The organism is Pseudomonas sp. BJa3, from assembly GCF_026343815.1.
Classification (GTDB): domain Bacteria; phylum Pseudomonadota; class Gammaproteobacteria; order Pseudomonadales; family Pseudomonadaceae; genus Aquipseudomonas; species Aquipseudomonas soli.
The window spans coordinates 56,704-168,000 of the sequence record NZ_JAOXMC010000001.1 but is presented as its reverse complement, the minus strand read 5'-3'; the positions used below and the strand labels follow the sequence as shown (position 1 = coordinate 168,000).

General features: G+C 64.3%; 107 protein-coding genes, 1 tRNA gene and 1 pseudogene (2 of these 109 cut by a window edge). 54 read left to right on the top strand and 55 right to left on the bottom strand.

Annotated elements, in window-relative coordinates; all coding sequences use genetic code 11:
* Window positions 1-57, bottom strand: the 5' portion of a protein-coding gene (locus OH705_RS00790; RefSeq protein ID WP_003253317.1) for an acyl-CoA thioesterase. It extends 342 nt beyond the left edge of the window; 57 of the gene's 399 nt are visible here — the first part of the coding sequence; it begins with the start codon at window positions 55-57; its stop codon lies beyond the left edge, outside the window.
* Window positions 58-419: 362 nt separating this feature from the next.
* Between OH705_RS00790 and OH705_RS00785 the strand changes: the two genes are divergently transcribed.
* From OH705_RS00785 to OH705_RS00750, 8 genes are all read left to right on the top strand, one after another.
* On the top strand, window positions 420-1,709 hold the full coding sequence (locus OH705_RS00785; RefSeq protein WP_267300589.1) for an MFS transporter: 1,290 nt from the start codon (window positions 420-422) through the stop codon (window positions 1,707-1,709).
* A 166-nt stretch (window positions 1,710-1,875) separates the two neighbouring features.
* Complete coding sequence (locus OH705_RS00780; RefSeq protein WP_023629870.1) at window positions 1,876-2,874, top strand: phosphate ABC transporter substrate-binding protein PstS; 999 nt, start codon at window positions 1,876-1,878, stop codon at window positions 2,872-2,874.
* 143 nt (window positions 2,875-3,017) lie between these two features.
* Complete coding sequence (locus OH705_RS00775; RefSeq protein ID WP_267300586.1) at window positions 3,018-5,306, top strand: ABC transporter permease subunit; 2,289 nt, start codon at window positions 3,018-3,020, stop codon at window positions 5,304-5,306.
* 17 nt (window positions 5,307-5,323) lie between these two features.
* The gene (gene pstA / locus OH705_RS00770) at window positions 5,324-6,994 is read left to right on the top strand and encodes a phosphate ABC transporter permease PstA (protein WP_038707069.1); all 1,671 of its coding nucleotides are present in this window, start codon (window positions 5,324-5,326) and stop codon (window positions 6,992-6,994) included.
* 72 nt (window positions 6,995-7,066) lie between these two features.
* Window positions 7,067-7,900 carry a phosphate ABC transporter ATP-binding protein PstB gene (gene pstB, locus OH705_RS00765; protein WP_031315066.1) on the top strand — a complete coding sequence of 278 codons (834 nt, stop codon included), beginning with the start codon at window positions 7,067-7,069 and terminating at the stop codon, window positions 7,898-7,900.
* A gap of 73 nt (window positions 7,901-7,973) precedes the next feature.
* Entirely contained in the window at window positions 7,974-8,744 is a 771-nt protein-coding gene (gene phoU / locus OH705_RS00760) for a phosphate signaling complex protein PhoU (protein WP_023630537.1), read from the top strand.
* A gap of 162 nt (window positions 8,745-8,906) precedes the next feature.
* On the top strand, window positions 8,907-9,818 hold the full coding sequence (locus tag OH705_RS00755) for a response regulator (protein ID WP_038707068.1): 912 nt from the start codon (window positions 8,907-8,909) through the stop codon (window positions 9,816-9,818).
* A 151-nt stretch (window positions 9,819-9,969) separates the two neighbouring features.
* Window positions 9,970-10,869: a peptidoglycan DD-metalloendopeptidase family protein gene (locus tag OH705_RS00750; RefSeq protein WP_267300582.1), complete on the top strand. Its 900-nt coding sequence runs from the start codon at window positions 9,970-9,972 to the stop codon at window positions 10,867-10,869.
* A gap of 50 nt (window positions 10,870-10,919) precedes the next feature.
* On the opposite strand, the gene OH705_RS00745 is transcribed toward OH705_RS00750, so the two are convergent.
* The 3 genes from OH705_RS00745 to phoB all read right to left on the bottom strand — a co-directional run bounded on the left by OH705_RS00745 (window position 10,920) and on the right by phoB (window position 14,476).
* Entirely contained in the window at window positions 10,920-12,260 is a 1,341-nt protein-coding gene (locus tag OH705_RS00745) for a hemolysin family protein (RefSeq protein WP_023630539.1), read from the bottom strand.
* 182 nt (window positions 12,261-12,442) lie between these two features.
* A complete protein-coding gene (phoR, locus tag OH705_RS00740; protein ID WP_267300732.1) occupies window positions 12,443-13,714 on the bottom strand; it encodes a phosphate regulon sensor histidine kinase PhoR in 1,272 nt (423 codons plus the stop codon).
* A 72-nt stretch (window positions 13,715-13,786) separates the two neighbouring features.
* Window positions 13,787-14,476 (bottom strand): phosphate regulon transcriptional regulator PhoB, encoded by a 690-nt coding sequence (gene phoB, locus OH705_RS00735; protein ID WP_003253341.1) that lies wholly within the window; start codon window positions 14,474-14,476, stop codon window positions 13,787-13,789.
* A gap of 162 nt (window positions 14,477-14,638) precedes the next feature.
* Here phoB and OH705_RS00730 point away from each other — a divergent pair, with 162 nt between their 5' ends.
* Window positions 14,639-15,010, top strand: coding sequence for a hypothetical protein (locus OH705_RS00730; protein ID WP_023631403.1), 372 nt, complete (start codon window positions 14,639-14,641; stop codon window positions 15,008-15,010).
* Between the two features lie 54 nt (window positions 15,011-15,064).
* Here OH705_RS00730 and ubiA read toward each other — a convergent pair whose 3' ends face one another.
* Together ubiA and OH705_RS00720 are read right to left on the bottom strand one after the other, a co-directional pair.
* The gene (ubiA, locus tag OH705_RS00725; RefSeq protein ID WP_038707067.1) at window positions 15,065-15,955 is read right to left on the bottom strand and encodes a 4-hydroxybenzoate octaprenyltransferase; all 891 of its coding nucleotides are present in this window, start codon (window positions 15,953-15,955) and stop codon (window positions 15,065-15,067) included.
* Entirely contained in the window at window positions 15,955-16,512 is a 558-nt protein-coding gene (locus tag OH705_RS00720; RefSeq protein ID WP_031315457.1) for a chorismate--pyruvate lyase family protein, read from the bottom strand. The genes ubiA and OH705_RS00720 overlap by 1 nt, the downstream gene beginning before the upstream one ends.
* Before the next feature lie 193 nt (window positions 16,513-16,705).
* On the opposite strand from OH705_RS00720, the gene OH705_RS00715 reads away from it, so the two are divergent.
* From OH705_RS00715 to OH705_RS00700, 4 genes are all read left to right on the top strand, one after another.
* Window positions 16,706-16,873 carry a rubredoxin gene (locus OH705_RS00715; protein WP_023532601.1) on the top strand — a complete coding sequence of 56 codons (168 nt, stop codon included), beginning with the start codon at window positions 16,706-16,708 and terminating at the stop codon, window positions 16,871-16,873.
* Between the two features lie 33 nt (window positions 16,874-16,906).
* Window positions 16,907-18,055 carry an NAD(P)/FAD-dependent oxidoreductase gene (locus OH705_RS00710; protein WP_038707066.1) on the top strand — a complete coding sequence of 383 codons (1,149 nt, stop codon included), beginning with the start codon at window positions 16,907-16,909 and terminating at the stop codon, window positions 18,053-18,055.
* Window positions 18,056-18,243: 188 nt separating this feature from the next.
* Window positions 18,244-18,540 carry an HU family DNA-binding protein gene (locus OH705_RS00705; protein ID WP_023631266.1) on the top strand — a complete coding sequence of 99 codons (297 nt, stop codon included), beginning with the start codon at window positions 18,244-18,246 and terminating at the stop codon, window positions 18,538-18,540.
* Between the two features lie 133 nt (window positions 18,541-18,673).
* On the top strand, window positions 18,674-19,048 hold the full coding sequence (locus OH705_RS00700; protein ID WP_023631265.1) for a hypothetical protein: 375 nt from the start codon (window positions 18,674-18,676) through the stop codon (window positions 19,046-19,048).
* A gap of 88 nt (window positions 19,049-19,136) precedes the next feature.
* Here the strand turns inward: OH705_RS00700 and OH705_RS00695 are convergent, their stop codons facing one another.
* From OH705_RS00695 to exbB, 6 genes are all read right to left on the bottom strand, one after another.
* Window positions 19,137-20,546 (bottom strand): aminoacyl-tRNA deacylase and HDOD domain-containing protein, encoded by a 1,410-nt coding sequence (locus tag OH705_RS00695; RefSeq protein ID WP_094010896.1) that lies wholly within the window; start codon window positions 20,544-20,546, stop codon window positions 19,137-19,139.
* Window positions 20,547-20,624: 78 nt separating this feature from the next.
* A complete protein-coding gene (gene recG / locus OH705_RS00690) occupies window positions 20,625-22,703 on the bottom strand; it encodes an ATP-dependent DNA helicase RecG (RefSeq protein ID WP_267300579.1) in 2,079 nt (692 codons plus the stop codon).
* Window positions 22,704-22,707: 4 nt separating this feature from the next.
* Window positions 22,708-23,634 (bottom strand): hydrogen peroxide-inducible genes activator, encoded by a 927-nt coding sequence (locus OH705_RS00685; RefSeq protein ID WP_038707064.1) that lies wholly within the window; start codon window positions 23,632-23,634, stop codon window positions 22,708-22,710.
* Window positions 23,635-23,728: 94 nt separating this feature from the next.
* Window positions 23,729-24,463, bottom strand: a complete 735-nt coding sequence (locus OH705_RS00680; protein WP_023632734.1) for an energy transducer TonB — start codon at window positions 24,461-24,463, stop codon at window positions 23,729-23,731.
* Entirely contained in the window at window positions 24,460-24,888 is a 429-nt protein-coding gene (exbD, locus tag OH705_RS00675) for a TonB system transport protein ExbD (RefSeq protein ID WP_023632733.1), read from the bottom strand. Before exbD ends, OH705_RS00680 begins: the two co-directional genes overlap by 4 nt.
* A gap of 3 nt (window positions 24,889-24,891) precedes the next feature.
* On the bottom strand, window positions 24,892-25,878 hold the full coding sequence (exbB, locus tag OH705_RS00670; protein ID WP_023632732.1) for a tonB-system energizer ExbB: 987 nt from the start codon (window positions 25,876-25,878) through the stop codon (window positions 24,892-24,894).
* Between the two features lie 191 nt (window positions 25,879-26,069).
* Here exbB and OH705_RS00665 point away from each other — a divergent pair, with 191 nt between their 5' ends.
* Window positions 26,070-26,927, top strand: a complete 858-nt coding sequence (locus OH705_RS00665) for an SDR family oxidoreductase (RefSeq protein WP_038707063.1) — start codon at window positions 26,070-26,072, stop codon at window positions 26,925-26,927.
* Window positions 26,928-26,973: 46 nt separating this feature from the next.
* Here the strand turns inward: OH705_RS00665 and OH705_RS00660 are convergent, their stop codons facing one another.
* The 5 genes from OH705_RS00660 to OH705_RS00640 all read right to left on the bottom strand — a co-directional run bounded on the left by OH705_RS00660 (window position 26,974) and on the right by OH705_RS00640 (window position 31,746).
* Window positions 26,974-27,699 carry a hypothetical protein gene (locus OH705_RS00660; RefSeq protein WP_104444692.1) on the bottom strand — a complete coding sequence of 242 codons (726 nt, stop codon included), beginning with the start codon at window positions 27,697-27,699 and terminating at the stop codon, window positions 26,974-26,976.
* A 55-nt stretch (window positions 27,700-27,754) separates the two neighbouring features.
* The gene (locus OH705_RS00655) at window positions 27,755-28,135 is read right to left on the bottom strand and encodes a RidA family protein (RefSeq protein ID WP_028689951.1); all 381 of its coding nucleotides are present in this window, start codon (window positions 28,133-28,135) and stop codon (window positions 27,755-27,757) included.
* 23 nt (window positions 28,136-28,158) lie between these two features.
* Complete coding sequence (spoT, locus tag OH705_RS00650) at window positions 28,159-30,267, bottom strand: bifunctional GTP diphosphokinase/guanosine-3',5'-bis pyrophosphate 3'-pyrophosphohydrolase (RefSeq protein WP_038707062.1); 2,109 nt, start codon at window positions 30,265-30,267, stop codon at window positions 28,159-28,161.
* 59 nt (window positions 30,268-30,326) lie between these two features.
* Window positions 30,327-30,590, bottom strand: a complete 264-nt coding sequence (gene rpoZ, locus OH705_RS00645; RefSeq protein WP_008091595.1) for a DNA-directed RNA polymerase subunit omega — start codon at window positions 30,588-30,590, stop codon at window positions 30,327-30,329.
* A gap of 280 nt (window positions 30,591-30,870) precedes the next feature.
* On the bottom strand, window positions 30,871-31,746 hold the full coding sequence (locus tag OH705_RS00640) for a LysR family transcriptional regulator (RefSeq protein ID WP_038707061.1): 876 nt from the start codon (window positions 31,744-31,746) through the stop codon (window positions 30,871-30,873).
* A 207-nt stretch (window positions 31,747-31,953) separates the two neighbouring features.
* On the opposite strand from OH705_RS00640, the gene OH705_RS00635 reads away from it, so the two are divergent.
* The 3 genes from OH705_RS00635 (at window position 31,954) to OH705_RS00625 (ending at window position 35,767) form a co-directional block, all read left to right on the top strand.
* Window positions 31,954-33,336, top strand: a complete 1,383-nt coding sequence (locus OH705_RS00635; protein ID WP_038707060.1) for a glutamine synthetase family protein — start codon at window positions 31,954-31,956, stop codon at window positions 33,334-33,336.
* Window positions 33,337-33,340: 4 nt separating this feature from the next.
* On the top strand, window positions 33,341-34,114 hold the full coding sequence (locus OH705_RS00630; protein WP_023631274.1) for a gamma-glutamyl-gamma-aminobutyrate hydrolase family protein: 774 nt from the start codon (window positions 33,341-33,343) through the stop codon (window positions 34,112-34,114).
* 111 nt (window positions 34,115-34,225) lie between these two features.
* On the top strand, window positions 34,226-35,767 hold the full coding sequence (locus OH705_RS00625) for an APC family permease (RefSeq protein WP_023631275.1): 1,542 nt from the start codon (window positions 34,226-34,228) through the stop codon (window positions 35,765-35,767).
* A 76-nt stretch (window positions 35,768-35,843) separates the two neighbouring features.
* Here OH705_RS00625 and gmk read toward each other — a convergent pair whose 3' ends face one another.
* Together gmk and OH705_RS00615 are read right to left on the bottom strand one after the other, a co-directional pair.
* Window positions 35,844-36,464: a guanylate kinase gene (gene gmk / locus OH705_RS00620; RefSeq protein WP_023631276.1), complete on the bottom strand. Its 621-nt coding sequence runs from the start codon at window positions 36,462-36,464 to the stop codon at window positions 35,844-35,846.
* Window positions 36,465-36,477: 13 nt separating this feature from the next.
* Entirely contained in the window at window positions 36,478-37,341 is an 864-nt protein-coding gene (locus tag OH705_RS00615) for a YicC/YloC family endoribonuclease (RefSeq protein ID WP_038707059.1), read from the bottom strand.
* A 224-nt stretch (window positions 37,342-37,565) separates the two neighbouring features.
* Here OH705_RS00615 and rph point away from each other — a divergent pair, with 224 nt between their 5' ends.
* Both rph and OH705_RS00605 read left to right on the top strand, forming a co-directional pair.
* Window positions 37,566-38,288, top strand: a complete 723-nt coding sequence (gene rph, locus OH705_RS00610; RefSeq protein ID WP_038707058.1) for a ribonuclease PH — start codon at window positions 37,566-37,568, stop codon at window positions 38,286-38,288.
* Between the two features lie 24 nt (window positions 38,289-38,312).
* On the top strand, window positions 38,313-38,681 hold the full coding sequence (locus OH705_RS00605) for a DUF4870 domain-containing protein (protein ID WP_023629897.1): 369 nt from the start codon (window positions 38,313-38,315) through the stop codon (window positions 38,679-38,681).
* Window positions 38,682-38,728: 47 nt separating this feature from the next.
* Here OH705_RS00605 and OH705_RS00600 read toward each other — a convergent pair whose 3' ends face one another.
* A complete protein-coding gene (locus tag OH705_RS00600; protein WP_023629898.1) occupies window positions 38,729-39,508 on the bottom strand; it encodes an exodeoxyribonuclease III in 780 nt (259 codons plus the stop codon).
* A gap of 80 nt (window positions 39,509-39,588) precedes the next feature.
* Between OH705_RS00600 and pyrE the strand changes: the two genes are divergently transcribed.
* Window positions 39,589-40,230, top strand: coding sequence for an orotate phosphoribosyltransferase (pyrE, locus tag OH705_RS00595; protein ID WP_023629899.1), 642 nt, complete (start codon window positions 39,589-39,591; stop codon window positions 40,228-40,230).
* Window positions 40,231-40,286: 56 nt separating this feature from the next.
* Here the strand turns inward: pyrE and OH705_RS00590 are convergent, their stop codons facing one another.
* The 5 genes and pseudogenes from OH705_RS00590 to coaBC form a co-directional block, all read right to left on the bottom strand.
* Window positions 40,287-40,493 (bottom strand): hypothetical protein, encoded by a 207-nt coding sequence (locus OH705_RS00590; protein WP_023629900.1) that lies wholly within the window; start codon window positions 40,491-40,493, stop codon window positions 40,287-40,289.
* A 178-nt stretch (window positions 40,494-40,671) separates the two neighbouring features.
* Window positions 40,672-41,577, bottom strand: a complete 906-nt coding sequence (gene argB, locus OH705_RS00585) for an acetylglutamate kinase (protein WP_023629901.1) — start codon at window positions 41,575-41,577, stop codon at window positions 40,672-40,674.
* Between the two features lie 30 nt (window positions 41,578-41,607).
* Window positions 41,608-42,981 (bottom strand): annotated as a pseudogene (locus OH705_RS00580) (phosphomannomutase/phosphoglucomutase); the annotation flags it as partial.
* A gap of 134 nt (window positions 42,982-43,115) precedes the next feature.
* Entirely contained in the window at window positions 43,116-43,571 is a 456-nt protein-coding gene (gene dut / locus OH705_RS00575) for a dUTP diphosphatase (protein ID WP_050707525.1), read from the bottom strand.
* Window positions 43,572-43,576: 5 nt separating this feature from the next.
* Window positions 43,577-44,788, bottom strand: coding sequence for a bifunctional phosphopantothenoylcysteine decarboxylase/phosphopantothenate--cysteine ligase CoaBC (gene coaBC / locus OH705_RS00570; protein WP_094010904.1), 1,212 nt, complete (start codon window positions 44,786-44,788; stop codon window positions 43,577-43,579).
* Between the two features lie 127 nt (window positions 44,789-44,915).
* Between coaBC and radC the strand changes: the two genes are divergently transcribed.
* Complete coding sequence (radC, locus tag OH705_RS00565; protein WP_023629973.1) at window positions 44,916-45,596, top strand: RadC family protein; 681 nt, start codon at window positions 44,916-44,918, stop codon at window positions 45,594-45,596.
* Between the two features lie 57 nt (window positions 45,597-45,653).
* Here the strand turns inward: radC and OH705_RS00560 are convergent, their stop codons facing one another.
* Window positions 45,654-47,243, bottom strand: a complete 1,590-nt coding sequence (locus OH705_RS00560) for an ABC transporter substrate-binding protein (RefSeq protein WP_267300564.1) — start codon at window positions 47,241-47,243, stop codon at window positions 45,654-45,656.
* Between the two features lie 371 nt (window positions 47,244-47,614).
* On the opposite strand from OH705_RS00560, the gene rpmB reads away from it, so the two are divergent.
* Window positions 47,615-47,851: a 50S ribosomal protein L28 gene (gene rpmB, locus OH705_RS00555; protein WP_023629974.1), complete on the top strand. Its 237-nt coding sequence runs from the start codon at window positions 47,615-47,617 to the stop codon at window positions 47,849-47,851.
* A gap of 11 nt (window positions 47,852-47,862) precedes the next feature.
* Entirely contained in the window at window positions 47,863-48,018 is a 156-nt protein-coding gene (gene rpmG / locus OH705_RS00550; protein ID WP_003253507.1) for a 50S ribosomal protein L33, read from the top strand.
* Window positions 48,019-48,123: 105 nt separating this feature from the next.
* Here rpmG and OH705_RS00545 read toward each other — a convergent pair whose 3' ends face one another.
* Complete coding sequence (locus OH705_RS00545; RefSeq protein WP_094010905.1) at window positions 48,124-48,483, bottom strand: cupin domain-containing protein; 360 nt, start codon at window positions 48,481-48,483, stop codon at window positions 48,124-48,126.
* A 195-nt stretch (window positions 48,484-48,678) separates the two neighbouring features.
* On the opposite strand from OH705_RS00545, the gene OH705_RS00540 reads away from it, so the two are divergent.
* Together OH705_RS00540 and OH705_RS00535 are read left to right on the top strand one after the other, a co-directional pair.
* On the top strand, window positions 48,679-50,172 hold the full coding sequence (locus OH705_RS00540) for an aldehyde dehydrogenase (protein ID WP_023629975.1): 1,494 nt from the start codon (window positions 48,679-48,681) through the stop codon (window positions 50,170-50,172).
* A gap of 104 nt (window positions 50,173-50,276) precedes the next feature.
* On the top strand, window positions 50,277-51,416 hold the full coding sequence (locus OH705_RS00535; RefSeq protein WP_023629976.1) for an MFS transporter: 1,140 nt from the start codon (window positions 50,277-50,279) through the stop codon (window positions 51,414-51,416).
* Between the two features lie 109 nt (window positions 51,417-51,525).
* On the opposite strand, the gene OH705_RS00530 is transcribed toward OH705_RS00535, so the two are convergent.
* The 8 genes from OH705_RS00530 to OH705_RS00495 form a co-directional block, all read right to left on the bottom strand.
* Window positions 51,526-53,313 (bottom strand): monovalent cation:proton antiporter-2 (CPA2) family protein, encoded by a 1,788-nt coding sequence (locus tag OH705_RS00530; RefSeq protein ID WP_094010906.1) that lies wholly within the window; start codon window positions 53,311-53,313, stop codon window positions 51,526-51,528.
* A gap of 226 nt (window positions 53,314-53,539) precedes the next feature.
* Complete coding sequence (locus tag OH705_RS00525; RefSeq protein WP_094010907.1) at window positions 53,540-54,556, bottom strand: alpha/beta hydrolase; 1,017 nt, start codon at window positions 54,554-54,556, stop codon at window positions 53,540-53,542.
* A 31-nt stretch (window positions 54,557-54,587) separates the two neighbouring features.
* Window positions 54,588-54,839, bottom strand: a complete 252-nt coding sequence (locus OH705_RS00520) for a DUF2790 domain-containing protein (RefSeq protein ID WP_023632855.1) — start codon at window positions 54,837-54,839, stop codon at window positions 54,588-54,590.
* A gap of 176 nt (window positions 54,840-55,015) precedes the next feature.
* Window positions 55,016-56,503 carry a YifB family Mg chelatase-like AAA ATPase gene (locus tag OH705_RS00515; protein ID WP_267300553.1) on the bottom strand — a complete coding sequence of 496 codons (1,488 nt, stop codon included), beginning with the start codon at window positions 56,501-56,503 and terminating at the stop codon, window positions 55,016-55,018.
* Window positions 56,504-56,553: 50 nt separating this feature from the next.
* Entirely contained in the window at window positions 56,554-56,988 is a 435-nt protein-coding gene (locus OH705_RS00510) for a DUF2493 domain-containing protein (protein WP_267300552.1), read from the bottom strand.
* A gap of 10 nt (window positions 56,989-56,998) precedes the next feature.
* Window positions 56,999-59,710: a magnesium-translocating P-type ATPase gene (gene mgtA, locus OH705_RS00505; protein ID WP_267300550.1), complete on the bottom strand. Its 2,712-nt coding sequence runs from the start codon at window positions 59,708-59,710 to the stop codon at window positions 56,999-57,001.
* 801 nt (window positions 59,711-60,511) lie between these two features.
* Window positions 60,512-60,940: a TOBE domain-containing protein gene (locus tag OH705_RS00500; RefSeq protein ID WP_031316465.1), complete on the bottom strand. Its 429-nt coding sequence runs from the start codon at window positions 60,938-60,940 to the stop codon at window positions 60,512-60,514.
* 24 nt (window positions 60,941-60,964) lie between these two features.
* On the bottom strand, window positions 60,965-61,228 hold the full coding sequence (locus tag OH705_RS00495) for an accessory factor UbiK family protein (RefSeq protein ID WP_102683536.1): 264 nt from the start codon (window positions 61,226-61,228) through the stop codon (window positions 60,965-60,967).
* Window positions 61,229-61,634: 406 nt separating this feature from the next.
* Between OH705_RS00495 and glnK the strand changes: the two genes are divergently transcribed.
* The 3 genes from glnK to sutA all read left to right on the top strand — a co-directional run bounded on the left by glnK (window position 61,635) and on the right by sutA (window position 64,115).
* On the top strand, window positions 61,635-61,973 hold the full coding sequence (glnK, locus tag OH705_RS00490) for a P-II family nitrogen regulator (protein ID WP_002555808.1): 339 nt from the start codon (window positions 61,635-61,637) through the stop codon (window positions 61,971-61,973).
* A gap of 47 nt (window positions 61,974-62,020) precedes the next feature.
* Window positions 62,021-63,355 (top strand): ammonium transporter, encoded by a 1,335-nt coding sequence (locus tag OH705_RS00485; protein ID WP_038707050.1) that lies wholly within the window; start codon window positions 62,021-62,023, stop codon window positions 63,353-63,355.
* Between the two features lie 430 nt (window positions 63,356-63,785).
* Window positions 63,786-64,115 (top strand): transcriptional regulator SutA, encoded by a 330-nt coding sequence (gene sutA, locus OH705_RS00480; RefSeq protein ID WP_023632536.1) that lies wholly within the window; start codon window positions 63,786-63,788, stop codon window positions 64,113-64,115.
* A gap of 61 nt (window positions 64,116-64,176) precedes the next feature.
* On the opposite strand, the gene OH705_RS00475 is transcribed toward sutA, so the two are convergent.
* The 6 genes from OH705_RS00475 to lptM are packed head-to-tail and all read right to left on the bottom strand — an operon-like array spanning window position 64,177 to window position 68,790.
* A complete protein-coding gene (locus OH705_RS00475) occupies window positions 64,177-64,872 on the bottom strand; it encodes an HAD family hydrolase (RefSeq protein WP_267300542.1) in 696 nt (231 codons plus the stop codon).
* Window positions 64,869-65,768: a tyrosine recombinase XerC gene (xerC, locus tag OH705_RS00470; protein WP_094010912.1), complete on the bottom strand. Its 900-nt coding sequence runs from the start codon at window positions 65,766-65,768 to the stop codon at window positions 64,869-64,871. The genes OH705_RS00475 and xerC overlap by 4 nt, the downstream gene beginning before the upstream one ends.
* Window positions 65,768-66,478: a DUF484 family protein gene (locus OH705_RS00465; protein ID WP_023632259.1), complete on the bottom strand. Its 711-nt coding sequence runs from the start codon at window positions 66,476-66,478 to the stop codon at window positions 65,768-65,770. The genes xerC and OH705_RS00465 overlap by 1 nt, the downstream gene beginning before the upstream one ends.
* A gap of 13 nt (window positions 66,479-66,491) precedes the next feature.
* Window positions 66,492-67,322 carry a diaminopimelate epimerase gene (gene dapF, locus OH705_RS00460; protein WP_094010913.1) on the bottom strand — a complete coding sequence of 277 codons (831 nt, stop codon included), beginning with the start codon at window positions 67,320-67,322 and terminating at the stop codon, window positions 66,492-66,494.
* A gap of 4 nt (window positions 67,323-67,326) precedes the next feature.
* Complete coding sequence (gene lysA, locus OH705_RS00455; RefSeq protein WP_094010914.1) at window positions 67,327-68,574, bottom strand: diaminopimelate decarboxylase; 1,248 nt, start codon at window positions 68,572-68,574, stop codon at window positions 67,327-67,329.
* Between the two features lie 9 nt (window positions 68,575-68,583).
* Window positions 68,584-68,790, bottom strand: coding sequence for an LPS translocon maturation chaperone LptM (gene lptM, locus OH705_RS00450; protein ID WP_052752569.1), 207 nt, complete (start codon window positions 68,788-68,790; stop codon window positions 68,584-68,586).
* Between the two features lie 207 nt (window positions 68,791-68,997).
* Here lptM and cyaY point away from each other — a divergent pair, with 207 nt between their 5' ends.
* The 3 genes from cyaY (at window position 68,998) to rnk (ending at window position 70,116) form a co-directional block, all read left to right on the top strand.
* A complete protein-coding gene (gene cyaY / locus OH705_RS00445) occupies window positions 68,998-69,330 on the top strand; it encodes an iron donor protein CyaY (protein ID WP_023630903.1) in 333 nt (110 codons plus the stop codon).
* A 1-nt stretch (window position 69,331) separates the two neighbouring features.
* Complete coding sequence (locus tag OH705_RS00440; protein ID WP_081941300.1) at window positions 69,332-69,550, top strand: DUF1289 domain-containing protein; 219 nt, start codon at window positions 69,332-69,334, stop codon at window positions 69,548-69,550.
* Window positions 69,551-69,705: 155 nt separating this feature from the next.
* The gene (gene rnk / locus OH705_RS00435) at window positions 69,706-70,116 is read left to right on the top strand and encodes a nucleoside diphosphate kinase regulator (protein WP_023630905.1); all 411 of its coding nucleotides are present in this window, start codon (window positions 69,706-69,708) and stop codon (window positions 70,114-70,116) included.
* A gap of 5 nt (window positions 70,117-70,121) precedes the next feature.
* On the opposite strand, the gene OH705_RS00430 is transcribed toward rnk, so the two are convergent.
* The 3 genes from OH705_RS00430 to OH705_RS00420 all read right to left on the bottom strand — a co-directional run bounded on the left by OH705_RS00430 (window position 70,122) and on the right by OH705_RS00420 (window position 73,760).
* Window positions 70,122-72,986, bottom strand: a complete 2,865-nt coding sequence (locus tag OH705_RS00430) for a class I adenylate cyclase (protein ID WP_267300533.1) — start codon at window positions 72,984-72,986, stop codon at window positions 70,122-70,124.
* A gap of 168 nt (window positions 72,987-73,154) precedes the next feature.
* Window positions 73,155-73,406 (bottom strand): TIGR02647 family protein, encoded by a 252-nt coding sequence (locus OH705_RS00425; protein WP_267300531.1) that lies wholly within the window; start codon window positions 73,404-73,406, stop codon window positions 73,155-73,157.
* 51 nt (window positions 73,407-73,457) lie between these two features.
* Window positions 73,458-73,760 carry a hypothetical protein gene (locus tag OH705_RS00420; protein ID WP_023630907.1) on the bottom strand — a complete coding sequence of 101 codons (303 nt, stop codon included), beginning with the start codon at window positions 73,758-73,760 and terminating at the stop codon, window positions 73,458-73,460.
* 146 nt (window positions 73,761-73,906) lie between these two features.
* Between OH705_RS00420 and OH705_RS00415 the strand changes: the two genes are divergently transcribed.
* On the top strand, window positions 73,907-74,569 hold the full coding sequence (locus tag OH705_RS00415) for a glutathione S-transferase (protein ID WP_267300530.1): 663 nt from the start codon (window positions 73,907-73,909) through the stop codon (window positions 74,567-74,569).
* A 95-nt stretch (window positions 74,570-74,664) separates the two neighbouring features.
* Here OH705_RS00415 and argH read toward each other — a convergent pair whose 3' ends face one another.
* Complete coding sequence (gene argH / locus OH705_RS00410; protein ID WP_267300529.1) at window positions 74,665-76,059, bottom strand: argininosuccinate lyase; 1,395 nt, start codon at window positions 76,057-76,059, stop codon at window positions 74,665-74,667.
* A 296-nt stretch (window positions 76,060-76,355) separates the two neighbouring features.
* Here argH and OH705_RS00405 point away from each other — a divergent pair, with 296 nt between their 5' ends.
* From OH705_RS00405 to rsd, 7 genes are all read left to right on the top strand, one after another.
* On the top strand, window positions 76,356-77,105 hold the full coding sequence (locus tag OH705_RS00405; RefSeq protein WP_023630910.1) for a LytR/AlgR family response regulator transcription factor: 750 nt from the start codon (window positions 76,356-76,358) through the stop codon (window positions 77,103-77,105).
* A gap of 183 nt (window positions 77,106-77,288) precedes the next feature.
* The gene (gene hemC, locus OH705_RS00400; protein WP_104444698.1) at window positions 77,289-78,230 is read left to right on the top strand and encodes a hydroxymethylbilane synthase; all 942 of its coding nucleotides are present in this window, start codon (window positions 77,289-77,291) and stop codon (window positions 78,228-78,230) included.
* Complete coding sequence (locus tag OH705_RS00395) at window positions 78,227-78,997, top strand: uroporphyrinogen-III synthase (protein ID WP_267300527.1); 771 nt, start codon at window positions 78,227-78,229, stop codon at window positions 78,995-78,997. Before hemC ends, OH705_RS00395 begins: the two co-directional genes overlap by 4 nt.
* A gap of 46 nt (window positions 78,998-79,043) precedes the next feature.
* Window positions 79,044-80,141 (top strand): uroporphyrinogen-III C-methyltransferase, encoded by a 1,098-nt coding sequence (locus tag OH705_RS00390; protein ID WP_038707044.1) that lies wholly within the window; start codon window positions 79,044-79,046, stop codon window positions 80,139-80,141.
* The gene (locus tag OH705_RS00385) at window positions 80,138-81,376 is read left to right on the top strand and encodes a heme biosynthesis protein HemY (protein ID WP_023629194.1); all 1,239 of its coding nucleotides are present in this window, start codon (window positions 80,138-80,140) and stop codon (window positions 81,374-81,376) included. The genes OH705_RS00390 and OH705_RS00385 overlap by 4 nt, the downstream gene beginning before the upstream one ends.
* Window positions 81,377-81,645: 269 nt before the next feature.
* Complete coding sequence (locus OH705_RS00380; protein WP_023629193.1) at window positions 81,646-82,143, top strand: disulfide bond formation protein B; 498 nt, start codon at window positions 81,646-81,648, stop codon at window positions 82,141-82,143.
* 230 nt (window positions 82,144-82,373) lie between these two features.
* A complete protein-coding gene (gene rsd / locus OH705_RS00375; protein WP_094010920.1) occupies window positions 82,374-82,844 on the top strand; it encodes a sigma D regulator in 471 nt (156 codons plus the stop codon).
* Between the two features lies 1 nt (window position 82,845).
* Here the strand turns inward: rsd and OH705_RS00370 are convergent, their stop codons facing one another.
* On the bottom strand, window positions 82,846-83,511 hold the full coding sequence (locus OH705_RS00370) for an FKBP-type peptidyl-prolyl cis-trans isomerase (protein ID WP_267300522.1): 666 nt from the start codon (window positions 83,509-83,511) through the stop codon (window positions 82,846-82,848).
* Window positions 83,512-83,735: 224 nt separating this feature from the next.
* On the opposite strand from OH705_RS00370, the gene OH705_RS00365 reads away from it, so the two are divergent.
* Complete coding sequence (locus OH705_RS00365) at window positions 83,736-84,818, top strand: AlgP family protein (protein ID WP_267300520.1); 1,083 nt, start codon at window positions 83,736-83,738, stop codon at window positions 84,816-84,818.
* On the opposite strand, the gene OH705_RS00360 is transcribed toward OH705_RS00365, so the two are convergent.
* Window positions 84,794-85,273: a TIGR02444 family protein gene (locus tag OH705_RS00360; RefSeq protein WP_263159775.1), complete on the bottom strand. Its 480-nt coding sequence runs from the start codon at window positions 85,271-85,273 to the stop codon at window positions 84,794-84,796. The two genes, OH705_RS00365 and OH705_RS00360, sit on opposite strands and share 25 nt — an antisense overlap.
* Window positions 85,274-85,323: 50 nt before the next feature.
* Here OH705_RS00360 and OH705_RS00355 point away from each other — a divergent pair, with 50 nt between their 5' ends.
* From OH705_RS00355 to OH705_RS00345, 3 genes are all read left to right on the top strand, one after another.
* Window positions 85,324-87,234, top strand: a complete 1,911-nt coding sequence (locus tag OH705_RS00355) for an ATP-binding cassette domain-containing protein (RefSeq protein WP_267300519.1) — start codon at window positions 85,324-85,326, stop codon at window positions 87,232-87,234.
* Window positions 87,234-87,821: a mechanosensitive ion channel family protein gene (locus OH705_RS00350; protein WP_023630588.1), complete on the top strand. Its 588-nt coding sequence runs from the start codon at window positions 87,234-87,236 to the stop codon at window positions 87,819-87,821. Before OH705_RS00355 ends, OH705_RS00350 begins: the two co-directional genes overlap by 1 nt.
* A gap of 79 nt (window positions 87,822-87,900) precedes the next feature.
* Window positions 87,901-88,533, top strand: a complete 633-nt coding sequence (locus tag OH705_RS00345) for a LysE family transporter (RefSeq protein ID WP_267300516.1) — start codon at window positions 87,901-87,903, stop codon at window positions 88,531-88,533.
* 66 nt (window positions 88,534-88,599) lie between these two features.
* Here the strand turns inward: OH705_RS00345 and OH705_RS00340 are convergent, their stop codons facing one another.
* Window positions 88,600-89,352 carry a slipin family protein gene (locus OH705_RS00340; RefSeq protein ID WP_110604125.1) on the bottom strand — a complete coding sequence of 251 codons (753 nt, stop codon included), beginning with the start codon at window positions 89,350-89,352 and terminating at the stop codon, window positions 88,600-88,602.
* Between the two features lie 3 nt (window positions 89,353-89,355).
* Entirely contained in the window at window positions 89,356-90,699 is a 1,344-nt protein-coding gene (locus tag OH705_RS00335) for an NfeD family protein (protein ID WP_094010926.1), read from the bottom strand.
* Window positions 90,700-90,795: 96 nt separating this feature from the next.
* Here OH705_RS00335 and OH705_RS00330 point away from each other — a divergent pair, with 96 nt between their 5' ends.
* From OH705_RS00330 to OH705_RS00320, 3 genes are all read left to right on the top strand, one after another.
* Window positions 90,796-91,254, top strand: a complete 459-nt coding sequence (locus OH705_RS00330; protein ID WP_023629227.1) for an aminoacyl-tRNA deacylase — start codon at window positions 90,796-90,798, stop codon at window positions 91,252-91,254.
* Between the two features lie 59 nt (window positions 91,255-91,313).
* Window positions 91,314-91,556, top strand: a complete 243-nt coding sequence (locus OH705_RS00325) for a DUF2789 domain-containing protein (RefSeq protein ID WP_023629226.1) — start codon at window positions 91,314-91,316, stop codon at window positions 91,554-91,556.
* 70 nt (window positions 91,557-91,626) lie between these two features.
* Window positions 91,627-92,265: a hypothetical protein gene (locus OH705_RS00320; protein WP_023629225.1), complete on the top strand. Its 639-nt coding sequence runs from the start codon at window positions 91,627-91,629 to the stop codon at window positions 92,263-92,265.
* A gap of 6 nt (window positions 92,266-92,271) precedes the next feature.
* Here the strand turns inward: OH705_RS00320 and OH705_RS00315 are convergent, their stop codons facing one another.
* A complete protein-coding gene (locus OH705_RS00315) occupies window positions 92,272-92,709 on the bottom strand; it encodes a CBS domain-containing protein (RefSeq protein ID WP_023629224.1) in 438 nt (145 codons plus the stop codon).
* A 146-nt stretch (window positions 92,710-92,855) separates the two neighbouring features.
* Window positions 92,856-94,586 (bottom strand): dipeptidase, encoded by a 1,731-nt coding sequence (locus tag OH705_RS00310; RefSeq protein WP_104444702.1) that lies wholly within the window; start codon window positions 94,584-94,586, stop codon window positions 92,856-92,858.
* 218 nt (window positions 94,587-94,804) lie between these two features.
* Here OH705_RS00310 and OH705_RS00305 point away from each other — a divergent pair, with 218 nt between their 5' ends.
* Window positions 94,805-96,655, top strand: coding sequence for a DUF3857 domain-containing transglutaminase family protein (locus OH705_RS00305; protein WP_267300507.1), 1,851 nt, complete (start codon window positions 94,805-94,807; stop codon window positions 96,653-96,655).
* Window positions 96,656-96,747: 92 nt separating this feature from the next.
* On the opposite strand, the gene OH705_RS00300 is transcribed toward OH705_RS00305, so the two are convergent.
* The 3 genes from OH705_RS00300 to OH705_RS00290 all read right to left on the bottom strand — a co-directional run bounded on the left by OH705_RS00300 (window position 96,748) and on the right by OH705_RS00290 (window position 99,353).
* Window positions 96,748-96,824: transfer RNA gene (locus tag OH705_RS00300), tRNA-Arg, on the bottom strand.
* An 85-nt stretch (window positions 96,825-96,909) separates the two neighbouring features.
* Complete coding sequence (locus OH705_RS00295; protein ID WP_267300506.1) at window positions 96,910-97,773, bottom strand: ABC transporter ATP-binding protein; 864 nt, start codon at window positions 97,771-97,773, stop codon at window positions 96,910-96,912.
* Entirely contained in the window at window positions 97,770-99,353 is a 1,584-nt protein-coding gene (locus OH705_RS00290; protein WP_267300505.1) for an ABC transporter permease, read from the bottom strand. Before OH705_RS00290 ends, OH705_RS00295 begins: the two co-directional genes overlap by 4 nt.
* 299 nt (window positions 99,354-99,652) lie before the next feature.
* On the opposite strand from OH705_RS00290, the gene OH705_RS00285 reads away from it, so the two are divergent.
* The gene (locus tag OH705_RS00285; RefSeq protein WP_267300504.1) at window positions 99,653-100,693 is read left to right on the top strand and encodes an ABC transporter substrate-binding protein; all 1,041 of its coding nucleotides are present in this window, start codon (window positions 99,653-99,655) and stop codon (window positions 100,691-100,693) included.
* Window positions 100,694-100,721: 28 nt separating this feature from the next.
* Entirely contained in the window at window positions 100,722-101,627 is a 906-nt protein-coding gene (locus tag OH705_RS00280) for a TauD/TfdA dioxygenase family protein (RefSeq protein ID WP_267300503.1), read from the top strand.
* A gap of 32 nt (window positions 101,628-101,659) precedes the next feature.
* On the opposite strand, the gene OH705_RS00275 is transcribed toward OH705_RS00280, so the two are convergent.
* The gene (locus OH705_RS00275) at window positions 101,660-102,565 is read right to left on the bottom strand and encodes a LysR family transcriptional regulator (RefSeq protein WP_046853704.1); all 906 of its coding nucleotides are present in this window, start codon (window positions 102,563-102,565) and stop codon (window positions 101,660-101,662) included.
* Between the two features lie 192 nt (window positions 102,566-102,757).
* On the opposite strand from OH705_RS00275, the gene OH705_RS00270 reads away from it, so the two are divergent.
* The 5 genes from OH705_RS00270 to OH705_RS00250 all read left to right on the top strand — a co-directional run.
* On the top strand, window positions 102,758-105,091 hold the full coding sequence (locus OH705_RS00270) for a TonB-dependent receptor (protein WP_267300502.1): 2,334 nt from the start codon (window positions 102,758-102,760) through the stop codon (window positions 105,089-105,091).
* A 17-nt stretch (window positions 105,092-105,108) separates the two neighbouring features.
* The gene (locus OH705_RS00265; RefSeq protein ID WP_267300501.1) at window positions 105,109-106,782 is read left to right on the top strand and encodes an aryl-sulfate sulfotransferase; all 1,674 of its coding nucleotides are present in this window, start codon (window positions 105,109-105,111) and stop codon (window positions 106,780-106,782) included.
* A gap of 279 nt (window positions 106,783-107,061) precedes the next feature.
* A complete protein-coding gene (gene gabD / locus OH705_RS00260) occupies window positions 107,062-108,504 on the top strand; it encodes an NADP-dependent succinate-semialdehyde dehydrogenase (RefSeq protein ID WP_267300500.1) in 1,443 nt (480 codons plus the stop codon).
* A 183-nt stretch (window positions 108,505-108,687) separates the two neighbouring features.
* On the top strand, window positions 108,688-109,965 hold the full coding sequence (gene gabT / locus OH705_RS00255) for a 4-aminobutyrate--2-oxoglutarate transaminase (protein ID WP_094010935.1): 1,278 nt from the start codon (window positions 108,688-108,690) through the stop codon (window positions 109,963-109,965).
* 137 nt (window positions 109,966-110,102) lie between these two features.
* Window positions 110,103-111,297, top strand: partial view of a response regulator gene (locus OH705_RS00250; protein ID WP_023632115.1) — the 5' portion only. It continues 131 nt past the right edge of the window; only the first 1,195 of its 1,326 coding nucleotides appear in the window; the start codon lies at window positions 110,103-110,105; the stop codon falls past the right edge of the window.

Genomic DNA, 111,297 nt, shown 5'->3' with positions numbered 1-111,297 from the left:
GATCTGCAAGGCCAGGTCGCCTTGCGGGATAGGATCTTCTTGTTCGAGCTCAATCATGCCGTGGGGCCTCTGACCCGTGACGCTTCGTTGGTGGCGCAATAACGGACGCCGTAAAAACGATTCAGCAACACGCATACTACGCTGATTTCGCTTCAGGGGGCGGCCTCAGGGAAACTCTGCGAAACAGTCTGACAACGATGACCGACGTTTTCGCACAACATCCCTCAGGATAAGCAACCTTTTCCTACGAGCGGGCAGTATATATACCTGCACAGCCAGCGACGACCGTGCATTCATGAATATCTGTATGGATTTTGTACCGCTATGAGCGCGGCTCGGCAATTTGCTATCTTCGCCGACTATTCAATCCAGAAGCCGCATGCCAAGCGGTCCGCAGACCTACAAGAGAAAGAACAGCGATGACCTCCGTGCAGAGCAGTATCGAGCAGCCGTCCCGGCCGTTGTCCCGCAGTGACTACAAGACCCTCTCGCTGTCCGCCCTGGGCGGTGCCCTGGAGTTCTACGACTTCATCATCTTCGTGTTCTTCGCCACTGTGGTGGGCAAGCTGTTCTTCCCGGCCGACATGCCCGAATGGCTGCGTCTGATGCAGACCTTCGGCATCTTCGCCGCCGGCTACCTCGCCCGGCCATTGGGCGGCATCGTCATGGCCCACTTCGGCGACCTGCTCGGACGCAAGAAGATGTTCACCCTGAGCATTTTCATGATGGCCGTGCCGACCCTGGTGATGGGGCTGCTGCCCACCTATGCGCAGATTGGCCTGTGGGCGCCGATCCTGCTGCTGTTGATGCGGGTTATCCAGGGCGCGGCCATCGGTGGCGAGGTGCCGGGGGCCTGGGTGTTCGTCTCCGAGCACGTGCCGGCGCGCAACACCGGCTATGCCTGCGGCACCCTGACCGCCGGCCTGACCTCGGGCATTCTGCTTGGCTCGCTGGTGGCGACGCTGATCAACACGATCTACAGCCCCGAGGAAGTGGCGGACTACGCCTGGCGTATTCCATTCCTGCTCGGTGGGGTGTTCGGCTTCTTCGCGGTCTACCTGCGCCGCTGGCTGCATGAGACCCCTGTGTTCGCCGAAATGCAGGCACGCAAGGCCCTGGCCGAGGAGCTGCCACTGCGCGCGGTGCTGCGTGATCATCGCGGCGCGATCATCCTCTCGATGCTGCTCACCTGGCTGCTGTCGGCCGGCATCGTGGTGATCATCCTCATGACCCCGGCATTGCTGCAGAGCCTCTACCACGTCAGCCCCACCGACTCGCTCAAGGCCAATAGCCTGGCCATCGTGCTGCTCAGCCTGGGCTGCGTCGGCGCTGGCAGCCTGGCCGACCGTTTCGGTGCCGGGCGGGTGTTCATCGTCGGCAGCCTGGCGCTGCTGGCGTCGTCCTGGGCCTTCTACCACAGCCTGCCGACACGCCCGGACCTGCTGTTCCCGCTCTATGCGCTGACTGGCTTGTGCGTGGGTATCGTCGGCGCCGTGCCTTACGTGATGGTCAAGGCGTTCCCGCCTGTCGTGCGCTTCAGCGGCCTGTCGTTCTCCTACAACCTCGCCTACGCGATCTTCGGTGGCCTGACGCCGATGGTGGTGACCGCGCTGCTCAAGTTCAGTCCGATGGCACCCGCCTATTACGTGGCGTGCCTGTGCGCCGTTGGTCTGCTGGTGGGCATCTATCTGCTCGCGCGCAAACGCTGAAACCCGCTCTAAGTCCCCTCCGCAACATCCTGTAAAGGCCATCCCGGTTACCGGTGATGGCCTTTCATCCAATTGTCACATTCGAGTCATAGAGTGTTCATGCGGCCTGCAGATACTTGGGCCCGTTCCATCTCACAACCCACGATATTCCTGCTAGGAGCAAGGCATGAAACTGAAGCGTTTGATGGCGGCCCTGACCTTTGCCGCCGCTGGCGTCGCTGCCGCCAATGCGGTCGCCGCTGTCGATCCTGCAATCCCGACCTACACCAAGACCACCGGTGTTTCGGGCAACCTCTCCAGCGTCGGTTCCGACACCCTCGCGAACCTGATGACCCTGTGGGCCGAGGCCTACAAGAAGGAATATCCGAACGTAAACATTCAGATCCAGGCCGCCGGTTCCTCGACCGCGCCACCCGCCCTGACCGAAGGCACCGCCAACCTGGGCCCGATGAGCCGCAAGATGAAGGACGTCGAGCTGCAGGCGTTCGAGCAGAAGTATGGCTACAAGCCGACTGCCATTCCGGTTGCCGTTGACGCCCTGGCCGTGTTCGTTCACAAGGACAACCCGATCAAAGGCCTGACCATGGCCCAGGTCGACGCCATCTTCTCCTCCACCCGTCTGTGCGGTGGCAAAGCCGACGTCAAGACCTGGGGTGACCTGGGCGTGACCGGCGACCTGGCCAACAAGCCAGTTCAGCTGTTCGGCCGTAACTCGGTATCCGGCACCTACGGCTACTTCAAGGAAGAAGCCCTGTGCAAAGGCGACTTCAAGCCTAACGTCAACGAACAACCTGGCTCGGCTTCGGTCGTGCAGTCGATCAGCTCGTCGCTGAACGGCATCGGCTACTCGGGCATCGGCTACAAGACCGCCAGCGTCAAGACCGTGGCCCTGGCCAAGAAAGAAGGCGGCGCGTTCGTCGAAGACAACGAAGCCAACGCCCTGAACGGTACCTACCCGCTGTCGCGCTTCCTCTACGTCTACGTCAACAAGGCCCCGAACAAGCCTCTGGCCCCGCTGGAAGCCGAGTTCGTCAAGCTGGTGCTGTCGCAGGCCGGCCAACAAGTTGTCGTGAAGGACGGCTACATCCCGCTGCCAGCCAAGGTGGTCGACAAGACCCTGGCCGACCTGGGCCTGTCCCACGCGGGTAACGTTGCAAAGAAGTAAATAACTGAGGATGAGGCCGGTGCCAAAGAATGCCGGCCTCCTCCACGAATTCCTTAGTCCGAAGCCAGGGCTCCTGAGCGGCGGGCTTTTTTGCGTCACTGCACTGTCATGTTTTTGTCATACGGGACCGCTAGGGTGTGCGCATGAATGATCTGGCCAACTCCACAATGACCCAAAATTCTCCTCCCGTGCGCATTGACTTCAATACGCCCGAGTTGCAACGCAAGCGCCGCCTGCGCGCCCTCAAGGATCGCCTGACCCGCTGGTACGTCCTGGTGGGCGGGCTCGCCGTGCTGGCGGCGATCACGCTGATCTTCTTCTACCTGGCCTATGTGGTGCTGCCGTTGTTCCAAGGCGCCACGCTTACCAGCAAGAAGGCGCTGGAGCCGACCTGGCTGCAGCAGGACGCCGGTAAACCGCTGCTGATCGCCCTCGAGGAACAGAACCTCGTGGGCATGCGTGTATCCGACAAGGGCCAGGCCCTGTTCTTCGACACCAAGACCGGCAACGAACTGAAGCGCGTCGACCTGCCGCTGCCGGCCGGCGCCCAGGTCAGCTCGATCAGCACCGACCAGCCGGGCAGCCCGCTGGTGGTGGTGGGCCTGTCCAACGGCCAGGCACTGGTGTTCCACCACACCTACAAGATCACCTATCCGGACAACAAGAAGACCATCGAGGCGGGCATCGACTTCCCCTATGGTCAGGACCTGTTCACCCTGGATGACCAAGGCCGCGCGCTGGAGCATGTGAGCGTCAACGTCAACGGCGACACCTTGTTGCTGGCCGGTTCCACCGGTGCGCACCTGCAGGTGATCGAACTGTCGCGCACCGAGAACATGATGACCGACGAGGTCACTGTCGAGCAGAACCGTATCGAACTGCCGCAGATGACCGAGGTGGTGAAGAACATCTTCATCGATCCGCGCCAGCAGTGGCTGTACGTGGTCAACGGTCGCGCCACCGCCGACGTGTTCAGCCTGCGCGACAAGAGCCTCAACGGCCGCTACAAGCTGCTCGAGGACGGCAACGCCGAGATCACCGCGACCGCCCAGCTGGTCGGTGGCATCTCGCTGATCTTCGGTGATTCCAAGGGTGGCCTGAGCCAGTGGTTCATGGCCCGCGACCCCGATGGCGAGTCGCGCTTCAAGTTGATCCGCAGCTTCCAGCTGGGCAAGGCCCCGGTGGTGCAGATCGACGCCGAGGAGCGCCGCAAGGGCTTCATCGCCCTGGACAGCGAAGGCAAGCTCGGCGTGTTCCACAGCACCGCGCACCGCACCCTGCTGGTCGAGCCGGTCGCCGAAGGCGCGGGCATCCTCGCCCTGTCGCCGCGCGCCAACCGCATCATCATCGAGCAAGGCAACACGCTGCTGCCGCTGAGCCTGAAGAACCCGCACCCGGAAGTCTCGTTCAGCGCGCTGTGGGGCAAGGTCTGGTACGAGAACTATGACGAGCCCAAGTACGTCTGGCAGTCGACCGCCTCGAACACCGACTTCGAACCCAAGCTGAGCCTGTCGCCGCTGACCTTCGGTACGCTCAAGGCCGCGTTCTACGCGATGATCCTGGCTGCCCCGCTGGCCATCGCCGCCGCCATCTACACCGCCTACTTCATGGCTCCGGGCATGCGCCGCAAGGTCAAGCCGGTGATCGAGTTGATGGAAGCGATGCCGACGGTGATCCTCGGCTTCTTCGCCGGCCTGTTCCTCGCGCCGTACCTCGAAGGCCACCTGCCGGGCGTGTTCAGCCTGTTCCTGATCATGCCGATCGGTATCCTGCTTGCCGGCTACAGCTGGAGCCGCCTGCCGGAGTCGATCCGCCTGCGCATCCCCGATGGCTGGGAAGCGGCGATCCTGATCCCGGTGATCCTGGTCATTGGCTGGTTTGCCCTGTACATGAGTCCGTTCCTCGAGAGCTGGTTCTTCGCGGGCGACATGCGCCTGTGGATCACCAATGATCTGGGGATCACCTATGACCAGCGCAACGCCCTGGTAGTGGGTATCGCCATGGGCTTCGCGGTCATCCCGAACATCTACTCCATCGCCGAGGACGCCGTGTTCAGCGTGCCGCGCAGCCTGACCCTGGGCTCGCTGGCGCTGGGCGCGACGCCATGGCAGACCCTGACCCGCGTGGTCATCCTCACCGCCAGCCCGGGCATCTTCTCGGCGCTGATGATCGGCATGGGCCGTGCGGTGGGTGAGACCATGATCGTGCTGATGGCCACCGGCAACACCCCGGTGATGGAGCTGAACCTGTTCGAGGGCATGCGCACCCTGGCCGCCAACGTGGCCGTGGAAATGCCCGAATCGGAAGTCGGCGGCAGCCACTATCGTGTGCTGTTCCTCGCCGCCCTCGTGCTGCTGTTGTTCACCTTCGTGATGAACACCCTGGCCGAGCTGATTCGCCAGCGCCTGCGCAAGAAATACTCGTCGCTTTGATAGAAAGGTAGAGATCCGTGAAAAAGGATTCCCTCAAAGGCTGGTTCAAGAGCGGCGCCCCCGGCGTCTGGATCAGTGGCGGCGCGGTGGCCATGGCGGTCATCATGACCGTCGGCCTGCTGGCCGTGATCGCCGTGCGCGGCCTGGGCCACTTCTGGCCGGCCGACCTGGTCCAGGCCACCTACAAGGTGCCCGGCCAGGCTGACCACATCGTCATCGGTGAAGTGGTGCAGAAGGAAGAAGTGCCCCGCGAACGCCTCAAGGGTGCCGGCCTGCCGGTGCCCGACCAGGGCCCGGAGTTCATGACCCGCGAGCTGATCAAGGTGGGTAACCGCGACCTCAACGGCAGCGACTTCACCTGGGTGGTCGGCGAGTGGCTGGTCGACCAGCAGAAACCTGCCGACCTGATTGCCCTGGAGCGCCGCGAATGGGGCAACTTCTACGGCTATCTGGTCAGCGTCAAGGAAGAAGGCCGCGTGGTCGCTCAGGGGCCGGAAGCCTGGAACGAGCTGCAGGCCCGCCTCAAGCGCGCCAGCCAACTCAACGACCAGCTTGTGAAGCTCGAGAAGAAGGACATCGGTGCCATCAACCATGGCCTGGAGCGCCTGCGCCTGCACAGCCGCAAGCTGGAACTGGACGGCAAGCTCGACGCCGCCGCCCAGGCCGACATGGACGCCGAGCGCGCCGAGCTGAACAACCGCTACAAGGCCATCGAAGAGCGCCTCAACGGCCTGCATCAGGAGTTCGCCCGCGACAGCCTGGTAGCACGCGACGGCAACGGCCGCGAAGTGGAGATCAACCTGAGCAAGGTGGTCCACGCCATTCAGCCGAACGCCATGTCGGGCTTTACCAAGATGGGCGCCTACTTCGCCAAGGTGTGGGAGTTCCTCAGCGACGACCCGCGTGAGGCCAACACCGAAGGCGGTATCTTCCCGGCCATCTTCGGCACCGTGATGATGACCCTGATCATGGCGGTGATCGTCACCCCGTTCGGCGTACTGGCTGCCGTCTACTTGCGTGAATACGCCAGGCAGGGCCCGGTGACCCGGCTGATCCGCATCGCCGTGAACAACCTCGCCGGCGTCCCGGCGATCGTCTACGGCGTGTTTGGCCTGGGCTTCTTCGTCTACGTGCTGGGCGGCTCGATCGACCGGCTGTTCTTCCCCGAGTCGCTGCCGGCACCTACGCTGGGTACGCCGGGCCTGTTGTGGGCTTCGCTGACCCTGGCGCTGCTGGCCGTGCCGGTGGTGATCGTGGCCACCGAGGAAGGTCTGGCGCGTATTCCGCGCACTGTACGCGAAGGCTCGCTGGCGCTGGGCGCGACCAAGGCCGAGACGCTGTGGAAGATCGTCCTGCCGATGGCCAGCCCGGCCATGATGACCGGCATGATCCTCGCCGTGGCCCGCGCCGCCGGCGAAGTGGCCCCGCTGATGCTGGTGGGTGTGGTGAAGCTGGCGCCATCGCTGCCGGTTGACGGCAACTACCCGTACCTGCACCTGGACCAGAAGATCATGCACCTGGGCTTCCACATCTACGACGTCGGCTTCCAGAGCCCCAACGTCGAGGCCGCGCGGCCGCTGGTGTACGCCACCGCGCTGCTGCTGGTGCTGGTGATCGCCACCCTCAACCTCTCGGCGGTGTGGATCCGTAACCACCTGCGCGAGAAGTACAAGGCCCTGGACCACTGATCCCGATTGCAAGCGTGCCGCCCGGATGCCGGGCGGCCCTTTGAAACGAATTGATAGCGTATGGAGTTGACCATGCAGCATGAGTCCCACGCCCACGGCATCGACATGTCGGCCCTGGGCCGCGACAAGCAGAGCCTGCGCCTGGCTGAAGAGACCGTGGCCATCGAAGTACCCGGCCTGTCCCTGTTCTACGGCGACAAGCAAGCACTGTTCGACGTCAGCATGAACATCCCCAAGCAGCGCGTGACCGCCTTCATCGGCCCGTCCGGCTGCGGCAAGTCCACGCTGCTGCGCACCTTCAACCGCATGAACGACCTGGTCGACGGCTGCCGTGTCGAAGGCGCCATCAACCTGTACGGCAACAACATCTACCGCAAGGGCGAGGACGTGGCCGAGCTGCGTCGCCGCGTGGGCATGGTGTTCCAGAAGCCCAACCCGTTCCCCAAGACCATCTACGAGAACGTGGTCTACGGCCTGCGTATCCAGGGCATCAACAAGAAGCGCGTGCTCGACGAGGCCGTCGAGTGGGCGCTGAAGGGCGCGGCCCTGTGGGATGAGGTCAAGGACCGCCTGCACGAGTCGGCGCTGGGCCTGTCCGGTGGCCAGCAGCAGCGTCTGGTGATCGCCCGTACCATTGCCGTTGAGCCGGAAGTGCTGTTGCTCGACGAGCCGTGCTCGGCACTGGACCCGATCTCGACGCTGAAGGTCGAAGAGCTGATCTACGAACTGAAATCCAAGTACACCATCGTCATCGTGACCCACAACATGCAGCAGGCGGCCCGTGTTTCGGACTACACCGCCTTCATGTACATGGGCAAACTGGTCGAATTCGGTGATACCGACACCCTGTTCACCAACCCGGCGAAGAAGCAGACCGAAGACTACATCACCGGTCGCTACGGCTAAGACCGGCAAGGTAGGAACGCCAGGGAACGACACGAACGACTTGAAGCCTGCAGCTGCTTCGCGGAGCCAAACGATGATCAACAAAGAAAGCCTTACCCACCACATCTCCCAGCAGTTCAACGCCGAGCTCGAGGAGGTGCGCAGCCACCTGCTGGCCATGGGCGGGCTGGTGGAGAAACAGGTGAACGACGCCGTCACCGCGCTGATCGAGGCCGACTCGGGCCTTGCCCAGCAAGTGCGCGAGGTCGACGAACAGATCAACCAGATGGAGCGCAACATCGACGAGGAGTGCGTGCGCATCCTCGCCCGTCGCCAACCGGCGGCCTCCGACCTGCGCCTGATCATCAGCATCTCCAAGTCGGTGATCGACCTGGAGCGCATCGGTGACGAATCGACCAAGATCGCCCGCCGTGCCATCCAGCTGTGCGAGGAAGGCGAGTCGCCGCGTGGTTATGTCGAGGTGCGCCATATCGGCGACCAGGTGCGCAACATGGTCCGCGACGCGCTGGACGCCTTCGCCCGCTTCGACGCCGACCTGGCGCTGTCGGTGGCCCAGTACGACAAGACCATCGACCGCGAGTACAAGACGGCGCTGCGCGAGCTGGTCACCTACATGATGGAAGATCCGCGCTCGATCTCCCGCGTGTTGAGCGTGATCTGGGCCCTGCGTTCGCTGGAGCGCATCGGCGATCACGCACGCAACATCTCCGAGCTGGTGATCTACCTGGTGCGTGGTACCGACGTGCGCCACATGGGCCTCAAGCGCATGAAGGCCGAGGTGCAGGGCGAAGCGTTCGATGAGGGCGAAATCGCTAATGTTCCGGCTGAACCGGACGATAAATAAGATTGCTCCCGAGCATGAACGCCCGGCAACCGCCGGGCGTTTTCGTTTGCGGTCGAGCACCAGCAGGCACCCGCGAACCGTGTGAGAAGTCCCGGCGTGACCAGTGGTTTGGCAAATGGCCATCAGTCGGCGGTATGCTAGCCGGGATCAAGAGGAGTATCGATGAGTAAAGTGAATGTGCTGGTCGTGGATGATGCCCCGTTCATCCGCGATCTGGTAAGGAAGTGCCTGCGCAATGCCTTCCCTGGCATGGTGATCGAGGACGCGGTCAACGGTCGCAAGGCCATGGCCATGCTGAGCAAGGAACGTTTCGACCTGGTCCTGTGCGACTGGGAAATGCCGGAGATGTCCGGCCTCGAACTGCTGACCTGGTGCCGTCAGCAGGAAGAGATGAAGACCATGCAGTTCATCATGGTGACCAGCCGTGGCGACAAGGAGAACGTGATCCAGGCCATCCAGGCCGGCGTTTCCGACTTCGTCGGCAAGCCGTTCACCAACGAGCAGCTGCTGACCAAGGTGAAGAAGTCGCTGACCAAGATCGGCAAGCTCGACAGCCTGATGTCCAGCGCGCCGGCGCGGGTCAACTCGGCGTTTGCCAACGATTCGCTCAGTGCCCTGACCGGTGGTCGTCCGGACGCGGCCAAGGTAACCGCGCCCGCCGCTGCGCCAGTGGCAGCGGCGGCCAAGCCTCTGATCAACGCCCCCACGCCGAAGACTGCCGCTGCGGCGGCCCAGACTGGTCGTGGCCAAGGCCAACTGCGCCTGTCCAGTGGCACCCAGCCGTGCATGATCAAGGCCTTGAGCCTTAAGGAAGCCCTGCTGGTGGTGCGCCGCGGCACTAATCTGCCACAGGTGCTCGAAGGCGCGGTGCTGGACCTGGAGCAAGGTGAGAACGCCGAAACGGCGCGTCTGAACGGCTACCTGCACGCCATTGCGGCGCTGGAGCCCAAGCCTGAGAGCGACTGGCTGCAGCTGACCTTCAAGTTCGTCGACCAGGATGCGCAGAAACTCGACTACCTGTCGCGACTGATCGCCCGCGGCACGGCGCAGAAGCACTTCACGCCTGGCGCCTGATGGCCACTTGAGCACCGCGTCGCAGCGGATGTAGTGGGAGCGGGCTTGCCCCCTCCCACGTTACACCTCCAGCATCCCGACCAACTGTCATATCCCTCTCAAATCCGGCTGCTAGGCTTCGACAGAACACCACTGTCAAAAAGCCACCATCATGCCGCCCTCCCGACTGCTGCTGTTCTGTGCCTTGCTCACGGCCTCGGCGTCGAGCCTGGGCATGACCATCTACAAGACCACTGATACCTATGGCGTGGTTTCCTATTCCGACCGACCCAGCGTTGGCGCCAAGGTTTTCGTGTTCCGCGAACCCATGGTCGAGCGCCTGGACGGCCAGGTGCGGCTGAAGACCGAGGATTTCGCCGGTGGCGTGCGTTTTGTCGCGCGCAACGAGCTGTTCGTGCCGATGGAAGTTGAACTGCGTGTGGAGCGCCTGGCCAATGCCCAGGGCGGTAACGCCCCGCGCATCGTCCGGCGCCTGGTGCCGCCACGCTCGAACCTGATCCTCAGCGTGGTACAGGCTCGCCAAGGGGCTCGCCTCAAGTACGACACCAAGTTCCGCTACGCCATGGGCGACCCGGGCCAGCGCCCGCAGGGCTACCGTTATCCGTTCCCCTGGAAGGGCGGGCCGTTCCGCCTGAGCCAGGGCCCCAACGGCCGTTTCAGCCACTTCGGGCCCAAGGGCCGCTACGCCATGGATATCGCCATGCCCGAAGGCACGCCGATCATCGCGGCACGCGGTGGGGTGGTGGTGAAGATCGAGAACAACCAGAGCGGGCGGGGCAACAATCCGGCGGGCAATTTCGTCAGGATCCTGCACCCGGACGGCACCATGGGCGTTTACCTGCACCTGATGCGCGGTTCGGTGGTGGTGGGCGAGGGGCAGCGGGTTGCACAGGGGCACCCATTGGCCAAATCGGGCAACACCGGCAACAGCAGCGGGCCGCACCTGCATTTCGTGGTGCAGCGCAATGTGGGGCTGGCGCTTGAGTCGATCCCGTATCAGTTCGACCGGCCAATCGGTGGTTTGCCGGACTTTACCGCAGGGAATCCATGACGCATTGCGGAGCAAGCCCGCACCCACGGATGTAGGCGCGGGCTCTCGGGTCAATCGAGCTTGAGCACCTTGGCCAGCACGATCTTCGGGCCTTTCATCTTCTTGATGATGATGCGCAGGCCTTCGACCTCCAGCACTTCCTCTTCCTCAGGGACGCGCTTGAGGGTCTCGTAGATCAGCCCGGCGAGGGTTTCAGCCTCGATGTGGTCCAGGTCGATACCCAGCAAACGCTCGACCTTGAACAGCGGCGTATCGCCGCGCACCAGCAGTTTGCCCGGCTGGTAGGCGAGGATGCCGCGCTCGGTCTTGCGGTGCTCGTCCTGGATATCGCCCACCAGCACTTCCAGCACGTCTTCCATGGTCAGGTAGCCGATCACCTTGCCGTCGGCTTCCTCGACCAGCACGAAGTGCGCGCCGCCCTTGCGGAACTGCTCCAGCAACTGGGCCAGTGGCATGTGCCGGGACACCCGCTCCAGCGGGCGGGCGAGGTCTGCAAGGTCGATGGTTTGCGGCAAGTGGTCGAGCTCTGCGAGCTCCAGCAGCAGGTCCTTGATGTGCAGCAGGCCGGTGAATTCCTCGCGCTCGGCGTCATACACCGGGTAGCGGCTGAACTTGTGACGGCGCAGCAGGGCGAGGATTTCCTTCAGCGGCGCATGGGCATCGATGCTGACCATGTCCTCGCGGGAGTTGGCCCAGTCGACCACCTCGAGCTCGCCCATCTCCACGGCCGAGGCCAGCACGCGCATACCTTGGTCGCTTGGGTCCTGGCCACGGCTGGAGTGCAGGATCAGCTTGAGCTCCTCGCGGCTGTAGTGATGTTCGTGGTGCGGCCCGGGCTCGCCTTGACCGGCGATGCGCAGGATGGTGTTGGCGCTGGCGTTGAGCAGGTAGATCGCCGGATACATCGCCCAGTAGAACAGGTACAGCGGCACGGCGGTCCACAGCGACAGCAGCTCTGGCTTACGGATCGCCCAGGACTTGGGTGCCAGCTCGCCGACAACGATGTGCAGGTAGGAGATCACGAAGAAGGCGACGAAGAACGAGATCGCCTTGACCAGCTCCGGGCTGTCCACGCCGACATAGGCCAGCAGCGGCTCGAGCAGGTGGGCGAACGCTGGCTCGCCGACCCAGCCCAGGCCCAGGGAGGCGAGGGTGATGCCCAGTTGGCACGCCGAGAGATAGGCGTCGAGCTGGTTGTGCACCTTGCGCAGGATGCTGCCACGCCAGCCATGCAGCTCGGCGATGGACTCGACGCGGGTGGAGCGCAGCTTGACCATGGCGAACTCGGCGGCCACGAAGAAGCCGTTGAGCAGCACCAGGAACAAGGCGAAAAGGATCATGCCGAAATCGGCGAACAGCGAGGTGAGGCTGATACCAGGGGAAGGGTCCATGATGGGGTTTTACGGGGTCCGTCTTTGAAAGGGAGAAAAAAAGTGCCAGCGATGGCTGGCACGGGGGATCCAATGTAGCGGCTGGCGCCGCAAAAGCAAAGGGGACGCTGACCGCATCGCGGGGCAAGCCCGCTCCCATGCCAGCAGAGGCAAGCGTGGGAGCGGGCTTGCCCCGCGCGGGGTCATCCTTGATTCGTGACCAACTGCGCCGGCGCAAAGTGGCAGGTAAAGGTACTGCCATGCCCCGGCACGCTGCTGATTTCCAGGCGTGCGCGATGGCGCATCAGCACGTGCTTGACGATCGCCAGGCCCAGCCCGGTGCCGCCGGTGTTGGAGGCGCGGCTGGAGTCGACGCGGTAGAAGCGTTCGGTCAGGCGTGGCAGGTGCTTGGCCTCGATACCGACCCCCGAGTCCTGCACGCTGAGGTGCGCGCCCTGGTCGTCGGCCCACCAGCGAATGCGGATATTGCCCTCATCCTGGGTGTACTTGACCGCGTTGAACACCAGGTTGGAGAACGCGCTGCGCAGCTCCGACTCGCTGCCCTTGAGGCGTATGCCAGGCATTGCCTCCAGGCTGATCCGCTGGTTGCGCGGGCCGGACAGGGCCTTGGCGTCGTTCTTGATGGCGGTGAGCAGGGTGTCAACCAGCACCGGCTGGTTGTCCGAGGGATAGTCGGTGGCTTCGAGCTTGGCCAACAGCAGCAGGTCGTTGAGCAGGGTCTGCATGCGTGAGCCTTGCGCGCTCATCTGCTGCAAGGCACGGCTCCAGCGCGGGTTCACGTCCTCGACGTTGTCCAGCAGCGTCTCCAGGTAGCCGGTGATCACCGTCAGCGGCGTGCGCAGCTCGTGGGAGACGTTGGCGACGAAGTCCTTGCGCATCTGTTCCAGCTGGTGGATGCGGGTCACGTCGCGCACCAGCATCAGATGTTCGTTGTTGCCGTAGCGGGTAAGGTGCAGTTGCACACGCAGGCGGTCGTTGATCGGCGACGGGATCTCCAGCGGTTCGGCGTAGTTCTCCGACTCGAAGTACTCCTTGAAGCGCGGGTGGCGCACCAGGTTGGTCACCGGCTGGCCGCCGTCCTGCGGGGTCTTGAAGCCCAGCAGGGTCTCGGCGGCGCGGTTCCACCACTCCAGGTTGCCGTCGCTATCGAGCATGATCACCGCATCGCGCAGCGCGGCGGTGGACTCCTGGACCCGGTCGATCACTGCCTGCAGGCGGCCCCGCACGCGCTGGTCGCGGCGCTGCAGGTGATAGATGCTGTCGAACACTTCGCCCCACAGGCCGTAGCCATCGGGTGGCGCCTCATCGGGTTGATGATTGCGCAGCCAGTCGTGCAGGCGCAGCAACTGCTTCAGTGTCCAGCCCAGGTAGAAGGCCAGGCCGATGGCCAGGCTCCAGCCATAGTACCCGCTGACCAGCCCGCCGATCAGGCAGACGGTGATCAGCAGGAGCATGTGGCGAATCAGGGTCGCGTGCCAGTTCTGGTTCAATTGACAGTCCTTGTACAGCGGGCGCTTGGGCTTCGATCAGCTTTTGGTCGAGAAGCGATAGCCAGTGCCGCGGACGGTTTGTACCAGATTTTCGTAGGCTTCACCCAGTGCCTTGCGCAGGCGGCGGATGTGCACGTCGACGGTGCGCTCCTCGACATAGACGTTGCCGCCCCAGACCTGGTCGAGCAACTGGCCGCGGGTGTAGGCGCGCTCCTGGTGAGTCATGAAGAACTGCAGCAGGCGGTACTCGGTGGGGCCCATCTCGGCCGGCTTGCCGTCGATGGTCACGCGGTGGCTGATCGGGTCTAGCAGCAGGCCGCCGACTTCGATCGGCGCTTCGCTGTCGCTTGGGCCGGTGCGGCGCAGCACGGCCTTGAGGCGCGCCACCAGTTCACGGGGCGAGAACGGCTTGGTGATGTAGTCGTCGGCGCCGACTTCCAGGCCCTGGATCTTGTTGTCCTCTTCACCCTTGGCGGTGAGCATGATGATCGGGATGTCGCCGGTCAGCTCGTCGCGCTTGAGGCGGCGGGCCAGTTCGATGCCGGAGGTGCCCGGCAGCATCCAGTCGAGCAGGATCAGGTCCGGCTTGCGGTCGACGATGATGGCGTGGGCCTGTTGCGAGTTCTCGGCCTCGAGGCAGTCATAGCCGGCCATTTCCAATGCAACGGCGATCATCTCGCGGATAGGCGCTTCGTCGTCGACGATCAGAATGTTTCTGCCAACCATGCTCAATTACCTCTCCCAGGAACGATGTCTTGGCCCGCATTAGATAACGGAATTATTGCAGCTGTGTGACAGGGCGTGGGCGGTTCTGGCGACATTGCGTGACTGGACTAGGCTAAAAGTGGCCGCGAACATTCAATCCACCCCTGAACAATGGTGATTCCAATGACACGACATACGCTGAGCTGGATGGCCCTTTGCGCTGCGCTGGCAGTGCCGGGGGTGGCGTCGGCTCATCACGCCATGGAGAAGGATGGCATGTGGGTCGACCACGATGGCATGACGCTGTACACCTTTGACAAGGACGCTGGTGGCAAGTCCATGTGCAATGGCGAGTGCGCCAAGAACTGGCCGCCGTTGATGGTGAAGAAGGACGACGAGGCGCCGAAGGACAAGTGGACTCACGTCACCCGCGACGATGGCTCGATGCAGTGGGCCTATGACGGCAAGCCGCTGTACACCTTCGTCAAGGACAAGAAGGCCGGGGATACCACCGGTGATGGCATGAAGGATGTCTGGCACGTCGCCAAGCCTTGATGCACCTGGCGTGGGAGCGCCGCACCGCCGCTCCCACCATTGGCCTGCGCAATGTCAGCGCAGCGCGTAGTCCAGCACCACACCAATGAAGATCAACAACCCCGCCCAGTGGTTGTGCAGGAACGCCTTGAAGCACGACTCGCGGTCCAGCTTGCGCGTCGACCAGAACTCCCAGGCGAAGCATATCGCCGCCGCCAGCAGCCCCAGGTGGAACCAGCCGCCCAGCTCGAAGCGGTTGCCCGCCAGGAGCAGGCAGCCCAGCGACAGCAGCTGCAGGCTCAGGATGATCACCCGGTCGGCCTCGCCGAAGAGGATGGCGGTGGATTTCACGCCGATCTTCAGGTCGTCGTCACGGTCGACCATGGCGTAGTAGGTGTCATACCCCACCGTCCACAGCAGGTTGGCGATGTACAGCAGCCAGGCGCTGGCCGGCAGCTCGCCACCCGCGGCGGTGAAAGCCATCGGGATACCCCAGGAATACGCCGCGCCCAGCACCACCTGCGGGTAGTAGGTGTAGCGCTTCATGAACGGGTAGCAGAAGGCCAGGGCGACCGCGCCGAACGACAGCCAAACCGTGGTGGCGTTGGTGCACAGCACCAGCAGGAAGCTCACTCCCACCAGCAGGGCGAACAGCACCAGCGCTTCGCGGGGCTTCACCCGGCCGCTGGCCAGTGGCCGGTCGGCGGTGCGCTTGACGTGGCCGTCCACCTTGCGGTCGGCGAAATCGTTGATGCAGCAGCCGGCGGCACGCATCAGCACCACGCCGAGGCCGAAGATCAGAACGTTGGCCAGGGTCGGCGAGCCGTTGCCGGCAATCCACACCGCCGACAGCGTCGGCCACAGCAGCAGGTAGATGCCGATGGGGCGGTCCATGCGGCTCAGCTGGACAAAGTCCCAGGCGCGCGGGTGCAGGCGGTTGAGAGACTTGAGCAGTTGCATGTACATCAGCGGTTTTCCTCCGTGGCCGCGTGCCACAGGGCGGGCAGGAACACCTCGGCCACCAGCAGGTCGAGGCCGGCGCGTTCGAAGCGCGAGCGCCTTCCCCACAGCCCGGAGCTGGTGACCTCTACGGGCAGCCAGTCCTGTGGATAACTGCACACTTCGATAGGGTGGCGGACGAACGCCTGGTCGCAGAACAGTAGCTCGCCCAGCGAGCGGCTGCCCAGGGTCTCCAGGTCGAGCCCCCCGCGCTCCAGCGCTGTGCGGCTGGCGACGCTGCGGGCGAATACCCACGGCTGGCCATGGCCGCGCAGGTAGACCTCGCGCACCCAGCCCTGCGCGCCAGGCCGCAGGCCCAACGCGGCGCATTCATCGTCACGTAGTGGCTGCCAGCCCTCGAACAAAGGGGTGACGCTGAAGTGGTCATGGGAAAGACCGGTCAGGCGACGGGTCAGGGAGCCTTCGTCGAACAACCAGTCCAGGGTCGGCTGGTCGGGCAGGGGCGCCAGTTGCGGATACGCCAGCCACGCGACAGCGGCTGCTTGCGGGGTTTCGTACGGCACGTCGGTATGCTTGATACAGGCCAGAGAGGCGGCGAGCTTAGCATGATTGCCGTCCTGGCTTGCATACTGCCAGCAGGCCCAGTACAAAAGCCGACCAGAGATTGCACGGTGGTCACTTGCAGGCGCGGGCGTGCCCCACGACCCGGCCACCAGTTGCAACGCACCAATGAGCCTGACCGAGGAACAGCATCCGATGAAGAAGTGGCAATGTATTGTCTGTGGCTTGATCTACGACGAAGCCGATGGTTGGCCGGACGACGGCATCGCCCCCGGCACCCGCTGGGAAGACGTGCCGGAAGACTGGCTGTGCCCTGATTGTGGCGTAGGCAAGAGTGACTTCGAAATGATCGCCATTGGCTGATCGCAACCCTGGCTTGAACAAGGAACGCACGACATGACGTCCCCCGTGGTGATCATTGGTACCGGCCTTGCCGGTTACAACCTGGCGCGAGAGTTTCGCAAGCTGGACGGCGACACGCCGCTGCTGCTGATCACCGCCGACGACGGTCGCTCCTATTCCAAGCCGATGCTGTCCACCGGCTTTGCCAAGCAGAAGGACGCCGACGGCCTGTGCATGGCCGAACCGGGCGCCATGGCCGAGCAGCTCAAGGCCGAGATCCGCACCCATACCCGCATCAGCGGTATCGACCCCGGCCACAAGCGCCTGTGGATCGGCGAGGAAGCGGTGGAATACCGCGACCTGGTACTGGCCTGGGGTGCGCAGACTGTGCAGGTGCCCGTGGAAGGCGATGCGGGCGAGCTGGTCTTCCCGATCAACGACCTTGAGGACTACGCACGATTTCGTGTCGCCGCCGCAGGCAAGCAACGGGTGCTGATCCTCGGCGCCGGCCTGATCGGCTGCGAATTCGCCAACGACCTCACCTTGGGCGGCCTGCAGTGCGAGGTCGTGGCGCCGTGCGAACAGGTCATGCCGACCTTGCTGCACCCGGCGGCGGCCGCTGCCGTGCAGGCAGGCCTTGAAGGGTTGGGCGTGCGTTTCCATCTCGGCCCGGTGCTGACCCGCCTGCAACGTTTTGGGGAGGCTGTGGAGGCGCACTTGTCCGACGGCAGCGTCATCCCTTGCGACCTGGTGGTGTCTGCGATCGGCCTGCGGCCGCGCACCGACCTGGCGGCGGCAGCGGGCCTGCAGGTCAACCGCGGGGTGGTGGTGGATCGCCAGCTGCGCACCTCTCACGCCAACATCTTCGCCCTGGGCGACTGCGCCGAGGTCGATGGTATCAACCTGCTTTACGTCATGCCCTTGATGACCTGCGCCCGCGCCCTGGCCCAGACCTTGGCCGGCAACCCGACCGCAGTGGCCTATGGCCCGATGCCGGTCACCGTGAAGACGCCGGCCTGCCCGCTGGTGGTGTCCCCGGTGCCGGCAGGCTACGAGGGCACTTGGGTGGTGGAAGGCAGCGGTGGCGACCTGAAAGTGCTCTGCCATGGCTCCGATGGCCAACTGCTGGGCTACGCCCTGACCGGCGGCGCGGTCATGGAGAAACTGGCGTTGAATCGCCAGTTGCCACCCTTGATGGCGTAAATGGCGGGCGTTCTGTCGTAATTATCCTGTTCTTGCCACGACAATGGCCGCCCAGATACTGGCGCGGCCCCGGTCGGCGTGCCATCCTCACTGGCGTCTACCGCAGCCTAGAGCCTGCGGTGCCTTGAACGCTGCTTCCTTCGGCAGCACGGCATAACAACAAGAAATCCCGTCAAAGAGGCTTCACTATGCGTAAACCAGAACTCGCCGCCGTCATCGCCGAAAAGGCCGACCTGACCAAGGAAAAGGCCAATATTGTCCTGAACGCGATTCTCGACAGCATCACCGGCGCACTCGACAAGGACACCGTCACCCTGGTCGGCTTCGGCACCTTCGAAAAACGCCACCGCGGCGCTCGCACCGGCAAGAACCCGCAGACCGGCGAGCCGGTTAAGATCAAGGCCAGCAACACTGTCGCCTTCAAACCGGGCAAGGGCCTGCGTGACAGCGTCAACGCACCGGCCAAGCCTGCCAAGAAAAAGTGATCGACAAGCCATCGAGACGGGCGCCTTAAGGCGCCCGTTGTGTTTCTGGTAAGCAAATGCGGCGAACTTGCATAAACAGGGCGATAAACGGATAAACTGCGCGACTCAGTCATTTTTCACTCGAGGCGCGTTGATGAAGTTTCGTTTTCTTCTCTGGGCCATGGGCTTGCTGATGGCCAAGGCCAGCCGCAACAACCCGGCGTTCCAGCAGCAGCTGCAGGACAAGGACCTGGTCTTCCAGATGCAGACGCTCGACGGCAAGGTTGCCCGGCACTTCATCGTCAAGGACCTGCGCATCAGCAGCAAGGGCGGCCTGCACCCGCAGCCGGCGTTCGCCATTGCCTTCAAGGATGCCGCGTACGGCTTTGCCACGCTGCAGGCCGGTAACAAGCAGTTGGCGTTCATGCAGGGGATTCAGGAGAAGAACATCCAGATCAAGGGCAATCCGGCGCTGGTGATCTGGTTCCAGGGCTTGATGAAGTACCTGAAACCGAAGAAGAAAGTGTAGGAACGGCTTTAGCCGCGATGCAAGCACCGCGGTTTCTGGCACCCGCTTCGCGGGTGATCGCGGCTGAAGCCGCTCCTACGGGGCGGCCTTAATGCGAATGCGGCGGGTGGAACTGCGACGCCAGCTCGCGTAGCAATGCCTCGGCCTCCAGCACCTTGTTCACCACCTCTTCCGCCTTGTCCCGGGTCAGCCCCAGGCGCTCGAGCAGGGCATCCGGGATCTCGTCCTTCGGCCCCGAGCCAATCCCCCGGGCGCGCAGCAGGCGCGTCGCCAGGCACACCAGGTTGGGGAACGCCGCATAATCGCCGTCGTACGCCGGATCGTGCTGGAAGCGCAGGGCTGTGGACAGTTCATCGGGCATGTCCCATAGCTTCATCAGCCAGGCACCGATCTGTTCACGGCTGATCCCCAGCAAGTGCTGCTCCACATAGCTGTGGCACAGGTGTGGGTTGACCTCCAGATGACGGCAGATCAGCGAGAAATGCGGGGGGAAGACGTGGGCCAGCAGCAGGTAGCCGAAGTTGTGCAGCAGCCCGGCCAGGTAGGTCAGGCCTGCTTCCGGGCGTTCGGCGCGCGGCATGGCACGGGTCAGGCCCTCGATCACGGCAGCGGTATAGATCGACTGCTGCCAGTACGGCGTGGCCTGTTGCGGGTGGTCCTTGGGCAGGCTCAGGGTCTTGCCCAGGGCCAGGCCCAAGGCCAGGTTGATCACCAGGTCGAAGCCCAGTACCCGCACGATGGCGTCTTCCACCGAGCGGATCTTGCCGGGTGACGCGTAGTAGGGCGATGCCGCCCAGCTGACGACTTGCGCAGCCAAGGCCGGGTCGGTTTCGACCACGCCGGTGATGTCATCGATGCTGGCATTGGGGTCGACACGCAGCTTGATGATCTTCTGCGCGGTGTCGGCCAGCGGCGGAATCTCGATGGTCTGCTCCAGGCGCTGCTGGATGCGCCGGGCGGTGAAGGCCTGGACTGCGCGAATGACTTCCTTGGGAGGACCGTCCAACTGATCGAAACTGAGGCGAATATCGCTGATCGGCTGGCCGAAGGTGCTGGCACTGGCCTTGACCAGCATCTTCTTGAAAGCCGTCCGGCCGATTTCCAGGAGCAGCCCGGCTTCACCGGACTGGATCAGCAGGGTTTCGTTGTCGAGCAGGCTCTTTTCGTACTGGCACGGCGAGCTGGTCAGCGCGGGAATGGCGGGCAGGGTCTTGAGGTGATGCTTGTCGAGCATCTGCTTCAAGCGCTCCAGCGGCACGGCCTTGAGCTTGCGTCCGGTCAGTTCCTCGAGGCGCTTGAGGTCCAGCAACTGGCTTTGCGGGAACAGCACCATCAAGGCACCGATCTCGTCATCGAGCAGCACGGCCTGTACGCGCGAGTTGGCCGGCAGCCCCGGGTGCTCGGGCACCTCGCGGAAGCTGACGCCGAGCTTGTCGAGCAACAGCCGGATGACAGACGGTGCGTGTAGGGTTGCGGTATCCAGGGCAACTTCAGTCATGGCCTGTATCCAATCATTTCTGTAAACGCGAAGTATAACCAGCCTGGCCGCCAAGCTGGATCCATAATGGGACGGGCGTCACACCTGGCCATATTGTTGGCCGTGGCGCAACCAGCGGTCGAGTAGCGGGCTGACGTGGCCCGGCCAGTGCGCCAACAGGGCCTGGGCAGCGTCACGTACGGCCGGCAACAAGTCGGCGTCGCGCATCAGGTCGGCGACCTTGAACTGTAGGAGGCCGGTCTGGCGAGTCCCGAGCATCTCGCCGGGGCCGCGCAACTCCAGGTCCTTCTCAGCGATGACGAATCCGTCGTTGGTTTCCCGCATGATGCCCAGCCGCTCTCGACCGATCTGCGACAGCGGTGGATGATAGAGCAGCACGCAGTGGCTCACCGCGCTGCCCCTACCGACTCGGCCGCGCAACTGGTGCAGTTGGGCCAGGCCCAGGCGCTCGGGGTTCTCGATGATCATCAGGCTGGCATTGGGCACGTCGACGCCGACCTCGATCACTGTGGTAGCGACCAGCAGTTGCAGCTCGCCGGCCTTGAACTCAGCCATCACCGCCGCTTTTTCCGCAGGCTTCATGCGTCCGTGGATCAGCCCAACGCGCAGCTCGCCCAGGGCGCTGCCCAGCTCTTCGAAGGTGCTTTCGGCGGCCTGGCAGGTCAGCTCCTCGGATTCTTCGATCAGGGTGCACACCCAGTAGGCCTGGCGGCCTTCGGCACAGGCGGCGCGAACCCGCTCGACCACCTCGAAACGACGGCTGTCGGCGACCAGCACGGTATTCACCGGTGTACGACCGGGCGGCAATTCGTCGAGGACCGAGGTGTCCAGGTCGGCGTAGGCGCTCATGGCCAGGGTGCGTGGGATCGGGGTGGCGGTCATGATCAACTGGTGCGGGCATAGCTGGCCCATGACGCCTTTCTTGCGCAGGGCCAGGCGCTGCTGCACGCCGAAGCGGTGTTGTTCGTCGATGATCGCCAGGGCCAGGTGCTTGAATTGCACCTCGTCCTGGAACAGCGCATGGGTACCGACCACCATCGGCGCGCCATTGGCGATCTGTTCCAAGGCGCTGGCGCGGGCCTTGCCCTTCAGCTTGCCGGCCAGCCAGGCGACTTCGATACCCAACGGCTCCAGCCAGCGTTTGAAGGTGATGAAATGCTGCTCGGCGAGAATCTCGGTGGGGGCCATCAGCGCCACCTGGTATCCGGCCTCCAGGGCCTGCAGCGCCGCTAGCGCGGCGACCACGGTCTTGCCGGCCCCCACGTCACCCTGTACCAGGCGCATCATTGGTTCGGGTTGGCTGAGGTCGTAGGCGATTTCGTTGCCGACGCGCTGCTGGGCACCGGTCGGGTTGAAGCCGAGGTTGGCCAGGTACTGGGCCGGCAGGCGGGAGGCCTTGGGCAGCACCGGCGCACGCAGGCTGCGCTGGCTTTCCCGCAGGCGCTGCTGGGAGAGCTGATGGGTCAGCAGTTCCTCGAAGGCCAGGCGGTGCTGCGCCCAGTGATGGCCCTCGGCAAGCTCGTCCAGATCGGCATCGGCCGGCGGGTTGTGCAGGTAGCGAATGGCATCGCTCAATGGCGCCAGCTTGTAGTCGCGGGCCAGTTGCTCAGGCAGCCAGTCGGGCAGGCTGCGCGGGCCGAGCATGCCAAGGCTCTGCTGGCACAACAGGCGCAGGCGTTGCTGGGTGAGGCCTTCGGTGGTCGGGTAAATCGGCGTCAGCGTCTGTTCGACCGGCGGTGGTGCCTCATCACCGTTCAGCGCCCGGTATTCCGGGTGGTAGATTTCCAGCCCCGAGGCGCCGGGACGCGCTTCACCATAGCAACGCAGATGTGTGCCACGCTTGAGGCCCTCCTTTTGCGCATTGCTGAAATGGTAGAAGCGCAGGCTCAGCGTGCCGCTGCCGTCACCTAGGCGCACCACCAGGCTGCGGCGCTTGCCCATGGTCACGTCAGCTCCGCTGACCACGCCTTCGATCACCGCGTCCTGGCCCGGCCGCAGTTGGCCGATAGGTACCACGCGGGTGCGGTCCTGGTAGCGCAACGGCAGGTGGAACAGCAGATCCTGCAGGTTCTCCAGACCGACCTTGGCGAGTTTCTCTGCCATGGCTTCACCAACACCCTTGAGCGTGGTGACCGGGACGTTCGACAGCTCGGTCATGGGCTCAGGCCGGTTGGTCCACGGTTGGCTTGGCCACCGAGCAGAGGCGGATCGAGTCGGCGAGGATCTCGATGGCCTTCGGCCGCGGGAAGCTGGCGCGCCAGGCGATGGCCACGGTGCGGAACGGCGCGGGCGCGGTCAGCGGGCGAACTTCGATGACGCCCGGCGCGTAATGATGGCTGTGCACTGCCGATAGCGGCAGGATCGACACGCCCAGGCCAGAAGCGACCATGTGGCGGATGGTTTCCAGCGAGCTGGATTCGACCGTGGTGTGCTTGGAGGCTTCGCTGCCCTTGTTCAGGGTCGGGCAGGCTTCAAGCACCTGATCGCGGAAACAGTGACCCTCGCCCAACAGCAGCAGGCTCTTGTCGTTGAGCATGGCGGTGTCGATGGTGTCCTTGGCGGTCCAGGGGTGGTCGGCCGGCATCAGCGCGCAGAACGGTTCGTCGTACAGCGGCAGGGTCAGCACGTCGGCCTCGTTGAACGGCAGGGCGATGATCACCGCGTCCAGTTCGCCATTGCGCAGCTTCTCGCGCAGTACATGGGTGAAGTTCTCTTCGATGTACAGCGGCATCTGCGGCGCCACGCGGTGCAGTTGCGGGATCAGATGCGGGAAGAGATAGGGGCCGACGGTATAGATGGCCCCGACCTTGAGCGGTGCTGTCAGCTGGTTCTTGCCGGCTTGGGCCAGTTCGCGGATGCCCTGGGCCTGTTCCAGCACCTTCTGCGCCTGGGCGACGATGCTCTCCCCGACCGGCGTGAGGCGCACCGCGCTCTTGCTGCGCTCGAAGATCAGCACGCCGAGTTCGTCCTCGAGCTTCTTCACGCCCACCGAAAGGGTCGGTTGGCTGACGTGGCAACGCTCGGCCGCGTGGCCAAAGTGCTGCTCTTGCGCGAGGGTGACGATGTAGCGAAGTTCGGTGAGGGTCATAACGTGCGTCCATGAAGTTGCGGCCCCAGCATAGCGGCTGCAATCGATAGACGCACGTTATCAGACTTGCCGTTTTGTGACAGAAACAAAAACGTCAGCGTCGGTCCAGCGAGTAGACGAACGGCGCAACCACTTCGATCGTGCCATTGTTCAGCAGCTCCGCCGGAGGCTTGGGTACCGTGCCGGCACGGCGGATCATCTCCAGCGTGGCCCGGTCCAGCGCCGCGCTACCCGAACCACCGGCCAGCGTGTACGACACTACCTTGCCTTCGGCGTCGACCACGAAGCGCAGGCGGTTGATGCCCTGCAACCCACGGCGGCGAGCGTCCTCGGGGTACTTCTTGTACTTGGCCAGGTGGCGCAACAGATCACTCTGCCAGCTCGGCAGGGCATTGCTGTTGGACGCGATGCTTGGCTGCGGCGCCGCCGACTTCTGCGGTGGCGTGTTGCTGGGCGGTGTATCCGCCACATCGTCCTTGGCCGGCGGTTCGTCCTTTGGCGGCTCCAGTTTTTTCTCAGGCTTGGGCGGCTGTGGCTTGGCCTTGGGCTTGGGCGGCTTGGGGATGGCGATCTTCGGCTTCGGCGCCTCTGCCAGCTTGGGCAGCGGTGGTTCCTCGATCGGCGTCGGCGGTTTCGGGGCGGCCTTGGGCGGAGGCGGTGGCGCGGGCTCTGGCAGTGGGGCCAGCTCGACCATCATCGCTGCCGGCGGCAACTCGAGGGCCTGGGGCACCGACCAGTTGAGCGTCAGCAGCACGGCGACCGCGTGCACACCCAGCACGATCGCCAGGCTGCCACCGTAGCGCGCCAGGTTTGAGCGCGTTTTCGTCATTTCTTGGCTGCCGTCTCGAGTCCGACCAGGCCGACCTTGAGGTAACCGGCGGCACGCATGGTGTTCATCACTTCCATCAGGTCGCCGTAGTCGACGCCCTTGTCAGCCTGGAAGAAGATGGTGGTTTCCTTGTCGCCCTTGGTCTTGGCGTCGAGCATGGCGCCAAGCTGGTCGCGCTGGGCCACCTCGTCGTCGCCGAGGTAGAGCTTCTTGTCGGCCTTGACGCTGACGAACACCGGCTTCTCGGGCCTCGGCGCCGGCTTGGCGGTCGAGGCGGGCAGGTCGACCTTGATGTCGACCGTGGCCAAGGGCGCCGCGACCATGAAGATGATCAGCAGCACCAGCATCACGTCGATGAACGGCGTGACGTTGATTTCGTGGTTCTCGGCGAGGTCGTCGCCACCTTCGTTGAGATGCAGGCCCATGGTTTACCCCACTTTCACCATGTGCGGGGCGACGCGTTCGCCACCCTGGTGGTCCAGATCACGGCTGACCAGCAGCAGTACCTGGGCGGAGGCATCGGACACCTGTGCCTTGTAGCCGGCGATAGAGCGGGCGAAGACGTTGTAGATGACCACGGCCGGAATTGCGGCAACCAGGCCCAGGGCGGTGGCCAGCAAGGCCTCGGCGATGCCAGGGGCGACCACGGCGAGGTTGGTGGTCTGGGTCTTGGCGATGCCGATGAAGCTGTTCATGATGCCCCACACGGTACCGAACAGACCGACGAACGGGGCGGTGGAGCCGATGGTGGCCAGCACGCCGGTGCCGCTGCTCATGGTGCGACCGCTGGCGGCCACCAGGCGCTCCAGGCGGAAGCTGACGCGTTCCTTGATGCCTTCCTTCTCGCGAGCGTTGGCCGACAGGCGCATCTCTTCGAGGGCGTCATGCACCAGGGTGTGGGCCAGGGTGCCTTCCTTGTTAGACACCTCGCTGGCCTCTTTCAGGCTCACCGAGCGTTTCAGGGCAGCGATCTCGCCACGCAGGCGGCGCTTGGCGCCCATCAGCTCGAAGCCTTTGGCGATCCAGATGGTCCAGGTGATGATCGAGGCGATGGCCAGGCCGATCATCACGGCCTTCACCACCACGTCGGCGTTCTTGTACATGCCCCATGGGGACAGGTCGTGGGCCATGCCCAGCGAGGTGTCTTCGACCATCGCCTGCACGTTCTCGTCTGCCGGTGCCTGGCCATCCACTGGGGCGTTGGTGTCGGCAGGCGCGTCGGTTGGCGCAGCTACCGGTGCCTGGCCTTCGGCGGCAGGCGCGGCCGTGGCGCTGGCGGCTGCCGGTGCGGCGGCAGTGGCGGCGGGCTCATCGGCCATGGCCACGGGGGCCAGTACCAGGCTGAACATCAGCGCGGCAATGGCGCGCCAGGCGCGCGACGGGGTTGGCGAAGCGGAAGATTGAGTACGTGTCATGCTGGCCGGACCTGATGAAGAGAAATGGGTTGAGTTCTTCAAGGCCTCGAAGCAGGCCGAGAACAGACAGGGCCGCCATTATTGCAAGTAATTCTTGTTAACAAAAGAATGGAGAGCGCTTTTTTTAACCTTTGTCTAGCCGCCGATCGCTAAATCCGGTTAGCGTGAACCTTTGGATTTGGAGTTTCATGATGTCGGACCTGAGAGCGTTGATCGTCGGCTGCGGCGATGTGGGAGGCCGTCTGGCCCGACAGTTGCTCGCCCATGGGTGGCAGGTCGATGGCCTGCGCCGGTCGGTGCGGGACCTGCCCGAAGGGGTGCGGCCCGTTGCCGCTGACCTGTCGAACCCGCGCCTGCCGGAAGCGTGGCCTGCACGCGCGCCGGACTACCTGGTGTACTGCGTGGCGGCCAGCCAGCATGACGAAGCGGGCTACCAGGCCGCCTATGTCGATGGTTTGCGCCATGTGCTCGATTGGTTGAAAACCAAGGGTCAGCGGCCGCGTCGCCTGCTGTTCGTCTCCAGCAGCAGTGTCTATGCACAACAGGATGGTGAGTGGATCGACGAGAGCGCAGCCACCGCACCCGAGGGGTATTCGGGCAAGGTGATGCTCGAAGCGGAGCGCCTGGCGTTGGGCAGTGGCATTCCCGCGAGCATCGTGCGCCTGACCGGGATCTATGGGCCTGGACGTGAGTGGCTGCTGAGCCAGGTACGTCGAGGCTACCGAGTGGCCGAGGAGCCGCCGTTGTACGGCAACCGCATTCACGCCGAGGATGCCGCTGGTTTGCTGGCGCACCTGCTGCAGGCCGATGCCCGGGGTGTGGCGTTGGACGATTGCTACATCGGTGTCGATGACGATCCGGCGCCGCTGGCCGAGGTGGTGGGCTGGCTGCGCGAGTACCTGGGGGTCACCGAGTGGTCGGACGAGCAGCGGGTGCGGCGTACCGGCAGCAAGCGCTGCAGCAATGCGCGGGCTCGGGCACTGGGCTGGGCGCCGCAGTATCCGAGCTATAAAGAAGGCTATGCGGCCATTCTGCAAGGGCGTGGTTGAGAGATCTGGCTCTATCGCGGGGCCAGTCGGGCCGCCGCGATGATGGCTAATCCTTTTCCAGCACCCACTGCCGGGCGCCGGCAGTCAGTTGCGGCATTTCGTCCGGCTGGGCGCGGTTCACCGCCTGGAAGATCTCCAGGGTGTCGCCGTCGCGCTTGAAGATCCACGGCGCGCCACGCTGGTTGCGCTCCAGCCACAGGCTGTCGTTGCCATCGCCCATGGTCGCGCAGTCACCCGCCAGGCACAGGGCAAAGCGGTCCGGGCCGGGCAGGCCGGTGACATTGCCGGTATCGCTGAAGCGTACTAACCCGCCCTTGCCCTGGCCCTCGACGATCTTCCAGTCACCGCCCAGGTATTGCTGGTACAGCGCCTTCTCGAAACTGCCGCCCAGCGCAGCGCCTTCTGGCGCCTTGCTGCGCACGAACGTCTGCTGATGGCCGGAGGGGTCGATAGTCACCAGTTCGTCGCCATTGAGCTTGAGTTGTTCGGTCAGGTCGCCTTCGAAGTTGACCTGCCAGTCCTTCTCGTTGGCGCTCAGGCGCCCGTCGGCGGCCTCGAAGCCATTGCTGAAGCTGGCCTGCTGGTTCTTGACGTCGATCTTCCACTCGAACACCGGACCCTTCGCGTCCAGGGCCTGGCGCAGGCTGGTGCCTTTGCTGGCGGCGTCGATGGCGGCCTGGTTGATCCAGGTGCCGTTGAAATCTTCAGGCTTGTGGCTGGCGCAGCCGCCCAGGAGCAGGGCTGCCAGCGTGAGAGGCAATGCGTGGCGCATGGTGAAAACCTTGAGGCAGGAGGGGGGTGACGGGCCTTGACCCGTCACCGGGGTATTACTCGAGAACCAGGATGGCGTCCATCTCGACCTGGGCGCCCTTGGGCAGGGCAGCCACGCCGATGGCGGCGCGGGCCGGGTAGGGCTGCTCGAAGTAGCGGCCCATGATCTCGTTGACCTTGGCGAAGTGGCTCAGGTCGGTGAGGAAGATGTTCAGCTTGACGATGTCCTTGAACGAACCGCCAGCGGCTTCGGCCACCGACTTCAGGTTCTCGAACACCTGGACGGTCTGGGCTTCGAAGCCCTCGACCAGTTCCATGGTTTTCGGGTCGAGCGGGATCTGCCCCGACATGTACACGGTGTTGCCGGCCTTGATCGCTTGCGAGTAAGTGCCGATGGCGGCTGGTGCCTTGTCGCTGGTGATGACGGTCTTGCTCATGATGACTCCTTGCGGTTGGCGGACTACGCACGCATCCGGGTGATGCGGACCACGCCGGTCAAGGTGCGCAGCTTCTTGATCACACGGGCCAGGTGCACGCGGTCGTGCACGCTGACCACCAGTTGGACCACGCTGATACGGCCGTCGCGTTCGTCCATGCTGATCTTCTCGATGTTGCCGTCGGCGGCGTTGACGCTGCTGGCCAGCAGGGCGATCAGGCCGCGCTGGTGCTCCAGCTCGACGCGCAGCTCGACGTTGAACTCGCCGGTGATGTCCTTGGCCCAGGAGAGCTGCAGGCACTTCTCCGGGTTATGTCGGACTTCACTGATGTTGCGGCAGTCTTCCAGGTGCACGACCATGCCCTTGCCGGCCGACAGGTGGCCGACGATCGGGTCGCCCGGGATCGGCGTGCAGCACTTGGCGTAGCTGAGCACCAGGCCCTCGGTGCCGCGGATCGCCAGCGGGCCTTCCGGGGCCGGCAGCTGTTCGCCTTCGGCGGACAGCAGGCGGCGGGCGACCACGTAGGCCATGCGGTTGCCCAGGCCGATGTCTTCGAGCAGGTCTTCGACCAGCTCCAGGCGGTACTCGGTGAGGATCGCCTGGACGCGCTCCTGCGGGATCTTCTCAAGGCTGCTGTCGAAGCCGGTCAGCACTTTGTTCAGCAAGCGCTCGCCAAGGCTGATGGACTCGGAGCGGCGCTGCTGCTTGAGGGCGTGGCGGATATGCGTGCGCGCCTTGCCGGTGACCACGAAGTTGAGCCAAGCCGGGTTCGGCCGGGCCCCCGGTGCGCTGACGATCTCGACGGTGGAGCCGCTCTGCAGTGGCTCGGACAGCGGTGCCAGGCGGCGGTTGATGCGGCAGGCGATGCAGCTGTTGCCGACGTCGGTGTGTACCGCGTAGGCGAAGTCGACGGCGGTGGAGCCCTTGGGCAGCTCCATGATCCGGCCTTTCGGGGTGAAGACGTAGACCTCGTCCGGGAACAGGTCGATCTTCACGCTCTCGATGAATTCCAGCGAGTTGCCGGCGCGCTGCTGCAGCTCGAGGATGCCCTTGACCCATTGGCGGGCGCGGGCATGACTGCCTTTTGGCTGCTCTTCCTCGTTGGACTTGTACAGCCAGTGCGCGGCGATGCCGTTGTTGGCCATCTCTTCCATTTCGCGGGTGCGGATCTGGATTTCGATGGGCACGCCGTGCATGCCGAACAGCGTGGTGTGCAACGACTGGTAGCCGTTGGCCTTGGGGATCGCGATGTAATCCTTGAAGCGGCCCGGCAGAGGCTTGTACAGGTTGTGCACGGCACCGAGCACGCGGTAGCAGGTGTCGACCTTGTCGACGATGATGCGGAAGGCGTACACGTCCATGATCTCGGTGAAGGCGCGGCGCTTGCCGCGCATCTTCTTGTAGATGCCATAGAGGTGTTTCTGTCGGCCACTGACCTCGCCTTCGATGCCGTCGGCGGCCAGGCAGTTGGCCAGCGAGGTCTCGATCTTGGCGACGATCTCCTTGCGGTTGCCGCGCGCGGCCTTCACTGCCCGGTGGATCAGCGACGAACGCATCGGGTGCATGGCCTTGAAGCCGAGGTCCTCGAACTCCACGCGCACGGTGTGCATGCCCAGACGATTGGCGATGGGGGCGTAGATCTCGAGGGTTTCCTTGGCGATGCGCCGGCGTTTTTCGCCGGAGAGCACTTCCAGGGTGCGCATGTTGTGCAGGCGGTCGGCCAGCTTGACCAGGATCACGCGGATATCGCGGGCCATGGCCATGGCCATCTTCTGGAAGTTCTCGGCCTGCGCCTCGGCCTTGGTCTCGAAGTTCATCTGGGTCAGCTTGCTGACCCCGTCGACCAGCTCGGCGACGGTCTCGCCGAATTGCTGGCTCAAGGCTTCCTTGGCGATGCCGGTGTCTTCGATCACATCGTGCAGCATGGCCGCCATCAGGCTCTGATGGTCCATGTGCATGTCGGCAAGGATGCTGGCCACTGCCAGCGGATGGGTCACGTAGGGCTCGCCGCTGCGGCGGCGCTGGCCATCGTGGGCCTGCTCGGCGTAGAAGTAGGCCCGGCGAACCAGATTGACCTGTTCGGGGCCCAGATAGGTCGACAGCCGTTCGGCGAGGGCTTCTATACCCGGCATGGTTTCACCTCTTGCAGTAGAAGAGGGCCTTGCGCCGCACGGTGTCGACTGGGCATCAATTAGACGGCCTCGTTGTTCTCGTCCTCGAACGCGGCGAATACCGGATCCTCGGTGACGATCTCTTCGGCGGCGATGAACTCTGGCGTGACGATGCCTTCGGCGATTTCACGCAGGGCGACGACGGTCGGCTTGTCGTTTTCCCACGCAACGCGGGGCTCTTTGCCGCCGGTAGCCAGCTGGCGGGCGCGCTTGGTCGAGAGCATGACCAGCTCAAAGCGGTTATCCACGTGTTCCAGGCAGTCTTCAACAGTTACGCGGGCCATGGTCTTCCTCAGTAGCAAATGCGGTTAGGCGTGCAGCCCAGAATGGGCAGGCGGACTAGATAGTTTAAAAAATCACCAGCCAATAGGGAAGGGCTGTTTTGTCGGGTGTACCTGTGTCGCCTGTATCGCGGGGCAAGCCCGCTCCCATGCATGTGTTCCCGAGTCGGGCAACGTGGGAGCGGGCTTGCCCAGCGATAGGGCCGATCCAGACAACTGGAGCCAACCGCCGATGCCCGACAATAGCGTGCTGTCCCTTGCCGGCACAACCGCCCTTGACGCGTTAACGCAACATCGCGTCGCGCAGGCGCGGGGTCAGCTCCTCGAACAGCGTCTGCACCGAGCGCAGGGCACGGCAATCGGGCCGCGTCAGCAGCCATAACTGGGTGTCGCAGCCGGGCAGCGGGCCGCTCAGTGCCTCGACGCCGGGCAGGTCGTGGACCATGTAGTCGGGCAGTGCCGCCACGCCCAGGCCGGTGGTCACCAGTTGGGCTATGGTCGACATGCCGCTGCACTGGTAGCGCGGGATCAGGCCGGGATGATGCTGGTTGCGCCAGACCACGGTGGCGTGATCCTGCATGGAATCGTCGGGGGCGATCCACGGCACGCTCAGGGGCGCCTCCTGCAGCCGCTCGCGCAGCGCCGGCTGGCCGCAGACCACATAGGAGGTCGAGCCCAGGCAGCGCCCGACAAGGTGCTCCGGCGGCGTGTTGGTGAGGCGCAGGGCGATGTCGGCATCGCGGCGGCTGAGGTTGGCGAAAGTGTTGGAGGTGCCCATCTCCAGCGACAACGCCGGATAGTTGGGCATGAACTCGGCCAGCGCCGGCAGCAGCAGGCTGTGCAGCACGGCCTCGGTGCAGGTCAGGCGCACGGTGCCGCTGACCACCTGTTCACCGCTGGTCAGGGCGATGCGCGCCGCGTCCAGCGCCTGCTCGGCGCGCTCGGCCTGCTCGGCCAGGGCCTGGGCGGTGTCGGTAGGCAGGTAGCCTTTACGGCTCTTGACGAACAAGGCGGTGCCCAGCGCCGACTCCAGCCGGCGGATCGAGCGGAACACCGTCGAAACGTCGACCTTGAGCAGTTCGGCTGCCTTGGCCAGCGAGCGGCCGCGCTCCAGTGCCAGGACCAGGGAAAGGTCCGCATGATTGATCTGATATTGCATCGGTGCACGCTCTGCTTGCCAAAATGCCAATGTCTGTTGCGTTTTGGCCATTTTATAGTGGAACGGCCCCCGGGAATCAATGCAGCCGGTCGGCAACCAGCCCCCAACGATGGGCCAGTGAAAAGAACAACAGCAGCACCATCGTCGCCCTCCAAGGCGTCATCCGCAGTTCCCACATCGCCGCTCCGAATCAAAGGATGTACAGCCATGACGTCGGTCTCCCCGTGCGCCAGTTCTTCCCGCGAGATGAATGAATTCCTGGATGCCCATCCGGATACCCAGTACGTCGACCTGCTGATCTCCGACATGAACGGCGTGGTGCGCGGCAAGCGCATCGAGCGCGCCAGCCTGCACAAGGTGTACGAGAAGGGCATCAACCTGCCGGCATCGCTATTTGCCCTGGATATCAACGGCTCGACCGTCGAAAGCACCGGGCTGGGCCTGGATATCGGTGACGCCGACCGCATCTGTCTGCCGATTCCTGGCACGCTGTGCGACGAACCCTGGCAGAAACGCCCCACCGCCCAGCTGCTGATGACCATGCATGAGCTGGACGGCGCGCCGTTCTTTGCCGACCCGCGGGAAGTGCTGCGCCAGGTGGTGAGCAAGTTCGACGACTTGGGCCTGGATATCTGCGCCGCGTTCGAGCTGGAGTTCTACCTGATCGACCAGGACAACCTCAACGGTCGCCCGCAGCCGCCGCGCTCGCCGATTTCGGGCAAGCGCCCGCAGTCGACCCAGGTGTACCTGATCGACGATCTCGATGAGTACGCCGACTGCCTTCAGGACATGCTCGAAGCCGCCAAGGAGCAGGGCCTTCCGGCTGATGCCATCGTCAAGGAAAGCGCCCCGGCGCAATTCGAGGTGAACCTGCACCACGTCGCCGACCCGCTGAAGGCCTGTGACTACGCGATCCTGCTCAAGCGCCTGATCAAGAACGTCGCCTACGACCATGAGATGGATTCCACCTTCATGGCCAAGCCCTATCCGGGCCAGGCCGGCAACGGCCTGCACGTGCACATTTCGTTGCTGGACAAGAAAACCGGCAAGAACATCTTCGCCAATGAGGATCCGCTGCAAAGCGACACCCTGCGCCATGCCGTCGGCGGTGTGCTGGAAACCATGCCGGCATCGATGGCGTTCCTCTGCCCGAACATCAACTCGTACCGTCGCTTCGGTGCCCAGTTCTACGTGCCCAACGCGCCGAGCTGGGGCCTGGACAACCGCACCGTGGCCGTCCGCGTGCCGACCGACAGCAGCGAGAACGTGCGCATCGAACACCGCGTGGCTGGCGCCGACGCCAACCCGTATCTGATGCTTGCGGCGATCCTCGCCGGCATTCACCACGGCCTGACCAACAAGGTCGAGCCGGACGCGCCGATCGAAGGCAACTCGTACGAGCAGTTGGAGCAGAGCCTGCCGAACAACCTGCGCGATGCCCTGCGCGCGCTGGATGACAGTGAAGTCCTCAACCAATACATCAGCCCGGACTACATCGACATTTTCGTGGCCTGCAAGGAGAGCGAGCTGGCCGAGTTCGAAGTGTCGATCTCCGACCTCGAGTACAACTGGTACCTGCACACGGTGTAAGCCCATGAGCGCAATTGCGGTCCCCTTGATCGGTGTCAGCGCCTGCCGCCAGCAGGTGGGGAAGAACTCGTCGCACACGGTGGGCGACAAGTATGTCGAGGCCGCGGGCTTTGCCGGGCTGCCGCTGATCCTGCCGGCCCGTGACGGCGGCAGCGACACGCAGGCGCTGCTGGCCAGGCTCGATGGCATTCTTTTTACCGGTTCGCCTTCAAATGTCGAGCCGCATCATTACAATGGCGCGCCCAGCGCGGAAGGCACCCGGCACGATCTTGCACGTGACCGCCTGACCTTGCCGCTGCTGCAGGCGGCCATTGCCGCGGGTGTGCCGGTGCTCTGCATCTGCCGTGGATTCCAGGAACTGAACGTGGCCCTCGGTGGCAGCCTGCACCAACGGGTGCAGGAATTGCCCGGCTACCTGGACCACCGCGAACCTGAGGACGCACCCCTGGAGGTGCAATACGGCCCTCGTCACCCCGTCGGCATACAGCCGGGTGGGATGTTCGAGCGCCTGGGCCTGGCTGCGCGGTTCGAGGTCAACTCGCTGCACAGCCAGGGTATCGACCGCCTGGCCCCGGGCCTGCGCGTCGAGGCACGGGCCCCGGATGGCCTTATTGAAGCGGTGTCGATGCCTGATGCGCCGGGCTTTGTACTCGGCGTGCAGTGGCACCCTGAATGGCGTTTCGCCGAAAACCCGGTTTCGCTGCGCCTGTTCGAGGCGTTCCGCGAGGCCTGCATTGCCCATGCTGCACGGGAGGGTGTGCGCCAGAAGACCCTCTGACGTCACCCGGTAGTCTCGGATGACCCACCCCGGCAGTGAGCTTTCAATGAGTGGAAGCGGGCCCTCTACGGGGGCCTGTGAAAACAATTCCAATAGTTACGGCAAATACTCATGAGCGATTACACAGAAGCCGGCCGCCCACCCGACGTGGCGGCCGACTCGGGCAACACCCAGCGCAGCAAGGGCCTGGCCAAGGGCCGCCTCGGCCTGCTGGCCAGCGTCGTGCTGGGCATTTCCACCATTGCACCGGTCTATACTCTGACTGGCGCGCTCGGCCCGACCGTGCGTGAAGTCGGCGCCCACTTGCCGGCGGTGTTCATCGTCGGCTTCCTGCCGATGCTGCTGGTCGCCCTGGGCTACCGCGAGCTGAACTCGGCGGAGCCCGACAGCGGCACGTCCTTCACTTGGTCGGCCCGGGCCTTCGGCCCGATGATCGGCTGGATTGGCGGCTGGGGGCTGGTGGTGGCCACCACCATCGTGCTGTCCAACCTGGCAGGCGTGGCGGTGGACTTCTTCTACTTGTTCCTGGCGCAGATCACCGGCAACCAGGAGCTGGCCGCGCTGGCGGACAACCTGTTGATCAACGTCACCACCTGTTGCGTGTTCATCGCCCTGGCAGTGTGGATCTGCTGTCGCGGCATGGCCACCACCATGACGGTGCAGTACGGCCTGGTGGCCTTGCAGTTGCTGGTCCTGATCGGCTTCGCCTTTGCCGCGTTCGGCGAGACCACCGCGCCGCCGCCGCTGGCGTTCGACCTGGCCTGGTTCAACCCGTTCGGTGTCGAGTCGTTCTCGGCCTTTGCCGCCGGTCTGTCGCTGTCGATCTTCATTTTCTGGGGCTGGGACGTGTGCCTGACCGTCAGCGAAGAGTCGATCGGCAGCGACGAAGTGCCGGGCAAGGCGGCGACCTGGACCGTGCTGCTGATCCTCGGCCTGTACCTGCTCACCGCCATCGCCACCCTCCAGTTTGCCGGGATCAGCGAGCATGGCTTGGGCCTGAACAATCCGCGCATCCAGGAGAACGTGTTCGCCCACCTGGCCGGGCCGGTCATGGGCCCGCTGGCGATTCTGATGTCCATCGCGGTGCTGGCCAGCACCGCCGCCTCGCTGCAATCGACCTTCGTCTCGCCAGCGCGCACCCTGCTCGCCATGGGTTACTACGGCGCTGTGCCGCAACGCTTCGCCACGGTGTGCCCGCGTTCGCAGACGCCGCGCTACGCGACGATCTGTGCCGGTATTGCCGCGGGCCTGTTCTACGTGACCATGCGTACCCTCAGCGAGAACGTGCTGGCCGATACCATCACCGCCCTGGGCATGATGATCTGCTTCTACTACTCGCTGACGGCCTTCGCCTGCGTGTGGTACTTCCGCCGCAGCCTGTTCGACAGCGTGCGCCACTTCTTCATGCGCGGCGTGTGCCCGCTGGTGGGTGGCCTGATCCTGTCGGTGATCTTCCTGCGCACGGCGATCGACAGCGCCTCGCCAGACTTCGGCAGCGGCTCGCATGTGGGTGGGCTGGGGCTGGTATTCGTGATCGCGGCGATCATCTCGGCGCTGGGTATCGTGCTGATGCTGCTGTCGCGGCTGCGTGCGCCAGCGTACTTCCTGGGGGCTACCCTGCGTCAGCAGGCGACGTTGCAGTTGCAGGAATAAACCAGTCGGAATCCTCGCGGGGCAATCCCGCCGCCACGCCAAACGCGTGGCGGCGGGATTGCCCCGCGATGCTTTTTCAGCCGACCAGTTGTTTCAGCAGTGCTCCATGGCGCTGTTGCTGTTTTTTCAGCAGCAGACGGTTCGATGCGAACACTGCCTTCATTTCTTCCAGTGCCACTGCGAAGTCATCGTTGATGATGACGTACTCATATTCGTCGTAGTGCACCATCTCGCTGACCGCTTCCTTCATGCGTCCGGCGATGATTTCCTCGCTGTCCTGGCCACGGCCGTCCAGGCGTTGGCGCAGGGCCTCCTGGCTTGGCGGCAGGATGAAGATCGAACGCGCCTCGGGCATCAGCTTGCGCACCTGCTGGGCACCTTGCCAGTCGATCTCCAGGATCAGGTCGTAGCCCTGGTCGAGGGTTTCCTGCAGGGCGCTGCGCGAAGTGCCGTAGAAGTTGCCGAACACTTCGGCGTGCTCGAGGAAATCGCCCTGGGCGATCAGTGCCTTGAACTCTTCGTGAACCACGAAGTGATAGTTGACCCCGTGTTCCTCGCCCGGGCGCATGGCACGGGTTGTGTGGGAGACCGAGACGCGGACGCGCTCGTCGTCCTTGATCAGGGCAGTGACCAGGCTGGTCTTGCCGGCGCCGGACGGGGCCGAGACGATGTAGAGGGTGCCGCTGCTGTGGTTCATGGTAGGGGTGGCCTTACTCGATGTTCTGTACTTGTTCACGCATCTGTTCGATCAGCACCTTCAGGTTGACTGCCGCCTGCGTGCTGCGTGGGTCGAATGCCTTGGAGCCAAGGGTGTTGGCTTCGCGGTTGAGCTCCTGCATCAGGAAGTCCAGGCGCCGGCCAGCGGCGCCGCCCGACTTGAGCACACGGCGCACTTCGGTGACGTGGGTGCTGAGGCGGTCCAGCTCTTCGGCGACGTCGCTCTTCTGCGCCAGCAGGACCATTTCCTGCTCCAGGCGCTGCGGGTCGAGCTCGGCCTTCATATCGCCGAAGCGATCGAGGACCTTCTGCCGTTGCGCGGCCAGCATCTGCGGCACCAGGGTGCGCAGGGTGGCGACTTCGCCGGCCATGCTGTCCAGGCGCTCGTTGATCAGCCGGGCCAGTTCGGCGCCTTCGCGTTGGCGGCCGGCCTTGAGTTCGGTCAGGGCTTCGTCGAACAGTGCGATGGCTTCGGCATTGAGCGCTTGCGGATCGGTGGCGTCGGCCACCAGCACGCCCGGCCAGGCCAGTACTTCCAGCGGGTTGAGCGGTGCCGGTTGCTTGATCAGGCTGGCGACGGTTTCGGCGGCGGCCACCAGTTGCGCGGCACGTTCGCGATCGACCTGCAGTGGCTTGCCGGTGCTGTCCTCGCTAAGGCGCAGGGTGCACTCGACCTTGCCGCGCGAGAGGCCTTGGCGCAGGCCTTCGCGTACGGCGCCCTCGAGGTCGCGCAGGGCCTCGGGCAGGCGCAGGTGGGGTTCGAGATAGCGGTGGTTGACCGAGCGCAGCTCCCAGACCAGGGTGCCTTGGCTGCCAGCGCGCTCGACACGAGCAAAAGCGGTCATGCTATGCACCATGGGGAGTACCTCGCGTATTCAGGTGGACGGGGAGCCTGTCGGCTGCAAGGCGCAGGATTGTAGCGCAGTGCGGCGCGGGCGCCCAATCCAGCCATGCTAACGGTCGCCCCTAAACCTGTCGGAAAACACGACAGGCTGCGCGAGCGCGACGACAGGCGTGCCTTCGTCGGGTGTCGGGCTCTATAATGCTCGGCAGATTCAAAGTCCCCGTACAGGTATTCCAGATGAAACGTCCAAGTGGTCGCGCCGCCGATCAGCTCCGCTCGATCCGCATTACTCGCAACTACACCAAGCACGCCGAAGGATCGGTTCTGGTCGAGTTCGGTGACACCAAGGTCATCTGCACGGTCAGCGTCGAGAACGGTGTTCCCCGCTTCCTCAAAGGCCAGGGCCAAGGTTGGCTGACCGCCGAGTACGGCATGCTGCCGCGCTCCACCGGCGAGCGTAACCAACGCGAGGCCAGCCGTGGCAAGCAAGGCGGCCGCACCCTCGAGATCCAGCGCCTGATTGGCCGCTCCCTGCGCGCCGCGCTGGACATGAGCAAGCTCGGCGACATCACCCTGTACGTCGACTGCGACGTGATCCAGGCCGACGGCGGCACCCGCACTGCCTCGATCACCGGCGCCATGGTCGCTCTGTGCGACGCCCTGGCGGTGATCAAGAAACGTGGCGGTCTCAAGGGTGGCAACCCGCTCAAGCACATGATCGCTGCGGTATCGGTGGGCATGTACCAGGGCGAGGCCGTGCTCGACCTCGACTACCTCGAGGACTCCGCCGCCGAGACCGACCTGAACGTGGTCATGACCAGCGCCGGTGGTTTCATCGAGGTGCAGGGCACCGCCGAGGGCGCGCCGTTCCAGCCTGACGACTTCAACGCCATGCTGGCGCTGGCGCAGAAAGGCATGGACGAAATCTTCGAACTGCAGAAGGCGGCGCTGGCCGACTGAGCAGACACCAGGGAGGTGCGGGATATGAACGACTCGGATCTGCCGATCACCCCGCCCAGCGCCGATGTCCGGCAATGGGCGATGTTCTGCCACCTCTCGGCATTATTGGGGCTGGTGCTGCCCCTTGGGCATTTGCTGGGCCCGTTGGTGCTGTGGCACCTCAAGCGCGAGCAGGACCCGTTCATCGATGCCCAGGGCAAGGAGGCGCTGAACTTCCAGATCAGCGTGACCATCGCCGGTTTCGTCTGCTTCCTGCTGATGTTCGTGTTCATCGGCATCCTGCTGTTCGCCGTGCTGATGGTGGCGGTGCTGATCCTGATCATCCTGGCAGCGGTCAAGACCAATGAAGGGCAGCCATATCGCTATCCCTTCATCTGGCGGCCGATCAGATAGACACAAAAAAGCCGACCTGATGGTCGGCTTTTTTGTGCGTGCCATCCTCAGATGGTCAGCGTCCAGTCATAGTCCACGATCAGCGGCGCGTGCTGGGAGAAGCGCGGCTGGCGCGGCAGGCGAGCGTTGCGCACGAAGCGGCGCAGGCCTGGGGTAAGGATCTGGTAGTCGAACCGGTAACCCAGGTTGAGCATCTCGGCCTGCTCGTTGTCCGGCCACCAGCTGTACTGGTCGCCTTCACGGCTGACTTCGCGCAGGGCATCGACATAGCCCATGTCGCCGACGATGGCGTCCATCCAGGCGCGCTCGGGCGGCAGGAAGCCCGGCGACTGCTGGCTGTCACGCCAGTTCTTGATGTCTAGCTTCTGCTGCGCCACGTAGAACGAACCGCAGTAAATGTACTCGCGACGCTTGCGGCGCTGCTTGTCCAGGTACTTGGCGAAGTCGTCCATCAACTTGAATTTCTGGTTCAAGTCCTCGTCGCCGTTCATGCCCGAAGGCAGCAACAGGCTGGCAATACTGACTTTGTCGAAATCTGCTTGCAGATAACGCCCGTAGCGGTCGGCTGTCTCGAAGCCCAGGCCGGTGATGACTGCCTTGGGCTGCATGCGCGAGTAAAGTGCCACGCCACCTTGGGTGGGCACCTCCGCGTCGCAGGCGTAAAGGAAATAGCCATCGAGCTGGAAAGCTGGGTCGTCGAGTTCAAAGGCCGAGGCGCGGGTATCCTGAAGGCAGATGACGTCGGCATTCTGGGCTTGCAACCAGCTGAGCAATCCTCGCTCGGCCGCAGCCTGAATGCCATTTACGTTCACACTGATGATCCGCATAAATGGCCCCAAAAATCTCGTGCGTGTATGATACCCGAGCTCAACACATTTAGCTAAATCCGTGGTGTCCGGGACCTTTCATGCAGCCGTATCAGCGCGACTTCATCCGTTTTGCCATCGATCGCGGCGTTCTGCGCTTCGGTGAGTTCACCCTGAAATCGGGGCGTACCAGCCCGTACTTCTTCAATGCCGGTCTGTTCAACACCGGGTCCGCCCTGGCGCAGCTGGGGCGTTGCTACGCGGCGGCCATCGTCGACAGCAAGATCTCCTTCGACGTGCTGTTCGGCCCGGCGTACAAGGGCATTCCGCTGGCAGCCACCACGGCGGTGGCGTTGGCTGACCAGCACCAGCTCGACGTGCCATGGTGCTTCAACCGCAAGGAAGCCAAGGACCACGGCGAGGGCGGCAACCTGGTCGGCGCCCCGCTGGCCGGCGACGTGCTGATCATCGACGACGTGATCACCGCCGGTACTGCCATCCGCGAAGTGATGCAGATCATCAACGCCCAGCAGGCCAAGGCTGCTGGCGTGCTGATCGCGCTGAACCGCGAAGAGCGCGGCAATGGCGAGCTGTCGGCGATCCAGGAGGTCGAGCGCGACTTCGGTATCCCGGTCGTGAGCATCGTCTCGCTGACCCAGGTACTGGAATTCCTGGCTGACGACCCGCAGCTCAAGCAACACCTGCCGGCGGTCGAAGCCTACCGCGCCCAGTACGGTATCTGACGCGCACACGGCAACGGAAAAGGCGACCCTGAGGTCGCCTTTTTCATGCCGGTGTTTCAACGGCCGTTGGGGTAGGGGTCCTGCACGGCGTCGCCGACACCAGTCAGGATCTTCCAGGCCCGCTTCGGGTGGGAGATGGTGTCGAAATCGGGGCAAGGCGGGAGTGACTTCTTACCCTGATTGGAGTACTCGTAGCCGCAGTCGGCACACTCGTAGCTACCTGCGGAAACATCGCTGCCGTAGGGAACCTCGTCTTTTTTCATCGCTGGATCTCCTGTGTGTGGGAAGTCTCCATGCTAATCAGCCGATGAAAGCAGATGTTGTAGTACCCGTCCGACACTGCTGTGGGGCTGTTCTGGGCAGTGCTCGTCTTATCGCGCTACAAGCCCGTACCCTCCATCTGCGTGGGGGGCGGGCTTGCATAGCAGTGGGCTGGTTGAATCAGCGTGGCTTGCGGTTGCTGATCAGCGTGCCCACGCCGCTGTCGGTGAAAATCTCCAGCAGCACGGCATTCGGCACGCGGCCGTCGATGATGTGCGAGCTGTTCACGCCGCCCTGGACTGCATCCAGCGCGCACTTGATCTTCGGCAGCATGCCACCGTAGATGGTGCCGTCGGCGATCAACTCGTTGACCTGCTCGGTGCTCAGCCCGGTGAGGACCTCGCCCTGCTTGTCCATCAGGCCGGCGATGTTGGTCAGCAGCATCAGCTTCTCGGCCTTCAGCGCCTCGGCCACCTTGCCGGCTACCAGGTCGGCGTTGATGTTGTACGACTCGCCGTTGGCACCCACGCCGATCGGCGCGATCACCGGAATGAAGTCACCCTTGACCAGCATGTTCAGCAGGTCGGTGTTGACGCTGACGACCTCGCCGACATGGCCGATGTCGATGATTTCCGGGGTGGTCATTTCCGGGGTCTGGCGGGTGACGGTGAGCTTCTTGGCGCGGATCAGCTCAGCATCCTTGCCGGTCAGGCCGATGGCGCTGCCGCCGTGGCGGTTGATCAGGTTGACGATGTCCTTGTTCACCTGGCCGCCCAGGACCATCTCCACCACGTCCATGGTCGCCGCGTCGGTGACGCGCATGCCATCGATGAAGTGGCTGTCGATCGACAGGCGCTTGAGCAGGTCGCCGATCTGCGGGCCGCCACCGTGAACCACCACCGGGTTGATGCCTACAGCCTTCATCAGCACGATGTCACGGGCGAAGCCGGTCTTGAGCTCCTCACTCTCCATCGCGTTGCCGCCGTACTTGATCACCAGGGTCTTGCCGACGAAGCGGCGGATGTAAGGCAGTGCTTCGGACAAAACCTCGGCTACATGGGAAGCGGCATCGCGATCGAGGGTCATGCAGGGCTCCAGGTAAGGAACGGATAGTCGTCAGAACGGCAGTTGCAGGCCTGGTTGGACCCGCAGCAACTGCGTGCGGAATACAGCCTTGATTCGGTCGAGTTCTGCGGCGCTGTCGGCCTCGAAGCGCAGCACCAGCACCGGTGTGGTGTTGGAGGCGCGAACCAGGCCCCAGCCGTGGGGATAGTCGACCCGCACACCGTCGATGGTGGTCAGGCTGGCTTCGCCCCAGTCGGCGTCGCGTTGCAGTGCATCAATGATGCTGAATTTACCCTCGTCGGTCACATCAATGTTGATTTCCGGCGTGGAAATATCATTTGGGAACGCGGCGAACAGGCGTTCGGCGTTCTGTCCGGCCTTGCTGAGGATCTCCAGCAGGCGCGCGGCGCTGTAGATGCCGTCGTCAAAACCGTACCAGCGTTCCTTGATGAAGATGTGCCCGCTCATCTCGCCAGCCAGCAGCGAGCCGGTCTGTTTCATCTTCTTCTTGATCAGCGAGTGGCCGGTCTTCCACATCAAGGCACGGCCACCGTGCTGTTCGATCAGCGGTGTCAGGCGGCGCGTGCATTTGACGTCGAAGATGATCTCGGCGCCCGGGTTACGCGATAGAACGTCCTGGGCGAACAGCATCAGCAGGCGGTCGGGGTAGACGATGCTGCCAGTGTTGGTCACCACACCCACGCGGTCACCGTCGCCGTCGAAGGCCAGGCCGATATCGGCGCCGGTCTCTTTCACCTTGGCGATCAGGTCTTCCAGGTTCTCGGGCTTGCCCGGATCCGGGTGGTGGTTGGGGAAGTTGCCGTCGACTTCGCAGAACAGCGGGATGACGTCGCAGCCCAGCGCTTCGATCAGTTGCGGAGCGACCACGCCGGCGGCGCCGTTGCCGCAGTCGACCACCACCTTCAGGCGCTTGGCCAGTTTCACGTCGGCGACGATCTGCTGGAAGTAGCGATCAAGGATCTCGACCTTTTCCACGCGGCCTTCGCCGCGGGACAGGTCGTTGCTCTTCAAACGCGTCAGCAAGGCCTGGATTTGCTCGTTGGCGAGAGTGTCGCCGGCGATGACGATCTTGAAACCGTTGTAGTCCGACGGGTTGTGGCTGCCGGTGAGCATCACCCCCGACTTGCCAGCCAGCACGTTGGCGGCGTAGTACAGCGCTGGGGTCGGCACCAGGCCGACATCGCTGACCTGGCAACCGGCGTCGGCCAGGCCTTTGATCAGTTGCTCGACCAGCATCGGGCCGGACAGGCGGCCGTCACGGCCGACCGAGATCTGTGGCTCGCCCTGGGCGAGGGTCTGGGCGCCGATGGCGCGACCGATCCAGTAGGCGGTCTCGGCATGCAGGGTCTTGCCGACCACGCCGCGGATGTCATAGGCGCGGAAGATGCTGTCGGGCAGTGCGGGGACCAGCTGGGCCATGTCGTTCATCTCTGGGGACTCCAAGTATTCAAAGGCTTCTGGGCAGGCACAAACTGAACGCTTGGACGGTGGTTTCGCCGCAGAGTTCGCCATCCATGGCCCAACGGTCTGTCGTTGGCTCAGCGGGTGCCCGAATGGCCGAAGCCGCCGGCGCCACGCTGGGTTTCGTCGAACTGCTCGACGATATCGAAGTGCGCCTGCACCACCGGCACCAGGATCAGTTGCGCAATGCGCTCGCCGACGGTGATGGTGAACGGCGTGTTACCACGGTTCCAGCAGGACACCATCAGCTCGCCCTGGTAGTCGGAGTCGATCAGGCCAACCAGGTTGCCCAGCACGATGCCGTGCTTATGGCCCAGGCCCGAGCGCGGCAGGATCATGGCCGCCAGGCCCGGGTCGCCGATGTACACCGACAGGCCGGTGGGGATCAGCAGGGTCTGGCCCGGTTCGAGGACGGTGTCCTCCTTGAGCAGGGCACGCAGGTCCAGCCCGGCGGAACCGGGGGTGGCGTACTGCGGCAGGGGGAATTCGGTGCCTAGGCGTGGGTCGAGGATCTTGGCTTGAAGAGCGTGCATGTAACTTATTGAACCTGGTTGAGCCGTTCGGCGATGAAGGCGACCAACTGGCGGGCAATCTTGCCTTTGCTGGTCTGCGCGAAAAGGGTTTGATGCTGCTGCCGGTCTATCACGGTCAGGGCATTTTCCTCGCTGTTGAAGCCGATGCTGGGGTTGGCCACATCATTGGCGACGATCAGGTCGAGGTTCTTGTCCTTGAGCTTGCGCGTGGCGTAGTCGAGCAGGTGCTCGGTCTCGGCGGCGAAGCCGACGCTGAACGGGCGGTCGGCGCGACCGGCAATGGTCGCAAGGATATCGGGATTGCGCACCATCTGCAGCAGCATGCCGTCGCCGGTGGTGGGATCTTTCTTAAGCTTCTGAGGGGCGACGACCTCCGGGCGGTAGTCCGCGACCGCAGCCGAGGCGATAAACAGGTCGCACGGCATGGCTGCTTCGCAGGCCGCGAGCATGTCCCGCGCGCTGACCACGTCGATGCGACTGACCCGGTCGGGGGTCTGCAGGTGCACAGGACCGGTGACGAGGGTAACCCGAGCTCCGGCTTCGGCGGCGGCCTCGGCCAGGGCGAAGCCCATCTTCCCTGAACTATGGTTGGTGATGTAGCGCACCGGGTCGATGTTCTCTTGGGTGGGGCCGGCGGTGATCAGCACGTGCTTGCCGGTCAGGGCCTGGCGCTTGAAGCTTTCGGCGGCGCACCACGCCAGGTCGGTGGCTTCGAGCATGCGACCCAGGCCCACGTCGCCACAGGCCTGGCTGCCGGAAGCCGGGCCGAATACCTGGATGCCGCGGCTCTTGAGCAGCTCGAGGTTGGCCTGGGTCGCCGGGTCGCGCCACATGGCCTGGTTCATCGCCGGGGCGACGGCAACGGTGGCGTCGGTGGCCAGCACCAGGGTGGTCAGCAGGTCGTCGGCCATGCCCTGGGCCATGCGCGCCATCAGGTCGGCGGTGGCCGGGGCGATCAGCACCAGGTCGGCCCATTTGGCCAGCTCGATATGGCCCATGGCCGCTTCGGCCGCGGGGTCGAGCAGGTCCATGTGCACCGGGTGGCCGGACAGCGCCTGCAGCGTGAGCGGGGTGATGAACTCGGCGCCACCACGGGTCATGACCACGCGCACCTGCGCGCCGTGTTCCAGGAGTCGGCGAATCAGCTCGGCGCTCTTGTAGGCGGCGATGCCGCCACCCACGCCGAGAACGATGCGCTTGCGATACAACCGCTGCATAGGCCTTGCCTTATTCCAGTGAAAGCGGGTGGCGACGACAGCTGCCTGCGGCAGATCGTCGCATTTTCGAAGCGAACTAGATTAACACAGCGCCCAAAGGGGCCGTAGTGGCAGGCGAGGAGGGGAAATGAACATCAGGGAGTGGCCGGCTGAAGAACGGCCGAGGGAGAAGTTGTTGCAGCGTGGCGCGGGGATCCTGTCGGATGCGGAATTGCTGGCGGTTCTGCTGGGGTCTGGGGTTGCCGGGCGCAATGTGCTCGACCTGGCGCGTGGGTTGCTGGCAAAGTTCGGCGGGCTGCGCCAGTTCCTCGAGGCGGATCGGGCCATGGTGCTGCGCGAGCCTGGCCTGGGGCCGGTGCGGTATGCGCAGTTGCAGGCATTGCTGGAAATAGGCAGGCGCTACCTGGACGAGCACATCGAGCGTGCGTCGGTTCTGGAGAGCCCGGCCTCGGTGAGGCGCTATCTCAAGTCCATGCTGCGGCACGAGTCCAGCGAGGTGTTCGGCTGCCTGTTCCTGGACACCAAACATCGGCCGCTGGCGTTCGAGATACTGTTCCGTGGCACCATAGACCGCGCGAGTATCTACCCCCGCGAGGTCGTTCGGCGCTCATTGCTGCACAACGCGGCGGCCCTGATCCTTTGCCATAACCATCCGTCGGGCATATGCGAGCCGAGTCAGGATGACGTGCACTTGACGCTGATGCTCAAGCGCTCGCTGGCGCTGATCGATGTGCGGGTGATGGACCATGTCATCGTGGGTGATGGCGAGCCTTTGTCGATGGTCGAGCATGGATGGCTGGCCGGTTAGGCAGCGCGGGGCAAGCCCGCTGTCACAATGACTGTGGGCTTGCCTCGTGATTGGGCGTCAGCGGTTGACTGAGACCTTGCTGAAATCCTGCCGCCCGAACGGGCTCACCTGGTAACCCTGTACGTCCTGGCGCAGCAACGCTGCCGCAGTCGGATGCGCCAGCGGCAGCCACAGCGCCTGCTGCTGGATCAGCGTCTGAGCCTGCTGGTACAGGCGGCTGCGCACGCTCTGGTCGTTGGTGGTGCGGCCGGCGTTGATCAGCTGGTCCAGGCGGTTGTCGCAGAAGCGCGCGAAGTTGGTCCCGGACTTGACCGCGGCGCAGGCAAACTGCGGGCTGAGGAAGTTGTCCGGGTCGCCGTTGTCTCCGGCCCAGCCCATGAACAGCAGGTCGTGCTCGCCGGCCTTGGCGCGGCGGATCAGCTCGCCCCACTCGATGGTGCGGATCTCGGCCTTGATGCCGATTTTCGCAAGGTCGGCCTGCAGCATCTGTGCGCCCAGGCTGGGGTTGGGGTTGAGCAGGCTGCCCGACGGGCGGGTCCAGATGGTGGTCTCGAAACCCTTGCCCAGGCCGGCCTTGGCCAGCAATGCCTTGGCTTTCTTGTGATCGAGTGTGTAGCCGGGCAGGTCCTTGGCATAGCTCCAGGTATTCGGCGGATAAGGACCGTTGGCGGCAGTGGCGGTATCTTCGAACACGGCCTTGAGGTAGGCCGGCTTGTCGAAGGCCAGGTTGATGGCCTGGCGCACTTCAGGCTTGTCCAGTGGCGGGTGCTGGCTGTTGATGGCGACGAAGGCGGTCATGAATGCCGGGGTGGTGGCGACCTTGAGGTTGCCGTCCTTGTCGGCCTCGGCGATGTCCAGCGGCTTGGGCGACAGGGCCACCTGGCATTCGCCGCGCCTGATCTTTTGCAGGCGGACGTTGGCGTCCGGGGTGATGGCGTAGATCAGCGGGTCGACCGACGGCTTGCCGGCGAAATAGTCAGGGTTGGCGCGGTAGCGCACCACGGCGTCTTTCTGGAAACGCTGGAAGACGAACGGGCCGGTGCCCACTGGCTGGTTGTTGAGTTTCTCGGGGGTGCCGGCCTTGAGCAGCTTGTCGGCATATTCGGCGGAGTAGATCGAGGCAAAACCCATGCTCAGGGTGGCCAGGAAAGTGGCGTCGGCGTGGGTCAGGGTGAAGCGCACGGTGTGCGGCTCGGGTGCGTCGATGGCCTTGATCAAGCTGCCCAGTTGCAGAGATTGGGCATGCGGGTAGCCGCCCGGGGCGGTCTTGTGCCAGGGGTGGGCCGGATAAAGCATGCGTTGGAAGCTGAACAGGACGTCGTCGGCGTTCAGTTCGCGGGTCGGCTTGAAGTAAGCGGTGGTGTGAAACTTCACGTCCGGGCGCAGCTTGAAGTCGTAGACCAGGCCGTCAGGCGACACCGTCCAGCTTTGCGCCAGGCTTGGCACCACCTTGCCCTCGGCGGCATCGAACTCGACCAGGCGGTTCATCAGCACGTCGGCCGAGGCGTTGGTAGTGGTCAGCGAGTTGTACTGCACCACGTCGAAGCCTTCGGGGCTGGCTTCGGTGCACACCGACAGCGCTGCGGCCTGGGCAAGGCCCGTGGCGCACAGGGTGGTGAACAGGAGGGAAAGGGCGGCGGCACGCATGGTGACTCCTTGGCTGGTCGGTGGCCCATCTGCCGGTGCAGTCTGGAAATTGAGGAAATGTCCTACCCTAGTGCGGGCATGGGCAAATGACCACACCCTTTCGCATTAATTCGGCGACGGGCGGTCGACAGCTTGCCGCCCCAGTCGTTATGCTGCCCAGGCGCGCTCGGCCCGACCGGAACTCTCATATTCTGTTGTTGTGGCGGAGTCTTTCTGGTATAAAGCAGCGCTCTTTTCTAGGGGCTCGGTCTGTCGCGTAAGCGCACCCGGCCGATAAGACCCCCGGGAACACGGCGCCTTGGCGCCATTGACTGAGAGATTAAGCGGCCAACCCATGCCGGGTTGGGCATGTGGTTTTAGAGGGCTGAGGCATGTCGAGAGTCTGTCAAGTTACCGGTAAGGGTCCGGTAACTGGGAACAATATTTCCCACGCAAACAACAAAACCCGTCGTCGTTTCCTGCCGAACCTGCAGCACCACCGTTTCTGGGTTGAGTCCGAGAAGCGCTTCGTGCGTCTGCGCGTTTCCGCCAAAGGCATGCGTATCATCGACAAGCGCGGCATCGATGCCGTTCTGGTCGACATCCGTCGCGCTGGCGCCAAGGTTTAAAGGAGAACATCATGCGTGAATTGATCCGTCTGGTTTCGAGTGCCGGTACCGGCCACTTCTACACCACCGACAAGAACAAGCGCACCACTCCGGACAAGATCGAGATCAAGAAGTACGATCCGGTCGTCCGCAAGCACGTGGTGTACAAGGAAGCCAAGATCAAGTAATTGATCGGCAACCTGAAAAACCCGCAACCGCAAGGTGGCGGGTTTTTTTATGTCTCCAGCAAAGTCATCGCGGGGCCTGCATGAAGCCGGGCCCCGCGATTGGGTTCATTTCTGCTCGAACATCACATAGATCTTGCGGCACGGCTCCAGCACTTCCCAGGTGCCCTTGAAGCCTGCGGGGATCACAAAGCGATCGCCGGCACGCAAGGTCTTGGCGCCGCCGTCCTGGTCGCGCAGCACCGACACACCCTGGACGATCTCGCAGTACTCGTGCTCGGTGTAGTTCACCGTCCACTGGCCCACCTCGCCTTCCCAGACGCCCGCAGCGAACTGCCCGCACGGGCTGGTGTAGTGGTTGTAGACAGCCTGGTCAGGCTCGCCCTTGAGGATTTTCTCCGCTGCCGGACGGTAGCGTTCGGCTTCGGTCAGAACTTGGGCAAAGTCGACGATGCTGGTGATACTCATGGTGGTTACCCTGTCGTTGTTTAATAAAATGAACATCAGTAGGCATTTGAGCCGTTGGTGTCAAATATATTGATAGTTTCCCCGCCCTGGTTTAGGGTGGCAGGTGCCCGTGTGCGTCGTCACCCGGCCAGAATTTCTGACAGCGCCCGTGAGTCCTCAGTGCGGCGTTGCACCTTAACAAGAGAGGAGTTTCCTATGACCACCCTGACTCGTGCGGACTGGGAACAGCGTGCCCAGCAACTGAAGATCGAAGGCCGCGCCTTCATCAACGGCGAATACACCGATGCCGCATCCGGTGAAACCTTCGACTGCCTGAGCCCGGTGGACGGACGCTTCCTGGCCAAGGTCGCCAGCTGCGACCTGGCCGACGCCAACCGCGCTGTCGACAACGCCCGCGCCGTGTTCGAATCCGGCGCTTGGTCGCGCCTGGCCCCGGCCAAGCGCAAGGCCAAGCTGATCCGCTTCGCCGACTTGCTGCGCAAGAACGTCGAGGAACTGGCCCTGCTCGAAACCCTCGACATGGGCAAGCCGATCGGTGACTCCTCCACCATCGACATTCCGGGCGCGGCGCAGGCCATCCACTGGACTGCCGAAGCCATCGACAAAGTCTACGACGAAGTCGCCCCGACCCCGCACGACCAACTGGGCCTGGTGACCCGCGAGCCCGTGGGTGTGGTCGGTGCCATCGTGCCGTGGAACTTCCCGCTGCTGATGGCGTGCTGGAAGCTGGGCCCAGCCCTGGCCACCGGCAACTCCATCGTGCTCAAACCGTCCGAAAAATCGCCGCTGACCGCAATCCGCATCGCCCAGCTGGCCATCGAGGCCGGTATTCCGGCTGGCGTGCTGAACGTGCTGCCAGGCTACGGACACACCGTGGGCAAGGCCCTGGCCCTGCACATGGACGTCGACACCCTGGTGTTCACCGGTTCGACCAAGATCGCCAAGCAGCTGATGGTCTATGCCGGTGAGTCGAACATGAAGCGCGTGTGGCTGGAAGCCGGTGGCAAGAGCCCGAACATCGTCTTCGCCGACGCCCCTGACCTGCAGGCCGCCGCTGAGGCCGCCGCCAGCGCCATCGCTTTCAACCAGGGCGAAGTCTGCACCGCAGGTTCGCGCCTGTTGGTCGAGCGCTCGATCAAGGACAAGTTCCTGCCCATGGTGGTCGAGGCCCTCAAGGCCTGGAAACCGGGCAACCCGCTGGACCCGGCAACCACCGTCGGTGCCCTGGTCGACACCCAGCAGATGAACACCGTGCTGTCCTACATCGAGGCCGGTCACCAGGATGGCGCCAAGCTGCTGGCTGGTGGCAAGCGCATCCTCGAAGAGACCGGTGGCACCTACGTCGAGCCGACTATCTTCGACGGCGTGACCAATGCGATGAAGATCGCCAAGGAAGAGATCTTCGGCCCGGTACTGTCGGTGATCACCTTCGACACCGCCGAAGAGGCCGTGGCCATCGCCAACGACACGCCATACGGCCTGGCGGCGGGCATCTGGACCTCGGACATTTCCAAGGCGCACAAGACCGCCCGCGCCGTGCGCGCCGGCAGTGTCTGGGTCAACCAGTACGACGGTGGCGACATGACCGCGCCGTTCGGTGGCTTCAAGCAGTCGGGTAACGGCCGTGACAAGTCGCTGCACGCGCTGGATAAGTACACCGAGCTGAAGGCGACCTGGATCAAGCTGTAATCGGGTAGCGCCTTTTTTCGCGGGGCAAGCCCGCTCCCACATGAGTAGTGGGAGCGGGCTTGCCCCGCGATGCTTTTTGCCAGAATTCTTACCCGGAGGCCGCTATGCGTTGGGGAACCTACTTTGCCGTCCTGGCGTCGGTGCTCAGTGTCGGGCTTGCGCTCGGCGTGAGTATGCCGCTGGTGTCCCTGCGCCTGGAGGGTTGGGGCTACGGTGGATTCGCCATCGGCGTGATGGCGGCGATGCCGGCCCTAGGTGTGCTGGTCGGTGCCAGCCTGGCCAGCCGCCTTGCCGGTTGGGTCGGCGTACCCATGGCCATGCGTCTGTGCCTGTGGGGTGGGGCGCTGTCGATCAGCCTGGTGGCGCTGCTGCCCAGTTATGCCCTGTGGCTGGTACTGCGCTTGATGATCGGTATGTCGCTGACGGTGGTGTTCATCCTTGGTGAGAGCTGGATCAACCAGTTGGTGGTCGAACAGTGGCGTGGCCGGTTGGTAGCGCTGTATGGCAGCAGCTATGCACTTAGCCAGTTGGCCGGCCCGTTGGTTCTAGGTTTTCTGGGCTCTGACGATGATTTCGGCTTCTGGGCGGCGAGCGGCTTGTTGCTGGTTGCACCGCTGATTCTGCTGGGGCGCGGCGGTGCACCGACCACTGAGGCGTGCAGCGTGACCTTCGCCGATCTGTTCGGCTTTTGTCGGCGTCTGCCGGTGATCGCCTGGGCGATCGCGCTGTTTGCGGCATTCGAGGCGATGATCCTGACGCTACTGCCGGTCTACTGCCTGCAGCAAGGGTTCACCACGGAGGTGGCGTTGTTCATGGTCAGCACTGTGGTGGTGGGTGATGCGGTGCTGCAATTACCGATTGGCGCCTTGGCCGATCGCATGTCACGGCGAACGCTGTTCAGCGGCTGTGCACTGACCTTGCTGGTCTCAAGCCTGGTGATTCCAGTGCTGCTGCATAACCCGGCGATCTGGCCGCTGTGGGTCCTGTTCGGTGCCAGCGCGGGCGGCTTGTTCACATTGTCACTGGTGCTGATCGGCGAGCGCTATCGGGATGACGAACTGGTGCGGGCCAATGCTCACGTGGCGCAGCTGTGGGGTATCGGTTGCCTGCTCGGGCCGTTGCTGGCCGGGGCGGGGAGCCAGTGGATCAGCGGGCACGCGTTGCCGTTGCTGATGGCAGCGGGAGCGGCGGGGTTGGTGCTGCTGACACGGCGCAAAGATGCATTTGAACCTGCGGCGGCGTGATTACTGACTGGGGCTGCTACACAGCCCCTCGCCGTCAAGCTTACACACATCTGTAGCGCACCATCTCGATCCGATGCAGCGGGCCCACAACGGGCCCTAGCCGGCTTCATCAGACATCATCCGAGGCGAACAACCGCTCCAGCTCCACCCGCGCCTCCTTGGCCGTCTGCATCACCTTGGCCCGGTCGTCGCGTACCTGCCCCTGGGCCTCCAGGACCTGCTCATCATGCTCGGTGAACCGGGCGATGCGGTCTGTCGCCTGCGCTTCGGTGAGCCCCAGCCCGATCAGCGCGCGCCGGCTCATCTCCAGGCTGGAATAGAACGTCTCGCGAATCGGGTCGGCACCCACGTCAATCAGCTTGTGCACGTGCTGGCGGTTGCGTGCCCGGGCGATCACTTTCAGGTGCGGATACAGGCGCTTGGCCCGCTCCGCTGTGTGAATGGCCACCTCGGGATCATCAATGGTGATGATGAAATACTCCGCCTCGCCAACCTTGGCCGCGTGCAGCACTTCGGGGCGCAGCGGGTCGCCATAGAACACTGGCACCTGTTCGAACATGCGAGTCATTTCGATGGCGTCGACCGAGGTCTCCAAGGCAATGAACGGGATCTTCTGCGCCCGCAGTATGCGCGCGACGATCTGGCCCATGCGGCCCATGCCGGCGATCACCACGCGCGGGGTGCCCGCGTCGATGGCCTTGTACTGCTCGGGCACCTCGCGGGCGGCCTGCGGGCGCTTCAGGGCGCGGGCGCAGCCGAGCATCAGCAGTGGCGTTAGCGCCATCGACAGGGTGATGGTCATCAACAGCAGGTCGTAGGTCTGGGTGTCGAGCAGGCCCTGGTCCTTGCCCAGCTTGAACACCACGAAGGCGAACTCGCCGCCGGCGGCCAGTACCATGCCCAGGCGCAGGGCGCTGGCGCTGTTCAGGCCACCCGCCAGGCGGCCGACGCCTATCAGCAACGCCAGCTTCACGCCGATCAACAACAGGGTCAGGCCCAGCAACACCAGCGGCATTTCCAGCAGCAGGCGCAGGTTGGCGCCCATGCCGACGCTGATGAAGAACAGGCCCAGCAGCAGGCCTTTGAACGGCTCGATCTGCGACTCCAGCTCATGGCGGTATTCGGAGTCGGCCAGCAGCAGGCCGGCGAGGAAGGCGCCCAGAGCCATGGACACGCCGGCTTCCTCCATCAGCCAAGCGGTGCCGATTACCACCAGAAGCGCGGTGGCTGTGGAGACTTCCGGCAAACCGGTGCGGGCGACGATACGGAACAACGGACGCAGCAGATAGCGGCCGCCGACGATGACGATGGCGATGCTGGCGAACACCTTCAGGCCATGTTCGATGCTGTCGCCGTGGCTGGTGTCGGGGCCGCTGGCGGCCAGCAGCGGCACCAGGGCGATCAACGGGATTGCGGCAATGTCCTGGAACAGCAGGATGGCGAAGGCCAGCCGACCGTGGGGCGCATTGAGCTGCTTGCTCTCGGCCAGGCTCTGCAGGCCCAGTGCGGTGGATGACAGCGCCAAACCCAGGCCGAGCACGATGGCCGCCGGCAGGCTCTGGCTGAAGCCGAACAGGGCGATGGCGCCAAGTACCGCGCCGGTCAGCACGACCTGAGCGGTGCCGACGCCGAACACCGATTTGCGCATCAGCCACAAGCGTCGTGGTGAAAGCTCCAGGCCGATGATGAACAGCAGCAACACCACACCCAGCTCGGAGATGTGCGCGACGCTCTCGGTGTCACGGATCAGTCCCAGGGCCTGCGGGCCGATGGCCACGCCGGCCAACAGGTAGCCGAGCACGGCGCCCAGTTGCAGGCGCTTGGCCAGTGGCACGGCGACCACGGCGGCGAGGAGGAAAATGACGGCGGTTTGTAGAAGGCTGCCTTCGTGTGGCATCGCTCGGACTCCTTGAACTGCATGCGGCAGCGCTTGATGCAACAGCTTATGCCATCGATGAAAGAGGCGGGCATTTTCGGCGGACAAGGGATACAGGACAATCCTGGGGTTACAGGAAGCAGCGTTCTGAATGTCGGACCTTTGCTGAATCAGTCGCGGGACAAGCGCGCCCACAGGTGTGATGTCTGCGTGGGAGCGGGCTTGCCCCGCGGAGGCGATCGACCCGTTATTGCAGATGGGTTTTCAAGGCCTGTGCCGCCTGGTCCATGGCACTGCGCACACTAGGCACGCTGCTCAGTACATTGAGCAGGCCATAGTCATGGATCATGCCGTTGTATCGCACGGCGGTCACCGGCACTCCGGCGGCGTCCAGTTTCCGGGCATAGGCTTCGCCTTCGTCGCGCAGCACGTCCATTTCGGCGGTTTGCACCAGGGCCGGCGGCAGGCCCTTCAATTGCTCCACGCTGGCGCGCAGCGGCGAGGCGTGGATGTCGTCGCGCTGGCGCGGGTCGGTGATATAGCTGTTCCAGAACCACTGCATCATGTTGCGGGTCAGGAAGTGTCCTTCGGCGAACTGGTTGTAGGACGCATTGTTGAAGTTGGCGTCGGTCACCGGCCACAGCAGTGCCTGGAAGCGCAGCTTCGGCGTGCCGGCCTCCTTGGCCTTCAGTGCCACCACCGCGGCCATGTTGCCGCCGACGCTGTTGCCGGCAACCGCCAGGCGGCTACCGTCCACGCCGATCTCCTTGCCATGCTCGGCAACCCAGCGGGTGGCCGCGTAAGCCTGGTTGATCGCGGTGGGGAACTTCGCTTCGGGGGACGGCGTATAGTCGACATACACTGCCGCAGCACCGGAGCCCACCACAAGGTCACGGATCAGGCGTTCGTGGGTAGGGTAGTCACCCAGCACCCAACCGCCACCGTGGAAGAACATGAATACCGGCAATTCGCCCTTGGCCCCTGCGGGCCGAACCACACGGATCTCCAGTGGCTGGCCACCGGCCTGGATGGTCCGGCGTTCGACGCGTATCTCCGACACATTGACCTTTACGCCGGCTTGGGCTCCGCTGAGCACCGCACGGGCATCCTTGGGCGCCAGGGTCTCCAGCGGCTTGCCGCCACCGGCGGCCAGGGCGTCGAGGAAACCCTGGGTGGTGTGTTCGACACCGGGGCTGCCGGCGGCGAAGGCGCTGTTCACGGCAAGGGCCAGCAGGCCGGCGGTCAGGGTGTGGGACAGTTTCATGTTCTAGCTCCTTTGGTGGGCGAGCCGCGGCTCAGTTCTGATTGGCAAGGACGGTGGGTTGCACGTAACTCACGGCGCGCAGCTGGCCGCTGCTGTCGCGGTAGGTCAAGGTGGCGGTGCTGGTCTGACCTTGGGTGCTGGTGGGGGCATCGACGCTGACGACCTTGGCGATGTCCAGGTCCATGCCATAGTGGTACGGGGTGGCTTCGCTGGCGAAGCTGCTGACGCTGGTGCCGAGGGCCAGGGTGGTGACGGTGACGGCGAAGGCTTTGCGAAGGGTCATGATCGTTCTCCGGGTTCTGCTGAGTGGGGTTGGCGACTGCTTACTGCTTGAGGTGATATTGCGCGCAAATATTTAGTGCGCAAAATATATTTCCGCTATGAGATCGATTGACTGGGTCTGTCGAAGGGGCTCAGCCATGATGCAGCGGGTGATTGCGCGGAAGCCGCCTTAATAGATCAGGCGCTGGGCCGGTACTGCAGCGCCTCCGCCAGGTGCGACCTGGCGATGGATTGCGCGCACTCCAGGTCCGCCAGGGTGCGGGCCACCTTCAACAGCCGGTGTGCTGCCCGTAACGACAGCGTCAGCCGTTCGCAGGCCTGCTCCAGCCAGGCCTGGTCGACCGGCTCCAGCGGGCAATGCCGGCGCAGCCCCTTGAGATCGAGGAAGGCATTGGCGCAGCCCTGCCGGCGCTGTTGCAGCTCCCGTGCCTCGGCCACCCGCTGGCCAACACTGGCGCTGGTCTCCCCGCTGGGCTGGTGGGTCAGCACGGTACTTTCCCGGGCCACTGTCAGGTGCAGGTCGATGCGGTCGAGCAGGGGGCCGGACAACTTGTTGCGGTAGCGCTGGATCTGCTCGCTGCTGCACCGGCAACGGCCGGTCGGGTCACCCAGATAGCCGCAAGGACAGGGGTTCATGGCTGCCACCAGTTGAAAGCGCGCCGGGAAGCGTATCCGGTCCTTGGCCCGAGCTACCACGATCTCGCCAGACTCCAGCGGCTCGCGCAGCACCTCCAGCACACGTCGTTCAAATTCGGGCAGCTCATCGAGGAACAGCACGCCATGGTGCGCCAGGGTGATCTCGCCGGGTTGCGGTCGGCTGCCACCACCCACCAGCGCCGGGCCGGAGGCCGAGTGGTGGGGATGGCGAAACGGCCGCTGTGGCCAGCAATCGAGCGGTGCTTGGCCACTGACCGAGCGGATCGCCGCCACCTCCAGCGCCTCGCGCTCGTCCAGCGGCGGCAGTAGCCCGGGCAGGCGGCTGGCGAGCAGGGTCTTGCCGGTGCCCGGCGGGCCGGAGAGCAGCAGGTTGTGGGCACCAGCTGCGGCGACCAACAGCGCCCGCTTGGCAGCGATCTGGCCTTGAACTTCGCTGAGGTCCGGGTAGGGGCGTTGCTCCAGTAACAGGCCTTTCGCCACGTAGGGTGACATTGCCGGTTGAGCATTCAGGTGGGCTGCCAGTTCCCGCAGACTCCCCACCGCGTACACCACCAGGCCGTTGGCCAGGCTGGCTTCCTCGGCATTCTCCCTGGGTACTACCAGCGCCCGACCCGCGTCTCGCGCCGCCAATGCCGCAGGCAGTACACCCTGCACCGGGCGCAGCGTACCCGACAGCGCCAGTTCCCCCAGGCATTCAATGCCGTCGAGGGCGGCAACCGGTACCTGGCCATTGGCGGCCAGGATACCCAGCGCGATGGCCAAGTCGTAGCGGCCACCGTCCTTGGGCAGGTCGGCTGGGGCGAGGCTCTGGGTGATGCGCCGTGCCGGATAGTCCAGGCCAGAGTTGACGATGGCGCTGCGGACTCGATCCTTGCTCTCCTTGACCGTGGTTTCTGGCAGACCGACCAGCGTGAGCGTGGGCAGGCCGTTGGCCAGGTGGGTTTCGACGCTGACAGCCGGAGCCTGCACCCCGACCTGGGCGCGGCTGTGGACGAGGGCGAGGGACATTGACACTCCGTGTTTGCAGGTGATGGCCGCGTCCTGCGGCCTGGCAAAGCTTAGTGGTGCTCTTGTGCAAGTGGACGAGAAGAGTGCGTCGAATTTTGTCCGGCCTGCCCCCCAAGTCTGTGGGCGCCCGTCGTGCGTGGCTGCCTGGCGCAGATCACCGAAATCCCCGAACCCCGCGCCCGCGCCAGCAACTCCTCGGTATCATCACCGCCCGGCAGCGCCAGCACCAGGTCGGGCCGACTGTCGCGCAACATAAAGAGGTTGCGCAGGCGCTCGGCCAACTTGCCGTGGAGTTGCCAATTGGGCGGGTAGCGCACTATGTCGGCGCCCTGTTCGCGGGCCCAGCCTTCGATTTCGCCGCCCAGATGCTGGCTGCCGCCGTGGATCAGCACCTGGATTGGTTGCTGGCGCTGGAGGGCGTCCAGCGCCTGGCGGCAGCGTTGGTTGTCGGCGTAGTTGCGCCCCGCGCAGATCAGTACGCGCATGCCCACCCCCTCAGAACCACTGGCCGAAGCGGCGGATGTACAGGGTCTTCATGCCCTGGGCCACCAGGCAGTAGCCGAGCAGGGTAGCGGCCAGCCATGGGAAGTATTCCCACGGCAGCGGCACCAGCCCGACCATCGCCCCCAGTGGCGAGAACGGGATGTAGATGCCCAGGCACATCACCAGGCCGGTGGCCAGGATCACCGGCAGCGCCGCGGTACTCTGGAAGAACGGCACCTTGCGCGTGCGCAGCATGTGCACCACCAAGGTCTGCGACAGCAACCCCTCGATGAACCAGCCGGACTGGAACAACGCCTGCATTTCCACGCTGTTGGCGGCGAACACGTACCACATCAGGGCAAAGGTGGTGATGTCGAAAATCGACGAGGTTGGGCCGATCCACAGCATGAAGCGACCGATGTTGCGCGCATCCCACTTGCGTGGCTCGGCCAGGAATTCCTTGTCCATGCGATCCCACGGCAGCGACAGTTGGGAAAAGTCGTACATCAGGTTCTGCAGCAGCAGGTGGATCGCCAGCATTGGCATGAACGGGATGAACGCGCTGGCCACCAGCACCGAGAACACGTTGCCGAAGTTCGAACTGGCGGTCATGCACAGGTACTTCATGATGTTGCCGAAGGTTTCGCGGCCCTTGAGCACGCCTTCCTCCAGCACCAGCAGGCTCTTTTCCAGGAGGATGATGTCGGCCGATTCCTTGGCGATGTCGGTGCCGCTGTCCACTGAGATGCCCACGTCGGCATCGCGCAACGCCGGGGCGTCGTTGATGCCGTCACCGAGGAAGCCCACGGTGTGGCCATTGGCTTGCAGTGCCTTGAGTACCCGCGACTTCTGCAGCGGAGTGAGCTTGGCGAACACCGTGCGCTCTTCGACCAGGGCCTTGAGCTGGGTGTCGTCCAGGCGTTCGATGTCCTGACCGAGCAGTGGTTGGCCGGGCTCCAGGCCCACTTCGCGGCAGACCTTGCAGGTGACCACAGGGTTGTCGCCGGTCAGCACCTTCACCTTCACGCCCATTTCACGCAGGGCGGCGATGGCCGGGCCGGCGGTTTCCTTGGGCGGGTCGAGGAAGGTCAGAAAACCACGGATCACCAGCTCGCGTTCGTCATCGGTGTGGTACTGAGGCTTGCCGTCGGCAGCTGGGATGTCCCGGGTGCCGACCAGCAGCACGCGGAAACCCTCCTGGTTGTAGCTGCTGGCGGTGGCCAGCAGTTGCTGGCGTCGCCCGGCATCCAGAGTGACCCGCTGGCCGCCTTCTTCCACATGGGTGGCGATAGCCAGCATTTCCTCGACGGCGCCCTTGCTCACCAGCAGGTGATCGCCCAGGGCATCCTTGATGATCACCGACAGGCGACGGCGGATGAAGTCGAAGGGCAGTTCGTCGATCTTGGCGTAGGCATAGGGCGGTTGGAAGCCCTGGTTTTCGCCGGCAAAGCGCAGCACGGCCTGGTCCATCAGGTTTTTCACGCCGCTCTGGTGGTGGCTGTTGAGCCAGGCCAGCTCCAACAGCCGCGCGTCCTTGTGGCCGCTGGGGTCGACGTGGTGTTCGAGGATGATGCGGTCCTGGGTCAAGGTACCGGTCTTGTCGGTGCACAGGACATCCATCGACCCGAAGTTCTGGATGGCGTTCAGGCGCTTGACTACCACCTTGCGCCGGGCCATGGCCACGGCGCCTTTGGCCAGGTTGGCGCTGACGATCATCGGCAGCATCTCCGGGGTCAGGCCCACCGCAACGGCCAGGGCGAACAGGAAGGCATCGCTCCAGTCACCCTTGACCACGCCGTTGAGCATGAACACCACCGGCACCATCACCAGCATGAAGCGGATCAACAGGCGACTGACGCTGTTCACGCCACGGTCGAAGGCGGTCTGGCTGCGCGAGCCGACGATGGCCTTGGCCAGCGAACCGAAGTAGGTGCGCTTGCCGGTGGCCACCACCACCGCGCGGGCGCGGCCGCTCACCACGTTGGTGCCCATGAAGCCGATGTTGGGCAGGTCGAGCAGGCCGCTTTCATCGCTGGCGCTGCCTCCGGCGGACTTCTGCGCGACGTTGCCGAGGGTGTCGTACTTCTCCACCGGCAGCGCCTCGCCGGTCAGTACCGCCTGGCTGATGAACAGGTCGCGGGACTCGATCAGGCGGATATCGGCGGGGATCATGTCGCCGGCCGCCAATTGCACGATATCGCCGGCCACCAGCTCGTTCATCGGCACTTCGCGCAGGTGCGCCGGCTGGTCGTGGCGCTCGCGGCGCAGCACGGTGGCGGTGGTGCGGACCATGGCCTTGAGGGCGTCAGCGGCCTTGCCCGAACGGTACTCCTGCCAGAAGCGCAGCAGGCTGCTGAGGCTGACCATGGCCATGATGATGATGACCTTGGTCAGGTCCGCTTCTTCCATGTCGCCTGCGCGTACCGGCAGCCAGTAGTCGGTGACGAAGCTGATGCCGGCGAGGGTGAGCAGCACGTAGATGAAGGGGTTGTGCAAGGCCTTGAGCAATTGCACCAGGGCCGGTTGCGGCTTGTCATGGGCGACTTGGTTGGCGCCGTCGCGCTGCAGGCGCTTGGCGGCTTCGTGCTCGGTCAGGCCCAGTTCGCTGGCATCGAGGTTGGCCAGGGTCACGGCCAGGCCGTTGCGTGCCTCGCGGGCGGCGCGCATGGACAGGCGGGTGTCTTCGCCGGCTTTGCTGCGGGTGTTGCGGTCTTTTACGGTCATTTGGCTGTGCTCCTGCCGCAGGAGGCGGCACGACACACAGTTGACTCACGGTGGGGAAGGTGAGTGAACGTGTCCCGTGTCGCAATGATTCAAACAATGAAAAACGTGGTTTTTCCGACGTTTACGTGTTCGCTGGCGAATGCCGGAAATAAGATCGGCAGCGAACTTTCTACTGGCTGATTCCATGGTCGGTTAATTCCATTTGTTAAGTGGCGGGCAATAGAAATCCAACGAACTTTAATTACTTAAAGTTCGGAAGTTTCTGACGATTTAAATGGCGTCAGTTCAGCGAACGGACAGCATCGCGCGCGTCACTGCAGGCGGTAACGGGCGCGCTATCGACTGGGCGGTTTCAGGGGTGAGGACAAGCCCCAGCCGCGAACAGGACGGTACGGGGCCTTGTGCGCAAAGGCGCGCAGGCGAGGGGTAGCTATATCGAGGTTCATGAGCTTGCCTCCGACCGGGCGGGCACCCGGGGCGGCAAGCTACGGCGGAGCATCAGGCTCTGGCGCGGCTTGCCCGACCTAGGGGCGGGCCCGGAGTTCCGGTTCAAGTGCCTGGCGGCCAACGGCTGCCAGACAGCGACTAGATACTGTGTCCATTGAATTCTTCGTGAGTTGAAATAAAGGCCCGCTTTTCGGGGCGGGTGAACTTTATGCAAAGCATAGCGGGGAAGTCAACCGGGAAGACGTAACTTAAACAAGTTTCATCTGCTGAGAGGGGAATTAATCCAGTGTGCCGCGCGATTAGCATCGCGAGGTAATCCCGCTTCTACCTGGGCAAGGTAGAAGGGGCATTCGATCAGGGCTTGGCGCCCAGGATGATGTGCGAGGCCTTGATCAGCGCGGTGGCCTTCACACCCGGCTTCAGGCCAAGTTCCTGCACCGCTTCACGGGTGACGATGGCATACACCTCGGTGCCGCCGGACAGCTTCAGCACCACCTCGGCATTCACCGCGCCGTCGCCGACCCGCAGCACTTCGCCTTCGAGGCTGTTGCGCGCCGACAGCCTGTAGCCAGCGGCATCGGTCATCAGCACCACCCACGGTGCCTTGACCAGCGCCACGGCCTGCTTGCCGACGTTGATGTTGAGGTTGTGCAGGCTGGCCATGGTGACCACCGCCACCAGTTTCTCGCCGCCGCCGAGGGTCAGCTCGACCTCGGCATTCACCGCGCCAGGCTGGACGGCGCTGACGGTACCTTCGAATACATTGCGGGCACTGACTTTCATGGCAAACACTCCGTGTATTGATCGTTATTCCTTGGCGGACGGCGCCATCCTGGCTTCCAGCTCGGCGAATTGCTGCTCGAGGGCTTCGAGGCGCGCGCGGGTGCGGGCCAGTACCACCATCTGGCTGTCGAACTCCTCGCGGCTGACCAGGTCGAGCTTGCTGAAGGCACCCTGCATCAGCACCTTGAACTGGCTTTCCAGTTCGGCGCGGGGCGCGGCGGTGTCGCCGCTGAACAGGCGCGAGGCCTGGTCGCTCAGGGCATCGAGGAAGGCTTTGGGCGCGAGCATGTCTGGTATCCGCTGATCACTGAAAGGGCAGCAGTGTAGCACGGGGCTTTTGCCCGCTTGCCCTGCACGCTTTTCGCGCAGGGCGGCCAAAAGTCGCGCACCGATTTTGTGCACTTTGTCGCTGCTGGCAACTGGCCAATCCCTACCGATTCGCGCAACTCCCTGTTTTCCCGATCGTTGTTCGAACTGGCAAGGTTTCTGCAAAGACCCGAGGGAGCCATGCACTGATGCAGTCCCTTGTGACCAGGCAGTGCGCAGGCGGAGCCGCAAGGTCCTTCGTCACAGGCGGATCGTGTGTCGGCGGGGAGAATGGAGCCGACGACGCGTTACAAAGCCAGGCGCTGCGCTTAGACTTGAGACGGGTTTGTTTTCCTGGGGCAAGTCCATCAAATCGGGAGAGAGTTTCATGAAGCTAGTCACTGCCATCATCAAGCCGTTCAAGCTGGACGACGTGCGCGAGTCGCTGTCGGAAATCGGCGTGCAGGGCATCACCGTGACCGAGGTCAAAGGTTTCGGCCGGCAGAAGGGTCACACCGAGCTGTATCGCGGTGCTGAATACGTGGTCGATTTCCTGCCCAAGGTGAAGATCGATGTCGCCATCGACGACAAGGACCTCGATCGGGTAATTGAAGCCATCACCAAGGCAGCTAACACCGGCAAGATCGGCGACGGCAAGATCTTCGTGGTCAATCTGGAGCAGGCGATCCGCATCCGTACCGGCGAAACCGATACCGACGCGATCTAAGCGCCAAGCAAAGCCTCACCAAACCCAACGCCCCAGGAGAAAACAACATGACTCTGCGTAAGATCGCAGGGCTAGGAGCCCTATTGTCCCTCGTAATGCCAGGGCTGGCCCTGGCAGAGGAAACTGCCGCCCCCGTGCTGAACTCCGGCGACACCGCCTGGATGCTCACCTCGACGGCACTGGTCCTGTTCATGACTATTCCGGGCCTGGCGCTGTTCTACGGCGGCATGGTGCGTTCGAAGAACGTGCTGTCGGTGATGATGCAGTGCTTCGCCATCACCGGCCTGATCAGCATCCTCTGGGTCATCTATGGCTACAGCCTGGCTTTCGATACCACCGGTATGGAAAAGGGCGTGCTCAACTTCAATTCCTTCATCGGCGGCTTCTCCAAGGCCTTCCTCAGCGGCGTCACGCCGTCGGGCCTGACCTCGGCCACCGCGTTGTTCCCTGAGGCCGTGTTCATCACCTTCCAGATGACTTTCGCCATCATCACACCGGCACTGATCGTCGGAGCATTCGCAGAACGCATGAAGTTCTCGGCGATGCTGATCTTCATGGGCGTCTGGTTCACCTTGGTCTATGCGCCGATCGCGCACATGGTCTGGAGCGGTGACGGTGCGCTGATGTGGGACTGGGGCGTGCTGGACTTCGCCGGCGGCACCGTGGTGCACATCAACGCCGGTATCGCCGGCCTGGTCTGCTGCCTGGTGCTGGGCAAGCGCAAGGGCTACCCGACCACGCCGATGGCCCCGCACAACCTGGGCTACACCCTGATGGGCGCGGCCATGCTGTGGATCGGCTGGTTCGGCTTCAACGCCGGTTCCGCCGCCGCGGCCAACGGCACTGCCGGGATGGCCATGCTAGTGACCCAGATCGCCACCGCCGCCGCCGCCCTGGGCTGGATGTTCGCCGAGTGGATCTTCCACGGCAAGCCAAGCGCACTGGGCATCGCCTCGGGCGTGGTCGCCGGCCTGGTCGCCATCACCCCGGCCGCGGGTACCGTCGGCCCGATGGGCGCCCTGGTGATCGGCCTGGTGTCTGGCGTGGTCTGCTACTTCTGCGCCACCAGCCTCAAGCGCAAGCTGGGCTATGACGACTCCCTCGACGCCTTCGGCGTGCACGGTATCGGCGGGATCATCGGCGCCCTGCTCACCGGTGTGTTCGCGGCGCCTGCCCTGGGCGGCTTCGGTGCGGTAACCGACATCGCCGCGCAGTTCTGGATCCAGGCCAAGGGTGTGATCTTCACCGTGGTCTACACCGCCATCGTCACCTACGTGATCCTCAAGGTCCTGGACCTGGTCATGGGGCTGCGGGTCAGCGAAGAAGAAGAGTCGGTCGGCCTCGACCTGGCTCAGCACAACGAGCGCGGCTACAACCTGTAACCGCCACGCTGGAAAACTTGCCCGGTTCGCCGGGCATTTTTTTGCCTGTAGTTTGCCGATTCGCGCCGGGCAAACGGTTTCTCTGTCCTGATCGCGACGTAGGTAGAAAACTTACAAGTCATTGGGCGTTTCTGGTGCTTTGCTTTTTCTGCGAGCGCGCTAGAATGCGCGCCGAAGGGGCCGGACGAGTAGTCCACACACTTCGCTACCCTTTGCTAGGCTTGCCAATAGCCTGTGGCCAGCAAGGGTTCAAAAAATTTTGTCGGGCCTTGCCAGGAGCAAGGCCTGCAGGGTGCCAGGCCCCCCATGAGGGGGTGGACACCCAGGGCAGTGGCCAATCCACGGCCAGTTGAATTTTCACTGGTGGCTGCCGGTCTACGGCTGCACCGGTCTATAACTAACCTGCTTTTCGCAAGTCATGAGGTAGAACATGAGCGACGACGATCTGGAAAATGATGACCTCGAAGTAGGCGACGAAGACGAGGCTGATGATGGCCTGGAAGCTGCGGCCGACGATGGCGCGGAAGATGCCGGCGATGACGACAGCAGCCCGGCACCCGCTGCCAAGGGCAAGTCCAAGGCGGCTGTCTCGGTAGACGAGATGCCGAGCATGGAAGCCAAGCAGAAAGAGCGCGACGCGCTGGCCAAGGCGATGGAAGAGTTCCTTTCGCGCGGCGGCAAGGTGCAGGAAGTGGAGGCCAACGTGGTCGCCGATCCGCCCAAGAAGCCGGACAACAAGTACGGCAGCCGCCCTATCTGAGTGGCTGAATGCAAAGAAGCCCGCCGTCGCTGCGGGCTTTTTTGTGGGCGCCGTCTGTAAGTCAGCGCCAGCGCGACAGCACGTCGGGCAACTGCGACAGCCGCTGAATCTCCGCATCCGGCGCCTGTTCGCCGCTCCAGGGCTTGTGCTGCGGGTTGAACCACACCGCCCGCAGCCCGGCGCGCTGGGCGCCGGCGATGTCATCGCCCGGATGGTCGCCGACGTGCACCGCCGCCCCTGCGTCCACCTCGCCGCGCTTCAGCGCTTCGAGGAACGGTGCCGGGTCCGGCTTGCCGATACCCAGGTCCTCGGCGCACAGGGCGAAGCGGAAGTAGTCCGCCAGGCCGAGCCTGCGCACGTCGGCATTGCCGTTGGTGACCACGCCGAGGGTGTAGTGATGGCGCAGGATCTCCAGCACCGGCTGCACCTCTGGGAACACCTCCACTTGGTGCCGCGCATGCAGGAACACCTCGAAACCTTCGTTGGCCAGTTCCTGGGCGTGTTTCTCGCTGTAGCCGACCTCTTCCAGGGCATGGAACAGCACCCGCCGGCGCAGGGCGCTTATGCGGTGCTTGAGGCCCGGCTCGGCCTGTACCAGGCGCTCGCGGATGGCGAACAGGTGCTCGACCGGCACGTTACCGAGAATCGGCGCGTTGGCTTCGAGCCAGTCGCGCAGGACGACTTCGGCGCTGGCGATGACCGGTGCGGTATCCCAGAGGGTGTCGTCCAGGTCGAAGGTGATCAGCTTGATGCTCATGAGTCCGTGTCCTTGCTGCGTTTGGCCCGAGGGTGGGCGCTGTCGTACACCGCGGCCAGGTGCTGGAAGTCCAGGTGGGTGTAGATCTGCGTGGTGCTGATGTCGGCGTGGCCGAGCATCTCCTGCACCGCACGCAGGTCCTGGGACGATTCCAGCAGGTGGCTGGCGAAGGAATGCCGAAGCATGTGCGGGTGCAGGTGCTGGCCGAGCTCGCGCTCGCCTGCGGCCTTGACTCGCAGCTGGATGGCCCGGGGGCCGAGGCGCTTGCCCTGGCGGCTGATGAACACCGCAGAGTCTCGCGGGCCGGCGATGCCGCGCAGCTTGAGCCACGCCTGCATCGCCTCGCCGGCCTTGCGCCCGACCGGCAACACGCGGCTCTTGCCGCCCTTGCCTTGCACCTGGACCAGCCCTGCGGCCAGGTCCAGGTGTTCGAGGTCGAGCCCGGTCAGCTCCGACAGGCGCAGGCCGGACGAGTAGAACAGTTCAAGGATCGCCTGGTCACGGCGGGCAATGAATTCGTCGTCGACGCCGCCATCGAGCAACTGCAGGGCGCGGTCGGTGTCCAGCACCTTGGGCAGGCGCCGCTCACCCTTGGGTGGCGCCAGGCCATTGGCCGGGTCGTGCTGGCAATGGCCTTCGCGGTTGAGGTAGCGGTACAGCCCGCGCACCGCCGAGAGCAGGCGCGCCAGGCTGCGCGAGGACTGGCCGTGATGGTGCTGGCGGGCAACGAGCTGACGCAGTTGCTGGACCTGCAGGGCCGCCCAGCCGGTGATGCCCTGGGCGTTACAGAATTCGATGACCTTCTCGAGGTCACGGCGGTAGGCCAGCAGGGTGTGCTCGGATACCTGGCGCTCATTGCGCAGGTGTGCGCAATAAGCCTCCAGCTGGCGTTCCATCAGCGCACCGAGCGCAGTGTCTGGGTGAAGCGCGGCACCACACGGCCGAGCACTTCGGCGATGTAGCTGAGGAACAGGGTGCCGACGCTGCTTTTGTAGTGCTGCGGGTCGCGGCTGCCGATTGCCAGCACGCCATGCAGGCCCTGGTACTCCAGGGTGGCCACGGCGCTGGAGCCGACTTCCTTGTGCTGATCGTTGCCGAACAGGAACGCCAGCTCGTGCTCGCGCAGGCTGCCGCTGATGGTCTTGCCGCCGCCGATCAGGCCGCCGATGGCCTGTTGCGCCTCGGCCCCGGAAACCCAGCGTCCCACGGGCGCCGCGTTCTCGCCGAACAGGATCAGGCTGACGAAGGGTACCTGGAACTCCTGGCGCAGGCTGTCCTCGACCGCCATCACCACCTCTTCCAGGGTGCTGGCGTCGAGCAGGTCGAGGATCAGCCGGCGGGTCTTGTCAAACAGCCGGTCGTTGTCGCGCGCCACGTCCATCAGCTGGGAAAGGCGATGGCGCATCTCGATGTTGCGGTCGCGCAGCAGCTTGAGCTGGCGCTCCACCAGCGACACGCTGTCGCCGCGCTGGTGAGGAATGCGCTGTTCGACCAGCAGCTCGTCATGCTCGGCGAAGAAGGTCGGGTGGGCGCGCAGATAGGCGACCACCGCTCCGGCATCGAGCTCACTGGCTGGCGAGGGTGCAACTTTGGGCTGGTCGGTCATGGCGGATACTCGCTTAGAGACGAACTTGTCCTTCGAACACACGAACGGCGGGGCCGGTCATCAGCACCGGTTTGCCGGGGCCGGCCCACTCGATGCTCAGGCGCCCGCCCGGCAGGTCGATGGTTACCGGTGAGTCCATCCAGCCTTGGCTGATCGCCGCCACGGCGGCGGCGCAGGCGCCTGTGCCGCATGCCTGGGTCTCGCCCGCGCCACGCTCCCATACGCGCAGGTTGGCGCGGTGGCGGTCGACTACCTGGATGAAGCCGGCATTGACCCGCTGCGGGAAGCGCGGGTGATGCTCGATCTTCGGGCCCAGCTCATGGACCGGCGCGCTGCGCACATCGTCCACGCGCAGCACCGAATGCGGGTTGCCCATGGACACCGCGGCGATCTGGTGCACCTGTCCGTCGATTTCGAGTGCATAGCTGGTCGCCTGCTCATCGGCGATGAACGGGACCTCGGCCGGCGTGAAGCGCGGTGGGCCCATGTCGACGCAGATCTGCCCGTCGTTGCGCACATCGAGGACGATGATGCCGCCCTTGGTCTCGACGCGAATGCGCTTCTTCGCGGTCAGGCGCTTGTCCAGGACGAAACGGGCGAAGCAGCGCGCGCCGTTGCCGCACTGTTCGACCTCGGAGCCGTCGGCGTTGAAGATACGGTAGCGGAAGTCGACATCCGGGTTGTTCGGCGCCTCGACGATCAGCAGCTGGTCGAAGCCGATGCCGGTGTTGCGGTCACCCCATTGCTTGGCGTGCTTGGGTTGGATGTGTGCGTGCTGGCTGACCAGGTCGAGGACCATGAAGTCGTTGCCCAGCCCGTGCATCTTGGTAAAACGCAGCAGCATGGGTTCACTCCGGCAGCAGGCTTTCGCCGGCGAACAGTTCGGTGACGGTCTCGCGGCGACGCACTTCGAAGGCCTGGTCGCCATCGACCAGCACTTCGGCGCAGCGGCCACGGGTGTTGTAGTTGGAGCTCATGACGAAACCATAGGCGCCCGCGGAGCGCACGGCCAGCAGGTCGCCCTCGGTCAGGTCCAGCACGCGGTCCTTGCCCAGGAAGTCGCCGGTCTCGCAGATAGGGCCGACCAGATCGTAGGCCCGGCCTTGACCTTCGCGGGGCTTGACCGCGCTGACGTCCATCCAGGCCTGGTAAAGGGCCGGGCGGATCAGGTCGTTCATGGCCGCGTCGATGATGGCGAAGTCTTTGTGCTCGGTGTGCTTGAGGTATTCCACGCGGGTCAGCAGCACGCCGCCATTGGCGACGATGTAGCGGCCCGGCTCGAACACCAGGGCCAGGTCGCGGCTGCCGACGCGCTCGCGGATGGCCTTGATGTAGTCGGCCAGCTCCGGGGGCTGCTCGTCGCGATAGCGCACGCCGACACCGCCACCCAGGTCGAGGTGACGCAGGTGGATGCCGCACTCGGCCAGGCGGTCGACCAACACCAGCAGGCGGTCGAGGGCATCGAGGAACGGCTCGACGGTGGTCAGCTGCGAGCCGATATGGCAGTCGACGCCGACCACGTCGAGGTTCGGCAACTGCGCGGCGCGCACGTAGATGGCCTCGGCGTCGGCTATGGCGATGCCGAACTTGTTTTCCTTGAGGCCCGTGGAGATGTACGGGTGGGTGCCGGCGTCGACGTCCGGGTTCACGCGTAGCGACACCGGCGCGACCTTGCCCATCTCGGCGGCCACCATTTGCAGGCGCTCGAGCTCGTCGGTGGACTCGACGTTGAAGCAGTACACCCCCACTTCCAGGGCGCGGCGCATGTCTTCACGGGTCTTGCCGACCCCGGAGAACACCACGCGATCGGCGCGGCCGCCGGCGGCCAGCACGCGTTCCAGTTCACCGCCGGAGACGATGTCGAAGCCCGCGCCCAGGCGCGCCAGCAGGTTCAGCACGCCCAGGTTGGAGTTGGCCTTGACCGCGAAGCAGACCAGGTGATCCACCCCGTGCAAGGCATCGGTGTAGCTGCGGTACTGCGCCTCGATATGGGCACGCGAGTACACGTAGGTGGGCGTTCCGAAGCGTTCGGCGATCGCCGACAGGGCCACCCCTTCCGCGAACAGCTCGCCGCCGCGGTAGTTGAATGCATCCATGGGATTTCCTTACTGCGCGGGCGACTCTTCAGGCTGCTCTTGCTGCTGCTCCAGCACTGGCTGAGGCTGGACAGGCTTGGCATGCTGGTGCGACTTGCGCGGGCCTTTGCCGTCCTTGCCGTCTTCCGGCAGGTACAGGGGGCCTTTCTGACCGCAGGCCGAAACCAGGCAAGCAACCGCGACCACTGCCGCGAGGGAGGAAATCAGGCGTTTCATGGGTGAAATCCTTGGAAATATGCAGTATTGCGGCCGAGTATACCGAGCGACCACCTGATTGCCTATGCAAGGGGTGCCCCCGCTCGGCGGGCGTAGGCGACCGAAGGACATGCGGCTTTTTCTTGCAGCTATTAGCTTGTAGCTTGAAGCTTTCGCCCTTATCGTGCCCGGCTTGCGTGTGTACAGCCATTTTTCGAGGTCCCTGCAATGAGTTTGAGCGAAGCGCGTTTCCACGACCTGGTCGACGCGACCCAACAGGCCCTGGAAGACCTGTTCGATGAAAGCGGCATGGACCTGGACATGGAAAATTCCGCCGGCGTCCTGACCATCAAGTTCGACAATGGCAGCCAGCTGATCTTCAGCCGCCAGGAGCCGCTGCGCCAACTGTGGCTGGCGGACAAGTCCGGTGGTTTCCACTTCGACTATGACCAAGAGAGCGGCAAGTGGGTGTGTGAGAAGAGCGAAGAGCTGCTCGGCGAGATGCTCGAGCGCATCGTCTGGGAGCGGGCCGGCGAGAAGCTGGACTTCGACGAGATTTGAAATGAGCGAACAGCCCAGGCCCCCCAAGCCGCTCTACAGCAATGTAAGTCCGGCGGTGCCGTCACCTTGTATCAGCATATGTCGGCTGGATGAGCGCAAGGTGTGCACCGGTTGCCACCGCCACGTCGAGCATATCCGCGAGTGGCGTGCGGCCGATGACGAGCGGCGCCGGCAGATCTGCCGCGAGGCGCTGGCCCTGAAAGCGGGGGGCCAGGCATAGCCACAACGGCGGTGTGGGCTTGAGTATTTGCCCCGCTGTGGTAGTGTCAGGGTCTGCGTCGGTGACGCCAAGCATTTCACAAACCCCGCCCTTGGGCGGGGTTTTGCTTTATCTGCCTTTAGTAAATTGCCTGTTCAAAGGAGTCTGACTGGATCATGAGCACCAAGCCTTCCCTCATCCTCACCCGACTGGACGTGCAGCGTCTCGAGCGCCTGCTCGACAGCCTCGATGAAAGCACCCCGGGTATGCTCGCCCTGCAGGACGAGCTGGACCGCGCCGAGAAAGTGGTGGGTCACGAGGAAGTCCCGGCCGGCGTGGTGACCATGAACTCCCGCGTGCACTGCCGCGAGATCGCCAGTGGCAAGGATTACCACCTGACCCTGGTGTATCCGAAGGACGCGGGTCCTGAAGGCAACGTCTCGATCCTTGCGCCGATCGGCTGCGCATTGCTGGGCCTGTCGGTGGGTGACCAGATCGACTGGCCGGCGCCGGGCGGCAAGACGCTCAAGCTCGAGCTGCTGGCAGTCGAGTACCAGCCGGAAGCGGCAGGGGACTTCGATCTCTGAGTTGATCAGGGCTCCAGCCGCGCCTGCAGCTGTTGCAGCCCATCGTTGAGTGCCTGTTCCAGTTCGCGTTTGTAGCGTAGGCAGAGGCTGGTGGACCCTTGCTCGTCCTCCAGCAGTTCGGACAGGTCGAGGTCGGTGATGTAGCAGCGGTAACTGCCGCTGCCGCGACGCTGGCGCAGGATCTGTCGCGCGACCACGGCATACAGCTGGTCGCCATGCTCCAGTTCGGAAAACTCCTGCTGGTCGCAGTAAAGGGTGACGTGCACCTCATCGCCCGTGCCGGCCTGGAGGATCGCCTGGACCTCGAAACAGGCCTGGTTCTGGCTGTCCGCAGGTGCCGGCCTGGGTTCCAGGCTGCGCGCCTTGCCTGGACCGGATGGCAGCAACTGGTAGTAGAGGATGTCCAGCGATGCTTGTTGCAGGCTGTCCAAGGGCAGCAGGGCATCGCGGCGCATCACCATCGCTTGCAGGAAGCGCTGCAATGGCAGCAGCAGGTGCGGCTCGTCCTGTTGCGGCAGCCGCTGCTGCCAGAGCGCGTTGTGCTCGTCGAGCACGTACAGGTCGGCCCAGCCTTCGAGCAGACGGTAGAACACCTGGATGCAGCCGGGTTGGCCCTGGGCCAGGACCAGTGGCAGGTCGTGGTCCTGCAGGGCGTGGGTGTCCAGGTGCAATGGGCTGTAGCTGCTGCGCTCCTCGCCGAGCGCCGCCAGCACGGCGTCGTGGTCGGCTAGGCTGGCCAAGGTGACCTGCCCGGGCTGCAAGTCGAGGATGTGGGTGTGCTGGGCCACCTGTAGCAAATAACGGTGATTCAGGCCTTGGTCGAGCAGCAGTTGCACGGTGTCGAAAATCTCCTCGACCCGCTGGCTGATGGCTTGGGCGCGGTTGTGGCAATAGCAGCGCACCCGCACCCGCGGGCGATGGCTGCGCTGGCCCAGGCTGTTAAGGAAGTCGCGCAGGCAGCGCACCAGCGCATGCTCGCCGTCGTAGCGCTGGACCAGCACCTCGTTCCAGCTGTTGAGGGTGATCTGGTCGAGGGTCAGTACCAGGTTCTCGCGCACCCCGGCGTAGCTGAGCGAGTCGGTGCGCTCGGTGGTCATCAGGATGTTCAGGTCGCGGTGATGGCGCAGCGGGTCGACGCCGACATTCACCAGCAGCAGGATCTCGTCGGCCACGCTCGGCTGCAGCAGGCGCACCTCGCTGACTGTCTCCAGAGGCAGGGGAATACTCTGCTGCAGGCTGCCGATCAGGTTGAACAGCTCGAACTCGCTCAGGTCGCTGGCGCCCGGGTGCAAGGCCAGGCGCGTGCTGCTGTCGATCACGCCATTGCGGTGGGCCCAGGTGAGCAGTTCGAGCAGTTCGCGGCAGCGCTTGATCGGGCTGAAGTGCTCCCACTCGTGTACGCCCAGGTTGCCGTTGTACAGCCCCCAGTGGTGTGTGCCCGGTTCCTTGCGGTTGGGTGATTGCACCAAGGTGAGGGTGTCCTCGGCCAGGTCCGGGGCGATGCCCGGGTTGATCACCTCGATCTTGCCGGCACGGCGCTCGAAGGCGGCGTAGAGGCGGCGGCCAAGCACATTGAGGTCACGCTGGTCGGCCCGGCTGTTGGCGTTCTGCTGGCGGGCAAACTGGGTCAGGAAGCGATAGCTGTGGTTCAGCTCGGCCACCAGTTCTCGGCGCTCGACGGCCACCTGGCGTACTTTCCACTGGCTGCGACTATCGAGCAGCGCCAGTTGGCGTTCGTCCCAGCCCCATTCCTCGGTCAGGCGCCCCAGCAACTGGCGCTGCCAGCCCCCGCTACGGCTGCGACCCAGGTCGCCGAGTTTCTTGTTCACCTTCAGATACAGGCTGCGCCGCACCAGTTCCAGGCGTGCCGGCTCGTCACGCAGGAGCAGGTAGCGCTCGATGCGGCGGTAGACCATCACATAGGGGTCGAGCTCATCCAGGTCAAGCTGGTTGGCGAACACGGCCTGCTTGTAGTCCAGGCTCAGGCAGCGCACCTGCGGGTGTTCGCTGGCGTAGGCCTCGGTGAGCAGCAGCTTGAGCAGCGACTTGTAGGGTGAGTCGATGCCCTTGAACAGCTGCCACAGCCCGGCGCCGATGAACTCGCCCGACGGGATATGCGCCAGGTGGCCGAGATCGAGGTCGTCCTGGGCACGGATGAAGCGCTTGGACAGCAGGGTCTGGGTGTAGTCGCGGTAGTTGTGCTCCTGGTACACCGGCACCAGCCACCACAGTGGCGTGCGTCCGGCCAGCCAGAGGGCGGTGCGGTAGAACTCGTCGAGCAGCAGGTAATGCTGGGTGGTGCCGCAGTCGTCGGAGCTGAGCTGGCTGTCACGCTCGCCCTGGACGAAGCCCCGGGGTTCGATCAGGAAGAAATGGGCTTCGGCGCCCTGGCTGGCCGCCCAGGTTTCGAGCAGCTGGCACTTGCGTCGCAGGTCGGCCACGGCCTGCACCTCCAGGTCCGGCGCATGGCACACCCACAGGTCCATGTCGCTCTGCTCGGCCTGGGCCAGCGTGCCGAGGCTGCCCATCAGGAACAGGCCGTGGATCGGCTGCGGCGGCTTGCCGTGGCGTGGCTTGTAGGTGAACGAGCGGGTCAGGCGCTGGGCTTCGGCGAGCAGCTCGTCGTCGGGCTCGAAACCGGAGACCCCTGCGGGGGTGGTGCCGGAAACATAGCCTGGCAGCAGCGGATGATTGACGTGGAAGAACAGCGGCAGCAGCGTGAGGACCTGCTGCTGGCGTGTGGATAACCCTTCCATTGCCCGTGCCAGACGGCCCTGGTTGATCTGCAGGAAGCGCGCGCGCAGCTTGGCCAGCTCCTTGCGGTCGATGCCTTGTTCCAGGTCGGGGCGGATTTCGTGGGGGTGGTTCATTGCGCGCTCAGGCAGGCCGGGGGAAGCACTGGCGAGTTTAGCCTGAGTGGCGCGGTCGGATAAGGGGTTGCTGGCTTTTTGACGTCAGATTTGCAACGCCTGTGCAAGCCATCGACGGTTAAGCCCGCTCCTGCAGGTCTGCCGAGTTGCAGGAGCGGGAGCAGGGGTTCAGGCCGGCTGGGCGGATTTTGATTTGAGGATGGTCAGCAAAAGCCGGACGCTTTCAGCGGCATCGATACCGAGGCTGGTCAGGTAACCACCATCGGGTTGGTCGGTGAGCCCTTTGTCATGCAGGCGCGTGGCGGCGGCGACCAGGGCGGGGGAGGCGTCGCTGCTGACCTTGATGCCTTCCTGGTGGTTGTCCAGGTTGAACTGGGAAAGGACTTCCAGTTCGGCGATCAGTTCGGGGGTAAAAGGCATGGGCAACTCCTGACTTCGAGACAAGGATGGAAGTCAGGAGTGTAGTCAGGCTTATTCGATACCGCCTTGATCCGCCTCAGGTGGCAGCTCCGGCAGGGCGCGCAGGGCGGTTTCGTACCACTCGGTATCGAACGGGCGATCTTCGTCGAGCATGGCGTCGATCTCGATGGCCAGCACGTGGGCCATGAGGTTGAGAATGTCTTCACGCTCGTAGCCGACCAGGGTCAGCTTGTTGAAGGTGGCCTTGGCGGCTGGCGGCTCGCCGCTTTCGATCTGGTTCTCGATCGCCTGGGTCAGGGTGGCCTCGGCGAAGTCTTCTTCATCATTGTTGTCGATGTCTTGGGGTTCGCTCATGGCGGTGCTCCTGTGGTGAGGCACACAGTGTGCCACGCTTGCGCTGGCAATGCCCGGCCATCAGCGCCGGGCATGGCACTGGCCAAGGGTGGGCAAGGGAGCTATAACAGCCGGGCCAACCCCATACGGCCTTGGAGGCTGTCTCAATGCTCAAGCTTCATGGATTCGCGGTCAGCAACTACTACAACATGGTCAAGCTGGCCTTGCTGGAGAAAGGCGTGCCCTTCGAAGAGGTGCCGTTCTTCGGCGGCCAGTTGCCTCAAGCCCTGGCCATCAGCCCCCGTGGCAAGGTGCCGGTGCTGCAGACCGAGCACGGTTTCATCAGCGAGACCGGGGTCATCCTCGACTACATCGAGCAGACCCAGCCGGGCAAGGCGCTGCTGCCGGCCGATGCCTTCGGGCAGGCCAAGGTGCGCGAGCTGCTGCGGGAAATCGAGCTGTATATCGAGTTGCCGGCGCGTACCTGCTATGCCGAGGCGTTTTTCGGCGCGGCGGTGGAGCCGCTGATCAAGGAGCGGGCGCGGGCCGACCTGCTGGCGGGTTTTGCCACTCTCAAGCGCAATGGCAAGTTTGCGCCTTATGCGGCCGGTGAGCAGCTGACCATCGCCGACCTGATGTTCGGTTTCTCGGTCGACCTGGCCTGTGCGGTGGGCAAGAAGGTGCTGAGCATCGACTTCCTGGCGGATTTCCCGGAAGCGAAGGCGCTGTTGCAGTTGTTGGGTGAGAACCCGCACATGGCGCGGATCGTGGCGGACAAGGATGCGGCGATGCCGGCGTTCCTCGAAATGGTCAAAAGCGGCAAGCGCTAAGGCCGGAAACGATCACGGGGCAAGGCCGCTCCCACGTCTCCTTGCACAGGCGGCGTGGGAGCGGCCTTGCCCCGCGATTGATCTGGCAGAAGCGCTTAGCGCGAAGCCAGCAAGGCCTTGCCGCGCACCACGGCCGCGCGCACCTGCGCCGGCGCGGTGCCGCCGATATGGTTGCGGGCGTTGACCGAACCTTCCAGGGTCAGCACGGCAAACACGTCCTGCTCGATCTGGTCGCTGAACTGGCGCAGCTCTTCCAGGCTCATCTCGGCCAGGTCCTTGCCAGTGTCGACGCCATGTTTCACCGCGTGGCCGACGATTTCGTGGCAGTCACGGAACGGCAGGCCGCGGCGCACCAGGTAGTCGGCGAGGTCCGTGGCGGTGGAGAAGCCGCGCAGGGCCGCCTCGCGCATGATCGCGTGCTTGGGCTTGATCGCCGGGATCATGTCGGCGAAGGCGCGCAGTGAGTCGCGCAGGGTGTCGGCGGCGTCGAACAGCGGCTCTTTATCCTCCTGGTTGTCCTTGTTGTAGGCCAGCGGCTGGCCTTTCATCAGGGTCAGCAGGCCGGTAAGGGCGCCGAACACGCGGCCGCTCTTGCCACGCACCAGCTCCGGTACGTCGGGGTTCTTCTTCTGCGGCATGATCGAGCTGCCGGTGCAGAAGCGATCAGGCAAGTCGATGAACTGGAATTGCGCGCTGGTCCACAGCACCAGCTCTTCGGAGAAGCGCGACAGGTGCATCATGGCGATGCTGGCGGCGGCACAGAATTCGATGGCGAAGTCGCGGTCCGAGACGCCGTCCAGCGAGTTACCGGCCACGGCCTCGAAGCCCAGCAGCTTGCAGGTCAGCTCGCGGTCGATCGGGTAGGTGGTGCCGGCCAGCGCGGCGCTGCCCAGGGGCATGCGGTTGGCGCGCTTGCGGCAGTCGACCAGGCGCTCGTAGTCGCGGCTGAGCATTTCGAACCAGGCCAGCAGGTGGTGGCCGAAGGTCACCGGCTGTGCGGTCTGCAGGTGGGTGAAGCCGGGCATGATGGTCTCGGCTTCACGCTCGGCCTGTTCCAGCAGGCCCATTTGCAGGCGGGTGATCTCGGCCAGGATCAGGTCGATCTCGTCACGCAGCCACAGGCGGATGTCGGTGGCCACCTGGTCGTTGCGGCTGCGACCGGTGTGCAGCTTCTTGCCGGTGATGCCGATGCGATCGGTCAGGCGCGCCTCGATGTTCATGTGCACGTCTTCCAGGTCGACGCGCCAGTCGAAGGTGCCGGCCTCGATCTCACCCTGGATGGTCTTCAGGCCATCGATGATGGTGTCGCGCTCGGCGTCGCTGAGTACGCCGACCTGCGCCAGCATGGTGGCGTGGGCGATCGAACCCATGATGTCGTGACGGTAAAGGCGCTTGTCGAAATCGACCGAGGCGGTGAAGCGGGCGACGAAGGCGTCGACGGGCTCACTGAAGCGGCCGCCCCAGGACTGATTGGTCTTGTCGGTGCTCATGGATTCACTCGTTGAAGGCGTGAACGGAAAAGTGGCGCCGATCATAGCAGGGTTGCGTCCGCCGCCGCAGGGCGCTGGTCGTGAGAATCACCCGGTAACCTGGGGGTGCGGCATATTCAACGATTGAACGGCAGCGTTCCAAGGAGCGTCTACAGTTGGACAAAGGGCTGGCGGCAAATCTGCCAGGCCAGTGAATCTTTGGCCTTCGCACCGGTCTGTAGCGTGACCGCGTTTCGGTCGCCCACATTTGTCTACGCTATACCCGTGCGAGACTCACTCAGGAATCCAGCGCAATTATGAATGTCCTGATCGTTGATGATGAACCCCAGGCGCGCGAGCGCTTGAGCCGGCTGCTTGGCGAGCTGGAGGGTTACACCGTGATGGAGCCCAGCGCCACCAACGGCGAGGAGGCCCTGACCCTGATCGAAAGCCTCAAGCCAGACGTGGTGGTGCTGGACATCGGCATGCCTGGCCTTGATGGCCTGCAGGTCGCGGCCCGCCTGTGCGAGCGCGAATCGCCGCCTGCGGTGGTGTTTTGCACCGGCGACGACGAATACGGCAGCGAAGCGTTCAAGGACAGCACCTTGAGCCATGTCGAGAAGCCCATCCAACTCCCGGCGTTGCGTGACGCGCTGCGCCGGGCCGAAAAGCCCAACCGCGCGCAACTGGCCGCGCTGACTCGCCCAGCGGGTGACGCCGGCGGCGGGCCGCGCAGCCACATCAGTGCCCGTACCCGCAAGGGCATCGAGCTGATCCCGATTCCGCAGGTCATTTATTTCATCGCAGATCACAAATACGTGACCTTGCGCCACGAGGCAGGCGAAGTGCTGCTCGACGAGCCGCTCAAGGCCTTGGAAGACGAGTTCGGCGAGCGTTTCGTGCGTATTCACCGCAACGCGCTGGTTGCCCGTGAGCGCATCGAACGGCTGCAGCGCACGCCGCTGGGGCATTTCCAGCTCTATCTGAAGGGGCTCGAGGGCGATGCCCTGACCGTCAGCCGGCGGCATGTGGCCGGGGTGCGCAAGATGATGCAGTCCTTGCACTGAAACCCTTTGATTGCGTGGGAGCGGCGATGCGGCGACCCGACTTGCCCCGCGATGAGGTGTAATGCCCGCCATCGCGATCGCGGATCAAGCCCGCTCCCGCGTGGCGCTTTGCTGATCTGAATCTGCGGGCACGCCCGGAGGAGCTGTTATCATCGGCGGCATTTCTCTGGTTCGGGGCGTTTCATGTCCACTCGCGAAATCCGCATTGCCACCCGTAAAAGTGCCTTGGCCCTGTGGCAGGCCGAATATGTCAAAGCCTGCCTGGAACAGGCGCACCCAGGCCTCGTCGTGACCCTGGTGCCCATGGTCAGCCGTGGCGACAAGCTGCTCGACGCGCCGCTGGCGAAGATCGGCGGCAAGGGCCTCTTCGTCAAGGAGCTGGAAACCGCGCTGCTCGACAACGAAGCCGACATCGCCGTGCATTCGATGAAAGACGTGCCCATGGACTTCCCTGAAGGCCTGGGCCTGTACTGCATCTGTGAACGTGAAGACCCGCGCGATGCCTTTGTTTCCAACACCTTCGCAAATCTCGAAGCCCTGCCGGCCGGCAGTGTCGTCGGCACTTCGAGCCTGCGTCGCCAGGCGCAATTGCTGGCGCGTCGGCCCGACCTTCAGATCCGCTTCCTGCGCGGCAACGTCAATACCCGCCTGGCCAAGCTCGATGCCGGCGAATACGACGCCATCATCCTTGCCGCTGCCGGCCTGATCCGCCTCGGCTTCGAGGACCGCATTTCCGCCTCCATCAGTGTCGATGACAGCCTGCCGGCTGGTGGCCAGGGTGCGGTGGGGATCGAATGCCGTAGCGCCGATACCGAGATTCATGCCCTGCTGGCGCCGCTGCACCATGCCGACACCGCTGACCGGGTGGTGGCCGAGCGTGCCCTGAACAAGCGCCTCAATGGTGGCTGCCAGGTGCCGATCGCCTGCTATGCGGTGCTTGAAGGCGAACAGCTGTGGCTGCGTGGCCTGGTTGGCCAGCCCTCCGGTGGCACCTTGCTGGTGGCCGAAGCCCGCGCTGCGCGCGTGGATGCCGAGGCCCTGGGCGTACAGGTCGCCGAAGACCTGCTGGGGCAGGGCGCCGAGGCGATCCTCAAGGAAGTCTACGGCGAGGCCGGCCACCCGTGAGCCCCTGGCGCCTGCTGCTGACCCGCCCTGAAGAGGACTGTGCGGCACTGGCGCAGACGCTGGCCGACGCGGGTATTGCCAGTGCCAGCCTGCCGTTGCTGGTTATCGAGGCACTCGCGCCGGAGCCGTTGCAGATGCAGCACCTGCGGACGATCGCCGAGGTTCAGGCCATCATCGTGGTCAGCAAGCCGGCGGCCCGCCTGCTGCTGGACCAGCTCGCCCAGGCGGGAGTGACGCCGCCTTGCGCAGGTTGGTTCACAGTAGGTGAGGCGACGGCGCGAATTCTTCAGGAGCATGGGCTGCAAGTGGTCTTTCCAGCGGCCGGTGACGACAGCGAGGCCTTGCTCGGGCTGCCCGCCTTGCGCGAGGCTATTGCCGCGTCAGCGAGGCCTCGCGTACTGATCGTGCGCGGCCTCGGCGGTCGTGAACTGTTGGCAGAGCGTCTTGCCGAGCAAGGTGCTAGTGTCGATTATCTGGAATTGTATCGCCGCTGCCTGCCCGACTACCCTACCGGAACCCTCGCTCGAAGCATCGATGGGGAACGCCTCAATGGCCTGGTGGTCAGCAGTGGGCAGGGTCTTGAACACTTGCATCGACTGGCGGGTGCGGACTGGCCGCGGTTTTCTCGATTGCCGTTGTTCGTGCCCAGCCCACGGGTAGCCGAACAAGCCCGTGCACTCGGGGCGCTGGATATTGTGGATTGTCGTGGCGCGAGCGCCACGGCCTTGCTGGCAGCCGTGCAGCGTACCGCTGCGCCTGCCCCTTAAGGCGCTAAGCTAGAAAGCGATGCGCCACCATGCAAAGGATGGATACGTGAGCGAAACTGTCTTGTCCAACACCGAACAACCCTCGGCGCTCGAAGCGCCGGAACCTACCACCGCCAAGCCCGCCCGACGCTCCGGCAACGGCTTGGCGCTGCTGGCGCTGCTGCTGGGCGCCGCTGGCGTCGCGGTCGGCGGCTGGGGCGTCTGGCAGGTTCGCCAACTGCAAGGCAGCGAGCAGGGGCAGGGCGAACACCTGCAAGCCCTGAATCAGCGTGCCGATGCACTGCAGCAGCGGGAGCAGCAGCTCAGCGCCCAACTGGCCAGCCTGCCAGCAGCCAGTGAACTGGAGGACCGTCGTCGCCTTGTGGCGCAACTGCAGGGCGACCAGCAACGCCTGAGCCAGCGCCTGGAGACGGTACTGGGCGAAAGCCGCAAGGAGTGGCGTCTGGCCGAGGCTGAGCACTTGCTGCGGCTGGCGACCTTGCGCCTCTCTGCATTGCAGGACATTACCAGCGCCAAGGCGTTGGTCGAGGGCGCCGATGAGATTCTTCGTGAGCAGAGCGACCCAGGCGCTTTCGCTGCCCGCGAGCAGTTGGCACGCAGCCTGGCGACGCTGTCCAGTACCCAGCAGCCGGACCGTACCGGTCTGTTCCTCAAGCTTGCCGCGCAGCGCGAGCTGGTCCAGCAGCTCAGCGCCCAGTCGCCGGAGTTCGACAGCCAGGCCGATGCCATGGGCGCTCTGACGGCCGATGGCGACGGCGCCAGCCGCTGGTCGCAATGGTGGGCGGAGATCTCCAAGTATTTCCAGATCGAGTTCAATGCCGACGATAACGTCCGGCCATTGCTGTCCGGCCAGTCGCTCAACCAGCTGCGGCTGGCCTTGAGCCTGACCATCGAGCAGGCCCAATGGGCAGCGCTCAATGGCGAAGCCAAGGTCTACACCCAGGCTTTGGACGATGCGCGCAGCGTGTTGCTGGCCAACTTCAACCCGGACAACCCGCAGAGCAAGGCGATGCTCGACAGCCTCAATCAACTGGCCGAACAGCCGGTGTCGGTGGTCACCCCTGACCTGAGCGAAAGCCTGGCAGCAGTGCAGGCCTACATCCAGCGCCGCCACCTGCCAGTCGACGAGGGGGCCAAGCCATGAAGCGCGTCTACCTGCTGGCAGTGCTGGCGATCGTCATCGCCGCGGCGCTGGGTATCGCGATTGCCAAGCACAGCGGCTACGTGCTGATTGCCTACGGTAGCTTCCGCTACCAGTCGGGGCTGTGGGCGGCGATTGGCGCGCTGGTCGGGATTGTTCTCTCGCTGCTGCTGGTGCGTTACCTCGTCGGGCTTGTGCTGACGTCCTCCGGGGTGGTCAACCCTTGGTCACGGCGCAACCGTAACCGTCGCAAACGCATCGCTGTCGAGCAGGGGCAACTGGACCTGGCCGAGGGACGCTGGGCGAGTGCTCAGCGCCATCTGCAGCGTGCCGCAGAATCCGATCGCCAGCCATTGCTCTACTACCTCGGCGCCGCTCGCGCGGCCAATGAGTTGGGCAAGGTGGAGGAGCGTGATCAATTGCTCGAACGGGCCCTGGAACGCCAGCCCCAGGCTGAGCTAGCCGTTGCACTGACGCATGCCCAGTTGCAAATGGACCGTGGCGAGAATGAAGGCGCGCTGGAAGCCCTGCAGGCTATGCAGGAGCGCCACCCGCACAATGCGCAGGTGCTGCGCCTGCTGCATCGCCTGCACCTGGAGCGTGGGGACTGGTCGGCGCTGATTCGGCTGTTGCCGGATTTGCGCAAGCACAAGGTGCTGCCGGCCAACGAGCTCGCCGGTCTGGAGCAGCGTGCGTGGGGCCAGAACCTGGGCTTGGCGAGCACTCGGGGCGAGGATCCGCAGACGGCTCGCCAAGCGCTCGAGCGTGCCTGGCAGCAGTTGACCAACGCCCAGCGTCAGGAGCCGCAACTGGTTTCGGCCTATGCCGAGCAGTTGCGCCAGGTCGGTGCACAGGGTGAGGCCGAGCAGGTATTGCGCAGCGCGCTCAAGCGCGGCTATGAAAGCCATCTGGCACGTTTGTATGGGCTGGTGCGCGGTGATGATCCCGCCCGCCAGCTGCAAACGGCTGAAGGTTGGCTGAAGGAGCATCCTCAGGACCCGAGTCTGTTGCTTACCTTGGGCCGGCTGAGCCTGCAGAATCGTCTGTGGGGCAAGGCCCGGGATTACCTGGAGAGCAGTCTGCGCATGGAGCGTAATCCAGAGGCTTGCGCTGAGCTGGCGCGGCTGTTGGCCGGGCTGGGCGAGACCGAGCGCAGCAACCAGTTGTTCCAGGAGGGCTTGGGGCTGCTGGATGAACGTTTGCTGGCATTGCCGTTGCCGGAAGGGGTTCGGGCCTGAAGGCAGGCCTGGATTCGTTCCGTGCAGAATACATTGGCCTTGTGGGTTGTGCCTGGCAGCGGCGCTCGCTGACAGGCTCGCTCCCGGCGTGAGATGTGCAACTGGAAGGCGCTGAATTTTCCTTCGTTCGCGTCAGAACATTCCCACTTTCTGTGAAAATGATTCCCTATCCATTCAGCGACTTGTCTGTGCTGTAGCGACTTGATACAAAGCGCTCCTTTCCTCTACCGTTTCAAACCACATCTCCTCTTTTCGGATCACCTTCGCCCATGTCGCTGGCCTGCCTGCGCAGCTTTTTCTTTCCCGCCTTCCTGGCCGCCGTCGCTGTGCTGGTGGCGTCGTTTCGCCTCGAGAACTTGGTCGGCCTCGACCCTTGCGCGCTGTGCTTCAGCCAGCGGCTGATGCTGGGGCTCTATGCACTGGTCTGCCTGGCTGCAGTCGTCCACGCCAGGCATCAGCGCGTGCATGCGTGGCTGGCCTTGGGGTTCTCGGTTGCTGGCGCTTTGCTGGCCAGCCGACATGTCTGGCTACAGGCCGAACCGTTGCCGGTCAGTGGTTGCCATCTGCCGCTGGCGCATCTGATGGAACGCCCTTGGGCCGAGATATTGCGAACGTTCCTGATGGGTACCCCGGAATGTGTGTCAGTCAACTGGAGCTTTCTCGACCTGACCTTACCTGAATGGAGCCTGCTGGCGTTTCTGTTACTTGCCGCGCAACCGCTGTCGTGGCTAGTGGTGTATCGATTGCGCCGCGGCACGTTGGCTTGATCCAGCGCAACGAGCCGGGGATTGCGCGACCAGCGGTGGCTGGCAGAGGGATTAAACGCTTGTATGAACTTTGTCTGCTGCGTACCTTGAAGGGCAGGTCGCTCGGGAATAATCTCCCAGCACGCATACCGAAAATACAACTGCTCGATGCCGTTTGCTGATGTCACCTTTGTGCCACGGTGTTGTGTCGCGAGGTGCAGCGGCATCTACCCAGAAGGGAAGAGATCGCCATGCTCGATAGTTGCCAGAACGCCCAGGAACGCTGGGGCGGTGTTCACAAGCTGATCGATCGGTGGCTGGAGGAGCGCCAGGAGTTGGTGCAAGCCTTCCGCGCCCTGCGCGATGCCAAGCCGGCGTTTGCCGACAAAGACAAGAACCGCGATTTCTGCGCGGTGCTGGTTGACTATGTCTCGGCCTGGCACTTCGAAGTCAGCGAGCAATTGGTCAGTGAAGCCAAGGCATTTGGTGATACCGGTGCCTTGGAGCTGGCAAAGCAGATCAACCCACGCATTGATGACAGCACCCAGATCGCCCTGGCTTTCAATGATCATTGCGAGAAAGGTGAGTGCAGGGATACCGAGCGCTTTGCCGAGAAACTGGCCAAACTCGGCGGCCTGTTGCACGAGCGTTTCGAGCTGGAGGATTGCCTGATCGAGGTGTTGCACAACGCCCACAAGCAAGAAGACGCGGTGCAGGCCTGATTCAGTCAGCCACGTCCAGCAGTTCGATCTCGAATACCAGTGGGGTATAGGGTGCGATCAGGTCACCCGCACCGTCGGCGCCGTAGGCTTGCGCCGACGGGATCACCAGGCGCCATTTTGCTCCCGCTTTCATCCGTGGCAGCGCCACCTGCCAGCCCTCGATCACCGAGTCCAGCTTGAACCACTGCGGTTGCAGGTTCTGGTCGAACACCGTGCCATCCGGAAGCTTGCCCACATACCGTACTTGAACGCGGCCATTGGCCTTGGGCTGCGCACCGCTGCCGCTGGCCAGTTCGCTGTAGAGAATACCCTCGGGCAACTCACGTACTCCGGTCTTGGCCCGCTCACCCGCGATAAAGCGTTTTTCGGCCTCCACCAGCTTGTCCACCTGGGCTTGCTCGGCGGCGGCGTTGGCTTGGGTTTCGTGCTGTTCAAGGATGGCCTGCATGCGTGACTTGGCAATCCGTGGCGGCTCGCCCTGGTAGGCCTGGCGCAGCCCGTCGACCAGGGCGTCGAGCTGCAGGCCGGGTACTTCCTGACGCAGCCGTTCACCGAGGCTGGCGCCCAGGCTGTAGGCCAGGTCGCTGTCGTTGGCGGGGGCGGCCTCGGCATTGGCCAGGGAGAGCGGCGATACCAGGCACAGGCCGAGAAACAGATAACGAGGCATGGAGGTCTCCTGCGGCAATGAGCGCGAAGTATGCCAGCGTTGTTGGCCAGGGATGTGTAAATATCGGCACTGCACTAATGGGCAACTACACTTGTTTCCAGCTGCAAGACAACAACTTTGCCCAGGCATGCAACGCGGCGCTACCGAGACGGTCAACATGCCCTAGCGGCGGTAGCAGCAGAAGCATAGTATGAGCCGCACTCTCGTCAGCCAGGAGGTAAACCATGTCGGCCAAAAAGAAGCCAGTAAGTACGCCGTTGCACCTGCTCCAGCAACTTTCGGGCAGCCTGCTCGAACATTTGGAAGATGCCTGCTCCCAAGCGCTGGCGGATGCCGAGAAACTGTTGGCCAAGTTGGAAAAACAACGTGGCAAGGCCCAGGAAAAACTCCACAATGCTCGTCTGAAGTTGCAGGATGCCGCCAAGGCCGGTAAAGCCAAGGCACAAGGCAAGGCTCAAAAAGCTGCTGGCGAACTTGAAGACTTGCTCGATTCTCTCAAGGATCGCCAGACTCAGACCCGCACTTATATCCAGCAACTCAAGCGTGATGCCCAGGAAAGCCTGAAGCTGGCACAGGGCGTCGGCAAGGTGCGCGAGGCGGCCGCCAAGGCTCTGGACTCGCGTACGACGGCACCGAAAGCCGCCGCCAAACCTGCGGCCAAGCCTGCTGCTACCAAAGCGCCGGCGAAGGCTGCCGCCGCGAGACCTGCCGCCAAGCCTGCGGCCAAACCTGCTACTGCCAAGGCACCTGCGAAGGCTGCCGCCGCGAAACCTGCCGCCAAGCCCGCAGCCAAACCGGTTGCCGCCAAGGCACCTGCGAAGACCACCACTTCGAAACCTGCCGCCAAGCCCGCAGCCAAACCGGTTGCCGCCAAGGCACCTGCGAAGGCCGCCACTTCGAAACCTGCCGTCAAGCCCGCAGCCAAACCGGCCGCCGCCAAGGCACCTGCGAAGACTGCCGCCGCGAATCCTGCCGCCAAGCCCACGGCCAAATCGGCTGCCGCCAAGGCACCTGCGAAGACTGCCGCCGCAAAACCTGCCACCAAGCCTGCGGCCAAACCGGCTGCCGCCAAGGCACCTGCGAAGACCGCCGCCACCAAGGCCCCGGCCAAGCCAGCAGCAACCAGGTCTGCGGTGAAACCGGCAGCCAAGCCAGCCGCGAAACCGGCGCCTGTCAAAGCGCCAGCCAAACCGGCCGAAAGCAAGCCAGCCACTCCGGCCGCCAACGCCACCCCGGCGCCTGCGGCCAGCGCGACTACGCCTGCGACCACCGGCACTGCGCCTCAGTCGCCGACTTCGGCGTCCTGAAGCTCACGGGCCGCGGCGCGCAGCTGATGTAGCGCGTCGTGGTTCCTGGCCAGGCCTGGCACCAGCCAGGCCAGCCAATCCGGCGTCGCGCTCGCTTGCGCCGGCCACCCACGCGCCAACGCTTCCAGGCGTTCCAGCAAGGTGCGTTCAGCCTGCAGTTCCAGCGCTTTCACCTGCTCACGCATCACGCTCAGTTGTGGGTCGGCGAGCGCGTGTTCGCGCCATTGCCGGCGCAGGGAGCGTAGCGGCGCCACGACGTCGCGCTGCCAGGGCCGGGCCAGCGCCTGCAGGGTGGCAATCCGTTGTTCGTCAGGGGCTATGCCGCGGGCCTGCAGCCAAGTCCCGCAGAGCAGCAGGCAGACATCGCCGCCCAGTTCCTGGAGGGCCAGACAGGCCGCCTCGACACCCGGCCGGGCATAGAGGGCCAGGGCATGATTCCACAGGTCGGTGTGCATGGTTTCACTCGCGCCAGTGATCGGGGAAGCTGGTAGACTCCGCGACCATCATGATCAGACTATCGAACCTCACTTTACAGCGTGGTCCCCAGCGCCTGCTAGAAGGCGCCGAGATGACCCTGCACACCGGCCACAAGGCCGGCCTGATCGGTGCCAACGGTGCCGGCAAATCCAGCCTGTTCGCCTTGCTGCGCGGCGAGCTGTCGCCCGATGCCGGTGACTGCCAGCTGCCCGGCGACTGGCGCATCGCTCATATGCGCCAAGAGGTCGATACCCTCGACCGTATCGCCGTGGACTATGTCCTCGATGGCGACGTGCGCCTGCGCAAGGTCCAGGCTGAACTGGCCGCCGCCGAACTGGCCCACGATGGCACTGCCCTGGCGCGCCTACACAGTGAACTAGACAGCGCCGACGGCTACACCGCCGACGCCCGCGCGCGCAAGTTGCTGGCCGGCCTCGGCTTCAGCAACGAGCAGATGGACCGCCGCGTCGGCGATTTCTCAGGTGGCTGGCGGATGCGCCTGAACCTGGCCCAGGCCCTGATGTGCCCGTCCGACCTGCTGCTGCTCGACGAGCCCACCAACCACCTGGATCTCGACGCCATCCTCTGGCTGGAGGACTGGCTCAAGGGCTACCCGGGCACGCTGCTGTTGATCTCCCACGACCGCGACTTCCTCGATGCCGTGGTCGACCATGTGCTGCACGTCGAACAGCGCAAGCTCAATCTCTACAAGGGCGGCTACAGCGCCTTCGAGCGCACCCGCGCCGAACGCCTGGCGCAACAGCAGCAGGCCTACGAGAAGCAGCAGGCGCAGCGCGCGCACATGGAAAAGTACATCGCCCGCTTCAAGGCCCAGGCCACCAAGGCCCGCCAGGCGCAGAGCCGGATCAAGGCCCTGGAACGCATGGAGGAGTTGTCGGCGGCCCACGTCGACTCGCCTTTCGACTTCGTCTTCCGTGAGTCGGAGAAGATCTCCAGCCCCCTGCTCGATCTGTCCGAAGGCCGCCTGGGCTATGGCGACAAGGCCATCCTCGAGAAGGTCAAGCTGCAGCTGGCGCCGGGTGCGCGCATCGGCCTGCTCGGCCCCAACGGTGCGGGCAAGTCGACCCTGATCAAGAACCTCGCCGGTGAGCTGCAGCCATTGTCCGGGCGCCTGGTGCGTGGCGAAAACCTCGCCGTCGGCTACTTCGCCCAGCATCAGCTCGACTCGCTGGACGACAAGGCCAGCCCGTTGCTGCACCTGCAACGTATCGCACCGGGCGAGCGTGAGCAGACCCTGCGCGACTTCCTTGGTGGCTTCGACTTCCACGGCAATCGTGTCGACGAGCCGGTGGTCAACTTCTCTGGTGGCGAGAAGGCCCGCCTGGCCCTGGCGCTGATCGCCTGGGAGCGGCCGAACCTGCTGCTGCTCGACGAACCGACCAACCACCTGGACCTCGAGATGCGCCTGGCGCTGACCATGGCGCTGCAGGAGTTCGCGGGTGCCGTGGTGGTGGTCTCCCACGACCGTCACTTGCTCAAGAGCACCACCAACGACTTCCTGCTGGTGGCCGACGGCAAGGTCGACACCTTCGATGGCGACCTGGAAGACTACAGCCGCTGGCTGGTCGAGTTCCGTCAGCGCAACATGCCGGTGAGCAGCACACCGGCCAACCCGGACAAGACCGACAAGAAAGCCCAGCGCCAGGCGGCCGCGGCCCTGCGCCAGCAGTTGGCGCCGCACAAGAAGGCGGCCGACAAGCTGGAGGCCGAGCTCAACCAGGTGCACAAGGACTTGGCCGAGGTCGAGACCGCCCTGGGCGACGGTGGCCTGTACGAGGCCGCGCGCAAGGATGAACTGCGCGACCTGCTGGCCCGCCAGACCAAGCTCAAGCAACGCGAAGGCGAGCTTGAAGAGGCCTGGATGGAGGCCCTTGAGACCCTCGAAAGCATGCAGGCCGAACTCGAGGCGCTGTCCTGATGGAGGAGCTGCGCTCGCTGTTGCCGGGGCAGTGGATGGACTCGATGTGGCTGGGGTTGCAGATTCTGCTGATCCTGATCGCCGCGTTCATCCTGCAGCGCATGGTCGCTCGCGGGTTGAGAAGCCTGGGCGAACGCTACCCGTTGCCGCACGAGCTGATGGTGCCGGTGCGCGGCGCCTTGCGCTGGCTGATCATGGGCAGCGCGCTGCTGTTCGTGCTCGAGCGCCTGGGCGTATCGGCCACGGTGCTGTGGACCGCGCTGTCGGGCTTCGTCGCGGTGGCGGCGGTGGCGTTCTTCGCTATCTGGAGCGTGCTGTCCAACCTGCTGTGCGCGGTGCTGATCTTCACCGTCGGGCCGTTTCGCATCGGCGATGTGGTCGAACTGGTCGACACCCTCGACAAACCGGGAGTGAAGGGCCGGGTGATCGCCATCAACCTGCTGTACACCACGCTGATGGAAACGCCGGAAGCGGGTGGCGCTTTGGTGCAGGTGCCCAACAGCCAGTTCTTCCAGAAAGCCGTGCGCCGTTGGCGTGGCGCCGAGGCCACCACTGCGGTCAAGCCGGAATCGATCGAAACCGACTGAAGCCGCAGAATTTACTGGTTATTTTTTCGCCAGCACCGTAGCTTAACGCTTTGTAACAAATGTTCGAGCGAGGTGTGCGATGTCGATGGAAACGTGGTTGGCCTTCTTTGCCGCGTGCTGGGTGATCAGCCTGTCGCCGGGTGCCGGGGCGATCGCCTCGATGTCCAGCGGGCTGCAGTACGGTTTCTGGCGTGGTTACTGTAACGCCCTGGGGCTGCAACTGGGCCTGATCGTGCAGATCGCCGTCATCGCCGCCGGTGTCGGCGCCATCCTCGCCGCTTCTGCGACGGCCTTCCAGGTCATCAAATGGTTCGGTGTCGCCTACCTGGTCTACCTCGCCTACAAGCAATGGCAAGCCTTGCCGATGGACATGAGCGACGAGTCTGGCGTGCGGCCTATCGGCAAGCCGCTGAGCCTGATGTTCCGAGGCTTCCTGGTCAACGTCAGCAACCCCAAGGCGCTGGTATTCATGCTCGCGGTGCTGCCGCAGTTCCTCAACCCGCACGAGGCGTTGCTGCCCCAGTATGTGGCGATCACCGTGACCATGATCAGCGTCGACCTGCTGGTGATGGCGGGTTACACCGGCCTGGCTTCGCGGGTGCTGCGTCTGTTGCGCACGCCGAAGCAGCAGAAGCGCCTGAACCGTACCTTTGCCGGACTGTTCATTGGCGCGGCGACATTCCTCGCCACCCTGCGTCGTGCGCCCATCTGAGTTCGTCATCGCGGCGCCAGCCCGCTCCTACGGTTCAGTGGGAGCAGCCTGGCCCCGCGAATGGGTTCAGCGCTGACGATCCACCAGCCCCTTGAGCAAGTCCACCGGCAGTGGAAACACGATGGTTGAGCTCTTGTCCCCGGCAATCGATCCCAGTGTCTGCATGTAGCGCAGTTGCATCGCCCCCGGCTCCTTGCCCAGCATCTGCGCCGCCTGCATGAGTTTCTCCGACGCCTGCAGCTCGCCTTCGGCATGGATCACCTTGGCCCGGCGTTCTCGTTCGGCTTCGGCCTGACGGGCGATGGCACGGACCATCGATTCGTTCAGGTCGACGTGCTTGATCTCGACGTTGGCCACCTTGATGCCCCAGGCGTCGGTCTGCGCGTCCAGCACTTCGCGGATATCCGAGTTCAACTGTTCGCGCTCGGCCAACAGTTCGTCCAGCTCGTGCTTGCCGAGCACTGCCCGCAAGGTGGTCTGGGCCAGCTGGCTGGTGGCGGCGAGGAAGTCCTCGACCTGGATGATCGCCTTCTGCGGGTCGAGCACGCGGAAGTAGAGCACGGCGTTGACCTTGACCGAGACGTTGTCGCGGGTGATCACGTCCTGAGGCGGCACATCGAGGACCACGGTGCGCAGGTCGACGCGCACCATCTGCTGGATCCCCGGAATCAGGATGATCAGGCCCGGGCCCTTGACCTGCCAGAAGCGCCCGAGCTGGAACACCACACCGCGTTCGTACTCGCGCAGGATGCGCAGCGCCGACAGCAGCAGTATGGCCAGCAGCACCAGCACGGCGCTGAAACCGAATTGCATGAACATCGTCTACTCTCCTTGCGCCGTGGGCGCAGTGGCGCTGACCTCCAGGGTCACGCCATGACGGGCCGTCACCCGCACGTGCTGGCCAGGTTGCAGCGGTGTCGCACACTGCACCTGCCACTGTTCGCCCTGGGCCTGTACCGAGCCGCAGAACGGGTTGTCGGTGCGCACCTGCGTCACCGTGACCAGGCTGCCCACCAGTCCGGCATCGCCGCTGACCAGGGCGCGCCGGCGCGCTTTCAGCGCCATGCCCAGCACGCCGCCGAGCAACAGCGCCGAGAGCACAGCCAGGCTGATGATCAGCGCCAGCGGAATGCCGAAGCCGGGGGCATCGGTGTCCATCAGGATCACCGCACCGACGACGAAGGCGACGATACCGCCGAAGCCGACCACGCCGAAGCTAGGCAGGAACGCCTCGGCGACCATGAACGCCACCCCGAGCAGGATCAACGCCACCCCGGCATGGCTCACCGGCAGCAGTTGCAGGGCATACAGCGCCAGCAGCAGGCAGATGCCGCCGACCACGCCGCCGACCCCGGAGCCAGGATTCATGAATTCGAACAGCAGGCCGTACACGCCGATCATGATCAGGATCAGCGCCACGCTGGGGTTGGTGATCACTGCGAGCAGGCGGGTGCGCCAGTCCGGCAGGTGTTCGGTCACACTGGCCTCATGGGTGCGCAGTTGCACGGTCTGGCCTGCGACGAGCAGTGACTTGCCATCGAGCTGTCGCAGCAGGTCGGGGAGGTCGTTGGCGATCAGGTCGATTACCTGCAAGCGCTGCGCTTCGCTGGCCGACAGGCTGACGGCCTCGCGCACGGCCTTCTCCGCCCAGTCGGCGTTGCGCCCGCGCAGTTGGGCCAGGCCACGGATGTAGGCCGCAGCATCATTGACCTGTTTGCGTGCCAATGCGCCTTCTTCGCTGTTCGTGGCGGGTTGTTCAGCTTTGCCGGGGACGCCGATCTGCACTGGCGTCGCGGCGCCGAGGTTGGTCCCCGGGGCCATGGCCGCGATATGGCTGGCGTAGAGGATGTAAGTGCCGGCGCTGGCTGCCCTGGCGCCACCCGGGGCGACGTAGGTGGCCACCGGCACGGGGCTGGCGAGAATGGCCTTGATGATTTGGCGCATGGCGCTGTCCAGCCCGCCGGGAGTATCGAGGCGGATCACCACCAGTTGCGCGCCTTGTGCCTGCCCCTGGTCCAGCCCACGCAGCAGATAGTCGGCGCTGGCCGGGCCGATGGCATCATCGACGCTCAACAGCCATACATTTGCGCCAGGCGCGCTTTGGCCACTCGGCACGAAGCCGAGGACCAACAGCAACAGCAGCATGCGCCAGCGCTGGGCGATCACCTGTCGTCACCTCATGCGGACCCGTCCTTGAAGTTTAGCCTTGGCTGTCGAGCCACGACCTAAACTTGTGGATGGGGGCAAAACCGGAGGTGCATCATGCGTATGGCCAAGACCCTTCAGCAGCGCCTGGACCAGGCCAACTGCGATTACGACATCATTCCCCATCCCCATTCGGCCACCAGCCTGGAGTCGGCGCGCACGGCCGGCGTACCCGCCGAGCGGGTCGCCAAGTCAGTGATGCTCGATGACCGCCATGGCAACTTCATCATGGCCGTGCTGCCGGCCAACCGGCATCTGGACATGACCGAGGTGCGCATGACCGGCGCCTGGCAACTGACCCGCGAGAGCAACCTGCCGAGCCTGTTCGGCGATTGCGAGCGCGGCGCCATCCCGGCCCTGGGCGACGCCTACAACATTCCCATGCTGCTCGACCGGAGTCTTACCCGCCAGGGCGATGTCTACCTCGAGGCAGGTGACCACGATCATCTGATCCACATGAGCATGGAGCAATACTTGAAGCTGGTGCCGCACGCCGAAGTGCGCGAATTGAGCTGATGCTCGCAACCAACGCCGGGTTGGCGTCGTGGACGACCCGCCCGGCCCGAGGAGGAATCATGGAAGCACCGAACCATCCATTCGCCGACCTGTTCAAGCAACTGGGGCTGGCGGACGATGCCACCAGCATCGACCAGTTCATCACCACTCATTCGCCGTTGAAGAACGAGATCAAGCTGGTGGACGCACCGTTCTGGACCGAGGCGCAAAGAACCTTTTTGAAGGAAAGCATCATAGAGGACGCCGATTGGGCGGTACCCTTCGACCAACTCAACGAAGCACTGCGTCGCCCCCGCAAATAAAGCGCCGAGCGGCACCTGATGGGTGATCGGGCCGTTGCTATGCTCAGGTAAAACAAGAGGGGATGGCGCAATGAAAGATCCCTACGCACCAGGATTCTGGTGCACCGTGACGATCCTGGGCACCCTGACCGCCGGCTACTTCTACGGTATCCGGCACACCCACCAGATGAACCAGGCCGTGCAGTTTCTCTATGCCGCCGCCGCCGTTACCGCGGCGGTGGCGCTCTGCGGCCTGGCCTGGATCGCCTGGCAGCATTTGCACCTGAACAAGCGTGAGGTGGCCCAGGGGCGAACGTTGCTGACCATCTGGAACACCAAGGTCGCCCTGCGCCGGGTCGAGACGGTGTTCGACCGCTACTTCTGGGGCAGCTACTGGCATTCCGGGCGCACCTTCGAGGAGGTGATGGGCGAGCTCAAGGGCACTCCGTTGGAGCAAAGCCTCGACGCCCTCAAGCGCCAGTGCCGGGAGCTCGACCGCGAGGTGCACGACCACCACCATCACTGGCTGGCCAATGCCCGCGACCTGTCCAGCGTGGCCACGGCGATGGCCCGCGAGCGCTACCAGCTGGACCTGTGCGATGCCCCGGTGCGCGACGGCGGCAATACCGCCGTGCTCAATCGCGATCTGGAAGTGCTGGTGTACACCTGGTCGGCGCGCCTGCGCAGCTTCGACCATCAACTGGACGAGCTGGAGCGCGCTTACCACTAGACGGGTTCATTCGCCGCGGATGTACTGCTCGAGTTGCAGGATCAGGTTGGCCTGCTCGGCGATGGTTTCCTTCACCAGGTCGCCAATCGACAAAAGCCCCAGCAGCTTGCCGTTATCCACTACGGGCAGGTGGCGCAGATGGCGGTTGGTCATCAGGTTCATGCAGTACTCGAGGTTCTGCTTGGGCTCAACGGTGACTACCGGCGAACTCATGATTTCCCGTACCGGCGTGGCAGCCGATGAGCGCCCCTTGAGCACCAGTTTGCGGGCATAGTCGCGTTCGCTGACGATGCCTACGACCTGGTCGTTTTCCATCACCGGTAATGCACCGACGTTCTTCTCCGCCAGCAGCTTCAAGGCATCCAGCACCGAGTCATCAGGGCTGATGGTGTAGACGGTCTGATGCTGGGACTTGGCTTTGAGGATTTGTTCGACGTTCTTCATACGGGCCTCGGTGGGTGAAAAAGCGCGGTGTCGGAGTAAATAAAGCATCCGGCACGGCGCTCTGCACGGCAATGCAGGAAACGGCATCGAGGTGATTGAAAAACGTCATCGTGGCAAGGGGCCGCAATGCGGCCCCGGGTGAATCATCAAAGCTTCGGCATCTGCCCGATCCGCGCCACCATCTCGCTGACGATCTGCAGGTCGAGCATGAATTGCTCCACGGTCTTGAACTCGTTGTCGTTGTGCCCGGTGTACTTCACATCCGGCATGGCCAGGCCGAACTGCACGCCATTGGGCAGGTCGTGCACCGAGGTGGCGCCGGCGGAGGTGCCGTACTCGTGCTTCATGCCCAGGTTCTCGCTGGCCACGGCCAGCAGGGCCTTGACCCACTCGCCCTCGGGGTTGCGGTACATCGGCTCGTCCATGCTGTAGTCGAAGGCCACCTTGGTCTGGCTCTTGGCAACCCAGCTGTCGAGCTTGCCGGAGATCTCACCTTTGAGGGTGTCGAGCGACTTGCCTTTGGGAATGCGCAGGTTCACCGCCAGCTTCAGCGCCTTGTCATCCAGGCCGACGAAGGTCAGCGAGGTGGTCAGCGGGCCCATGAAGTCGTCCTTGAAGCCCACGCCAAGCTTGTTGCCCAGGTAGTCCAGGCCCCAGTTGTCGGCGGCGTAGCGGGCGGCGTCGGTGATGTGGTTGTGCTTGAGCGGCACGTCCTTGCCCAGGCCATTGAGGAAGTCGAGCATGCGCGCCACCGGGTTGACCCCGGACTCCGGCTCGGAGGAGTGCGCCGAAACGCCGGTCACGGTCAGCAGCACCTGCTTGCCGTCGACCTTGGCGTCGATGCTGAAGTCGCCACCATGGCGCTTGACGTAGGCCGCGCCGGCTTTTTCCAGGGCCTTGGCCAGTTCGGCCGGCTTGTCGCCGGTCAGGGTCGCTACCGAGCTACCGGGGATCTGGTTGGTGGCCAGGCCGCCGGTGAGGTTGATCACCTCGGCGCCTTTGCCATCACCGGCACGCTTGGCGAAGGTGGCCATGACGGTGCCATAGCCCTTCTCGGCGATCACTACCGGGTAGCCGCCGTCCAGCGCCAGGTTGTAGTCGGGGGTGGCGTTGCGTTCGAAGTAGTAGGGGATGGCATCACCGGTGGTTTCCTCGGTGGTGTCCACCAGCAGCTTGAACTGGCGCGCCAGCGGCAGCTTTTCGTCCTTGGCCACCTTCAGCGCATAGAGTGCGACGACGATGCCGTTCTTGTCGTCCTCGGTGCCGCGGCCGTACATGCGGTCGCCCACCAGGGTGACCTTGAACGGGTCGAGCTTGGTGCCGTCCTTGAGCTTCCAGTTTTCCGGGGTCACCGGCACCACGTCGGCATGGGCGTGGATACCGATGACTTCCTTGCCCTCGCCGAGGGTGATCTCGTAGACGCGGTTGTCGATATTGCGGAACTGCAGGCCGAAGCCCTCGGCCAGGGCCTTGATCTTGTCGGCGATCTTGAGGAACTCCGGGTTTTCGTGCTGCGGCACGCCCTCTTTGCGCACGGTCGGGATCTCCACCAGCTCGCGCAGGGTCTCCTTGGCGGCCTTGCCGTACTTGATGCGGGTGTACAGGCCCAGCAGGCGGTTGATCTCGTCCTGCTGCTCGGCAGCCAGCGGCTTGCCGGCCAGGTACAGCTTGAGGGTGTCGTCGAGCTTGTCGGCCTTGGCCAGGTCACTGCCGGCCAGCTTGCCGAGGAACTGCTTGAAGTCGGCCGGATCGCTGCCGTCGTAGGCCTTGATGATGGCGGCGGACTGCTGCTGGGAGAGGTTGGCCTGGGCCGGGATCGAGAACATGGCCACGCTGGCCAGCAGGAGCGATGCGGCGGATAGCTTGGTAAATGGCATGGGTGTGCGCATTCCTTTGCAAGGGGGGAGGGTGACCGTTTACGCAAACGGAAGATGCCCACGCTATCACCAATGACTACTGGCGCGGGAGAGGTGGCAATGTGTATTTCCGCACAAACGTGCAAGCTTTCATCTACGGCGCGGCCTGCAGCTTTATGACAAAAATGCGTATCATTAGCGTTTTTTGTAATAACCCGTTTTACGAGAGAAGGATCCTCATGTTCACGTCTTACCTTGCACCCCTGGCCGGGGTGCTGGCCTTCACCCTTGCCTGCATCACGCCCGCCCAGGCCCGGGACGATGGCACCGACCACTCTGTCACCCTGGAAAAGGTCGTACAGACCTTCACCGTGCAGACCGACGGCAGCTTCCAGGTGGCGGTCGAGTCGGTCTCGCGCATCAACGAAGAGCGGGCCATCCAGGCCAAGGCCCAGCAGCCGCTGAGCTACAACCGCTCGTACGAAACCCTGGAGGTCGACGAAGCCTTCACCCAGAAGCCCGACGGGCGCAAGGTGATGGTCGATGCCTCGCAGATCAAGGAGCAGCAGGAGCAGGCGTCCACCTACGCGCCGATGTTCCAGGACTCCCGGGTCAAGGTGGTGATCTTCCCCGAAGTGGCCGTCGGCGATCGCCTGGTGCTGCGTTACAAGCGCCATCGCAACACTGCGCTGTTCCCCGGCCACTTCGAGGACCTCACCGGCCCGGATTTCCACCCCGTGGGGCAGTTCTCGCTGATATACGACCTGCCGGCGGATCTGCCGCTGTACGCTGATGCCCGTGGCTTCAAGGCGTCCTCGCCCAAGGCCGGCAAGGGCCGCAAGGTCTACCGCTGGGACTTCGTGCCCGCCGACAGGGCCAGGATCGAGGCGAGCGCCGTGTCCTACCTGGACTACGGCCAGTACCTCGCGGTGTCGACCTTCAAGGATTACGCAGGGCTTGCCGCCAGCTACCAGGCGCGCGCCGGCGTGGAAGTGACACCAGCCATCGCCGCACTATCCGAGCAGTTGACGGCTAACCTGCCCGATGCCCGGGCCAAGACGCTCAAGCTCAGCGACTGGGTGCGTGAGAACATCCGCTACGTGGCGGTCTATGTCGGTGCCGGCGGGGTGGTCCCGCATTCGGCGCAGAGCGTGCTGGACAACCGCTATGGCGACTGCAAGGACCATGTCGCCCTGCTCGAGGCATTGCTCAAGGCCGCAGCCATCGAAAGCTCGCCTGCCCTGGTCAACCTCGGCAACGCCTACCACCTGCCCAAGGTGCCGACCTTGGGCGTGCTCAACCATGTGCTGACCTACGTACCGAGCCTGGACCTGTACCTGGACTCGACCGACCCGTCGGTGGCCGCCGGCTACCTGCCGCTGATGGACCTGGACAAGACGACGTTGCTGACCGTCTCGGGCGCGTTTGGCAAGACTCCGGCCTACCAGTTCGGCAAGCAGGTCGGTGAGATGCTGTTCAAGGTCAAGGGCACGGGCGCCGCGGACTTCACCGGCGCTTCGACGATCGAGGGTTGGTCCAGCGAGGTCAACCGCTATGGCGCCAACTCGATGAGGCCGGCCGACCTCGACCGCATGGTCGAGCAGGTGCTCAATGCCTACGGGCAGCGGGGCAGCGGCAAGATCCTGATCCAGCCATCGGTGGCGCCGGAGCACTTCCACAGCCAGGTCGAAGGTCATACCGAGAACCTGGTGAACCTGCCAGGGCCAGTGGGGCTTCCGGCACTGAGCAGCCTGGTCGGCGGTATCTCGCAAATGGTCTATGGCTTTGCCGCCGAAAACGAACGCACCCAAGGCTTCGTCTGCATTTCCAACGAAGCGGTGGAGAAGGCACGCTTCGAGTTCCCTGCCGAAGTTACTGTCCTGGCGACGCCCAAGGCCGTTGCCGTGAAGGAAGGCAGCTTCGACTACAGTGCCCGTTACACTCGCGATGGCAACGCCGTGGTGGTCGAGCGGCGCATGCAGTTCAAGCATCCGAAGGCGGTGTGCACGCCTGAAGAGTTCAAGACGATGAAGCCGGTAATTGAAACCATGGTCAGGGACCTGCAAGGCCAGATCATCGTGCAGGGCTGAGGCCCGGAAACGCAAAAGCCCCGCCAGAGTGATCTGAGCGGGGCTTTGCTTTTACCGTCACCGTGCAAACACCTGGGTGGCGGTTGATGTCATGGCGCACTCGGCGGGATTCGAACCCACGACCCCTGCCTTCGGAGGGCAGTACTCTATCCAGCTGAGCTACGAGTGCAACGGGGCGCATGATACCCATCTGATTCGGTGGCGTCCATGGCCTTGATCCATGGAGTGTTTTCCCAAGGGACAGCGGGCGCCCGTCATAGCGCGATCAGCTCCGGTCGCAGCCCCTCCACTCGTTGGCCTGTCGGCTTGAGATACCCATCATCCCCGGTGATCTGCTGCAGGACCTTTTCCCGCAACCCATGTAACCCCACGCCGGTGCGCTGGCGCGGGTGCGTTAGATCAATCGGCACTACGGCCTTGATCCGCCCGGGACGAGGTTCCAGCACCACCACGCGGTCGGCCAGGTAGGTCGCCTCCTCGGCATCGTGGGTGACCAGCAGGATGGTAATCCCCGAGCGTTCGCGAATCGCCAGCAGTTCATTCTGCAGCTGTTGGCGGGTCAAAGCGTCGAGGGCGCCGAAGGGTTCGTCCAGCAGCAGAATGCGCGGGCTGGCCACCAGCCCCCGGGCGATGGCCACGCGCTGGGCCATGCCGCCGGATAGTTGGTGCGGATAGGCCGATTCGAAACCGACTAGCCCCACCAGTTGCACGTACTCGTGAATCCGCCGGGCACGCTCGCCTTGAGTGAGTGTCTCGTTGACCAGGCCCAGGCCGATGTTCTGCGCCACCGTCAGCCAGGGAAACAGGCGGTGCTCCTGGAACACGATGCCGCGTTCAGCGCCGATGCCGTTGACTGGCTGGCCATCGACGCGGATCTGGCCGCTGTAGTCGTTGTCCAGGCCCACCAGCAGGCGCAGCAGGGTGGATTTGCCGCAGCCCGACGAACCGACGATGGCGATGAATTCGCCCTGTTCGATCGACAGGTCAAAGTCGCGAATGGCTTCGAACGGCTGGCCGTCGACGCTGAAGGTCTTGCCGACTTTCTCGAAGCTGACCAGCGGCGGTGTGGCATCAGCTTGGTTGGCCGCGTGCAGGGCCGGGGTGATGAAGGCATTCATGCGGATCTCCAGCGCGTGGCGCGCGATTCGAGGCGTTGGCCGAGGTGGCCGAGCAGGGCGCCGACCAGGCCGATCAGGACCATGGCGGCCATCACCTGGTCCATGCGGAACAATTGCTGGGCGCCGATCATCAGGCTGGCGATGCCGCCGTCCGAAGGCATGAAGTACTCGGCGCCGATGGTGCCGAGCCAGGCGTAGATCAGCGCCAGGCGCAGCCCGGCGAAGATCGCCGGCGCGGCGCCGGGCAACACCAGCAGACGCAGCCGGTGCGGCAGGTCCAGGCGCAGGGCCTGCGCCGCCTCGCCCAGCTGTGGCGGGAGGCTGGCGATGCCGCGTTGGGTGGCGATCAGCAGCGGGAAGAACGCCGCCAGCGCGACGAACACCAGCTTGGCGCCTTCACCCAGGCCGAACCAGGCAGTCAGCAGCGGCACCCAGGCGAACAGCGCCACCTGGCGCAACGCCGACAGGCTTGGGCCGAGCAGGCGCTCGGCGTTGGCTGACAGGCCCAGCAGCAGGCCCAGGGCGAACCCCGCGCCACCGCCGATCAACAGACCGGCCAGGGTGCGTTGCAGGCTCAGGCGCAGGGCCTCGGGTAACGAACCGTCGAGCAGGCCTGCGTACAGGCTGCGCAGCACATCCAGCGGAGAGGAGAGGATGTTGGCATCGACCCAGCCAAGGCTGTTGGCGGCCTGCCACAGCAGCAACAGCCCCGCAGGCAGCAGCAGGCTTTGCCAGCCGCGTGGCACCTGGCCGCGCAACTGCTCGCCAGTGGCCGGCTGCGGCCAGTGCAACAGGCTGCGTTCCAGGCGCGAGAAGCCGCGATCCATCAGTGCGCCGACCAGGCCGATCAGCAGAATGCAGAGGAACACCAGGTCGAGCATGAACAACTGCCGCCCCCAGACCATCAGGTAGCCGATGCCTTCGCTGGAGGCCAGCAGTTCCACAGCCAGCAGCGAGGTCCAGCCAGTGGCCAGGGCCAGCCGCACACCGGCGAGAAACGCCGGCAGCGCGGCGGGCAGCAACAGGCGCAGGAACAGCAGGTGAGGGGGCAGGCGCAGGACGGCGGCGGCCTCGCGCAGCTTGGGCTGGGCGTCGCGCACGCCGACCAGGGTGTGCAGCGTGACCGGCACCACCACCGCCTTGACCAGCACCACCAGCTTGAGTAGCTCGCCGATGCCGAAGAACAGCATGAACAGCGGGATCCAGGCCAAGGTCGGGATTTGCGCCAGGGCGACGAAGGTGGGCAGCACCAGAGTCTGCGCCCGTCGCGATCCGCCCAGCCAGGTGCCCAACAGCAGGCCGCTGGCGATTCCTGCCAGCAGCCCCCAGATCAGGCGCTGCAGACTTATCCACAGGTGGCCCCAGAGTTCGCCGGAGCCGAACTCCAGCGCACTCTGCCAGACCAGCGCGAGGGCGGGCAGGATCTGTTCGCTCATCCAGTGCTCACGGCTGGCGACGACCCACAAGGCCGCCACCGCCAACGGCACGATCCACGGCAGGTAGGCGCGGCCTTGCGTCGCAAAAGGGCCGCGTAGCGGCCTCCACAGGCGCCGCGGACTTGCGCTCAAGACTTCGCTCATTGGGGCATCTCCCAAACCGTTCCTTGTTTATTCGTTTATGGAATTAAAAATTCACATAAATTGCCTTCAAGAGATAAGAGCATGTGACTGGTGCATGCGAAAGCCCCGCCCCGTTGCGTTTTCCTCATATTTTCCATGCGTTTCCTGCAAGCTCGTTGCAGGCCCGCATGGCGCCTGGGTTATGTCTTATGGTTACTAAAAAATGAAGTTTTGATCTTTGTAGGTTCTAACCGGACCTGCCTAGCTTCTGGCCCATAGCGCCGGCCATCGCCGGTGGCAGCCTGCCAAGGAGCCTTGCCATGAAAACCACCTTCCGCCACCTGCTCAGCCCGTTGCTCGCCGCCTTGTTGAGTGCCGTGCCCGTGGCAGCCCATGCCGCCCAGCCGGATGTGATCCGTATCGCCGTGCCCGACCTCAGCGCCGGCAGCAAGCCCAGTGCCGGCGGCGTGGTGGATGTGCTGCGCGACCAGCAACTGCTGGAGAAAGAGTTTGCCAAGGACGGCATCCGCATCGACTGGCGCTTCTTCAAGGGCGCAGGTCCCGTGGTCAACGAAGCCCTGGCCAACGGCCAGGCGGACTTCGCCTACCTGGGCGACCTGGCCGCGATCATCGGCAAGGCCAGCGGCCTCGACACCCGCGTGTTGTCGGCAGGGGTGCGCGGTGTGAAGAGCTACCTCGGCGTGGCGCCGGGCTCGGGCATCCACAGCCTGCAGGATCTCAAGGGCAAGCGCGTGGCAGTGTTCCGCGGCACTGCCAACCAGCTGTCGTTCGCCAGTGCCCTGGCCAGCCAGGGGCTGTCCGAGCGTGAGCTGAAAGTCATCAACCTGGACTTCAACGCCGCCAATGCCGCCCTGGCCGCCAAGCAGATCGACGCCACCTGGGGCCTGTCCAACCTGCTGTCGCTGCGCGAGCGGGGCCTGGTCGAGTTGCCGGTCAACTCACGCAACCTGCAAGGGGCCGGCAGTACTCAAGCGGTGTTGCTCGGCACCGGCGAGTTCATTCGCCAGCACCCTGACCTGGTGCAGCGCCTGGTCAATGCCCAGGAACAGGCGGCGAAATGGCTGCGCGACGAGCGTAACCGCGAGGCCTATGTGGACCTCGTGGCCAATACCGCCAACTGGCCGAAGTCGATCCTGCGCGACGACCTGGCCGAGGAAAACCTTGCCGAGTACTTCGACCCACGCCTGGACGCTGGCTTCGTCGGCCTGCTGCAACAGGGCGTCGACCTGGCCGCCAAGGAGCGCCTGATCCGCCGTGGCTTCCAGGTATCCGACTGGGTCGAACCACGCTTCATCGATCACGCCCTGCAACAGGACCAGGCCGTCCAGGCCGCCCGCTGACCTGACAACAACCCTGAGGAGCACGACCATGAGCAACGCCGCACTGGCCACCGCGCCGCAAACCTTCGAACTCGATATCCACCCCGTTGCCGGGCGCATCGGCGCCGAGATTCGCGGCATCAAGCTGTCCGCCGACCTTGATCCGGCCACTATCGACGCCATCCAGGCGGCGCTGGTGCAGCACAAGGTGATCTTCTTCCGTGGCCAGGATCACCTCGATGACGTCGGCCAGGAGGCCTTCGCCCAACTGCTGGGAGAGCCGATCGCCCACCCCACGGTGCCCGTGGTCGACGGCACCAGCTACCTACTTCAGCTCGATGGCGCCGAGGGGCAGCGGGCCAACTCCTGGCACACCGACGTGACCTTCGTCGATGCCTACCCCAAGGCCTCGATCCTGCGCAGCGTGGTGGCCCCGGCCTCCGGTGGCGACACGGTGTGGGCCAACACCGCTGCGGCCTACCAGGAACTGCCCGAACCGCTGCGTGCCCTGGCCGACCAGCTGTGGGCGGTGCACAGCAACGAGTACGACTACGCCAGCGTGAAACCGGATGTCGATCCGGCCAAGCTGGAGCGCTACCGCAAGGTGTTCACTTCGACGGTGTACGAGACCGAGCACCCGGTGGTGCGCGTGCATCCGGTCAGTGGCGAGCGCGTGCTGCAACTGGGGCATTTCGTCAAACGCATCAAGGGCTATTCGCTGGCCGACTCACAGCATCTGTTCGCGGTACTGCAGGGGCATGTGACACGCCTGGAAAACACCGTGCGCTGGCGCTGGCAGGCCGGGGACGTGGCGATCTGGGACAACCGCGCAACCCAGCACTATGCGGTGGATGACTACGGTACGCAGCCGCGCATCGTGCGCCGCGTGACCCTGGCTGGCGAGGTGCCGGTGGGGGTGGATGGGCAACTGAGCCGGACCACGCGCAAGGGCTGAAACCGCTGGGGCCGCAAAGCGGCCCCTGTTCGCTACAACTCGGCGTCACAGGCCACCAACTGCCTCACCAATCCCTGCGCCAGCGCCGACAAGCCATACCCCACCCGGCTCACCACCCCATAGCGGGTGTAGAACGCCTCCTCCTGTTCCGGCGCCAGGTCTGCCAGCTTGAGCGCCACCAGACCTTCATACGGCCGCAGGTTTGCGCTGCAGGCAATGCCGATGGTGTCCGAGTGCAGCACCACATTGAGCAGCGCATAGCCATGCTCGCATTCCACGCTGGGCAGGAAGTCCTGGCGCCCACTGAGGTCGCTGAGGATCTTGCGGATATTCGGCGGGCGGAAGGTGGTCGCCAGCGGATAGTCGAACAGGTCCTGCGCCCGCACTTCGCCACGCTCGGTCAGCGGATGCCCGGCGCGGCAGCAGAAATGCCAGCGTTGTGGGGTGAGCTTGTGCACCTGGTAATCCGGGTCGGCTTCGAACTGGCGGGTGTCGGCGACGAAGAACTCGATCTCCTCGGCGATCAGCCGGCGGTTCAAGGCCTGCCAATTGTCCACCTGGAAGCAGGTGCGCGCTGCCGGGTACTCGGCGACGAAGCGTGCAACCGCCCGCGGCACCAGCCCGCCGGCGGGCGCCGGCCCCGAACCAAAGCGCACCACGCCGGTGGTGGCGCCGTTGAACTGGTTGATCTCGTTGACCAGGTTGTGCGCCCCATGCACCAGGCGCCGCGAATGTTCCAGCACCAGCAGGCCCTGGCGGGTCGGCGCCAGTTCCTTGCTGGCGCGGTCGACCAGGCGGCAGCCGACGTTGTGCTCCAGCGTCTGGATGCTGCGGCTGAAAGCCGATTGCGAAAGGTTCACCGCAGCCGCCGCGGCGACGAAGCTGCGGTGCTCGACAAGGGCGATGAAGTGGCGGAGCTGGCGCAGGTCGATATGCATTTTCTACATGGAAACTTTCGGTGGAATGCAATTGCTGGGAAGGGTTGGGAACCTTATAAAGGGAGTCTCTTATTCCACAAAATATGAATTACAAATATTTATATCTCTTAAAAGAATATAAGCCAGCCTGACCGCGATTCGGTTCCGCCAACGGAAATGCTCGCCTGGGCCCTTGCCTCAAGGAGCATCTGCATGTCCCGACTTTCCCGTTGGCCCGCGCGCGCCTCGTTGTTCGCCCTGCAACCCCTGGCGGCTGGAGTCTTGCTGGCCGCTTCCGGCAGCAGCTTCGCCGATGAGCCCAACGCCTCCCCAGCCGTGACGCAGGAAGCCCAGCTCGGCACGGTCACCGTCAATGCCCGGCGACGCGAAGAGACCGCACAGAGCGTGCCCACGCCGATCAGCGTGCTGGGCAGCGAAACCCTCGAGACCCAGCGCATCTACCGCGTGCAGGATTTGCAGCAACTGGTGCCGAGCACCAACGTCGCCTATGTGCACGCCCGCCAGTCGAGCATCTCCATCCGCGGCCTGGGCAACAACCCGGCCAGCGATGGCCTGGAAGGCAGCGTCGGGATCTACCTCGACAACGTCTACCTCGGCCGCCCGGGCATGGCGGTGTTCGACCTGCTCGATGTCGAGCAACTGGAAGTGCTGCGTGGCCCGCAGGGGACGCTGTTCGGCAAGAACACCACTGCCGGGGTGCTCAACATCACCACGCGCAAGCCAACCTTCCACCAGGAGGGCAGCGTGCAGTCATCGCTGGGCGAGGATGGCTACTGGCAGACCCAGGGCAGTTTCTCCGGCCCGTTGACCGACACGCTCGCCGGGCGCATCAGCGCTTATCACACCGAGGACGACGGCTATGTGAAGAACGTCTACAACGGCCACGATCTCAACGGCGGCAAGCGCCAGGGCTTCCGCACCCAGTTGCTGTTCAAGCCCAGCGAAACCTTCAATCTGCGCTGGATCGGCGAATACAACGAAGAGAACTCCGACAACGGCATCCTCAGCCTGTACAGCACCGGGCCGACCATCAATGGCGTGAACCGCTACGAGAGCCTGGCCGCCCAGGCTGGCGCGACCCTGGTGTCGGGCAAGGATCGCAAGGTCAACTTCGACGCCGACCAGATGGTCAAGGTGTTCCAGGGTGGTACTTCGGTGGAAGCCAACTGGACCCTGCCCAACGACTTCACCCTCACCTCGATCACCGCCTACCGCTGGTGGGACTTCACGCCGCGCAACGACGACGGCCTCAACGTGCCGGTGTTCCACAGCGCCGGGGTTTCGGTGCGGGACAAGCAGTATTCCCAGGAAATCCGCCTGGCTTCGCCCACCGGAGGATTCTTCGACTATGTACTCGGGGCCTACTACTTCAAGCAGGACCTGGATAACAAATCGTTCACCTACAACGGACCGCAAGCCGACATCTGGAACCTGACCCCGGCTGGCGCCCTGGCCAACGTCACCACAATCGGCAACGGCCACATCGATACCGACAGCTACGCGTTGTTCGCCCAGGGCACCTGGCACCTGACCAAGCGCCTGGATTTCACCGCCGGGGTGCGTGGCACCTACGAGGAGAAAAGCGCCTGGGTGACCCGCGACGCGCCGTCCGGCGGCGCTGCCGTTACCGGTGCGGCGGCCGCGGCTCGCCAGGGCCGGGTGGGCGCCTACGATTCGGGTGACCTCAACCAGTACAGCTTCGCCCCTTCCGGGCTGCTCAGCCTGAGCTACCGCTTCAGCGACGCGGTGCTGGGCTATGCCAGCCTGTCCCACGGCGAGAAGTCCGGTGGCGTCAACCTCACCGTCGGCGCCGCGCCAAGGCTGGGCACAGACTCGCTGCTGGTGGGTACCGAACGCGCCAACAACGCCGAACTCGGCATCAAGAGCACGCTGCTGGACAACCGCCTGCAGCTCAACACCAACCTGTTCTGGACCGAAGTGCACGGCTACCAGGCCAACGTCTATGACGAGGCCAACCGCGTGCAGTACCTGGCCAACGCCGGTAGCGTGCGCTCGCGGGGCCTGGAGTTCGAGGCCACGGCCCTGCCGGTCCGCGGGCTGACCGTGAATTTCAATGGTTCGTGGAACGACGTGCGCTACACCGATTACGACGACGCACCGTGCCCGCCGGAGGTGAGCCTGGCCAATGCCGCCGCCACTTGCGATCTGTCCGGCCACCAGGTGGTCGGCGCCTCCAAGTACATCGCCAACCTCAACGGCCAGTACAAGTGGCAGCTGACCGAGCGTATCGAGCCCTACGTGACCGCCAGCTACGCCTTCCGCTCCAGGGCCGTCGGCACCATCGACGACTCCGACTACGGCCAGATCCCCAGCTACGCCATCGTCAACCTGTCCACCGGCGTGCGCCTGGACCAGGGCGACGGCGTGCTCGACCTGTCGCTGTGGGTGAAGAACGCCGGCGACAAGACCTACTTCACCAGCCTGTGGAACTCCGCCAACGGCGGCTATGCCGGCGTGCTGGGCACGCCGCGCACCGTGGGCGCCACCGCCCGTTACGACTTCTGAGCACAAGGAGCTTTGCCATGAACGCCAAGACCCAACCCCACGACCTGCCTGAAGGCGCCTGCCTCACCGCCAAGGTGCCCGACCGCGACGAAGCCCTGCTCGGCGACGTGGTGGTCAATCCATACCGTCTGGCGCCGTTGACCGCGATCATCCGTGATGGCGGGCGCACCCTGAGCGCCGCCCATGTGCGGGTGCTGGGACGCGGCGAGCGCGGTATCGATATTGTCTACGACGTGTCCGACCGCTCGCTGTGGACCTACGGCGGCATTCCGGTGTTCGGCCTGTACCCCGATCACGTCAACCAGATCGAGGTGAGCTACAAGCTCGATGGCGAACGCATCCGCGAGCGTTACGAAATCTACGCCCCGGCAGTGCGCCTGCCGGTGGTGGCGAAGCAGACGGCGGCGCTGCCCGAGGTCGAACCGGTCAAGGTCGCGTCTGGCTTCGAGCAGCGGCTGTACCTGTTCAATCATCTGCTGGCCGAGATCCCAGGCGGGCGTGCCTTCAAGTGGAACGGCCTGGGCGGCGCTGCCGAGTGGGACTCGGTGGGCAACAACTGGATCGCCGACAGCAACGGCGATGTGCGCTGGTACCTCGATATCGAGCAGATCCACGATTCCAACCATCGCGACGGCCTGGGCGGGACCATGGGCTTCCACCAGACCCGCGACGGCAAGCTGATCTGGGGCCAGGGCCAGACCTATTCCAAATACGACCTGCTTGGCCGGCGTATCTGGCAGCGCAACCTGCCGGACAAGTTCGCCGACTTCTCCCACGAGATCCGCGAGACGCCCAACGGCACCTACCTGTTGCGGGTCGGCACCAGCGACTACCGCCGCCCTGACGGCAAGCGCGTGCGTTCGATCCGCGACCATATCATCGAGGTCAACGAGGCCGGTGACGTGCTGGACTTCTGGGACCTGAACCAGATCCTCGACCCGTATCGCGGCGAGCTGCTGGGAACCCTGGGCAAGGCGGCGATCCAACTGCCGGACGGCGTGCAGAAACAGGACGAGCGCCTGGCCAACGAGCTGGCCGAGGGCGACCTGCCGTTCGGCGATACGCCGGGGGTAGGTACCGGACGCAACTGGGCCCACGTCAACGCCATCGACTACGACGCCGATGACGACAGCATCATCGTTTCAGCACGACACCAGGGCGTGGTAAAGATCGGTCGCGACAAGCAGGTGAAGTGGATTCTTGCCGCGCCCCAGGGCTGGCCGGCGCGCCTGCAGGACAAGGTGCTCAAACCCGTGGGCGAGGGCTTCGAGTGGTCCTGGACCCAGCACACCGCCTGGCTGACCGGGCACGGCACGCTGACCGTGTTCGACAATGGCTGGGGTCGGGACCTCGGCCCGACCAAACTGGCGGGCAACTACAGCCGGGCGGTGGAGTACAAGATCGACGAGGTCAAGGGCACGGTCGAGCAGCTCTGGCAGTACGGCAAGGAGCGCGGTGACGAGTGGTACAGCCCGATCACCTCGGTGGTGGCGTATCGGCCCGATACCGATACCCAGTTCATCTATTCGGCTTCGGTGAACTTCCTCACGCCCCAGAAGCTGACGACCAGCGTGCTCAATGAAGTGCGTCGCGGCACCCAGGAGGTGATCGTGGAGCTGAAAGTGCACAGTCGCCAGCCGGGCAGCGTGGGCTACCGGGCGCTGGTGATCGACCTCGACAAGGCGTTCTGATGAACTAACCTCCCAAGGCCCTATCGCGGGGCAAGTCGCATCGGCGCACCGATACGACTTGCCCCGCGATGCATTTCCACTGATCTGAATTCCGACCACTCGTTCTTTTTTTCGAACAGCCTATTGTCCAACCCCCCAGCGCCCGCTTAGCATTCCGTTTGAGATTTCAAACGCTCGGCACCCAGGCGTCGAACACCCTGGTGCACGAATTCCTGACGGCCGCCCTCGCATCGAGGGCGCCTTTTCAACAATCAAAATTCGCAGTAAAGGGAAGCCGACATGCAGCTCAAAGACGCTCAGTTGTTCCGCCAGCAGGCCTTCATCAACGGTGAATGGCTCGATGCGGACAGCGGTCAGACCATCAAGGTGACCAACCCGGCCACCGGTGAAGTCATCGGCAGCGTGCCAAAGATGGGCGCCGCCGAGACCCGCCGCGCCATCGAGGCCGCCGACAAGGCGCTGCCGGCCTGGCGCGCACTGACCGCCAAGGAGCGTGCCGGCAAGCTGCGCCGCTGGTTCGAGCTGATGATCGAGCACCAGGAAGACCTGGCTCGCCTGATGACCACCGAGCAGGGCAAGCCGCTGGCCGAAGCCAAGGGCGAGATCGCCTATGCCGCCTCGTTCATCGAGTGGTTCGCCGAAGAAGCCAAGCGCGTCTACGGTGATGTCATCCCTGGCCACCAGCCGGACAAGCGCCTGATCGTCATCAAGCAGCCGATCGGTGTCACCGCCGCCATCACCCCGTGGAACTTCCCGGCCGCGATGATCACCCGTAAAGCCGGCCCGGCCCTGGCCGCCGGTTGCACCATGGTGCTCAAGCCCGCTTCGCAGACCCCGTACTCCGCCCTGGCCCTGGTCGAGCTGGCCACCCGTGCCGGCATCCCGGCTGGCGTGCTGAGCGTCATTACCGGCAGCGCCGGCGAAGTCGGCTCCGAGCTGACCGGCAACTCCCTGGTGCGCAAGCTGTCGTTCACCGGCTCGACCGAAATCGGTCGCCAGCTGATGGAAGAGTGCGCCAAGGACATCAAGAAAGTTTCCCTGGAGCTGGGCGGCAACGCGCCGTTCATCGTGTTCGACGACGCCGACCTGGACAAGGCGGTCGAGGGCGCGATCATCTCCAAGTACCGCAACAACGGCCAGACCTGCGTCTGCGCCAACCGTATCTACGTGCAGGACGGTGTCTACGACGCCTTCGCCGAGAAGCTCAAAGCCGCCGTGGCCAAGCTGAAGATCGGTAACGGCCTGGAGGAAGGCACCACCACTGGCCCGCTGATCGACGGCAAGGCTGTCGCCAAGGTCCAGGAGCACATCGAGGACGCCGTATCCAAAGGCGCCAAGGTGCTGTCCGGTGGCAAGCTCATCGAAGGCAACTTCTTCGAACCGACCATCCTGGTCGATGTGCCGAAAACCGCCGCCGTCGCCAAGGAAGAGACCTTCGGCCCGCTGGCGCCGCTGTTCCGCTTCAAGGACGAGGCCGAAGTCATCGCCATGTCCAACGACACCGAGTTCGGCCTGGCCTCGTACTTCTACGCCCGTGACATGAGCCGCGTGTTCCGCGTTGCCGAGGCCCTGGAATACGGCATGGTCGGCATCAACACCGGCCTGATCTCCAACGAAGTCGCGCCGTTCGGTGGCATCAAGGCCTCGGGCCTGGGCCGCGAAGGTTCCAAATACGGTATCGAGGACTACCTCGAGATCAAATACCTGTGCATCAGCGTCTGATCACCAGGTAAGCGGTTTTACCTCTGCCAGCGGGGCGCGAGAGCGACGTCTCGCTGGCCTTTTTGACATAGCGGTACCCGGTGGCCAGGGCATGCGTGACAGTCGATCAACGAATACTGTGCACGCCTGCGTCCAGCCACCCCCGAATAAAAGCGCCGCAGAACCGGCGCAATTGAGGGCACTATGAGCAAGACCAACGAATCCCTGATGCAACGTCGTGTCGCCGCCGTCCCACGTGGCGTTGGCCAGATCCACCCGATCTTCGTCGATACCGCGAAGAACTCGACGGTGATCGACGTTGAAGGCCGCGAACTGATCGACTTCGCCGGCGGCATCGCCGTACTGAACACCGGCCACCTGCACCCGAAAGTGGTCGCGGCCGTGCAAGAGCAGCTGACCAAGGTCAGCCACACCTGCTTCCAGGTGCTGGCCTACGAGCCTTACGTCGAGCTGTGCGAGAAGATCAACAAGCTGGTACCAGGCAACTTCGACAAGAAGACCCTGCTGGTCACCACCGGCTCCGAAGCCGTTGAAAACGCCGTGAAGATCGCCCGTGCCGCCACCGGCCGTGCCGGCGTGATCGCCTTCACCGGCGGCTACCACGGCCGTACCATGATGACCCTGGGCCTGACCGGCAAGGTCGTGCCGTACTCCGCCGGCATGGGCCTGATGCCAGGCGGCATCTTCCGCGCCCTGTTCCCGAGCGAGCTGCACGGTGTCAGCGTTGACGACGCCATCGCTTCGGTCGAGCGCATCTTCAAGAACGACGCCGAGCCGCGTGATATCGCCGCGATCATCCTCGAGCCGGTACAAGGCGAAGGCGGCTTCCTGCCTGCGCCGAAAGAACTGATGCAGCGCCTGCGCGCCCTGTGCGACCAGCACGGCATCCTGCTGATCGCTGACGAAGTGCAGACCGGCGCTGGCCGTACCGGCACCTTCTTCGCCATGGAGCAGATGGGCGTCGCGCCTGACCTGACCACCTTCGCCAAGTCCATCGCCGGCGGCTTCCCGCTGGCCGGTGTGTGCGGCAAGGCCGAGTACATGGACGCAATCGCCCCGGGCGGCCTGGGCGGCACCTACGCCGGTTCGCCGATCGCTTGCGCCGCGGCCTTGGCGGTGATCGAAGTGTTCGAGGAAGAGAAGCTGCTGGATCGCAGCAAGGCCGTTGGCGAGCGCCTGACCGCCGGCCTGCGTGAAATCCAGAAGAAACACTCGATCATTGGCGATGTCCGTGGTCTGGGCTCGATGATTGCCGTAGAAGTCTTCGAGAAAGGCACCCACACCCCGAACGCTGCCGCCGTTGCCCAGGTGGTCGCCAAGGCGCGTGACAAAGGCCTGATCCTGCTGTCCTGCGGCACCTACGGTAACGTCCTGCGTATCCTGGTACCGCTGACCGCCGAAGATGCCCTGCTGGACAAAGGCCTGGCCATCATCGAAGAGTGCTTCGCCGAACTGGCCTGAAATATGTGACGCGTTTCAGAAAAAAAACCCGCCTCGGCGGGTTTTTTTGTGCCGTTCGTAGGCATCAGGCGCTAAGGTTGTAAGAGGAATTCGTGGAAGCTGCGATGGATCGCGCGTCATTTTCTGGAGACTCGCTCATGAGCGCTGCCGACCCCCTGCCCCCTTGCGTGCTGATTGCCGAGGGTGACCCCTGGGTACGCGACATGCTTAGCGAAATGCTGCTCAGCGTGCGCTGCGATGCGCGCTTGCAGGTTTGCGCAGATGGCTCGCAGGCGCTGAGCGCGCTGGCGAGCAAGCCTGACCTGATCATTGCCGCCCGCGAACTCGCCGGCCTCGATGGCCTCGACCTGCTGCGCAAGGTGCGCGCCAAGGGCGACAGGCCTGGATTGCCATTTATCCTCATGAGCGATCGCACTGATAGCGCCAGCGTGCGCGAGGCCGTGCCACTGCAGCCCACGGCATACCTCAGCAAACCGCTCGACCTGGACAACCTGCGCAAGCGCCTGGAAAACCTGCTGCTGGAGGTGGGCGAGCAGATTGCCTGCCCGGTGCCGCCGCTGCAGCCCGGCGTGCAACTGCCGGCCTACCTCGAGCAACGCCGCGCCAGCGCCGATGGCGGCCCGCTGTTCGCCGATGTGCAGGTGGCGATCAAGCGAGCCCTCAACCCCGATGGCCTCAACCTCAAGGTACTCGAGGAAGAGGTACGCAACGACCCGCAGATCACCGGCGTACTCATCGCTGCCGCCAACAGCGCCGCCCTGCACCGCGAAGCGCCGGTGCAGACCTTGCTGCAGGCGCTGAACAAGCTTGGCAGCACCCAGAGCATGAACCTGATCCTCGGGCTCACGCTCAAGCGCAGCGCGAGGTTGAGTGACCCCTTGTTGGCGCGGCATGCCGCGCGCTACTGGAATCTGTCGCTGCATGCCGCCGACTACGCACGCACCCTGGCGCGCATGCTCGAAGTGGACGAAGGGCGTTGCTACTGCGCGGGTTTATTGCATTGCCTGGGCGACCTGGCGGTACTGCGCACCTTGCAGGAGTGGCGACTGGCCGGTGGCGAGCTGGACGAGGACCAGGTGGAGCTGTCGCTCAACGAGTTCGGCGCACCGTTCGGTTCGGCCCTGCGCACCCGCTGGCGCTTGCCGCTCGACCTGCGCGAGCTGATCGCCGCGGTGTATCAGCTGGGTGGCGGTGTCTATTCCCGGGAGATCCTGGCGATGAACCTGGCCGGGCAACTGTCGCGACTCAGGCCCAGCGAGGGGCTGGAGAAGATCGCCAGCAGCAAGACGGCGCGGTTGCTCAAGCTGGGGTTGCCGGAGTTGTCGCGGCTGC

Excerpts from the sequence above, each read along its gene's own strand:
- OH705_RS00385 (WP_023629194.1), top strand. The coding sequence starts at position 80,138 with ATGAAGCGCGTCTACCTGCTGGCAGTGCTGGCGATCGTCATCGCCGCG.
- OH705_RS00750 (WP_267300582.1), top strand. The coding sequence starts at position 9,970 with ATGCCGCCCTCCCGACTGCTGCTGTTCTGTGCCTTGCTCACGGCCTCG.
- xerC (WP_094010912.1), bottom strand. The coding sequence starts at position 65,768 with ATGGAACGCCAGCTGGAGGCTTATTGCGCACACCTGCGCAATGAGCGC.
- OH705_RS00380 (WP_023629193.1), top strand. The coding sequence starts at position 81,646 with ATGTCGCTGGCCTGCCTGCGCAGCTTTTTCTTTCCCGCCTTCCTGGCC.
- rph (WP_038707058.1), top strand. The coding sequence starts at position 37,566 with ATGAAACGTCCAAGTGGTCGCGCCGCCGATCAGCTCCGCTCGATCCGC.
- OH705_RS00365 (WP_267300520.1), top strand. The coding sequence starts at position 83,736 with ATGTCGGCCAAAAAGAAGCCAGTAAGTACGCCGTTGCACCTGCTCCAG.
- dapF (WP_094010913.1), bottom strand. The coding sequence starts at position 67,322 with ATGCTGCTGCGTTTTACCAAGATGCACGGGCTGGGCAACGACTTCATG.
- spoT (WP_038707062.1), bottom strand. The coding sequence starts at position 30,267 with ATGCCGGGTATAGAAGCCCTCGCCGAACGGCTGTCGACCTATCTGGGC.
- OH705_RS00755 (WP_038707068.1), top strand. The coding sequence starts at position 8,907 with ATGAGTAAAGTGAATGTGCTGGTCGTGGATGATGCCCCGTTCATCCGC.
- OH705_RS00485 (WP_038707050.1), top strand. The coding sequence starts at position 62,021 with ATGACTCTGCGTAAGATCGCAGGGCTAGGAGCCCTATTGTCCCTCGTA.
- radC (WP_023629973.1), top strand. The coding sequence starts at position 44,916 with ATGAACATCAGGGAGTGGCCGGCTGAAGAACGGCCGAGGGAGAAGTTG.
- OH705_RS00280 (WP_267300503.1), top strand. The coding sequence starts at position 100,722 with ATGAGCAACGCCGCACTGGCCACCGCGCCGCAAACCTTCGAACTCGAT.
- cyaY (WP_023630903.1), top strand. The coding sequence starts at position 68,998 with ATGAGTTTGAGCGAAGCGCGTTTCCACGACCTGGTCGACGCGACCCAA.
- recG (WP_267300579.1), bottom strand. The coding sequence starts at position 22,703 with ATGACCGAGCTGTCGAACGTCCCGGTCACCACGCTCAAGGGTGTTGGT.
- OH705_RS00415 (WP_267300530.1), top strand. The coding sequence starts at position 73,907 with ATGCTCAAGCTTCATGGATTCGCGGTCAGCAACTACTACAACATGGTC.
- OH705_RS00360 (WP_263159775.1), bottom strand. The coding sequence starts at position 85,273 with ATGCACACCGACCTGTGGAATCATGCCCTGGCCCTCTATGCCCGGCCG.
- OH705_RS00495 (WP_102683536.1), bottom strand. The coding sequence starts at position 61,228 with ATGCTCGCGCCCAAAGCCTTCCTCGATGCCCTGAGCGACCAGGCCTCG.
- OH705_RS00590 (WP_023629900.1), bottom strand. The coding sequence starts at position 40,493 with ATGAAAAAAGACGAGGTTCCCTACGGCAGCGATGTTTCCGCAGGTAGC.
- OH705_RS00475 (WP_267300542.1), bottom strand. The coding sequence starts at position 64,872 with ATGAGCATCAAGCTGATCACCTTCGACCTGGACGACACCCTCTGGGAT.
- OH705_RS00420 (WP_023630907.1), bottom strand. The coding sequence starts at position 73,760 with ATGAGCGAACCCCAAGACATCGACAACAATGATGAAGAAGACTTCGCC.
- rsd (WP_094010920.1), top strand. The coding sequence starts at position 82,374 with ATGCTCGATAGTTGCCAGAACGCCCAGGAACGCTGGGGCGGTGTTCAC.
- OH705_RS00540 (WP_023629975.1), top strand. The coding sequence starts at position 48,679 with ATGACCACCCTGACTCGTGCGGACTGGGAACAGCGTGCCCAGCAACTG.
- hemC (WP_104444698.1), top strand. The coding sequence starts at position 77,289 with ATGTCCACTCGCGAAATCCGCATTGCCACCCGTAAAAGTGCCTTGGCC.
- rpoZ (WP_008091595.1), bottom strand. The coding sequence starts at position 30,590 with ATGGCCCGCGTAACTGTTGAAGACTGCCTGGAACACGTGGATAACCGC.
- OH705_RS00440 (WP_081941300.1), top strand. The coding sequence starts at position 69,332 with ATGAGCGAACAGCCCAGGCCCCCCAAGCCGCTCTACAGCAATGTAAGT.
- OH705_RS00275 (WP_046853704.1), bottom strand. The coding sequence starts at position 102,565 with ATGCATATCGACCTGCGCCAGCTCCGCCACTTCATCGCCCTTGTCGAG.
- OH705_RS00515 (WP_267300553.1), bottom strand. The coding sequence starts at position 56,503 with ATGTCCCTCGCCCTCGTCCACAGCCGCGCCCAGGTCGGGGTGCAGGCT.
- OH705_RS00745 (WP_023630539.1), bottom strand. The coding sequence starts at position 12,260 with ATGGACCCTTCCCCTGGTATCAGCCTCACCTCGCTGTTCGCCGATTTC.
- OH705_RS00350 (WP_023630588.1), top strand. The coding sequence starts at position 87,234 with ATGGAGGAGCTGCGCTCGCTGTTGCCGGGGCAGTGGATGGACTCGATG.
- OH705_RS00730 (WP_023631403.1), top strand. The coding sequence starts at position 14,639 with ATGACACGACATACGCTGAGCTGGATGGCCCTTTGCGCTGCGCTGGCA.
- OH705_RS00660 (WP_104444692.1), bottom strand. The coding sequence starts at position 27,699 with ATGCGCCACGCATTGCCTCTCACGCTGGCAGCCCTGCTCCTGGGCGGC.
- OH705_RS00700 (WP_023631265.1), top strand. The coding sequence starts at position 18,674 with ATGAAGTTTCGTTTTCTTCTCTGGGCCATGGGCTTGCTGATGGCCAAG.
- OH705_RS00295 (WP_267300506.1), bottom strand. The coding sequence starts at position 97,773 with ATGAATGCCTTCATCACCCCGGCCCTGCACGCGGCCAACCAAGCTGAT.
- OH705_RS00625 (WP_023631275.1), top strand. The coding sequence starts at position 34,226 with ATGAGCGATTACACAGAAGCCGGCCGCCCACCCGACGTGGCGGCCGAC.
- OH705_RS00600 (WP_023629898.1), bottom strand. The coding sequence starts at position 39,508 with ATGCGGATCATCAGTGTGAACGTAAATGGCATTCAGGCTGCGGCCGAG.
- dut (WP_050707525.1), bottom strand. The coding sequence starts at position 43,571 with ATGCACGCTCTTCAAGCCAAGATCCTCGACCCACGCCTAGGCACCGAA.
- OH705_RS00430 (WP_267300533.1), bottom strand. The coding sequence starts at position 72,986 with ATGAACCACCCCCACGAAATCCGCCCCGACCTGGAACAAGGCATCGAC.
- OH705_RS00710 (WP_038707066.1), top strand. The coding sequence starts at position 16,907 with ATGACGTCCCCCGTGGTGATCATTGGTACCGGCCTTGCCGGTTACAAC.
- OH705_RS00665 (WP_038707063.1), top strand. The coding sequence starts at position 26,070 with ATGTCGGACCTGAGAGCGTTGATCGTCGGCTGCGGCGATGTGGGAGGC.
- OH705_RS00315 (WP_023629224.1), bottom strand. The coding sequence starts at position 92,709 with ATGAAGAACGTCGAACAAATCCTCAAAGCCAAGTCCCAGCATCAGACC.
- gabT (WP_094010935.1), top strand. The coding sequence starts at position 108,688 with ATGAGCAAGACCAACGAATCCCTGATGCAACGTCGTGTCGCCGCCGTC.
- OH705_RS00305 (WP_267300507.1), top strand. The coding sequence starts at position 94,805 with ATGTTCACGTCTTACCTTGCACCCCTGGCCGGGGTGCTGGCCTTCACC.
- OH705_RS00685 (WP_038707064.1), bottom strand. The coding sequence starts at position 23,634 with ATGACCCTCACCGAACTTCGCTACATCGTCACCCTCGCGCAAGAGCAG.
- OH705_RS00425 (WP_267300531.1), bottom strand. The coding sequence starts at position 73,406 with ATGCCTTTTACCCCCGAACTGATCGCCGAACTGGAAGTCCTTTCCCAG.
- OH705_RS00465 (WP_023632259.1), bottom strand. The coding sequence starts at position 66,478 with ATGACCGACCAGCCCAAAGTTGCACCCTCGCCAGCCAGTGAGCTCGAT.
- lysA (WP_094010914.1), bottom strand. The coding sequence starts at position 68,574 with ATGGATGCATTCAACTACCGCGGCGGCGAGCTGTTCGCGGAAGGGGTG.
- OH705_RS00330 (WP_023629227.1), top strand. The coding sequence starts at position 90,796 with ATGCGTATGGCCAAGACCCTTCAGCAGCGCCTGGACCAGGCCAACTGC.
- ubiA (WP_038707067.1), bottom strand. The coding sequence starts at position 15,955 with ATGTACATGCAACTGCTCAAGTCTCTCAACCGCCTGCACCCGCGCGCC.
- OH705_RS00310 (WP_104444702.1), bottom strand. The coding sequence starts at position 94,586 with ATGCCATTTACCAAGCTATCCGCCGCATCGCTCCTGCTGGCCAGCGTG.
- rpmG (WP_003253507.1), top strand. The coding sequence starts at position 47,863 with ATGCGTGAATTGATCCGTCTGGTTTCGAGTGCCGGTACCGGCCACTTC.
- OH705_RS00640 (WP_038707061.1), bottom strand. The coding sequence starts at position 31,746 with ATGCAATATCAGATCAATCATGCGGACCTTTCCCTGGTCCTGGCACTG.
- pyrE (WP_023629899.1), top strand. The coding sequence starts at position 39,589 with ATGCAGCCGTATCAGCGCGACTTCATCCGTTTTGCCATCGATCGCGGC.
- OH705_RS00325 (WP_023629226.1), top strand. The coding sequence starts at position 91,314 with ATGGAAGCACCGAACCATCCATTCGCCGACCTGTTCAAGCAACTGGGG.
- argH (WP_267300529.1), bottom strand. The coding sequence starts at position 76,059 with ATGAGCACCGACAAGACCAATCAGTCCTGGGGCGGCCGCTTCAGTGAG.
- OH705_RS00535 (WP_023629976.1), top strand. The coding sequence starts at position 50,277 with ATGCGTTGGGGAACCTACTTTGCCGTCCTGGCGTCGGTGCTCAGTGTC.
- rnk (WP_023630905.1), top strand. The coding sequence starts at position 69,706 with ATGAGCACCAAGCCTTCCCTCATCCTCACCCGACTGGACGTGCAGCGT.
- OH705_RS00355 (WP_267300519.1), top strand. The coding sequence starts at position 85,324 with ATGATCAGACTATCGAACCTCACTTTACAGCGTGGTCCCCAGCGCCTG.
- OH705_RS00520 (WP_023632855.1), bottom strand. The coding sequence starts at position 54,839 with ATGACCCTTCGCAAAGCCTTCGCCGTCACCGTCACCACCCTGGCCCTC.
- gmk (WP_023631276.1), bottom strand. The coding sequence starts at position 36,464 with ATGAACCACAGCAGCGGCACCCTCTACATCGTCTCGGCCCCGTCCGGC.
- pstB (WP_031315066.1), top strand. The coding sequence starts at position 7,067 with ATGCAGCATGAGTCCCACGCCCACGGCATCGACATGTCGGCCCTGGGC.
- OH705_RS00695 (WP_094010896.1), bottom strand. The coding sequence starts at position 20,546 with ATGACTGAAGTTGCCCTGGATACCGCAACCCTACACGCACCGTCTGTC.
- rpmB (WP_023629974.1), top strand. The coding sequence starts at position 47,615 with ATGTCGAGAGTCTGTCAAGTTACCGGTAAGGGTCCGGTAACTGGGAAC.
- OH705_RS00560 (WP_267300564.1), bottom strand. The coding sequence starts at position 47,243 with ATGCGTGCCGCCGCCCTTTCCCTCCTGTTCACCACCCTGTGCGCCACG.
- OH705_RS00270 (WP_267300502.1), top strand. The coding sequence starts at position 102,758 with ATGTCCCGACTTTCCCGTTGGCCCGCGCGCGCCTCGTTGTTCGCCCTG.
- OH705_RS00265 (WP_267300501.1), top strand. The coding sequence starts at position 105,109 with ATGAACGCCAAGACCCAACCCCACGACCTGCCTGAAGGCGCCTGCCTC.
- OH705_RS00780 (WP_023629870.1), top strand. The coding sequence starts at position 1,876 with ATGAAACTGAAGCGTTTGATGGCGGCCCTGACCTTTGCCGCCGCTGGC.
- OH705_RS00525 (WP_094010907.1), bottom strand. The coding sequence starts at position 54,556 with ATGAAACTGTCCCACACCCTGACCGCCGGCCTGCTGGCCCTTGCCGTG.
- glnK (WP_002555808.1), top strand. The coding sequence starts at position 61,635 with ATGAAGCTAGTCACTGCCATCATCAAGCCGTTCAAGCTGGACGACGTG.
- OH705_RS00715 (WP_023532601.1), top strand. The coding sequence starts at position 16,706 with ATGAAGAAGTGGCAATGTATTGTCTGTGGCTTGATCTACGACGAAGCC.
- OH705_RS00290 (WP_267300505.1), bottom strand. The coding sequence starts at position 99,353 with ATGAGCGAAGTCTTGAGCGCAAGTCCGCGGCGCCTGTGGAGGCCGCTA.
- OH705_RS00705 (WP_023631266.1), top strand. The coding sequence starts at position 18,244 with ATGCGTAAACCAGAACTCGCCGCCGTCATCGCCGAAAAGGCCGACCTG.
- coaBC (WP_094010904.1), bottom strand. The coding sequence starts at position 44,788 with ATGCAGCGGTTGTATCGCAAGCGCATCGTTCTCGGCGTGGGTGGCGGC.
- OH705_RS00320 (WP_023629225.1), top strand. The coding sequence starts at position 91,627 with ATGAAAGATCCCTACGCACCAGGATTCTGGTGCACCGTGACGATCCTG.
- OH705_RS00615 (WP_038707059.1), bottom strand. The coding sequence starts at position 37,341 with ATGGTGCATAGCATGACCGCTTTTGCTCGTGTCGAGCGCGCTGGCAGC.
- OH705_RS00345 (WP_267300516.1), top strand. The coding sequence starts at position 87,901 with ATGTCGATGGAAACGTGGTTGGCCTTCTTTGCCGCGTGCTGGGTGATC.
- argB (WP_023629901.1), bottom strand. The coding sequence starts at position 41,577 with ATGACCCTCGATCGCGATGCCGCTTCCCATGTAGCCGAGGTTTTGTCC.
- OH705_RS00510 (WP_267300552.1), bottom strand. The coding sequence starts at position 56,988 with ATGCGCGTACTGATCTGCGCGGGGCGCAACTACGCCGACAACCAACGC.
- OH705_RS00530 (WP_094010906.1), bottom strand. The coding sequence starts at position 53,313 with ATGCCACACGAAGGCAGCCTTCTACAAACCGCCGTCATTTTCCTCCTC.
- OH705_RS00630 (WP_023631274.1), top strand. The coding sequence starts at position 33,341 with ATGAGCGCAATTGCGGTCCCCTTGATCGGTGTCAGCGCCTGCCGCCAG.
- OH705_RS00655 (WP_028689951.1), bottom strand. The coding sequence starts at position 28,135 with ATGAGCAAGACCGTCATCACCAGCGACAAGGCACCAGCCGCCATCGGC.
- sutA (WP_023632536.1), top strand. The coding sequence starts at position 63,786 with ATGAGCGACGACGATCTGGAAAATGATGACCTCGAAGTAGGCGACGAA.
- OH705_RS00340 (WP_110604125.1), bottom strand. The coding sequence starts at position 89,352 with ATGTTCATGCAATTCGGTTTCAGCGCCGTGCTGGTGCTGCTGGCCATA.
- lptM (WP_052752569.1), bottom strand. The coding sequence starts at position 68,790 with ATGAAACGCCTGATTTCCTCCCTCGCGGCAGTGGTCGCGGTTGCTTGC.
- phoR (WP_267300732.1), bottom strand. The coding sequence starts at position 13,714 with ATGCTCCTGCTGATCACCGTCTGCCTGATCGGCGGGCTGGTCAGCGGG.
- OH705_RS00545 (WP_094010905.1), bottom strand. The coding sequence starts at position 48,483 with ATGAGTATCACCAGCATCGTCGACTTTGCCCAAGTTCTGACCGAAGCC.
- OH705_RS00775 (WP_267300586.1), top strand. The coding sequence starts at position 3,018 with ATGAATGATCTGGCCAACTCCACAATGACCCAAAATTCTCCTCCCGTG.
- OH705_RS00500 (WP_031316465.1), bottom strand. The coding sequence starts at position 60,940 with ATGAAAGTCAGTGCCCGCAATGTATTCGAAGGTACCGTCAGCGCCGTC.
- OH705_RS00680 (WP_023632734.1), bottom strand. The coding sequence starts at position 24,463 with ATGACGAAAACGCGCTCAAACCTGGCGCGCTACGGTGGCAGCCTGGCG.
- OH705_RS00605 (WP_023629897.1), top strand. The coding sequence starts at position 38,313 with ATGAACGACTCGGATCTGCCGATCACCCCGCCCAGCGCCGATGTCCGG.
- OH705_RS00405 (WP_023630910.1), top strand. The coding sequence starts at position 76,356 with ATGAATGTCCTGATCGTTGATGATGAACCCCAGGCGCGCGAGCGCTTG.
- exbB (WP_023632732.1), bottom strand. The coding sequence starts at position 25,878 with ATGACACGTACTCAATCTTCCGCTTCGCCAACCCCGTCGCGCGCCTGG.
- OH705_RS00635 (WP_038707060.1), top strand. The coding sequence starts at position 31,954 with ATGACGTCGGTCTCCCCGTGCGCCAGTTCTTCCCGCGAGATGAATGAA.
- OH705_RS00370 (WP_267300522.1), bottom strand. The coding sequence starts at position 83,511 with ATGCCTCGTTATCTGTTTCTCGGCCTGTGCCTGGTATCGCCGCTCTCC.
- gabD (WP_267300500.1), top strand. The coding sequence starts at position 107,062 with ATGCAGCTCAAAGACGCTCAGTTGTTCCGCCAGCAGGCCTTCATCAAC.
- exbD (WP_023632733.1), bottom strand. The coding sequence starts at position 24,888 with ATGGGCCTGCATCTCAACGAAGGTGGCGACGACCTCGCCGAGAACCAC.
- OH705_RS00785 (WP_267300589.1), top strand. The coding sequence starts at position 420 with ATGACCTCCGTGCAGAGCAGTATCGAGCAGCCGTCCCGGCCGTTGTCC.
- OH705_RS00285 (WP_267300504.1), top strand. The coding sequence starts at position 99,653 with ATGAAAACCACCTTCCGCCACCTGCTCAGCCCGTTGCTCGCCGCCTTG.
- phoB (WP_003253341.1), bottom strand. The coding sequence starts at position 14,476 with ATGGTTGGCAGAAACATTCTGATCGTCGACGACGAAGCGCCTATCCGC.
- phoU (WP_023630537.1), top strand. The coding sequence starts at position 7,974 with ATGATCAACAAAGAAAGCCTTACCCACCACATCTCCCAGCAGTTCAAC.
- mgtA (WP_267300550.1), bottom strand. The coding sequence starts at position 59,710 with ATGACCGTAAAAGACCGCAACACCCGCAGCAAAGCCGGCGAAGACACC.